87 protein-coding genes, 1 tRNA gene and 2 pseudogenes (1 of these 90 cut by a window edge) are annotated in these 100938 nt (G+C 71.1%); 65 read left to right on the top strand and 25 right to left on the bottom strand.

The genetic code is table 11. The features are described from left to right. Window positions 1-95 precede the first annotated feature (95 nt). Together SMA5143A_RS21850 and thiD are read left to right on the top strand one after the other, a co-directional pair. Complete coding sequence (locus tag SMA5143A_RS21850) at window positions 96-1061, top strand: thiamine-phosphate kinase (protein ID WP_107464576.1); 966 nt, start codon at window positions 96-98, stop codon at window positions 1059-1061. Beyond that, complete coding sequence (gene thiD / locus SMA5143A_RS21845) at window positions 1058-1876, top strand: bifunctional hydroxymethylpyrimidine kinase/phosphomethylpyrimidine kinase (protein WP_107464575.1); 819 nt, start codon at window positions 1058-1060, stop codon at window positions 1874-1876. Before SMA5143A_RS21850 ends, thiD begins: the two co-directional genes overlap by 4 nt. 216 nt (window positions 1877-2092) lie before the next feature. Here the strand turns inward: thiD and rpmB are convergent, their stop codons facing one another. After that, on the bottom strand, window positions 2093-2278 hold the full coding sequence (rpmB, locus tag SMA5143A_RS21840) for a 50S ribosomal protein L28 (protein WP_003993230.1): 186 nt from the start codon (window positions 2276-2278) through the stop codon (window positions 2093-2095). A 299-nt stretch (window positions 2279-2577) separates the two neighbouring features. Here rpmB and SMA5143A_RS21835 point away from each other — a divergent pair, with 299 nt between their 5' ends. Then, a complete protein-coding gene (locus SMA5143A_RS21835) occupies window positions 2578-4350 on the top strand; it encodes a DAK2 domain-containing protein (RefSeq protein WP_107464574.1) in 1773 nt (590 codons plus the stop codon). A gap of 274 nt (window positions 4351-4624) precedes the next feature. Here the strand turns inward: SMA5143A_RS21835 and SMA5143A_RS21830 are convergent, their stop codons facing one another. Beyond that, window positions 4625-7591 carry a hypothetical protein gene (locus tag SMA5143A_RS21830; RefSeq protein ID WP_107464584.1) on the bottom strand — a complete coding sequence of 989 codons (2967 nt, stop codon included), beginning with the start codon at window positions 7589-7591 and terminating at the stop codon, window positions 4625-4627. A gap of 8 nt (window positions 7592-7599) precedes the next feature. Then, on the bottom strand, window positions 7600-9444 hold the full coding sequence (locus SMA5143A_RS21825; RefSeq protein ID WP_107464573.1) for an HSP90 family protein: 1845 nt from the start codon (window positions 9442-9444) through the stop codon (window positions 7600-7602). Window positions 9445-9645: 201 nt separating this feature from the next. Here SMA5143A_RS21825 and recG point away from each other — a divergent pair, with 201 nt between their 5' ends. From recG to mutM, 8 genes are all read left to right on the top strand, one after another. After that, window positions 9646-11859 carry an ATP-dependent DNA helicase RecG gene (recG, locus tag SMA5143A_RS21820; protein ID WP_107464572.1) on the top strand — a complete coding sequence of 738 codons (2214 nt, stop codon included), beginning with the start codon at window positions 9646-9648 and terminating at the stop codon, window positions 11857-11859. Between the two features lie 101 nt (window positions 11860-11960). After that, window positions 11961-12593 (top strand): 16S rRNA (guanine(966)-N(2))-methyltransferase RsmD, encoded by a 633-nt coding sequence (rsmD, locus tag SMA5143A_RS21815; RefSeq protein ID WP_258193665.1) that lies wholly within the window; start codon window positions 11961-11963, stop codon window positions 12591-12593. Between the two features lie 26 nt (window positions 12594-12619). Continuing rightward, a complete protein-coding gene (gene coaD, locus SMA5143A_RS21810) occupies window positions 12620-13099 on the top strand; it encodes a pantetheine-phosphate adenylyltransferase (RefSeq protein ID WP_055512574.1) in 480 nt (159 codons plus the stop codon). A 145-nt stretch (window positions 13100-13244) separates the two neighbouring features. Then, window positions 13245-14354 carry a cell division initiation protein gene (locus tag SMA5143A_RS21805; RefSeq protein ID WP_181361963.1) on the top strand — a complete coding sequence of 370 codons (1110 nt, stop codon included), beginning with the start codon at window positions 13245-13247 and terminating at the stop codon, window positions 14352-14354. 149 nt (window positions 14355-14503) lie between these two features. Next, entirely contained in the window at window positions 14504-15157 is a 654-nt protein-coding gene (locus SMA5143A_RS21800; RefSeq protein ID WP_107464569.1) for a YceD family protein, read from the top strand. Window positions 15158-15159: 2 nt separating this feature from the next. Then, window positions 15160-15333: a 50S ribosomal protein L32 gene (gene rpmF / locus SMA5143A_RS21795; protein WP_003951102.1), complete on the top strand. Its 174-nt coding sequence runs from the start codon at window positions 15160-15162 to the stop codon at window positions 15331-15333. Between the two features lie 19 nt (window positions 15334-15352). Further along, entirely contained in the window at window positions 15353-16186 is an 834-nt protein-coding gene (gene rnc / locus SMA5143A_RS21790; protein ID WP_055712663.1) for a ribonuclease III, read from the top strand. Between the two features lie 173 nt (window positions 16187-16359). Continuing rightward, window positions 16360-17220 (top strand): bifunctional DNA-formamidopyrimidine glycosylase/DNA-(apurinic or apyrimidinic site) lyase, encoded by an 861-nt coding sequence (gene mutM, locus SMA5143A_RS21785; protein WP_107464568.1) that lies wholly within the window; start codon window positions 16360-16362, stop codon window positions 17218-17220. On the opposite strand, the gene SMA5143A_RS21780 is transcribed toward mutM, so the two are convergent. Continuing rightward, window positions 17193-17633 (bottom strand): winged helix-turn-helix transcriptional regulator, encoded by a 441-nt coding sequence (locus SMA5143A_RS21780; protein ID WP_107464567.1) that lies wholly within the window; start codon window positions 17631-17633, stop codon window positions 17193-17195. The two genes, mutM and SMA5143A_RS21780, sit on opposite strands and share 28 nt — an antisense overlap. 848 nt (window positions 17634-18481) lie before the next feature. Here SMA5143A_RS21780 and SMA5143A_RS43080 point away from each other — a divergent pair. Next, a tRNA-OTHER gene (locus tag SMA5143A_RS43080) sits at window positions 18482-18567 on the top strand. 490 nt (window positions 18568-19057) lie between these two features. Here SMA5143A_RS43080 and SMA5143A_RS21770 read toward each other — a convergent pair. After that, window positions 19058-20023, bottom strand: a complete 966-nt coding sequence (locus tag SMA5143A_RS21770; RefSeq protein ID WP_107464566.1) for a CAP domain-containing protein — start codon at window positions 20021-20023, stop codon at window positions 19058-19060. 191 nt (window positions 20024-20214) lie between these two features. Here SMA5143A_RS21770 and SMA5143A_RS21765 point away from each other — a divergent pair, with 191 nt between their 5' ends. The 4 genes from SMA5143A_RS21765 (at window position 20215) to SMA5143A_RS21750 (ending at window position 26569) form a co-directional block, all read left to right on the top strand. Continuing rightward, on the top strand, window positions 20215-20496 hold the full coding sequence (locus SMA5143A_RS21765) for an acylphosphatase (protein WP_055512588.1): 282 nt from the start codon (window positions 20215-20217) through the stop codon (window positions 20494-20496). A 399-nt stretch (window positions 20497-20895) separates the two neighbouring features. Further along, entirely contained in the window at window positions 20896-21099 is a 204-nt protein-coding gene (locus tag SMA5143A_RS21760; protein WP_009327638.1) for a hypothetical protein, read from the top strand. A 223-nt stretch (window positions 21100-21322) separates the two neighbouring features. Beyond that, the gene (gene smc / locus SMA5143A_RS21755; RefSeq protein WP_107464565.1) at window positions 21323-24931 is read left to right on the top strand and encodes a chromosome segregation protein SMC; all 3609 of its coding nucleotides are present in this window, start codon (window positions 21323-21325) and stop codon (window positions 24929-24931) included. Window positions 24932-25150: 219 nt separating this feature from the next. Beyond that, window positions 25151-26569, top strand: coding sequence for a sugar porter family MFS transporter (locus SMA5143A_RS21750; RefSeq protein WP_107464564.1), 1419 nt, complete (start codon window positions 25151-25153; stop codon window positions 26567-26569). Window positions 26570-26693: 124 nt separating this feature from the next. On the opposite strand, the gene SMA5143A_RS21745 is transcribed toward SMA5143A_RS21750, so the two are convergent. Beyond that, a complete protein-coding gene (locus tag SMA5143A_RS21745) occupies window positions 26694-27665 on the bottom strand; it encodes an LLM class flavin-dependent oxidoreductase (RefSeq protein ID WP_107464563.1) in 972 nt (323 codons plus the stop codon). A gap of 281 nt (window positions 27666-27946) precedes the next feature. Here SMA5143A_RS21745 and ftsY point away from each other — a divergent pair, with 281 nt between their 5' ends. Further along, complete coding sequence (gene ftsY / locus SMA5143A_RS21740) at window positions 27947-29155, top strand: signal recognition particle-docking protein FtsY (protein WP_107464562.1); 1209 nt, start codon at window positions 27947-27949, stop codon at window positions 29153-29155. Between the two features lie 130 nt (window positions 29156-29285). Here ftsY and SMA5143A_RS21735 read toward each other — a convergent pair whose 3' ends face one another. Then, window positions 29286-29936: a bifunctional DNA primase/polymerase gene (locus SMA5143A_RS21735; RefSeq protein WP_107464561.1), complete on the bottom strand. Its 651-nt coding sequence runs from the start codon at window positions 29934-29936 to the stop codon at window positions 29286-29288. A gap of 426 nt (window positions 29937-30362) precedes the next feature. Here SMA5143A_RS21735 and nsdA point away from each other — a divergent pair, with 426 nt between their 5' ends. The 6 genes from nsdA to ffh all read left to right on the top strand — a co-directional run bounded on the left by nsdA (window position 30363) and on the right by ffh (window position 38956). After that, window positions 30363-31838: a transcriptional repressor NsdA gene (gene nsdA / locus SMA5143A_RS21730; RefSeq protein ID WP_107464560.1), complete on the top strand. Its 1476-nt coding sequence runs from the start codon at window positions 30363-30365 to the stop codon at window positions 31836-31838. A 373-nt stretch (window positions 31839-32211) separates the two neighbouring features. After that, window positions 32212-32787: a hypothetical protein gene (locus tag SMA5143A_RS21725; protein WP_258193661.1), complete on the top strand. Its 576-nt coding sequence runs from the start codon at window positions 32212-32214 to the stop codon at window positions 32785-32787. A 338-nt stretch (window positions 32788-33125) separates the two neighbouring features. Then, entirely contained in the window at window positions 33126-34421 is a 1296-nt protein-coding gene (locus tag SMA5143A_RS21720) for an ammonium transporter (protein WP_107464558.1), read from the top strand. Beyond that, a complete protein-coding gene (locus SMA5143A_RS21715; protein ID WP_003997576.1) occupies window positions 34418-34756 on the top strand; it encodes a P-II family nitrogen regulator in 339 nt (112 codons plus the stop codon). Before SMA5143A_RS21720 ends, SMA5143A_RS21715 begins: the two co-directional genes overlap by 4 nt. 26 nt (window positions 34757-34782) lie before the next feature. After that, a complete protein-coding gene (locus tag SMA5143A_RS21710; protein ID WP_107464557.1) occupies window positions 34783-37251 on the top strand; it encodes a [protein-PII] uridylyltransferase in 2469 nt (822 codons plus the stop codon). Window positions 37252-37393: 142 nt separating this feature from the next. After that, on the top strand, window positions 37394-38956 hold the full coding sequence (gene ffh / locus SMA5143A_RS21705; protein ID WP_107464556.1) for a signal recognition particle protein: 1563 nt from the start codon (window positions 37394-37396) through the stop codon (window positions 38954-38956). Between the two features lie 373 nt (window positions 38957-39329). On the opposite strand, the gene SMA5143A_RS21700 is transcribed toward ffh, so the two are convergent. Next, window positions 39330-40190, bottom strand: coding sequence for an SAM-dependent methyltransferase (locus tag SMA5143A_RS21700; protein WP_181361962.1), 861 nt, complete (start codon window positions 40188-40190; stop codon window positions 39330-39332). A gap of 202 nt (window positions 40191-40392) precedes the next feature. Between SMA5143A_RS21700 and proS the strand changes: the two genes are divergently transcribed. The 18 genes from proS to SMA5143A_RS21610 all read left to right on the top strand — a co-directional run bounded on the left by proS (window position 40393) and on the right by SMA5143A_RS21610 (window position 55448). Then, window positions 40393-41808 carry a proline--tRNA ligase gene (gene proS / locus SMA5143A_RS21695; RefSeq protein ID WP_107464555.1) on the top strand — a complete coding sequence of 472 codons (1416 nt, stop codon included), beginning with the start codon at window positions 40393-40395 and terminating at the stop codon, window positions 41806-41808. Window positions 41809-42067: 259 nt separating this feature from the next. After that, on the top strand, window positions 42068-42664 hold the full coding sequence (locus tag SMA5143A_RS21690; RefSeq protein WP_055517136.1) for a hypothetical protein: 597 nt from the start codon (window positions 42068-42070) through the stop codon (window positions 42662-42664). 358 nt (window positions 42665-43022) lie between these two features. Next, a complete protein-coding gene (rpsP, locus tag SMA5143A_RS21685; RefSeq protein WP_099970733.1) occupies window positions 43023-43451 on the top strand; it encodes a 30S ribosomal protein S16 in 429 nt (142 codons plus the stop codon). Window positions 43452-43453: 2 nt separating this feature from the next. Then, entirely contained in the window at window positions 43454-43693 is a 240-nt protein-coding gene (locus tag SMA5143A_RS21680; protein WP_033526925.1) for an RNA-binding protein, read from the top strand. Between the two features lie 103 nt (window positions 43694-43796). Continuing rightward, window positions 43797-44339 carry a ribosome maturation factor RimM gene (gene rimM / locus SMA5143A_RS21675; protein ID WP_055541812.1) on the top strand — a complete coding sequence of 181 codons (543 nt, stop codon included), beginning with the start codon at window positions 43797-43799 and terminating at the stop codon, window positions 44337-44339. Next, complete coding sequence (trmD, locus tag SMA5143A_RS21670) at window positions 44339-45172, top strand: tRNA (guanosine(37)-N1)-methyltransferase TrmD (RefSeq protein WP_107464554.1); 834 nt, start codon at window positions 44339-44341, stop codon at window positions 45170-45172. Before rimM ends, trmD begins: the two co-directional genes overlap by 1 nt. Before the next feature lie 134 nt (window positions 45173-45306). Next, on the top strand, window positions 45307-45657 hold the full coding sequence (rplS, locus tag SMA5143A_RS21665) for a 50S ribosomal protein L19 (protein WP_053848457.1): 351 nt from the start codon (window positions 45307-45309) through the stop codon (window positions 45655-45657). A 46-nt stretch (window positions 45658-45703) separates the two neighbouring features. Further along, a complete protein-coding gene (gene lepB, locus SMA5143A_RS21660) occupies window positions 45704-46450 on the top strand; it encodes a signal peptidase I (protein ID WP_107464553.1) in 747 nt (248 codons plus the stop codon). Next, window positions 46443-47561 (top strand): signal peptidase I, encoded by a 1119-nt coding sequence (gene lepB, locus SMA5143A_RS21655; protein ID WP_258193660.1) that lies wholly within the window; start codon window positions 46443-46445, stop codon window positions 47559-47561. The genes lepB (SMA5143A_RS21660) and lepB (SMA5143A_RS21655) overlap by 8 nt, the downstream gene beginning before the upstream one ends. Then, the gene (lepB, locus tag SMA5143A_RS21650; protein ID WP_258193659.1) at window positions 47527-48417 is read left to right on the top strand and encodes a signal peptidase I; all 891 of its coding nucleotides are present in this window, start codon (window positions 47527-47529) and stop codon (window positions 48415-48417) included. Before lepB (SMA5143A_RS21655) ends, lepB (SMA5143A_RS21650) begins: the two co-directional genes overlap by 35 nt. Before the next feature lie 81 nt (window positions 48418-48498). Next, window positions 48499-49242 carry a signal peptidase I gene (lepB, locus tag SMA5143A_RS21645; RefSeq protein ID WP_107464551.1) on the top strand — a complete coding sequence of 248 codons (744 nt, stop codon included), beginning with the start codon at window positions 48499-48501 and terminating at the stop codon, window positions 49240-49242. Window positions 49243-49300: 58 nt separating this feature from the next. After that, on the top strand, window positions 49301-49873 hold the full coding sequence (locus SMA5143A_RS21640) for an NUDIX hydrolase (RefSeq protein WP_107464550.1): 573 nt from the start codon (window positions 49301-49303) through the stop codon (window positions 49871-49873). Between the two features lie 56 nt (window positions 49874-49929). Further along, the gene (locus SMA5143A_RS21635) at window positions 49930-50238 is read left to right on the top strand and encodes a DUF2469 domain-containing protein (RefSeq protein ID WP_005311352.1); all 309 of its coding nucleotides are present in this window, start codon (window positions 49930-49932) and stop codon (window positions 50236-50238) included. A gap of 183 nt (window positions 50239-50421) precedes the next feature. Next, entirely contained in the window at window positions 50422-50787 is a 366-nt protein-coding gene (locus SMA5143A_RS21630; RefSeq protein WP_107464549.1) for a YraN family protein, read from the top strand. Beyond that, entirely contained in the window at window positions 50787-52409 is a 1623-nt protein-coding gene (locus SMA5143A_RS21625) for a YifB family Mg chelatase-like AAA ATPase (protein WP_107464548.1), read from the top strand. The genes SMA5143A_RS21630 and SMA5143A_RS21625 overlap by 1 nt, the downstream gene beginning before the upstream one ends. A 34-nt stretch (window positions 52410-52443) precedes the next feature. Beyond that, window positions 52444-53604: a DNA-processing protein DprA gene (dprA, locus tag SMA5143A_RS21620; RefSeq protein ID WP_107464547.1), complete on the top strand. Its 1161-nt coding sequence runs from the start codon at window positions 52444-52446 to the stop codon at window positions 53602-53604. A gap of 273 nt (window positions 53605-53877) precedes the next feature. Beyond that, on the top strand, window positions 53878-54714 hold the full coding sequence (whiG, locus tag SMA5143A_RS21615) for an RNA polymerase sigma factor WhiG (RefSeq protein WP_055541821.1): 837 nt from the start codon (window positions 53878-53880) through the stop codon (window positions 54712-54714). A gap of 176 nt (window positions 54715-54890) precedes the next feature. Continuing rightward, the gene (locus tag SMA5143A_RS21610; protein WP_099970725.1) at window positions 54891-55448 is read left to right on the top strand and encodes a TetR/AcrR family transcriptional regulator; all 558 of its coding nucleotides are present in this window, start codon (window positions 54891-54893) and stop codon (window positions 55446-55448) included. A 479-nt stretch (window positions 55449-55927) separates the two neighbouring features. Here the strand turns inward: SMA5143A_RS21610 and SMA5143A_RS21605 are convergent, their stop codons facing one another. Next, on the bottom strand, window positions 55928-56464 hold the full coding sequence (locus SMA5143A_RS21605; protein WP_107464581.1) for a M23 family metallopeptidase: 537 nt from the start codon (window positions 56462-56464) through the stop codon (window positions 55928-55930). Window positions 56465-57138: 674 nt separating this feature from the next. Here SMA5143A_RS21605 and rpsB point away from each other — a divergent pair. The 6 genes from rpsB (at window position 57139) to SMA5143A_RS21575 (ending at window position 62443) form a co-directional block, all read left to right on the top strand. Further along, entirely contained in the window at window positions 57139-58032 is an 894-nt protein-coding gene (gene rpsB / locus SMA5143A_RS21600; protein WP_107464546.1) for a 30S ribosomal protein S2, read from the top strand. A 180-nt stretch (window positions 58033-58212) separates the two neighbouring features. Next, complete coding sequence (gene tsf, locus SMA5143A_RS21595; protein WP_107464545.1) at window positions 58213-59049, top strand: translation elongation factor Ts; 837 nt, start codon at window positions 58213-58215, stop codon at window positions 59047-59049. Window positions 59050-59239: 190 nt separating this feature from the next. Continuing rightward, window positions 59240-59998 carry a UMP kinase gene (gene pyrH, locus SMA5143A_RS21590; RefSeq protein WP_107464544.1) on the top strand — a complete coding sequence of 253 codons (759 nt, stop codon included), beginning with the start codon at window positions 59240-59242 and terminating at the stop codon, window positions 59996-59998. Between the two features lie 155 nt (window positions 59999-60153). Continuing rightward, window positions 60154-60711, top strand: a complete 558-nt coding sequence (gene frr, locus SMA5143A_RS21585; protein WP_045561444.1) for a ribosome recycling factor — start codon at window positions 60154-60156, stop codon at window positions 60709-60711. Further along, entirely contained in the window at window positions 60711-61838 is a 1128-nt protein-coding gene (locus SMA5143A_RS21580) for a phosphatidate cytidylyltransferase (RefSeq protein WP_107464543.1), read from the top strand. Before frr ends, SMA5143A_RS21580 begins: the two co-directional genes overlap by 1 nt. Window positions 61839-61993: 155 nt before the next feature. Beyond that, on the top strand, window positions 61994-62443 hold the full coding sequence (locus SMA5143A_RS21575) for an SRPBCC family protein (protein ID WP_107464542.1): 450 nt from the start codon (window positions 61994-61996) through the stop codon (window positions 62441-62443). Window positions 62444-62594: 151 nt separating this feature from the next. On the opposite strand, the gene SMA5143A_RS21570 is transcribed toward SMA5143A_RS21575, so the two are convergent. Then, on the bottom strand, window positions 62595-66020 hold the full coding sequence (locus tag SMA5143A_RS21570) for a S8 family serine peptidase (protein ID WP_146193926.1): 3426 nt from the start codon (window positions 66018-66020) through the stop codon (window positions 62595-62597). A gap of 159 nt (window positions 66021-66179) precedes the next feature. Then, window positions 66180-66635, bottom strand: coding sequence for a hypothetical protein (locus tag SMA5143A_RS21560; RefSeq protein ID WP_107464539.1), 456 nt, complete (start codon window positions 66633-66635; stop codon window positions 66180-66182). 107 nt (window positions 66636-66742) lie between these two features. On the opposite strand from SMA5143A_RS21560, the gene rlmN reads away from it, so the two are divergent. The 5 genes from rlmN to SMA5143A_RS21535 all read left to right on the top strand — a co-directional run bounded on the left by rlmN (window position 66743) and on the right by SMA5143A_RS21535 (window position 72822). Then, window positions 66743-67849 (top strand): 23S rRNA (adenine(2503)-C(2))-methyltransferase RlmN, encoded by a 1107-nt coding sequence (gene rlmN, locus SMA5143A_RS21555; RefSeq protein ID WP_055713319.1) that lies wholly within the window; start codon window positions 66743-66745, stop codon window positions 67847-67849. Window positions 67850-68166: 317 nt separating this feature from the next. Beyond that, window positions 68167-69246, top strand: a complete 1080-nt coding sequence (locus SMA5143A_RS21550; RefSeq protein WP_107464538.1) for a thiamine ABC transporter substrate-binding protein — start codon at window positions 68167-68169, stop codon at window positions 69244-69246. After that, a complete protein-coding gene (locus SMA5143A_RS21545) occupies window positions 69222-70961 on the top strand; it encodes an ABC transporter permease (protein ID WP_181361960.1) in 1740 nt (579 codons plus the stop codon). The genes SMA5143A_RS21550 and SMA5143A_RS21545 overlap by 25 nt, the downstream gene beginning before the upstream one ends. Further along, window positions 70961-71995: an ABC transporter ATP-binding protein gene (locus SMA5143A_RS21540; RefSeq protein ID WP_107464536.1), complete on the top strand. Its 1035-nt coding sequence runs from the start codon at window positions 70961-70963 to the stop codon at window positions 71993-71995. The genes SMA5143A_RS21545 and SMA5143A_RS21540 overlap by 1 nt, the downstream gene beginning before the upstream one ends. 11 nt (window positions 71996-72006) lie before the next feature. Continuing rightward, window positions 72007-72822: a maleylpyruvate isomerase family mycothiol-dependent enzyme gene (locus tag SMA5143A_RS21535; protein ID WP_107464535.1), complete on the top strand. Its 816-nt coding sequence runs from the start codon at window positions 72007-72009 to the stop codon at window positions 72820-72822. 95 nt (window positions 72823-72917) lie between these two features. Here the strand turns inward: SMA5143A_RS21535 and SMA5143A_RS21530 are convergent, their stop codons facing one another. From SMA5143A_RS21530 to SMA5143A_RS21500, 7 genes and pseudogenes are all read right to left on the bottom strand, one after another. Further along, complete coding sequence (locus SMA5143A_RS21530; protein WP_107464534.1) at window positions 72918-73628, bottom strand: LAETG motif-containing sortase-dependent surface protein; 711 nt, start codon at window positions 73626-73628, stop codon at window positions 72918-72920. Between the two features lie 192 nt (window positions 73629-73820). Next, window positions 73821-74945 (bottom strand): LOG family protein, encoded by a 1125-nt coding sequence (locus tag SMA5143A_RS21525; RefSeq protein WP_107464533.1) that lies wholly within the window; start codon window positions 74943-74945, stop codon window positions 73821-73823. Window positions 74946-74979: 34 nt separating this feature from the next. Next, the gene (locus SMA5143A_RS21520) at window positions 74980-75387 is read right to left on the bottom strand and encodes a VOC family protein (protein WP_055517195.1); all 408 of its coding nucleotides are present in this window, start codon (window positions 75385-75387) and stop codon (window positions 74980-74982) included. A 149-nt stretch (window positions 75388-75536) separates the two neighbouring features. Beyond that, complete coding sequence (locus SMA5143A_RS21515) at window positions 75537-76820, bottom strand: hypothetical protein (RefSeq protein WP_107464532.1); 1284 nt, start codon at window positions 76818-76820, stop codon at window positions 75537-75539. Window positions 76821-77329: 509 nt separating this feature from the next. Continuing rightward, window positions 77330-78052, bottom strand: a pseudogene (locus SMA5143A_RS21510) (ABC transporter ATP-binding protein); the annotation flags it as partial. Window positions 78053-78243: 191 nt separating this feature from the next. After that, window positions 78244-79608 (bottom strand): aspartate aminotransferase family protein, encoded by a 1365-nt coding sequence (locus tag SMA5143A_RS21505; RefSeq protein WP_107464531.1) that lies wholly within the window; start codon window positions 79606-79608, stop codon window positions 78244-78246. A 19-nt stretch (window positions 79609-79627) separates the two neighbouring features. Further along, window positions 79628-80164, bottom strand: a complete 537-nt coding sequence (locus SMA5143A_RS21500) for an Lrp/AsnC family transcriptional regulator (protein WP_079049258.1) — start codon at window positions 80162-80164, stop codon at window positions 79628-79630. 178 nt (window positions 80165-80342) lie between these two features. On the opposite strand from SMA5143A_RS21500, the gene SMA5143A_RS21495 reads away from it, so the two are divergent. The 3 genes from SMA5143A_RS21495 (at window position 80343) to SMA5143A_RS21485 (ending at window position 84030) form a co-directional block, all read left to right on the top strand. Further along, window positions 80343-81779 carry a gamma-aminobutyraldehyde dehydrogenase gene (locus tag SMA5143A_RS21495; protein ID WP_107464580.1) on the top strand — a complete coding sequence of 479 codons (1437 nt, stop codon included), beginning with the start codon at window positions 80343-80345 and terminating at the stop codon, window positions 81777-81779. 52 nt (window positions 81780-81831) lie between these two features. Further along, window positions 81832-83025: an ABC transporter substrate-binding protein gene (locus SMA5143A_RS21490; RefSeq protein WP_107464530.1), complete on the top strand. Its 1194-nt coding sequence runs from the start codon at window positions 81832-81834 to the stop codon at window positions 83023-83025. A gap of 216 nt (window positions 83026-83241) precedes the next feature. Continuing rightward, a complete protein-coding gene (locus tag SMA5143A_RS21485; RefSeq protein WP_107464529.1) occupies window positions 83242-84030 on the top strand; it encodes an SGNH/GDSL hydrolase family protein in 789 nt (262 codons plus the stop codon). Between the two features lie 89 nt (window positions 84031-84119). Here the strand turns inward: SMA5143A_RS21485 and SMA5143A_RS21480 are convergent, their stop codons facing one another. Then, on the bottom strand, window positions 84120-84695 hold the full coding sequence (locus tag SMA5143A_RS21480; protein ID WP_107464528.1) for a PadR family transcriptional regulator: 576 nt from the start codon (window positions 84693-84695) through the stop codon (window positions 84120-84122). Window positions 84696-84835: 140 nt separating this feature from the next. Between SMA5143A_RS21480 and SMA5143A_RS21475 the strand changes: the two genes are divergently transcribed. Further along, window positions 84836-85228: a nuclear transport factor 2 family protein gene (locus SMA5143A_RS21475; protein WP_107464527.1), complete on the top strand. Its 393-nt coding sequence runs from the start codon at window positions 84836-84838 to the stop codon at window positions 85226-85228. Between the two features lie 81 nt (window positions 85229-85309). Here SMA5143A_RS21475 and SMA5143A_RS21470 read toward each other — a convergent pair whose 3' ends face one another. Then, complete coding sequence (locus tag SMA5143A_RS21470) at window positions 85310-85969, bottom strand: YceI family protein (RefSeq protein ID WP_107464526.1); 660 nt, start codon at window positions 85967-85969, stop codon at window positions 85310-85312. 307 nt (window positions 85970-86276) lie between these two features. On the opposite strand from SMA5143A_RS21470, the gene SMA5143A_RS21465 reads away from it, so the two are divergent. Further along, complete coding sequence (locus SMA5143A_RS21465; protein WP_107464525.1) at window positions 86277-86801, top strand: hypothetical protein; 525 nt, start codon at window positions 86277-86279, stop codon at window positions 86799-86801. Between the two features lie 106 nt (window positions 86802-86907). On the opposite strand, the gene SMA5143A_RS21460 is transcribed toward SMA5143A_RS21465, so the two are convergent. Then, a complete protein-coding gene (locus SMA5143A_RS21460) occupies window positions 86908-87594 on the bottom strand; it encodes a glycerophosphodiester phosphodiesterase (RefSeq protein ID WP_107464579.1) in 687 nt (228 codons plus the stop codon). 43 nt (window positions 87595-87637) lie between these two features. After that, the gene (locus tag SMA5143A_RS21455; protein ID WP_107464524.1) at window positions 87638-88705 is read right to left on the bottom strand and encodes an adenosine deaminase; all 1068 of its coding nucleotides are present in this window, start codon (window positions 88703-88705) and stop codon (window positions 87638-87640) included. Window positions 88706-89974: 1269 nt separating this feature from the next. On the opposite strand from SMA5143A_RS21455, the gene SMA5143A_RS21450 reads away from it, so the two are divergent. Further along, on the top strand, window positions 89975-90487 hold the full coding sequence (locus SMA5143A_RS21450) for a DUF4190 domain-containing protein (RefSeq protein WP_107464523.1): 513 nt from the start codon (window positions 89975-89977) through the stop codon (window positions 90485-90487). A gap of 92 nt (window positions 90488-90579) precedes the next feature. Here SMA5143A_RS21450 and SMA5143A_RS21445 read toward each other — a convergent pair whose 3' ends face one another. Beyond that, on the bottom strand, window positions 90580-91143 hold the full coding sequence (locus tag SMA5143A_RS21445) for an NADAR family protein (RefSeq protein WP_181361958.1): 564 nt from the start codon (window positions 91141-91143) through the stop codon (window positions 90580-90582). A 211-nt stretch (window positions 91144-91354) separates the two neighbouring features. On the opposite strand from SMA5143A_RS21445, the gene SMA5143A_RS21440 reads away from it, so the two are divergent. The 7 genes and pseudogenes from SMA5143A_RS21440 to SMA5143A_RS21410 all read left to right on the top strand — a co-directional run bounded on the left by SMA5143A_RS21440 (window position 91355) and on the right by SMA5143A_RS21410 (window position 99235). Next, window positions 91355-92890 (top strand): gamma-aminobutyraldehyde dehydrogenase, encoded by a 1536-nt coding sequence (locus SMA5143A_RS21440; RefSeq protein WP_107464521.1) that lies wholly within the window; start codon window positions 91355-91357, stop codon window positions 92888-92890. An 83-nt stretch (window positions 92891-92973) separates the two neighbouring features. Continuing rightward, window positions 92974-94218, top strand: a complete 1245-nt coding sequence (locus tag SMA5143A_RS21435; RefSeq protein WP_107464520.1) for a polyamine ABC transporter substrate-binding protein — start codon at window positions 92974-92976, stop codon at window positions 94216-94218. Between the two features lie 8 nt (window positions 94219-94226). Then, window positions 94227-95378, top strand: a complete 1152-nt coding sequence (locus tag SMA5143A_RS21430; protein ID WP_107464519.1) for an ABC transporter ATP-binding protein — start codon at window positions 94227-94229, stop codon at window positions 95376-95378. Further along, window positions 95378-96309: pseudogene (locus SMA5143A_RS21425) on the top strand (ABC transporter permease). Before SMA5143A_RS21430 ends, SMA5143A_RS21425 begins: the two are co-directional and overlap by 1 nt. Further along, a complete protein-coding gene (locus SMA5143A_RS21420; protein WP_055523717.1) occupies window positions 96310-97110 on the top strand; it encodes an ABC transporter permease in 801 nt (266 codons plus the stop codon). It begins immediately after the preceding pseudogene. A 44-nt stretch (window positions 97111-97154) separates the two neighbouring features. Continuing rightward, window positions 97155-98573 carry an NAD(P)/FAD-dependent oxidoreductase gene (locus tag SMA5143A_RS21415; protein WP_107464518.1) on the top strand — a complete coding sequence of 473 codons (1419 nt, stop codon included), beginning with the start codon at window positions 97155-97157 and terminating at the stop codon, window positions 98571-98573. Between the two features lie 209 nt (window positions 98574-98782). Continuing rightward, window positions 98783-99235 carry a hypothetical protein gene (locus SMA5143A_RS21410; protein ID WP_107464517.1) on the top strand — a complete coding sequence of 151 codons (453 nt, stop codon included), beginning with the start codon at window positions 98783-98785 and terminating at the stop codon, window positions 99233-99235. A gap of 148 nt (window positions 99236-99383) precedes the next feature. Here SMA5143A_RS21410 and SMA5143A_RS21405 read toward each other — a convergent pair whose 3' ends face one another. After that, window positions 99384-100244 carry a phosphatase PAP2 family protein gene (locus SMA5143A_RS21405; protein ID WP_258193662.1) on the bottom strand — a complete coding sequence of 287 codons (861 nt, stop codon included), beginning with the start codon at window positions 100242-100244 and terminating at the stop codon, window positions 99384-99386. A 273-nt stretch (window positions 100245-100517) separates the two neighbouring features. Then, a protein-coding gene (gene gabT, locus SMA5143A_RS21400) for a 4-aminobutyrate--2-oxoglutarate transaminase (RefSeq protein ID WP_107464515.1) crosses the window boundary here: on the bottom strand, window positions 100518-100938 show its 3' portion. The gene runs 914 nt beyond the window's last position; the window shows 421 of its 1335 coding nt (coding positions 915-1335); its start codon lies off the right edge, out of view; the stop codon is at window positions 100518-100520.

Raw genomic sequence — 100938 nt, 5'->3', positions numbered from 1 at the left:
AAGTTGACGGTCGACTCGACCGTACCGAGGGCGAGGACCGCTCGCGACCGGGCGCGAGTGACACTGGAAGCGGCACAAGAAGGGGCGATACGACGATGAAGGGCACCGTGGGAGAGCTGGGGGAGTTCGGGCTCATCAGGGAGCTCACCTCCCGGCTCACCACCACCCCGGCGGTCCGGGTCGGCCCCGGCGACGACGCCGCTGTGGTGGCCGCGCCGGACCGCCGGGTCGTGGCGAGCACCGACCTCCTGCTGGAGGGGCGGCACTTCCGCCGCGACTGGTCCACGGCGTACGACGTCGGGCGCAAGGCGGCCGCCCAGAACCTCGCGGACATCGCCGCCATGGGCGCCGTGCCCACCGCGCTGCTCCTCGGCCTGGTCGCTCCGGTCGACCTCCCGGTGACCTGGGCGACCGAGCTGATGGACGGCCTGCGCGACGAGTGCCAGGTCGCCGGGGCGGCCGTCGTGGGCGGGGACGTCGTCCGCGGCGACACCATCATGATCTCCATCACCGCGCTCGGTGATCTCCGCAACCACGAGCCCGTGACCAGGGCCGGGGCGCAGCCCGGCGATGTCGTGGCCGTCACCGGCTGGCTCGGCTGGTCCGCCGCCGGACACGCGGTCCTCTCCCGCGGCTTCCGCTCGCCGCGCGCCTTCGTGGAGGCCCACCGGCGTCCCGAGCCGCCGTACCACGCGGGTCCCGCCGCCGCCGACCTGGGCGCGACCGCGATGTGCGACGTGAGCGACGGGCTGATCGCGGACCTCGGGCACATCGCCGAGGCCAGCAGCTGCCGGATCGACATCCGCTCCGGCGCGATCGACATCCCGTCCCAGATGAACGACATCGGGCAGGCCGTCGGCGTCGACCCCATCCAGTGGGTGCTCACCGGCGGCGAGGACCACGCCATAGTGGCGACGTTCCCGCCGGACGTGAAGCTGCCGGCCCGCTGGAAGGTGATCGGCGAGGTCCTCAACCCGTCGGCGCTGCCACAGGTCACCGTGGACGGGGCGCCCTGGACCAGCAAGGGCGGCTGGGACCACTTCGCGGACATGGAGTCGTGACCGGGTCACCGGGAGCGCCGCCCAGGGTGCTCACGGTCGCCGGCTCCGACTCCGGGGGCGGCGCCGGTGTCCAGGCCGACCTGAAGACCATGCTGGCGCTCGGTGTGCACGGCATGAGCGTCGTCACGGCGGTCACCGCGCAGAACTCCCTCGGGGTGCAGGGCGCTTGGGAGCTGCCGGTGGAGGCCGTCCGCGCCCAGTACCGCAGTGTCGTCGACGACATCGGCGTCCAGGCCGTCAAGACCGGCATGCTCGCCTCCGCCGAACTCGTCGAGACGGTCGCCGAGTTGCTCGCCGCCACGGACGCGCCCGTGGTCGTCGACCCGGTCGGCGTCTCCAAGCACGGCGACCCGCTGCTGGCCGCGACGGCCCTGGACTCCGTCCGTGAGCGGCTGCTGCCCACGGCGACGGTCGCCACCCCCAACCTCGACGAGGTCGCCCAACTCACCGGTGTGCGTGTCGAGTCGGAGACCGGGATGCGCGAGGCCGCCCAGGCCGTGCTGGCGTACGGGCCACGATGGGTGGTGATCAAGGGCGGGCACCTCTCGGGGGACGCCGTCGACCTGCTCACCGACGGCTCCGAGGAGCACTGGCTGCGGGCGCCGAGGTACGACAACCGGCACACGCACGGCACGGGCTGCACACTGGCCTCCGCGATCGCCGCGCGTCTCGCGCAGGGGCTGACCGTGCCGGAGGCCGTGGCGGCGGCCAAGGAGTACGTCACCGGGGCGATCGCCGCCGGGTTCGCCCTCGGCGGCGGCATCGGGCCCGTGGATCACGGATGGGCGCTCGGACGGGGTGGTCCGGCCGTCTGAGACGGGTGGCCGACCCTTCGGCGAGCCCGGGCCGCGCGGGTGCGGCCCGGTGTCGCGTCCGCACGGGTCGGTCACACGAGCAGGGCTGGTCACACGCGGAGGACGGGGCACGCGAGCGGGGCTGATCACGCGGGCGGGCACGGCAAAAAGCCGGCCCACCAACGGTGGACCGGCTCTGTGCAGCGAACCAGCAGGTGGCCGCGCGCTAGCTGAGCGTCAGCGCGAGACCTTGCCGGCCTTGATGCACGAGGTGCAAGCGTTCACGCGCTTCGGCGTCCCGCCCACCACGGTACGCACACGCTGGATGTTCGGGTTCCAGCGGCGGGACGTACGGCGGTGCGAGTGCGAGATGTTGTTGCCGAAGCCCGGCCCCTTGCCGCAGACGTCGCAGTTGGCAGCCACGGGTCACTCCAAAGACTTCAGATGCACTTACGGTTGATCCCGGCATGCCGGGATCACAATCCCGAGACCGGGATCCGAGTGGCGTTGCCAGGGGGAAGGCCCGGTCTGGATCGGTGATCTGGATCGGGCAACCGGAGCAGCATACAACGACTGCGTCCGTACAACGAAACTACCATGGCTGGTCGGGGCCTCGCCCCGGCCCTCTTACCGGCGGTCACGGCTGCGGGTCTACGCTGCGTGCGGCGTGCGGCGTTCCATCCGGCGCCCGTCCAGCAGCCAAGCAGCTCAAGGAGGCGCAGGTGCCGCAGGTGCCGCAGACATTCTTCGATGCTCTCGCGGTGCGCACCTGGTGCGGCCTCGCGCTGGCCGCCCTGGGGCGGGCCCGTGAGGAGATCGACGCGATCAACGTCTACCCGGTGGCCGACGGCGACACCGGGACCAACCTCTACCTGACGATGGAGTCGGCGGCGGCCGCCGTGGAGGCGGTGTTCGCGGGCCACGAGACGGGCGCGGCGCCCGGCTCGCCCACCGCCGGGCAGCCCACCCTCGCCGAGGCCGCGCGGGCCATGGCGCACGGCGCGCTCATAGGCGCCCGGGGGAACTCCGGGACGATCCTCGCGCAGCTCCTGCGTGGGATGGCCCAGGTGCTCGCGGACGACAGTGAGGCCGCTCACACCGACGGACAGGGGCTCCGTCTCGCTCTCCGCCACGCCGCCGACTCCGCACGTGAGGCAGTGGCCCACCCTGTGGAGGGCACCGTCCTCACGGTCGCCTCCGCGGCCGCCGACGCGGTGGGGGCCGCGGAGGGCGACTGCGGCACGGTGGCCCGCGCCGCGTACGAGGGCGCCGGTACGGCCCTGCTGGCGACCCCCGGGCAACTGGCGGCGCTGGCCCGCGCGGGTGTCGTGGACGCGGGCGGACGCGGCCTGGTGGCGGTGCTGGCCGCGCTGGTGGAGACGTTCACGGGGGAGGCCCCCAGGGCGCACGCCTACGCCGCCCCCGTCGCCTCACCCGAGCTCGCGACCACGCACGCGCGCGTGGCGGGGACCGGCCCGGGCGACGACGGCGCCGGCGGTGCCGATGCCGTGCGTGGCGCGGAGGGCGTCGGGCCGGAGGTGTGCGCCGACGACCGGCCCGGGACCGGGGGGCCCGCCTTCGAGGTGATCTACCTCCTGGAGGCGGACGACGAGGCGGTGGCCCGGTTGCGCGGCAGGCTGGACGGGCTGGGCGACTCGCTCGTCGTGGTCGGCGGGGACGGTCTGTGGAACGTCCATGTGCACGTCGACGACGCGGGTGCGGCCGTGGAGGCGGGCGTCGAGGCCGGGCGGCCGTACCGGATCCGGATCACGCACTTCGGGGCCGAGGACGCGCACGTGGCCGGTGGGGCCGGACGGCGGCCGCGTGAGCGGGCCCAGCGCGCCGTCGTGGCCGTCGTACCGGGGGAGGGCCTGGCGGGGCTGTACACGGAGGCTGGTGCGACCACGGTGCTGGCCCGCCCCGGGGAGCCGCCCGCCAGCGGGGAGCTGGTGGAGGCGGTACGGCGGGCCCACGCGCGCGAGGTGGTGCTCCTGCCCAACGACGCGGATCTGCGGCACACGGCGGCCGCGGCGGCGGAGCAGGCCCGCGCCGAGGGCGTACGGGTGGCGTTGATCCCGACCCGGTCGGCCGTCCAGGGCATCGCCGCCCTCGCCGTGCACGAGCCGGGCCGCCGTTTCGACGAGGACGTCGTCTCCATGACCTCCGCGGCGGGAGCCACGCGCTACGCCGAGGTCGTCATCGCCGAGCGCCAGTCCTGGACCATGGCCGGCATCTGCCAGGCCGGCGACGTCCTCGGCCTCATCGACGGGGACGTGGCCGTCATCGGTGACGACGTCACCGCGACCGCCGCCAGGGTCGTCGACCGCATGCTCGCCGCCGGCGGCGAAATGGTCACCCTGGTCCTCGGCGACGAGGCCCCGAGCGACATCGCCGACCACGTGGAAGCCCGACTCCGCGAGTCCCACCTGGGCGTGGACACGGTGGTCTACAGAGGCGGCCACCAGGGCACCCTCCTGCTGATCGGCGTCGAGTAGCTGACGGTCGTGCAGCGCCGACGGGCCGTAGTTCGGGGACGGCCGAGTAGCTCCGGCGGGGCGCCGCCTCGGGGGACGGCGGGAACCGCCCGTCCCCCAAGGGGCGCGGGGAACTGCGCGAGAAACCACAACGCACCCGCACCCGCCAGAACCACACGCACCCCCGAGCCATAAGGCGCCGACGCGGGGTGGAAGGGGCGGCAGCCCCTAGGGATGGGACGGGTAGGGGCGGCGGGGGCGAGACCCATGGGCCCAGCCCCCACCCCGCTGAGCCCTACCCGTCCCCCAGCCCCTCCACCAGCCCCAGCATCCGCTCCGCCTCCGCGCGACGCACAACCGCCGTCTCGCCCTCCTGACCACCGACGCCGCCGTCTCCGCAGCCACTGCCACTGCCGCCGACGCCGACGTCGCCGTACGCGGCCAACACACTCCGCGCCCGCCCCGCCGCGTCGGCCGCCCGCCGAAGGTCCGCCTCCAGCCACCCGGCCGCGAGCTCCGCGCCGGTCCGCTCGTCGAGGAAGTCGGCCCCCAGGGACCCGTACACCGCCACCGCCCGCTCGACGAGCGTGAGCGCCTCCTCGAACACCGCCCGGTACACGTCGAGTTCCGCGTCCTCGGCGACGGAACGGGCGAGCAGATCGCCGAACTGCCGGTACGTCTCGCCGAGTTCCGCGTGGATCCGCAGCCGGTTCTCCTCGCCGGTCACGTCCGACAGGGCCGCCTCGCACCCGGCCACGGCGTCACCCATCAACTCCCGGGCGGCGTCGAGCCCCGCGCCCTCCTGGGCCGCGTACCAGGCTCGCGCCCGCAGCGCCCGCACGTACCCGTGGACGTTGCCGAGCTCTCCCCACAGGGCGCCCGCGCGCTCGTACGCCCGGTCCGCCTCGGCGGGCAGCCCCGCACGGGCGAGGGCCTCCGCGGCGAGGTGCGCGAGCACGGCGTGGTCGCGCTGCTCGGGCCAGTGCCGGGTGATGTCGGCGGCCCGCAGCCACCGGTCGGCCGCCTCGCGGTGCTCGCCCATCTCGGTGTGGCAGTCGCCGAGCCACCACAGGGTCTGGGCGACGGCCCCGTCCCCGTGGATCTCGGCGGTCAGGTCCACCAGGGCCGACTCCAGCACCTCCGCGGCCTCCGCCCACCGCCCCTGCCGCAGCAGGAACCCGCCGAGGAGATGCCGGGCCCAGGAGCCGAGCGTCCGGCTCTCACCGGCCTCGTCGGCCCAGTGCGCCGCCTCCAGCGCGTGAGCGGCGCCCGGCTCGACCCGGTCGGCGGCACCGAGGAGCTCCGCCAGCTGGACGTGGAGCTGGGCGTGGCCCATCGGCTCCAGATCCGTACCGCCGTGCTCCAGCGCCGCGCGGGCCGCCCGCTCGGCCCGCTCCAGGTCTCCGAGCTGCTGCGCGAGCCCGGCCAGCCGGGCCTCGTACTGCACCGCGAACCAGGGCGCCCCGGCCGCCACATACCGCTCCGCGGCCTCCTCGAACAGCGCGGCGGCGGTCTCCGCGTCCCCGCCGCGCTCGGCCAGCTCCCCGAGCATGGCCCGCGCCTCCGCGGCCCGCGAGGCCAGCCGCACGTCCTGCGCGCGGTGCGGCTCGACGAACTCCGCCAGCTCCCGCACGGCGGCCTCGGCGGCGGGCACCGCGCTCTCGTCCGGGTCCGCCTCCTCCAGCCGCTGCATGAGTATCCGGGCCCGCCCCACCAGCACGGACGCCGTCTGCCGCAGCCCGGTGGCGCCGCCCGCGTGGAGCGCGAGGACCTTCTCGTACGGCTCGGACAGCAGCTCCAGTGCTTCCTCGGTGTGCCCGTTCAGGGAGTGGACCGTCGCTCCACGCGCGCGTGCCGCGAGCGCCTCGCCCGGGTCACCGGCCTCCTCGTACAGCTCGGCCGCGTGTTCGAACAGGGCGCGTCCCTCGGGCCCGAGGGAGATCGCCCGGTGGTCGACGATCTCCGCCCGGTCGTGGGCGTCCAGCTCCGCGCCGTCCGCCTCGGCGGCCCGCGCCACCGCGGCCCACGCGGCCACGGAGTCCGGGTGCAAGGACTCGGACAGCCGCCGCGCCTCGGCGAGGAGCGCAGGCAGGTCGTCCGGCGCCGGTGCCGCCTCGACGCGCTCCACGGCCAGGGGCTGCCGGGGCGCCGGGACCGTGCGGGTCGCCCGCACGCCCAGTGGCAGCCGGTCCACGAGCGGCGGCTGGTCCATGCGCTCCCGGACGTGGGTGCTGACGTACGCCGTGCCGTTGCGCTCGTCGAACCGGGCGGCCAGGGACAGTGCCTCCACGCGTGCGTGCGCGGCCAGCTCGGCGGCGGTCCAGGTGCGGCCGGCGGGACCCGGGACCGTCTGATCGGCGAGGCCACGGCTGACCAGGCGGTCCATGAGGAGCGCCACCACGGCCGTGAAGTCCGCTTTGCTGCGCGGGTCCCCGGAGTCCGTGAAGTACGCCGGACGCTCGGCGAGCAGCTCAAGACCGCGCGCCTCGTTACCGGTCAGGGCGCAGAACTCCACGTGGTCCGCGTACGCGCCCCGCATGCTCTCCATGGCCCGCACCAGCCGGAAACCGCGCAGATGGTGGGCGCGCGCCTCGTCCAGGCGCCCCAGCCGCAGCAGCGGCAGCAGGGAGGACGCCAGAGCGGTGTGCGGCTCGTGGGCGCAGGTGTACTCGCCCTCCAGGACCGGCGCCCACAGCCGCAGCGCCTCGGCGTCCCGCCGCTGCCGCGCCTGCCACCAGCCCTGGCCGTGCAGCTCGCACGCGTGGCAGTCGGCCATGCTGTCCCGGTCGGCCGCCAGCCACGCCTCGTACGCCCGCTCGGCCCGCGCCAGATCGCCGACGTGCGCGGCCACACTGAACTCGGCGCTGCGCACGGCCCGTTCCGAGTGTCCGGCGAGCCGGTAGCGGTGCTCCATCTCGCCGAGCCACTTCTCGATCGAGGCGAGCGGCACATGCGGCTGGTTGAGCATGCCGGCCGACATCCACTTGAAGACCCAGTGCAGCGAGTGGACCTCGTACTCGTCGAAGTCCTCCGGGCGCTCGTCCCACATGCGCAGCAGGCGCGCGAAGGGGACGAACATCTTGTCCTTCTCGGAGCTGTAGTTGTAGACCTTCAGCTGGTGGCCGAGCGCCTCGATCACGGCGAGCGGGATGTTCAGCTTCTCGGCCTCGGCGAGCAGCCGCTCCGCGCGCGCGTTGCGGGCGGGGCCCTCCGGCTGCTCGTAGTTCTCCGCCATGGCCCGGCGCAGTTCGTCGAAGTCCATGACGTCCCTCACGGTCGGCCGCCCTCCCCGGGCCCGGTCTCGCTGTGCGTGGCCCACTCCAGGAGGCCTATGAACGCGCGGTTCAGGAGCGCCGAGTCCGCCGGCCTGAGCGGTCGCTGCGCCATCAGCAGGGCCTGCCCGTACAGGGACTCGGTGGCGGTCCCGATCAGCTCGGGATCGCGCAGGGCACCGATCCGCCGGATGAGCGGGTTGAGGTGGTTCAGCACCAGCCGCGCGCGCGGGGCGCTGCCGCGCAGCGAGCCGAGGATGCCCGCCCACAGGTCGTCGGCCTGCTCCTCGGCCTCCGCGCGGGCCTGCTCGTGCCGGGAGGAACGGTCGTCCAGGTGCAGCGCGGGCACCGACAGCGGATGGAACGCCCGCAGCACGACATCACAGCCCAGGGGGTCGAGCTTCGCCCGCGCGGCCGACAGGAAGCCCGCCAGCGCCAGCTCCTCGTCCGGGTCGGGCGCGTCCAGATGAGCGGTCACCGTGTCGGCGTCCAACTCGGCGACCATCGTGCCCGGGCGCACCGACGGCAGCGCCTCGACCAGCTCGCTGTCGTACGTGTAACCGCCGTTGATCACCCCGACGCCCTGCGCGGAGGCGATCGGCGCGACCTGGCGGTACTCCTCCACCGTCCGCGTGAAGTGCACCACCGGGTGCCGCTGCGCGAACTCCTCCAGGGACAGCCGCCCGTCGGTCGTCTCGAAGGGCAGCCACGGCAGCATCGTGCGCAGCATCTCCTTGTCGTGCCGCGCCAGGGACTTCACCCCCAGGTAGTGCACCGACAGGAAGGCCGCCAGCCGCTCCGGATCACCCGCGGCGAGACCCGTCAGCCACCCGCGGATCCGCTCGCCCAGCGCCTCCCGGACGGCCGCGAGGGTCTCGTCCTCGTACAGCGACTCTCGGGACGCCGTGGGCCGCAGACTGTCCGTGTCGAGCACACAGCGCACGAAGAACGCCCACTCCGGCAGCAGCTGTTCGGCCCGCTCCGTGAGCAGCATGCCCTTCAGGTGCACCCGGTGGCCCACCCGCTGCGCCGGGCTGACCGCCGACGGCAGCACGTACGCCACGCCCCGCACCCCGGCGAGCGGCACGTCCAGCTCGATCGCGTCCAACGGGGTGAACCCGAACAGGTCGTGGCAGTGCCGCGCGAGAGCCACCCGCCGGGTGGCGGGGGAGGGGTACGGACGGTCCCAGGGCGCCGGCAGATCCGTGACCGCCTCCTCGCCCACCCGGACGTCGTACGGCAGCAGCGAGCCGAAGTCCCGCGCCAGCGACAGCACGCGCGCGTGCGAGAGCCACTCCGCCGCGCCCGGCCGCGCGACCAGATGCACGGTCGTCCCCGGCTCGGGGCGCGCCTCGTCCGGCAGTGTCCGCACCGTGTACGAGCCGTCGTCGGTCGCCGTCCACTCCACGGGCGCCGCGTCCGGCGTACGGGCGCTGCGGCTGACGACCCGGATGCGCTCGGCGACCACGAAGCACGCCAGCAACCCGATGCCGAACTGCCCGAGGAAGTCCGAGCGGACCTCCTGAAGCCCGTCGGCGCGCTTGGAGCTGCGGCCGATGGTCGCGAGGAGACTGTGCACGTCGGACTCGGTGAGCCCCACGCCGGAGTCCTCCACCCGCAGCGCGGCGCCCTCGGCGAACAGCCGCACCCGGGCGGGCGCGTCGGGCTCCTCGGCCCGCCGCGCGGTGATCGCGTCCACCGCGTTCTGCAGCAGCTCGCGCAGGTAGACCTTCGGACTGGAATAGAGGTGGTGCGAGAGCAGATCCACCAGGCCACGCAGATCGACCTGGAACGTGTGAGGTGACTGTGGAGTCTGGGATGCCTGGGATGACTGTGAGGTCATTGAGTCCATCGTCGCAGCGCCGGTGGGGTGGGGGTCGGGCGACGGCGCGGGGTAGGGCGGTCCCACGAGACGGTGACCGCGGACGGGAGGCGGCACGGGCCTTCGGTACAGGCCCGGGGGTGCGCCATCCTAGGCGCGAACGACCCGCCTGACCAGCGGATTTCAAGGACGTATACGGGATTGTCAGTGCCGTGGTGTGCAATGGATCTCGTGCCCGCGCTCGAAGAACCGCTCAAGAACACGCTCGGCGCCGCCACCGCGAAGGTGATGGCCGAGCACCTCGGCCTGCACACCGTCGGAGACCTGCTGCACCACTATCCCCGCAGGTACGAGGAGCGCGGGCAGCTCACCCACCTCGCCGACCTGCCCATGGACGAGCACGTCACGGTGGTCGCCCAGGTCGCCGACGCCCGCCTGCACACCTTCGCCTCCGCCAAGGCCCCCCGCGGCAAGGGCCAGCGCCTCGAGGTCACCATCACCGACGGCAGCGGCCGTCTCCAGCTGGTCTTCTTCGGCAACGGCGTGCACAAGCCCCACAAGGAGCTCCTCCCCGGCACCCGCGCCCTCTTCGCCGGCAAGGTCTCCGTCTTCAACCGCCGCCTCCAGCTGGCCCACCCGGCATACGAACTGCTGCGCGGCGAAGACGTGTTGGAGACGGTCGACAGCTGGGCCGGCGCCCTCATCCCGATCTACCCGGCCACCGCCAAGCTGGAGTCCTGGAAGATCGCCAAGGCGGTGCAGACGGTCCTGCCGAGCGCCCAGGAGGCCGTGGACCCCCTCCCCGACGCCCTCCGTGCGGGCCGGGGTCTGGTCCCCCTCCCCGAGGCCCTGCTGAAGATCCACCGCCCCCACACCAAGGCGGACATCGAGGGCGCCCGGGACCGCCTCAAGTGGGACGAGGCCTTCGTCCTCCAGGTCGCCCTCGCCCGCCGCCGGCACACCGACGCCCAACTCCCCGCCGTGGCCCGCCGCCCCACCCCGGACGGCCTCCTCACCGCCTTCGACGCCCGCCTCCCGTTCACCCTGACCGAGGGCCAGCAGAAGGTCTCCCGGGAGATCTTCGACGACCTCGCCACCGAACACCCGATGCACCGCCTGCTCCAGGGAGAGGTGGGCTCCGGGAAGACACTGGTGGCCCTGCGCGCCATGCTCGCTGTGGTGGACGCCGGCGGGCAGGCGGCCATGCTCGCGCCGACCGAGGTGCTCGCCCAGCAGCACCACCGGTCGGTGACGGAGATGATGGGCGAGCTGGCCGAGGGCGGCATGCTGGGCGGCGCCGAGCACGCCACCAAGGTGGTGCTGCTCACCGGTTCGATGGGCGCGGCCGCCCGCCGTCAGGCGCTCCTCGACCTGGTCACCGGCGAGGCCGGCATCGTCATCGGCACCCATGCGCTGATCGAGGACAAGGTCCAGTTCCACGACCTGGGCCTGGTCGTCGTCGACGAACAGCACCGCTTCGGCGTGGAGCAGCGCGACGCCCTGCGCGGCAAGGGCAAGCAGCCGCCGCACCTCCTCGTCATGACGGCCACACCCATCCCGCGCACGGTCGCCATGACGGTCTTCGGCGACCTGGAGACCTCGGTCCTCGACCAACTCCCCGCGGGCCGCTCGCCGATCGCCAGCCATGTCGTCCCCGCCGCCGACAAACCGCACTTCCTCGCCCGCGCCTGGGAGCGGGTCCGCGAGGAGGTGGAGAACGGCCACCAGGCGTACGTCGTCTGCCCCCGCATCGGCGACGACGTCGACGAACAGACCGGCCCCGGGAAGAGCAAGAAGTCCCCGGAGGACGAAGCCGAGAAAAGGCCGCCGCTCGCCGTCCTCGACATCGCCGACCAGCTCACCCAGGGCCCCCTGCGCGGCCTCCAGGTCGAGGTCCTGCACGGCCGTATGCACCCGGACGACAAGGACGCGGTCATGCGCCGGTTCGCCGCCGGTGAGACCAAGGTCCTGGTGGCGACCACGGTCATCGAGGTCGGCGTCAACGTCCCGAACGCGACGGCGATGGTCATCATGGACGCCGACCGCTTCGGCGTCTCCCAGCTCCACCAGCTCCGCGGCCGCGTCGGCCGGGGTTCCGCCCCCGGTCTCTGCCTCCTGGTCACGGAGATGCCCGAGGCCAGCGCCGCCCGCCAGCGCCTGGGCGCCGTCGCCTCCACCCTCGACGGCTTCGAACTCTCCCGCATCGACCTCGAACAGCGCCGCGAGGGCGACGTCCTCGGCCAGGCCCAGTCCGGTGCCCGCACCAGCCTGCGCATGCTCACCGTCATCGACGACGAGGAGATCATCACGGAGGCCAGGGAGGAGGCGGCGTCGGTGGTGGCCGCCGACCCGGAGCTGGAGTCCTTCCCGGGCCTGAGAACGGCCCTGGACGCCCTCCTGGACGAGGAGCGGGAGCAGTACCTGGAGAAGGGCTGAGGGGAGGGCCGCACGCGCAGGGCCGGTGCCGCGTGTGACGTTGCCTGCTCTCCCTGCCGGCGGCAGGCGCCCGTGCCTCCTCGCCTGCCGTGCCTCCTCGCCTGACAGACTGGAGGCGTAGCCGCCCCCTCCTCCAAGGACCCAAGATGACCCGCGTGATCGCCGGCGCAGCCGGCGGACGCCGCCTGGCCGTCCCGCCAGGGAACGGCACCCGCCCCACCTCCGATCGCGCACGCGAGGGCCTCTTCTCCACCTGGCAGGCCCTCCTCGGCGGCCCCCTCGACGGCGAACGCGTCCTCGACCTCTACGCCGGCTCCGGAGCCGTCGGCCTGGAGGCCCTCTCCCGCGGCGCCGCCCACACCCTCCTCGTCGAGGCCGACGCCCGCGCCGCCCGGACGGTCCGCGACAACGTCCGGACGCTCGGCCTCCCCGGCGCCGAGGTGAGGTCGGGCAAAGCGGAACAGATCATCCAGGGCCAGGCGCCCCAGGAGCCGTACGACATCGTCTTCCTCGACCCCCCGTACGCCGTCCCGGACGACGATCTTCGGGAGATCCTGCTCACACTCCGTACGGGAGGCTGGCTCGCCGAGGAAGCGCTCGTCACCGTGGAGCGCAGCACCAGAGGCGGTGACTTCGCCTGGCCGACCGGTTTCGAAGCGCTCCGGGCCCGTCGTTACGGCGAGGGAACGTTTTGGTACGGTCGCGCCGCCTCTACGTGCGAAGACGCACGATGACCGGACCGGAGAGCGAGGGATCCCAAGTGCGCCGCGCCGTCTGTCCCGGGTCGTTCGACCCCATCACCAATGGACACCTCGACATCATTGGCCGCGCCTCCAAGCTGTACGACGAGGTCTATGTCGCGGTGATGATCAACAAGTCGAAGAAGGGCCTGTTCGAGGTGGAGGAGCGGATCGACCTCATCCGCGAGGTCACCGCCGAGTACGCGAACGTACGGGTCGAGGCCTTCCACGGTCTCCTCGTCGACTTCTGCAAGCAGCGCGACATCCCCGCCATCGTCAAGGGCCTGCGCGCCGTCAGCGACTTCGACTACGAGCTTCAGATGGCTCAGATGAACATCGGCCTCTCGGGCATCGAGACCCTCTTCGTCCCCACCAACCCCACCTACAGCTTCCTGTCGTCCTCGCTGGTCAAGGAGGTCGCGACCTGGGGCGGCGACGTCTCCCACCTGGTACCCCCCGTCGTCCTCGAAGCCCTTACCGAACGCCTGCGCCGCGACTAGGGCACCCGTCGCGGGACCCGCTCGCAGGGCCCGCGCGGGACCGGTCGCGCCACCCGGTGTCCGGTGGTCCTCCACTGGCCGTACAGTCGATCCGACCGTCTCCAACACAGCTGTAGAGAGTGGCGAGCACACGGTGGACCACACGGTGGACGTGCAGAAGAAGCTCGACGAGATCGTCTCGGTGGTCTCGGGCGCCCGATCCATGCCCATGTCGGCCTCGTGCGTGGTCAACCGCGCCGAACTGCTCTCGCTGCTGGAGGAGCTGCGCGCGGCCCTGCCCGACTCCCTCGCCCAGGCACAGGAGTTGATCGGGGACCGCGACCACATGGTCGAGCGGGCCCGCCAGGAGGCCGAGCGGATCATCGAGTCGGCCCACGCCGAGCGGGGCTCCCTCATCTCCGACACCGAGGTCGCCCGCCGCTCCCAGAACGAGGCCGACCGCATCCTCACCGAGGCCCGCCAGGAGGCCGAGGACGTCCGCGCCGAGGCCGACGACTACGTCGACTCCAAGCTCGCCAACTTCGAGGTCGTCCTCACCAAGACCCTCGGCTCGGTCGGCCGCGGCCGCGAGAAGCTCCTCGGTACCGGCCCCGGCCTCGACGAGCAGGGCTACGAGGACGAGGACGCCCCCGAGCGCAGCCATGACCCGGAGACCCTCCGCCGCGACGCGGACGCCTACGTCGACGCCAAGCTCGGCGCCTTCGAGGCCGTCCTCGCCAAGACCCTGGAGGCCGTCGGCCGCGGCCGCCAGAAGCTCCACGGCCGGATCGCCACCGACGACCTCGGCGCCCTCGCCCTGAACGACGACGGCACCTCCCCGAGGCCCACCAGCGACGCCGACTACCTGGCCGAGCTGGCCGCCTTCTCCGAGGCCCCCGCCGACCGGTCCCACGAGGCCCCGGAGCAGTCGCCCTACGCCCAGCAGGACGCGTACGGGGCGACGGCCTACCACCAGGACCAGTACGGCGGCTACCAGCAGCAGTACGCCCAACCCCAGCAGACGGCGGACCCCTACGGCTACCAGCAGGCCGACCCGTACGCCGTGGGCTACCCGCAGCAGCCCTCGTACGACCCGAACCAGCAGCACCCGAACCAGCAGCACCTGGACCAGCAACAGCTGGAACAGCAGCACCAGGACCAGTCGGGTCACCAGGGGTACGCGCAGCCCCCGGCGAACGCGCTCGACGAGACGAGTCTCTTCGACACCACGATGATCACCGCGGAGCAGCTGCGGCGCTACGAGCAGGGCCGCTGACAGCGGATTGGGCCGATAGCGAAAGGTCCAGTATCCTGGCTGTTCGGTCGCGCGTGCGTTCATGCTGTCCGCAGAAGACGCCCGCGATCGTGCGCTGCCCGGAACACCGGGGCGGCGCCCTCCCCCGGATTCGAAGATCGAAAGTTGACATGGCTCTGAACGCCCGTCTCGACCACCGCAACCCCCTCGTGTTCGACACGCACGAGCTGGGTCGGCGGCCGGGTGCGATGCAGCGCCTGACGCGTTCGGTCGACGCTCCCAAGGATCTGGGGATCAAGAGCGTCATCGGAGTGCCGGAGGGCGCGCCGGTGGAACTCGAACTCCGCCTGGAGTCGGTCATGGAAGGGGTGCTCGTCACAGGCACCGCCCGTGCCAAGGCCCAGGGGGAGTGCGTAAGGTGTCTGGAGCCGCTGGAGCTGGAGCTCGAAGCGGACTTCCAGGAGATGTTCTCGTACCCCGACGCCGACGAGCGGGGCCGCGTGATCGCGGAGCCCGACACCGACGCCGAGGACGACGAGGACAGGCTCTTCCTCGAGGACGGCCTGTTCGACCTCGAGCCCGTGCTGCGGGACGCGGTGGTGCTCGCACTGCCGATGCAGCCGGTGTGCCAGGACGACTGCCCCGGCCTGTGCTCCGAATGCGGAGCGCGGCTCGCGGACGACCCGGACCACCACCATGACGCCGTCGACATCCGTTGGGCGGCACTGCAGGGACTCGCCGGTTCACTCGAAGATGGCGAGAAGGACGAGATGAGCGGCGGCGCGCCTCAGTCAGCACGCGCCGACGAGAAGCAGGAGAAGTAGCCGTGGCTGTTCCGAAGCGGAAGATGTCGCGCAGCAACACGCGCCACCGCCGGTCGCAGTGGAAGGCTGCGGTCCCCACCCTGGTTGCGTGCGAGCGCTGCCACGAGCCCAAGCAGCAGCACATCGCGTGCCCGTCTTGTGGCACCTACAACAAGCGCCAGGTCCTCGAGGTCTGAGCGGCTGGTGAGAGGCTCCATGTCTGACGCCAAGGCGGACACCAACGCCAAGAAAAAGGCGGACACCACAGCCTCGTCCCACACGCTTCTGGAAGGGCGGCTCGGCTACAAGCTCGAGTCCGCCCTTCTGGTGCGCGCACTCACCCACCGTTCCTACGCGTACGAGAACGGCGGTCTGCCCACCAACGAGCGGCTGGAGTTCCTCGGTGACTCCGTCCTCGGCCTCGTGGTCACGGACACGCTGTACCGCACCCACCCCGACCTGCCCGAAGGCCAGCTGGCCAAGTTGCGGGCCGCGGTGGTCAACTCTCGTGCGCTGGCGGAGGTGGGCCGTGGGCTCGACCTCGGCTCCTTCATCCGGCTCGGCCGCGGTGAAGAGGGCACAGGCGGCCGGGACAAGGCGTCCATCCTCGCCGACACCCTCGAAGCGGTGATCGGTGCGGTCTATCTCGACCAGGGACTCGACTCGGCGGCGGAGCTGGTGCACCGCCTGTTCGACCCGCTGATCGAGAAGTCCTCGAACCTCGGTGCCGGCCTGGACTGGAAGACCAGTCTCCAGGAGCTCACCGCGACCGAGGGGCTCGGTGTACCCGAGTACCTGGTCACGGAGACCGGCCCCGACCACGAGAAGACCTTCACCGCTGCCGCCCGCGTCGGAGGCGTCTCGTACGGCACCGGCACCGGCCGCAGCAAGAAGGAAGCGGAGCAGCAGGCGGCCGAGTCCGCCTGGCGGGCGATCCGTGCCGCGGCGGACGAGCGGGCGAAGGCGGCGGCGGAAGCGACGGAGGCCGCGGAGGCCGCCGCGCGGGCCGCCGAGACCGAGGGCGCGCCCTCGGACGCCGCGTCGGCCTGACGCTTCGGTGCCCCCTCTAGGGGGCTGCCGCCCCCGTACCCCCGCTGGGGGTGAGGGGGCGGCTTCCGTACGTCGTCGCGTGCGACCCGTCTGTGGGCGCGAGCAACACAAAGCACCGCAGCCGCCCCACGACGACAACCCACCCTCTCTCGGCTCATCCTCCGGAGGACCCCGTGCCAGAACTGCCCGAGGTCGAGGTCGTCCGGCGGGGACTGCGGCGGTGGGTCGCCCAGCGCACCGTCGCCGATGTCGAGGTACTGCACCCGCGGGCGATCCGGCGGCATCTGGCCGGTCCCGAGGACTTCGCGCACCGGCTCAAGGGGCACCGCATCGGTGAGCCGAGCCGGCGCGGCAAGTACCTGTGGCTGCCGGTGGCGGACACCGGGACCGCCGTCCTCGCCCACCTCGGCATGAGCGGCCAACTGCTCGTGCAACCGCACGACGCGGCCGACGAGAAGCACCTCAGGATCCGCGTCCGCTTCGCGGACGACCTGGGCACCGAACTCCGCTTCGTCGACCAACGCACCTTCGGCGGCTTGTCGTTGCACGACACCACCCCCGACGGTCTGCCCGACGTCATCGCGCACATCGCCCGCGACCCCCTGGACCCGCTGTTCGACGCGGAGGCGTTCCACCAGGCGCTGCGCCGCAAGCGCACCACCATCAAACGGGCCCTGCTCGACCAGTCGTTGATCAGCGGGGTCGGCAACATCTACGCCGACGAGGCGCTGTGGCGCGCCCGGATCCACTACGAACGCCCGACCGCCGGTTTCACCCGCCCCCGCACCACCGAACTCCTCGGCCACGTACGGGACGTGATGAACGCGGCCCTCTCGGTGGGCGGCACGAGCTTCGACAGCCTCTACGTCAACGTCAACGGAGAGTCGGGGTACTTCGACCGCTCCCTGGACGCGTACGGGCGTGAGGGGCTGCCCTGCCGCCGCTGTGCCACACCGATGCGGCGACGGCCCTGGATGAACCGCTCCAGCTACTTCTGCCCGACGTGTCAGCGGGCCCCGCGGGTCTCGTCGTAGCGGGCCCGCGCCCTCAGCACGTCCTCCATGCGCTCCTCCACGCAGACGATGAGGGAGAGCAGCCGCTCGGAGACCTCATGGCCGAGCGGAGTGAGGGTGTAGTCGACGCGTGGCGGGTTCGTGGGCTGCGCCTCACGGTGGACCAGCCCGTCCCGCTCCAGCGCGTGCAGGGTCTGGGAGAGCATCTTCTCGCTGACGCCGTCGACGCGCCGCCGCAGCTCGTTGAAGCGCAGCGACCCCTCGTGCAGCGCGCCCAGCGTGAGCGCGCCCCAGCGGCCGGTGACGTGCTCCAGGGTGCCCCGGGACGGACAGTTCCTGGCGAAGACGTCGAAAGCCAGGGCGTCGAAGTCCCGGTCGTCCGCATCCGCGGAGGCCTGCGCGGGCGTCACGGCGGTCTGCGCGGCTGAATCCATACTCCGAGAATACTCCGAAGCAGCGCTAACCATAAGGTTGCACTAACTCATGGTTAGCGCTCGCTCGGTGCGTGGAAACGGGAGGCGGGGCTCGGAAGCCCTCGCAGGGTCGGTTCAGTGGCCGAAGAAGTGTAGGTCGGGTCTTGACCCGCGGCTGTGCGATCGATCAACGCTGCGACCTGCGCCTTGGCTGTCGGTGTTGCCAGCGGTGGTGGTCGTTACGGCTCGCCCCACTCGGGAACGCACATCATGCGGTGGGCCGGCACGACGGGTTCGCTGGGTAGCGGATCGATTCCACGGACGCGTACGGCCACGACATCCGTGGGGGTGGGGGCTCGGTCCGGGAGCCGTGTCAAACGCCACCGGAAAGGCTCTGGGACGTCTTTGGCCGGCAACTCCACCATGGCGAGGCTGACCCACCGGTCGTAGTTGGTGGGGCATACACGAATCAAGGCGCCGCATTCAGGGCAGATCGGCGGCTCGATCCAAGTCACGTCGTCCGGCTCGGGGCTCGGCCTGGGGGCGGCTGTGGCCCCGTCGGCTTCGGCCATCTCGTTGGCGAAGGTGTTCCAGCACCTCTCGCAGTAGCTTGCCATGAGGCCGAACCGTCCGCGCTCACGCACGGTGTGGTTGATCTCCCCGCAGCGATGGCATGCCGACTGGTCAAGATCCCGAATCGCCCCCATGTGTTTGAGTGTGGGCGAATTCAACCGGATCCCGGTAGGTCGCGATTTGGCCTCATTCGACCCTCAGGGGCGCAGCCATCCAAGCGCGGGGATCGGCGCGACCTGGGACGTCACCCCTCAAAGAGGTGGGCCTGTCGGCCTCTGAGTCAGTACTATTCGCCTGGCCATGAGTCGTTTTAGCGGCCCAAGACGTCGCACTCGGGTTCGCCCCGATGCGGAAACCCCGGTTCGAATCCGGGCCGTGGCCACCCTCGACACCTCCACCGCCTCCCGCGCTGGCCTGCCCTCTCGATGCGAACTACGGGCGGGACGGTCGCTGAGGTCATCCGGCCCGGTCGACGTCGATCAACCGACCAGGGTTTTCGGCAGACGTCCATTCTTCCTGCGGTGACGCTCCCGACAGGCAGGACCGCGAGGTTATGAGTGGCCGAAGTGGCCCATAAATCGTGTGCATGATGGGCCCGACCCCGGTCGCGACCAAAGCCGAGTTGCTGCACGAGGCCATGAGGGCGTGGCACGTCATTTGCACCGAGTGGGCGCGCGACTCCCTCAGGACTGGTTCAGTACATGGAGATCGGCAAGCCCGGTTCAGAGCGGCGGCCGACGCCAAAAGGGCCCAGACCAGAGTGTTTCAGGAGACTGCCAGACAGGCGTTGCGCACCGACGTCCAGGGCTGCGACCTGCGGCGAAACCCCACCAGCACCAAGGCTCTGAACGGGGGCCTGACCTGCGGCTGTCTCAGTAGCCGAAGTCCTGGGTCCACCACGGGCCGCCGTCGCCCAGGTGCACTCCCACGCCCAGCGTCTTGAAGTCGCAGTTCAGGATGTTGGCGCGGTGGCCGGGGCTGTTCATCCAGGCCTCCATGACCGCCTCGGCGGTGGCCTGGCCGCGGGCTATGTTCTCGCCGCCGAGGCCGGTGATACCGAGGGCGGCGGCACGGTCCCAGGGGTCCTTGCCGTCGGGGTCGGTGTGGTCGAAGAAGCTGCGCAGGGCCATGTCCTCGCTGAACACCTCGGCCAGCTTCGCCAGCGAGCTGTCCGCCGCGACCGGGTCGCAGCCGGCCTTCGCCCGCTCCTCGTTCACCAGCTGGAGGACGGCCGCCTCGGCCTGGGTCGCCGCGGAGATCTGCCCCGGAGGAGTGGTCTTCTCCTCCTTCTGCTTGGGGGGCTTGGCGGACGGCTCCTTGGTCTTCTGGGAGCCCGCGTCCTTCTCCGGCTTCTTCTCCGGCTTCTCGGACGGCGTCTTCGACGGGGCAGGCGTGGCCGGCGGGGAGGCCTCACGCTCGGCGTCGCGGCTCGTGGACTGGTCCTCGCGCTGCTGCGCGGCGCCGTCCGTGCCGCCCTGCTGGGCGGGCGCGCCGGTGGGCGATCCGGCGGGCACCACGGCGTCGGGGCTGCTCCCACCGCTGACGGTGTACTTGTCGCCGCCCGGCAGGACCCCGGTCGCCACCGCGGCGGTGCCGATCGCGACGGCCGCGGAGACACCGAGCAGACCCGTCTTCACGGGCGTCACGGCCTTCTTCTTACGACGACGCGAACCGCCCCCGCGCGACGAGGCCTGGGCGTCGGCCTCCAGGAACTCGGCGAACCCGTACAGGTTCTCGGGCCCGTAGTGCGGCTCCTCGGTGGCGAAGCCCGTGTTCGTGACCCCGGTGGCGCGGCCCCTGGCGGCGCGGCCGGCGGCGGAGCGTCGGTGGCGTCCCATGTTCTGGCCTTCCTCGTCCTTGCGGTGTCCCTGCGTCAACGTTGGGGGGTGTTGTCAACGTTGTGATCGCCGTCTTCACGAATCTCACACGAAGGAGTGAGTTTCATATGAGATTCATTGGGTGGGGACGGTACAGCATGGCGCCAGGGGAGGGTGAGACCCAGGAGACATTGGCCCATTAGCGTGCACTCATAAGCGAGGATGTGCGACTGGTCGCGTGGGTGCGCGGACGGGTACAAGGTGTGGGTTTCCGCTGGTTCACCCGGGCCAGGGCCCTGGAGATCGGGGGCCTGAGTGGTTTTGCTCTCAATTTGGCCGACGGGCGGGTGCAGGTCGTCGCCGAGGGCTCCCGGGGAGCGTGTCAAGGACTGTTGGAGTGGCTCCAGAGTGACGACACGCCCGGGCGCGTGGACGGCGTCACCGAGATCTGGGACACACCCCGCGGTGGCTACGACGGCTTCGCCATCCGCTGACGCCGACCGCGAAGCGCGGTGAACGCGAAGGGCAGGGTGCGCCACCGGCATATGCCAGGTGCATGTACGGAACAGAAATGTGCAGGTGGTTGCCAAGGAGGTGCCGTCATGGCAAGCTCCGCGACAAGGATGATCCCCTCGCCCCCACGGCCAGGAGAGGCCCCGGAACCGCCGCAGCGCCGCCCGTTCAGGGCCGCGCGCCACCGGGATGCCCGCCAATACGGGGCGTGATCGTGTTGACCGTCAAACTTTTTGGTGAGACGCTGAAAGCCCCGCGCACCTTAGCTGTTTGGCATGGAGAACGGCAGCAAAAACTCAACAGTGCCAAGCACCACGGGTGCGATTCCCTCACGACCCACACCGCTTCGGTCGGTCACTCAGTGTGGAGGACCATCCATCATGGCAAAGGCGCTTCTCGGTTACGTCGGCGGCTCCGACCCGCGACTCCTCGCCGAGATGCGACGGCTCCAGCAGCGTGTCCAGGACCTGGAATCCGAGCTCGTACGGATCCAGGCCGAAAACGACGCCCTGACGGCTGCCGCTTCTCACGATTCGCTTATGGAGAGCATCGACGCACACCAGGCGGAGCCTGCGCTCACCTGATCACTGCATCGCATCGCACCACTACGACAGCAGTGGTTGGGCTGCCCGTATCAACCGCTAAGTTGTCAGATCTGCAAGGGACGCCTTCCTGAGGCGTCCCTTCTTTCTTCCCCCGCGCTTCAAAGTTGTCCCACCCTCTTAACGTCTGATGTGCCCTGCGTGTTCATGGGCGAAACCGCGCGCTCATGGAGTGAGACAAGGCCGAGAGGTAAAGTCCAGCGCCGTGCACCTCAAGGCCCTGACCCTCCGCGGGTTCAAGTCGTTCGCCTCGGCCACCACGCTCCGGTTCGAGCCGGGCATCACGTGCGTCGTCGGGCCGAACGGTTCGGGCAAGTCCAACGTCGTGGACGCGCTCAGCTGGGTCATGGGCGAGCAGGGCGCGAAGTCGCTGCGCGGCGGCAAGATGGAGGACGTCATCTTCGCCGGCACCACCGGGCGGCCCCCGCTCGGTCGCGCCGAGGTGTCCCTGACCATCGACAACTCCGACGGGGCCCTGCCCATCGAGTACTCCGAGGTCACCATCACGCGGATCATGTTCCGCAACGGCGGCAGCGAGTACCAGATCAACGGCGACACCTGTCGGCTCCTCGACATCCAGGAGCTCCTGTCCGACTCCGGCATCGGCCGAGAGATGCACGTCATCGTCGGCCAGGGCCAGCTGGACTCGGTGCTGCACGCCGACCCCATGGGCCGCCGCGCCTTCATCGAGGAGGCCGCCGGCGTCCTCAAGCACCGCAAGCGCAAGGAGAAGGCGCTGCGGAAGCTCGACGCCATGCAGGCCAACCTGGCCCGCGTCCAGGACCTCACCGACGAACTCCGCCGCCAGCTCAAGCCCCTCGGCCGCCAGGCCGCCGTCGCCCGCAGAGCCGCCGTCATCCAGGCCGACCTCCGCGACGCCCGACTCCGTCTCCTCGCCGACGACCTCGTCCGGCTGCGCCAGGCGCTCAGCAACGAGATCGCCGACGAGGCCGCGCTCAAGCAGCGCAAGGAGGCCGCCGAGACGGAGCTGAGGAAGGCGCTCCAGCGGGAGGCGGTCCTGGAGGACGAGGTGCGCCGGCTCACCCCGCGCCTCCAGCGCGCCCAGGAGACCTGGTACGAGCTGTCACAGCTCGCCGAGCGGGTGCGCGGCACGATCTCCCTCGCCGACGCCCGCGTCAAGAGCGCCACCTCCGCCCCGCCCGAGGAACGGCGCGGCCGTGACCCCGAGGACATGGAGCGCGAGGCCGCCCGGATCCGGGAGCAGGAGGCCGAACTCGAAGCGGCCCTCGAAGCCGCCGAGCGGGCCCTGGAGGACACGGTCGCCCACCGGGCCGACCTGGAGCGGGAGCTGGCCCTGGAGGAACGGCGCCTGAAGGACGTCGCCCGCTCCATCGCCGACCGTCGCGAGAGCCTCGCCCGCCTCGGCGGCCAGGTCAACGCCGCCCGCTCCCGCGCCGCCTCCGCCCGCGCCGAGATCGACCGCCTCGCCGCCGCCCGCGACGAGGCACAGGACCGCGCCGTCGCCGCCCAGGAGGAGTACGAGGCACTGAAGGCCGAGGTCGACGGCCTCGACGCCGACGACACCGAGCTGGCCGAGCGGCACGAGGCCGCCAAACGCGCCCTCGCCGACGCGGAGTCCACCCTCACCGCCGCCCGGGAGGCGACCACCGCCGCCGAGCGCCGCCGCGCCGCCACCCAGGCCCGCCACGAGGCTCTCGCCCTGGGCCTGCGCCGCAAGGACGGCACGGGCGCCCTCCTCGCCGCGAAGGACCGGCTCGGCGGCCTGCTGGGCCCGGCCGCGGAACTGCTGACCGTGACGCCCGGCCACGAGGTCGCCCTGGCGGCCGCGTTCGGTGCGGCGGCCGACGCGATCGCCGTGACCAGCCCCGTCGCGGCCGCCGAGGCGATCCGGCTGCTCCGCAAGCAGGACGCCGGCCGCGCCTCCCTGCTGCTGGCGGGAGCACCGGAGGACCCCGCGGCCCCGAGGCACGACGGCCCGACCGGCCCCGGCACACCCGTGGACCCCATCCGTCCCCCCGCGGCACCCCCCGCCGGCCACTTCGCCACCGACCTCGTCCGAGGCCCCTCCGACCTCATGCCCGCCGTACGCCGCCTGCTCCACGGCATCGTCGTGGTCGGCACCCTGGAGGACGCCGAGAACCTCGTCTACGCGCGCCCCGACCTCACCGCCGTCACCGCCGAGGGCGACCTGCTCGGCGCCCACTTCGCACACGGCGGCTCCGCGGGCGCGCCCAGCCTCCTGGAGGTGCAGGCCTCCGTCGACGAGGCAGCGGCGGAGCTGGAAGAGCTGGCCGTACGGTGCGAGCAGCTGGCCGAGGCCCAGCAGGACGCGGTCGCGGCGCGCCGGGAGCGGGCCGCGCTCGTGGAGGAGCTGGGGGAGCGGCGCCGGGCGGCCGAGCGGGAGAAGTCGGCGGTCGCCCAGCAGCTCGGGCGGCTCGCCGGGCAGGCGCGGGGCGCCGCGGGGGAGGCCGAGCGGTCCACCGCCGCGGCCGCGCGGGCCCAGGAGGCGCTCGACAGGGCCGTCGAAGAAGCCGAGGAGCTGGCCGAGCGGCTGGCCGTGGCCGAGGAGATGCCGGTCGAGGAGGAGCCCGACACCTCCGTACGGGACCGGCTCGCGGCGGACGGGGCCAACGCGCGGCAGACCGAGATGGAGGCCCGGCTCCAGGTGCGCACGCACGAGGAGCGGGTCAAGGGGCTGGCCGGACGTGCCGACTCGCTGGACCGGGCCGCGCGCGCCGAACGGGAGGCGCGGGCCAGGGCCGAGCAGCGCAGGGCACGGCTGCGGCACGAGGCGGCCGTCGCCGAGGCCGTCGCCTCCGGCGCCCGGCAGCTCCTCGGGCACGTCGAGGTCTCCCTGGTCCGCGCCGAGCAGGAACGTGCCGCCGCCGACGCCGCCAAGGCGCGCCGGGAGCAGGAGCTGACGCGGGCGCGCACCGAGGGGCGCGATCTCAAGGCCGAGCTGGACAAGCTGACGGACTCGGTGCACCGGGGCGAGGTGCTCGGCGCGGAGAAGCGGATGCGGATAGAGCAGCTGGAGACCAAGGCGCTGGAGGAGCTGGGCGTCGAACCGGAGGGCCTGGTCGCGGAGTACGGTCCCGACCAGCTCGTACCGCCGTCACCGCCCGCCGAGGGCGAGGTGCTCCCCGAGGACCCGGAGCATCCCCGCAACCAGCCGAGGACGTTCCACCGGGCTGAGCAGGAGAAGCGGCTCAGAGCGGCCGAGCGGGCGTACCAGCAGCTCGGCAAGGTCAATCCGCTGGCGCTGGAGGAGTTCGCCGCCCTGGAGGAACGGCACAAGTTCCTCAGTGAGCAGCTGGACGACCTGAAGAAGACCCGCGCCGATCTGCTCCAGGTGGTGAAGGAGGTCGACGAACGGGTCGAACAGGTCTTCACCGAGGCCTACTGGGACACCGCGCGGGAGTTCGAAGGGGTCTTCAGCCGGCTCTTCCCGGGCGGCGAGGGGCGGCTGATCCTCACCGACCCCGACAACATGCTCACCACCGGCGTCGACGTCGAGGCCCGCCCGCCCGGCAAGAAGGTCAAGCGGCTGTCGCTGCTCTCCGGCGGCGAGCGTTCGCTGACCGCCGTCGCCATGCTGGTGTCGATCTTCAAGGCGCGCCCCAGCCCGTTCTATGTGATGGACGAGGTCGAGGCGGCGCTCGACGACACCAACCTCCAGCGGCTGATCCGCATCATGCAGGAGTTGCAGGAGGCGTCCCAGCTCATCGTGATCACGCACCAGAAGCGGACGATGGAGGTCGCCGACGCGCTGTACGGCGTGTCGATGCAGGGCGACGGTGTGTCGAAGGTCATCAGCCAGCGGCTGCGTTAACCGTTTGCGAGTCGGGGTAGACGGGGTCCGAGCGCGTGGTTGCCTCGGGCCTCTAACTCTGCTGCCACGGTTGCCATTTCTTCAACACTTGAACTCAATCATCGCATTCACTGCCCTCAGATGGGTAAACGCTTTCACTCGACCCCCTATTGACTTCGAAACTTGAAGACATAGTCTCTGCAGCGTTGCTTTTACCTTCAGAGCGGAAGGTCCCCCCACGTGACCAGCACAGCGCAGGCATCGACGACAGGAGCCCGGGCAGCCCATCCCGAGCATCTCTCGCACGTGATCTTCATCGCGGCGGCGGCCGCCATGGGCGGCTTCCTCTTCGGCTACGACAGCGCCGTGATCAACGGCGCCGTCGAAGCCATCAGGGACCGCTACGACATCGGCTCCACAGCCCTGGCGCAGGTGATCGCCATCGCGCTGATCGGCTGCGCCATCGGCGCGGCCACCGCCGGCCGCATAGCCGACCGCATCGGCCGGATCCGCTGCATGCAGATCGCGGCGGCCCTCTTCACGGTCAGCGCCGTCGGCTCCGCACTGCCCTTCGCGCTGTGGGACCTCGCCTTCTGGCGGGTCGTCGGCGGCTTCGCCATCGGCATGGCCTCGGTGATCGGCCCCGCCTACATCGCCGAGGTCGCCCCCGCCGCCTACCGGGGTCGGCTCGGCTCGTTCCAGCAGGCCGCGATCGTCGTCGGCATCGCCGTGTCGCAGCTGGTCAACTGGGGAATCCTCAACGCCGCCGACGGCGACCAGCGCGGTCGACTGCTGGGCCTGGAGGCCTGGCAGGTCATGCTCGGTGTCATGGTCGTCCCGGCCGTCCTCTACGGCCTGCTCTCCTTCGCCATCCCCGAGTCCCCCCGCTTCCTGATCTCCGTCGGAAGGCACGAGCGCGCCCGTGAGGTGCTCACCGAGGTCGAGGGCGACGGCACCGACCTGGACGCACGGGTCGCCGAGATCGAGTCGGCCATGCGCCGCGAGCACAAGTCGTCCTTCAAGGACCTGCTCGGCGGCAGCCTCCTGTTCAAGCCGATCGTGTGGATCGGTATCGGCCTGTCGGTGTTCCAGCAGTTCGTCGGCATCAACGTCGCCTTCTACTACTCCGCGACGCTGTGGCAGTCCGTGGGCGTCGACCCGACCGAGTCGTTCTTCTACTCCTTCACGACGTCGATCATCAACATCGTCGGCACGGTCATCGCGATGATCTTCGTGGACCGCGTCGGCCGCAAGCCGCTCGCCCTCGTCGGCTCCGTCGGCATGGTCCTCGGCCTCGCGCTGGAGGCCTGGGCGTTCTCCTCCGACCTCGTCGACGGCAGGCTCCCGGCCACCCAGGGCTGGGTCGCCCTGATCGCCGCCCATGTCTTCGTCCTCTTCTTCGCCCTGTCCTGGGGTGTGGTCGTCTGGGTCATGCTCGGCGAGATGTTCCCGAACAAGATCCGCGCCGCCGCCCTGGGCGTGGCCGCCTCCGCGCAGTGGATCGCCAACTGGGCCATCACCGCGAGCTTCCCGTCCCTGGCCGACTGGAACCTCTCCCTGACCTATGTGATCTACACGGTCTTCGCCGCGCTCTCCATCCCGTTCGTCCTGAAGTTCGTGAAGGAGACGAAGGGCAAGTCGCTGGAGGAGATGGGCTGAGACACAGGCCCCCGAAGCCGAGGAGCAGGGCCGTCCCCGCTGCCCCGCTCCTCGTACCCCGCCGTCGCCCCGGCCCGACCACTGAGCGGACCGGGGCGGCGGCGTGTCCGCGCCGGGCGGACGGTCAGCCGTTCAGCCGGGGCAGCACCCGCTCGGCGAACAGCCGCAGCCCCCGCCACCCCTCGTCCACCGGCATTCCGCCCGCGAGCGGATGCAGGACGTAGTTGTCGAGGCCCAGCGCAACGCACTCGTCCGGCGTGACGATCCGGTACACGCCCTCGGCACGCAGTTCGTCCACCGTCGTCGCCCCCGACCGCACGGCCGACCGGATCCCGGCCGACTGCCACGAGGCGTACGTCCGCGCCTCGTGCAGGAAGTGCCGGCCGTACTCGGCCCACGCCCGGTCCGGATCCTCCGCCACATGCAGCAGCGGGGTCTCGGCCGCGGGCATCATCGTCCAGCCCTCGGTGCCGTACTCCACGAGCCGCTCCTTGTAGTACGCCTCCAGCTCCGGCAGGTGCGCGCTCGGGAAGAAGGGCAGGCCGAGCCGGGCCGCCCGCCGGGCCGCCGCCTTCGACGAACCGCCGACCAGCAGCAACGGATGCGGTTCGGTGGCCGGCCGAGGGGTGACGCGGACCGTGCGCCCCCGATGGGTGAAGGGCTCGCCGGTCCATGCCCGCAGCAGGGTCTCCAGCACCTCGTCCTGGAGGCTCCCCCTGCGCTTCCAGTCCACGTCGAACTGGGCGTACTCCTCCGGCCGGTACCCGATACCCGCCACCGTCACCAGCCGCCCGCCGCTCACCAGGTCCAGGACGGCGATCTCCTCGGCCAGCCGCAGCGGGTCGTGGAGCGGGCCGATCATCGCCGACACGGTCACCGCGATCCGCCGCGTCGCCCCGAACACCGCGCCCGCGAACATGAACGGCGCCGGCAGCCAGTTGTTCTCGACGCCGTGGTGCTCCTCCGTCTGCACGGTGCTGATGCCCCGCTCGTCGGCGTACGCCGCCATCTCCACGGCGGCCCGGTAGCGGGCCCCCAACGCGGCGCGCGTGGCGCCGGGCTCGACCAGATTGAAACGGACGACCGTGACGGGCATGGGGACCCCCTTCGGACGGATGTGGAGGGGGACGCTAGCTGACGTTGTGTCAGGTTTCTAGAGGAGGGTGTGTGACGGCCCACTGCATGGGCCGTCACACACCCTGGGGACGCTTCTCTGCGTACCCGACGGGGCCCTTCGCATACTGGTCCCGTTGTGACTCCGCCCCTTAGGGGCTTCCGCCCGACGAGATGCCGGGCGGCGGGCCAGCCCGGCCCGTGGGGTAACCCCGACGTGCCCAACGAACCGCCGGACGGGAGGTCACGCATACTGGCCTAGTTATGGAAATCCTCATCCTTGCTGTAGTCATCGCCGTGGTCGTGCTCGGCGTGCTGGGCGGGCTCGTCGTCGGCAGCCGCAGGAAGAAGTCGCTGCCGCCGGCGCCCCCCACCACACCCGACATCACCGCGCCCCCGGCCGAGCCGCACGTCGGCGACGAGGCCGAGACCCCGCGCGACGAACCGCGCCGAACGATCGAGGAGGTGGACCTCCCGGACGCCTCGGCGACGGCGCCCGTCGCCGTCGAGGAACCCCCGGTCGTGGAGGTTCCCCCGATCGAGGTCCCGGAGCCGACCGCCGGCCGTCTGGTACGGCTGCGCGCCCGGCTCTCCCGCTCGCAGAACGCGCTCGGCAAGGGGCTGCTCACCCTGCTGTCGCGCGAGCACCTCGACGACGAGACCTGGGAGGAGATCGAGGACACCCTCCTCACCGCCGACGTCGGCGTCCAGCCCACCCAGGAACTGGTCGAGCGGCTGCGTGAGCGAGTCAGGGTGCTCGGCACCCGGACCCCGGCCGAGCTGCGCTCCCTGCTGCGGGAGGAACTGCTCACGATCCTCGTCCCCGAGTTCGACCGCGCGGTCAACACCGACTCGCCGCTCGACACGCCGGGCATCGTGATGGTCGTCGGCGTCAACGGCACCGGCAAGACCACCACCACCGGCAAGCTGGCCCGGGTCCTCGTCGCCGACGGCAAGAACGTCGTCCTCGGCGCCGCCGACACCTTCCGCGCCGCCGCCGCCGACCAGCTCCAGACCTGGGGCGAGCGCGTCGGGGCCCGGACGGTGCGCGGTCCGGAGGGCGGCGACCCGGCCTCCATCGCCTTCGACGCCGTCAAGGAGGGCATCGAGGAGGGCGCCGACGTCGTCCTGATCGACACCGCCGGCCGACTGCACACCAAGACCGGCCTCATGGACGAGCTCGGCAAGGTCAAGCGGGTCGTCGAGAAGCACGCCCCGCTCGACGAGGTGCTGCTCGTCCTCGACGCCACCACCGGTCAGAACGGCCTGGTCCAGGCCCGTGTCTTCGCCGAGGTCGTCGACATCACCGGCATCGTCCTCACCAAGCTGGACGGCACCGCCAAGGGCGGCATCGTCATCGCGGTCCAGCGGGAGCTGGGCGTCCCCGTCAAGCTCGTCGGTCTGGGAGAGGGCGCGGACGATCTGGCGCCGTTCGAGCCGGAGGCGTTCGTCGACGCCCTGATCGGCGACTGACCGCCATCGCCTGCGGATGTCCGTAGGCCGACACGACGAAAGCGCCCGCCCCCAGACGCAGTGGGGGACGGGCGCTTCGCCGTGTCAGGGGGCGGGACGATTCGCGTCTTCGGGGCCGGTGCCGAAGGGGTTACGCCCGTGACCGGTGCGCCACGTACGCCAGGGTGCCCAGCAGCAGCCGCGCGGCCGGTGGCCTCGTCGCCGAGTCGAGGGCGGGGGAGCGCAGCCAGCGGACCGGGCCGAGGCCGCCGCGGTCGGACGGCGGGGCGGTGATGTGGGCGCCGGGGCCAAGGCCGCGCAGGTCGAGGGCGGAGGGGTCGTCCCAGCCCATGCGGTAGAGCAGCTCCGGCAGCTCGGCGGCGGCCCCGGGCGCGACGAGGAAGTGGGCCCGGCCCTCGGGCGTGGCGATCACCGGGCCGAGCGGCAGGCCCATGCGTTCGAGCCGGACCAGTGCGTGCCGCCCGGCGGACTCGGCGACCTCGATCACATCGAACGAGCGGCCGACCGGCAGCATGATCGAGGCGCCGGGGTGCTCGGCCCAGGCTTCGCTCACCTGGTCGAGGGTGGCTCCTGCGGGCACAGGGGGAGCGAAGTGGAGGGGGTGCGCGCCGGGCGCGTCACAGGTCGTCCTGCCGCAGGAACAGGCGCCCGAGGCCGCCCGTGCGCCGGGGGCGACGTCCCATCCCCAGAGGCCGGTGAACTCGGCCACCGCCGTGCAGTCCGAGGAGCGGCCGCGCCGCCCAGATCGCAACTCGCGAATGCCGCCGATCGTGAAGCCCATGCCCCCTCCAACGGGTCCAGCGCGCCGGCGGTTACGCGACGGAGGCGGATCGTGACGCTCCGTCTCCGCCTGGGCGGCGCACCGTGGCACCCCCGGGTGGTGCGGTCGGAGCGGGCGCCCTTGAACGCATCGCTCCGCCGACCCCCTGCCGTCATGTGTCAAGTGAATCGCGCGCGGGGGACCGTTAGTTCATTCGAAGGGGTGGCGAATGGTGGCGTTTCTGGAATCGCCGTGGCCGGACGCGTGATCGTGGGATTACTTTGAGTGCACAGATCCTGGGGATGCACGCGCTCGTGGGTATGCCGGAGGCAAGTCGTCTTTCCGTTCGACGGGTGACAGCGGACGGACGTACGGCGCGGTAACCGGCATTCTGGTAGGGCTTGGCGCACACAGCGCACAAGTGGTTTCAGGGATGGGGGCGTTCCAGTGGGCGGCAACGGCGGAAGCGGCACGAACGCTGAGAAGCGCCCGAACGAACTGCTGGGCTCGTGGTTCGTCCGCAGCGGCTGGTCCAAGGGCGAACTCGCGCGTCAGGTGAACCGCCGCGCCCGCCAGCTCGGGGCCAACCACATCTCCACCGACACCTCGCGCGTACGGCGCTGGCTCGACGGGGAGAACCCGCGCGAGCCGATCCCACGGATCCTGTCCGAGCTGTTCTCCGAGCGGTTCGGCTGCGTCGTCGCCGTCGAGGACCTCGGGCTGCGCGCCGCGCACCAGGCACCGTCCGTGTCCGGCGTCGATCTGCCCTGGACGGGCCCGCAGACCGTGGCGCTGATCAGTGAGTTCTCGCGCAGCGACCTGATGCTGGCGCGGCGCGGCTTCCTCGGGAACTCCCTGGCCCTGTCCGCGGGTCCGGCCCTCATCGAGCCGATGCAGCGCTGGCTCGTCCCCACCCTGCCCGCACCCCGCCCGGAGCCCGAACCCTCCGCCGCCGCGCGCCGCGGCGGCCGCCTGTCCAAACCCGAGCTGGACCTCCTGGAGTCCACCACGGTCATGTTCCGGCAGTGGGACGCCCAGTGCGGGGGCGGCCTGCGCCGCAAGGCGGTCGTCGGCCAGCTGCACGAGGTGACCGACCTCCTCCAGGAGCCCCAGCCCGAGGCCACCAACCGGCGTCTGTTCAAGGTCGCCGCCGAGCTGGCGGAGCTGGCCGGCTGGATGAGCTACGACATCGGCCTCCAGCCCACCGCCCAGAAGTACTTCGTCCTCGCCCTGCACGCGGCGAAGGAAGCGGGCGACAAGCCCCTCGGCTCGTACGTCCTCTCCAGCATGAGCCGCCAGATGATCCACCTCGGCCGGCCCGACGACGCGCTCGAACTGATCCACCTCGCCCAGTACGGCAGCCGCGACTGCGCGAGCCCGCGCACCCAGGCGATGCTGTATGCGATGGAGGCCCGCGCCTACGCCAACATGGGGCAGCCCGGCAAGTGCAAGAGGGCCGTCCGGATGGCCGAGGACACCTTCGCCGACGCCGAGGAATGGGACGACCCGGACCCTGACTGGATCCGCTTCTTCAACGAGGCCGAACTGCACGGCGAGAACTCCCACTCCTACCGCGACCTCGCCTATGTGGCCGGCCGCAGCCCCACGTACGCCTCCCTGGCCGAGCCCGTGATGCGCCGCGCGGTCGAACTCTTCGCGACGGACACCGACCACCAGCGGTCGTACGCGCTGAACCTGATCGGCATGGCCACGGTCCATCTGCTGCAGCGTGAGCCCGAGCAGGGCGCCGACCTGGCGCAGCGGGCCATGACCGTCGCCCGGAAGGTCCGCTCCGAGCGCCTCAACACCCGTATCCGCAAGACCGTCGACACGGCCGTACGCGATTTCGGCGACCTCGCCGAGGTCGTCGAGCTCACCGACCAGCTCGCCGTGCACCTCCCGGAGACCGCCGAAGCGGTCTGACCCGGCCCGGCCCGCCGACCCCGAGGGCCCCCGACTCCGGCCGCGGCCGGCCATCCCTACTGCCCGACTCGGCTCCCCCATCGCCAAGTCATCGGATGGCCCGCCGTGGTCGGCCTTTTGCATGACGTTTGCAAAGCCGGTGAATCGTAACGACTTCGATCCCCCTTGGTAACGTGGCGTGCCCGTGTCAACCTCTGTGGCTAAAGTTGCGTCCGCGCCACTCGGAAAGATGGCGGTCAACTCCTGTGCTCGTACGTGAAATTGACGTAACGGCCAGGAAAACCACGGGGAAACGGGGTAATCGGATATGCAGGCCAAATCAGTGGCATCCGCCGTCGGGGTGGGTGCGTCCTCTCTCGCTCTCGTCATGGGCATGGCGCCCAGTGCGGGTGCGGTCGCAAAGACCTCGCACAGCAAGCCGTACAGCGCGACCGTGTCGATGTGGTCCAAGCCGCTCAAGCGCTGCGTCTATGTGAAGCTCACCGGCCGGGTCGAGTTCAAGCACTACTACTGGCAGATGAAGGGCGCCAAGGACCACGCCTACACGGACGTGAAGCTCAAGGACCCGTCCATGACGGCCACCACCTACTCGAGCTGTTCGGGCGGCAAGCGGGCGAACCTCACCAAGCTGCAGCTGACCCAGCGCTGGTACGAGAGCACGAAGTGCAAGATGAACGCCAAGGTTGCCGTGGGTGTGTGGAGCCTTTCCGTCACTCCGACCCTGGAGTGCGGCAAGCGCAAGGCCGCGACGCGCGCCACCACGTACAACGTGAACTCGTGGAAGTACGTCCAGAGCAACAGCGGCCGTCCGGCGAGCTTCGACGGAATGGTCCGCGTCTCCCTCAAGGCGGAGAAGCTGTGCCTCTCCGTGCGTCCCGAGGCCACGGCGTACGTCGGGGCCAATTCCGACTCCTGGACCAAGACCGTCAAGGTCTGCGTCAAGCGCTGATCGGGCCGCTGAGCCGGTAGGACGAACCGCGGCCGGGCGGGGGCGGGTGCACACGCTCCCCCGGCCGCGGTCGGTCCGTGCCGCAGTTCCATCGGATACGAAGCCGGTAGCCCCGGAAGCCTCCGCAGGTGCCGGGCCCTGCGGGGGATCAAACGGGTGCGACCTGCGTTTCACCTGTCTGTAACGCGACATGCGGGTTCGTCACGTGCGGGAAACAATTCCAATCTCCCCGTGAAACGGTGCTGCGCCAGTCTCCTCAGCACAGTCGGCCCTCCCCGAGAGCTCCCCCAGGCTTCAGCATCCGCACGGGCCGTTCCGACCATGAGGAGATACCGGCATTGAACGGCACAGATACCGGATTCGTATTGATCAGCGCGGCGCTCGTCATGGTGATGACGCCTGGCCTGGCGCTCTTCTACGGCGGCATGGTCCGGGCCAAGAGCGTGCTGAACATGCTGATGATGTCCTTCATCTCGTTGGGCATCGTCAGCATCCTGTGGGTGTTGTTCGGCTACTCGCTCGCCTTCAGCGGTGACGTCGGCCACTTCATCGGCAACTTCGACGCCATCGGCCTCAAGGGCATCGACGTCACGAGCACGGTCGACAGCTTCGTCACCAACGCCAAGGGCGAACCGCACCAGATCGCCGCGTTCTCGTTCATCCTCTTCCAGATGCTGTTCGCGGTGATCACCCCGGCCCTGATGAGCGGCGCCCTCGCGGACCGCGTCAAGTTCAGCGCCTGGATGGTCTTCGTCGCGCTCTGGGTCACCCTGGCGTACTTCCCGGTCGCGCACTGGGTCTGGGCGCCCGGCGGCTGGCTCTTCGACATGGGTGTCATCGACTTCGCCGGTGGTACCGCGGTCCACATCAACGCCGGTATCGGCGCGCTCGCGGCGGTCCTCGTGGTGGGCAAGCGGATCGGCTTCAAGAAGGACCCGATGCGGCCGCACAGCCTGCCGCTGGTCCTGATCGGCACCGCCCTGCTGTGGTTCGGCTGGTTCGGCTTCAACGCCGGTTCATGGCTCGGTGTCGACGGCACCACCGCCCGCATGGCGATCAACACGCAGGTCGCGACCGCCGCGGCCATCATCGGCTGGCTGATCTACGAGCGCATCCGCCACGGCGCGTTCACCACCCTCGGTGCCTGCTCCGGCGCCGTCGCCGGCCTCGTCGCGATCACCCCGTCCGGTGGTCACGTGAACGCCTTCGGCGCCATCCTCATCGGTGTCGTCGCCGGTGCCGTCTGCTCCTGGGCCGTCAGCCTCAAGTACAAGCTCGGCTACGACGACTCCCTCGACGTCGTCGGCGTCCACCTGGTCGGCGGTGTCATCGGCACCCTGATGGTCGGCTTCCTGGCCACCGGCGGTGTGGGCGGTCTCGACCAGTTCGGCAAGCAGGCCACGGGCGCCTTCTCCGTCATGGGCTACACCTTCGTGGTGACCTGGATCATCGCCTTCGCCATCCAGAAGACGATCGGCTTCCGCGCCTCCGAGGAGGACGAGATCACCGGGGTCGACCAGACCCAGCACGCCGAGACCGCGTACGACTTCAGCTCGGCCGCCGGTTCGCACATCTCCTCCGGCGTCACGAGCACCGTCGCCGCCGCCACCCAGAGCAAGAAGGTCGAGGCATGAAGCTGATCACCGCCGTCGTCAAGCCCCACCGGCTCGACGAGATCAAGGAAGCGCTGCAGGCCTTCGGGGTGCACGGACTTACGGTCACCGAGGCCAGTGGGTACGGTCGGCAGCGGGGACACACCGAGGTGTACCGCGGCGCCGAGTACACGGTGGACCTGGTTCCCAAGATCCGGATCGAGGTACTGGCCGAGGACGACGACGCCGAGCAGTTGATCGACGTCATCGTCAAGGCCGCCCGCACCGGCAAGATCGGTGACGGCAAGGTCTGGTCCCTCCCGGTCGAGACGGCCGTACGGGTCCGGACGGGCGAGCGCGGCCCGGACGCGCTCTGACCGCACAGAAGAACAGGAGTCACTGGGTGACGAGTACGGACGTACGTACGGATGCAGAGGACTCGGGACCCAGCGGCTACGCGGCGGCCCGGCTGCGCCTCCTCCAGGAGGAGGCGCGGTCCGGGCCGCCGCGCCGTGCCGCCCTCGCCGAGCTGACCGACGACTGGCTCGCCGGACTCTTCGGCGCGGGCGCCGGCGAGCTGCGCGGCGCCTCACTCGTCGCCGTCGGCGGATACGGGCGCGGCGAGCTGTCCCCCCGCAGCGACCTCGATCTGCTGCTCCTGCACGACGGCTCCGACGACAAGGCCGTGGCCGCCCTCGCCGACCGCATCTGGTACCCGGTCTGGGACCTGGGGCTCGCCCTCGACCACTCGGTCCGCACCCCCGCCGAGGCACGCAAGACCGCCGCCGAGGACCTCAAGGTGCAGCTGGGGCTGCTGGACGCCCGGCATCTCGCCGGTGACCTCGGGCTCACCGCCGGACTGCGCACCGCCGTCCTCGCCGACTGGCGCAACCAGGCGCCCAAACGCCTCCCCGAACTCCAGGAGCTGTGCGCCGAGCGCGCCGAGCGGCAGGGGGAGCTGCAGTACCTCCTCGAACCCGACCTGAAGGAGGCGCGCGGCGGGCTGCGCGACGCCACCGCCCTCCGCGCGGTCGCCGCCTCGTGGCTCGCCGACGCCCCGCGCGAGGGGCTCGCCGACGCCCGGCGCCGCCTCCTCGACGTACGGGACGCGCTGCACCTCACCACCGGGCGCGCGACCGACCGGCTCGCGCTCCAGGAGCAGGACCAGGTCGCGGCCGACCTCGGGCTGCTGGACGCCGACACCCTGCTGCGCCAGGTGTACGAGGCGGCGCGGGTCATCTCGTACGCCAGCGATGTCACCTGGCGCGAAGTGGGGCGCGTGCTGCGTTCGCGCGCCGTGCGGCCCCGGCTGCGCGCCATGCTCGGCGGTGGCAAGCCGGTCGCCGAGCGGTCACCGCTGGCCGAGGGCGTGGTCGAACAGGACGGCGAGGTCGTGCTCGCGCGCGCCGCCCGGCCCGAACGCGACCCGGTGCTGCCGCTGCGCGCCGCCGCCGCGGCGGCCCAGGCCGGACTGCCGCTGTCCCTGCACGCCGTACGACGGCTCGCGGCCACCGCCCGCCCGCTGCCCACGCCCTGGCCCGCCGAGGCGAGGGAGCAGCTCGTCACCCTGCTGGGGTCCGGGCGGCCGACCGTCGACGTCTGGGAGGCCCTGGAGGCCGAGGGGCTCATCACCCGCCTGCTGCCCGACTGGGAGCGGGTCCGCTGCCGCCCGCAGCGCAACGCCGTCCACATCTGGACCGTCGACCGGCATCTCATCGAGACCGCCGTCCGCGCCTCCGCGCTGACCCGCCGGGTCCACCGGCCCGACCTCCTCCTCGTCGCCGCGCTGCTGCACGACATCGGCAAGGGCTGGCCCGGCGACCACTCCGTGGCAGGGGAGATCATCGCCAAGGACGTGGCGGCCAGGATCGGCTTCGACCGTGAGGACGTGGCCGTGCTCGCCACCCTCGTCCGCCACCACCTGCTGCTCGTCGACACCGCCACCCGGCGTGACCTGGAGGACCCGGCCACCGTGCGGTCCGTGGCCGAGGCCGTCGGGTCACCGGGCACCCTCGAACTGCTGCACGCCCTCACCGAGTCGGACGCCCTGGCGACCGGGCCGGCCGCCTGGTCGTCGTGGCGGGCCTCGCTCGTCTCCGACCTGGTCCAGCGGGTCGCCGCGCTGTTCGCCGGGGACGTCCCGGCGGAGCCGGAGCCCGCCGCGCCCACCGCGGAACAGGAGCGGCTCGCCGTCGAGGCGTTCCGCACCGGCGGGCCCGTGCTGTCGCTGCGCGCGCAGACGGAGGCGCCGGCGGAGGACAGCGACGACGGGGGTGAGAAGGACGAGAAGGCCGACCCGGAGCCGCTCGGCGTGGAGCTCCTCATCGCCGTGCCCGACCAGCCGGGCGTCCTGCCCGCCGTCGCCGGTGTCCTCGCCATGCACCGGCTCACGGTGCGCACGGCGGAGCTCCGGGCGCTCGACCTGCCGGACGGCGTCGAGGGCTCCGTCCTGCTGCTGGACTGGCGGGTGGCCGCCGAGTACGGCTCGCTGCCGCAGGCGGCCCGGCTCCGCGCCGACCTCGTACGCGCCCTGGAGGGCTCGCTGGACATCGCGGGACGGCTCGCCGAGCGTGACGCCGCCTACCCCCGGCGCCGGGGCGTGGTCGCGCCCCCGCCGCGCGTCACGGTGGCCGCGGCCGCCTCCCGGCACGCCACGGTCATCGAGGTCCGCGCCCAGGACGCCCCGGGCCTGCTGCACCGCATCGGGCGGGCCCTGGAGGACGCGCGCGTGCGGGTGCGCAGCGCCCACGTCAGCACGCTCGGCGCCAACGCGGTGGACGCCTTCTACGTCACCGGCCGTGACGGCGCCCCCCTCCCGGGCGACGACGCGGCCTCCGTGGCGCGGAAACTGGAGGAGACGCTGCGCGGCTGAACCCCGGGGTCACGGGGCCGCGACCTGCTCCGTGACCCCGGGCCGGGCACTGTTGTCCACAGGGGTGGAGACCCGACCACACCCAGACAGATACCCTGGAGGGCACGTCAGACTGCCCCCGACTCCGAGGACCGACACCGCCGTGTTCGATACGCTCTCCGATCGCCTCTCAGCGACTTTCAAGAACCTGCGCGGCAAGGGGCGCCTCTCCGAGGCGGACATCGACGCCACGGCACGCGAGATCCGCATCGCGCTCCTCGAGGCGGACGTGGCGCTGCCGGTCGTCCGGGGCTTCATCAAGAACGTCAAGGAGCGGGCGCTCGGCGCCGAGGTCTCCAAGGCGCTCAACCCCGCCCAGCAGGTCCTCAAGATCGTCAACGAGGAGCTGGTCGGGATCCTCGGTGGCGAGACCCGCCGCCTCCGCTTCGCCAAGAACCCGCCGACCGTGATCATGCTCGCGGGTCTCCAGGGTGCCGGTAAGACGACCCTCGCGGGCAAGCTCGGCCGGTGGCTGAAGGAGCAGGGCCACTCCCCGCTGCTGGTCGCCTGTGACCTCCAGCGGCCGAACGCGGTGAACCAGCTGAGCGTCGTCGCCGAGCGCGCGGGTGTGGCGGTCTACGCCCCCGAGCCGGGCAACGGCGTGGGCGACCCGGTCAAGGTCGCCAAGGACTCCATCGAGTTCGCGAAGTCGAAGGTCCACGACATCGTGGTCGTCGACACCGCCGGTCGTCTGGGCATCGACCAGGAGATGATGCAGCAGGCGGCGGACATCAGGGACGCCGTCTCCCCGGACGAGATCCTCTTCGTCGTCGACGCGATGATCGGTCAGGACGCGGTCAACACCGCGGAGGCCTTCCGCGACGGCGTCGGCTTCGACGGCGTGGTGCTCTCCAAGCTCGACGGTGACGCCCGCGGTGGTGCCGCCCTGTCGATCCGCCAGGTCACCGGCAAGCCGATCATGTTCGCGTCGAACGGCGAGAAGCTCGACGAATTCGACCAGTTCCACCCGGACCGGATGGCCTCCCGCATCCTCGACATGGGTGACCTGCTCACTCTGATCGAGCAGGCGGAGAAGACCTTCAGCCAGGAAGAGGCCGCCAAGATGGCCTCCAAGCTGGCGTCCAAGAAGGGTCAGGACTTCACCCTCGACGACTTCCTGGCCCAGATGGAGCAGGTCAGGAAGATGGGCAGCATCAGCAAGCTGCTCGGCATGCTGCCCGGCATGGGTCAGATCAAGGACCAGATCAACAGCATCGACGAGCGCGACGTCGACCGCACCGCCGCGATCATCAAGTCGATGACCCCGGGCGAGCGCCAGGACCCGACGATCATCAACGGTTCCCGCCGGGCCCGCATCGCCAAGGGTTCCGGTGTCGAGGTCAGCGCGGTGAAGAACCTGGTCGAGCGGTTCTTCGAGGCCCGCAAGATGATGTCCCGCATGGCCCAGGGCGGTGGCATGCCCGGGATGCCGGGCATCCCCGGCATGGGTGGTGGCCCCGGCCGGTCCAAGAAGCAGCCCAAGCAGGCCAAGGGCAAGCAGCGCTCCGGCAACCCGATGAAGCGCAAGCAGCAGGAGCAGGAGGAGGCGGCCCGCCGGGCGGCCGCAGCCCAGGGCGGCGCCGCGGGCGGTGCCTTCGGACTGCCGGGCCAGCAGGCCGGCCAGGACTTCGAACTGCCGGACGAGTTCAAGAAGTTCATGGGCTGACGGTCGCCCGCGTTCGATGGCTCCGGCCGCGTTCGCGGCCGTGTACGGTCCCGGGCGCGCAGACGCCACTGGGGGCGCCCTCCGAGCGGAGGGCGCCCCCAGTGGCGTGTCAGGTGTGGCGGCGGCGCCGCGCGGTCGGCCGGGGGGTGTGGCCTGGCGCGCGGCGCCCGTACCGTGCGTGGACGGCACCTTCGTGGTTGTCGGCATCCGAGTGCGTGTTTCGGCCGGACGATGCGTCAGGCTATGAGGATGGTGCTCCACTTCGCGAAGTGAGAGGCACCCCGTCCCGCTTTCTCCACACCATTCACACGCGCATCGGCCGAAAGTGTCGAAGACCTTCTCAGCGCACCCATGCCGGGGCCGTCCGCGCCTCTCAGGGCGTCCGCGCGATCAGATACCGGAACACGTTCGGCATCCACACCGTGCCGTCCTGGCGGCGGTACGGGTGCAGGGCCTCGGTCAGTTCCTTGTTCACCTGGACCGGGTCCGTGGCCGCGATCGCCGCGTCGAACAGCCCCGTCGACAGCAGCCCCCGCACCGCGTTGTCCACGTTCGCGTACCCGAAGGGGCAGGCCACGCGCCCGGAGCCGTCCGGCCTGAGGCCGGCCCGCTGGGCCACCTCCTCCAGGTCGTCCCGCAGCGCCAGGCGCCAGCCGCCCGTGCCGCGCAGGGGATCGGCGAGCTTGGTGGCGACGCGGAGCACCGTGGACGTGGCGCAGCGCTCGGGGGGACCCCATCCCGCGAGGACCACGGGGGTGCCCCGCCCGGCGAGCGGGGTCGCGCGGGCGAGCAGCTCGCCCAGGCCCTCGGAGTCCCCGGCCAGACAGCCGATCGGCTCGAAGGCGGTCACCACGTCGTACGGGGGAGAACCCGGGACCCGGGCCGCGTCCTCGGGAGCACCCTCCACGACGCGGGCGTCGGCACGCGCGCGTGCGCCCCATCCCTCCGGCAGCAGCCGCTCCCGCGCGAGAGCGGTTCTCTCGGGCGACGACCCGTCCACACCGGTGACCGCGGCGCCCCGCGACGCCGCCATGAGCAGTGCGAGCCCCGACCCGCAGCCGAGGCCCAGCAGCCGGGTGCGGGTGCCCACATCGAGCCGGCGGTAGACCGCCTCGTAGAGCGGGACCAGCATCCGTTCCTGGATCTCGGCCCAGTCACGCGCGCGTGCACACTGGTCCACACGGGGTGCGGTCCCCGGGCGAGGCAGTTGCTGCCGCACGAGCGTAGGTGTCATATCGAAAGCGCCCCAATCCGCCGAGAGTCGTCTCTGTGCCCGTTTTCAGGGCCCCCGTGACAGTGCGCTCGCACTCCCCCCGTATGCCAGATAACTCCGCACCTGGCGTGCCGTCCAGGGGTAGCGGACACCGGTTTGCAGACTGTCTACGCGTGGATAAAAGAATTCACATCCCCGCAACGTGGGCCCGTACGATCGCGACATGGCTAAAGCACCCGTTCTCACCCCCCGGGCGGACGACTTCCCGCGCTGGTACCAGGACCTGATCGCCAAGGCGGAACTGGCCGACAACGGCCCGGTGCGCGGCACCATGGTCATCCGACCGTACGGGTACGGGATCTGGGAGCGGATGCAGCAGGAGATGGACGCCCGGATCAAGGAGACGGGCACGCAGAACGCGTACTTCCCCCTCCTGATCCCGCAGTCGTACCTGACCAGGGAGGCCGAGCACGTCGAGGGCTTCGCGCCCGAACTGGCGGTGGTGACGCACGGCGGCGGCAAGGAGCTCGAGGAGCCCGCGGTGGTCCGCCCCACCTCCGAGATGATCATCAACGACTACTTCTCGAAGTGGATCCAGAGCTACCGCGACCTGCCCCTGCTGATCAACCAATGGGCCAACGTGGTCCGTTGGGAACTGCGCCCCCGACTGTTCCTGCGCACCAGCGAATTCCTCTGGCAGGAGGGACACACGGCGCACGCGACGTACGAGGAGGCGCGCGACTTCGCCGCGCACATCCATCGGGAGGTCTACGAGGACTTCATGGTGAACGTCCTCGCGATGGACGTCGTCCCCGGCCGCAAGACCGTCAAGGAGCGCTTCGCGGGTGCCGTCAACACCCTGACCCTCGAAGGCATGATGGGCGACGGCAAGGCCCTCCAGATGGCCACCAGCCATGAGTTGGGCCAGAACTTCGCCAAGGCCTTCACCACCCAGTACCTGTCGAAGGAGGGCAGGCAGGAACTCGTCTGGCAGACCTCCTGGGGCTCCACCACCCGCATGATCGGCGCCCTGGTGATGATGCACGGCGACGACAACGGCCTGCGGGTGCCGCCGCGCCTCGCCCACATCCAGGCCGTCGTCCTCGCGATCAAGGGCGACGACGCGGTTCTGGCCAAGGTCCGCGAGATCGGCGACCGGCTGAAGGCCGCGGGCGTACGCGTCCACGTGGACGACCGCACGGACGTCCCGTTCGGCCGCCGCGCCGTCGACTGGGAGCTGAAGGGCGTCCCCGTCCGTGTCGAGGTCGGCCCCCGCGACCTGGAGAGCGGCACCGCGATGCTCGCCCGCCGCATCCCCGGCGGCAAGGAAGCGGTGGCGATCGACTCCCTCGTGGGGCTGCTGCCCACGATCCTCGAGGAGGACCAGGCGCTTCTCCTGCGGCAGTCGCGCGAGCGCCGGGAGTCCCGTACGACCGAGGTGTCGACGCTCGGCGAGGCCGTCGAGGCGGCCGGCGCGGGCGGCTGGGCGCGCATCCCCTGGGCCGTGCTCGGCGAGAAGGGCGAGGCCGAGCTCGCGGAGCACGCCGCGAGCGTACGGTGTCTGGTCGCCGAGGACGGGTCGGTGCCCGACTCCTACGACGCACCCGGTAACGTCGCGGTTGTGGCGCGCGCTTACTAGAGCGATCCGTTCCGTCGCGAGAGCGACCGAAACGCCCCTTGCGCATCTGACGACCACAGGTGCCCCGGCGCGCGGACCTTGTCTACGCGCCGGGGCTACGTGTTACTACGTACCGCCTTGTATGGAGCTGCGAGGCTTCTCCGCAGATCAGCGCACCCGCCCTCGTCGGGACGCACTAGCGGCAACTGACGGGTACGTGCAAATTATTTGGGATGCCCCGGAATCGGAACACAGGGGCACTCAGGCTCGTTGTCATTACGTGAGCACGACACAGACACCACCCGTTCTCGCCGCAGAGCTGGCGCAGGCGTGGGCCGACATTCAGCGGTACCACCCCGAGCTGCCGGATCTTGCCGCCCCCGAGTCCCTGATCGGGGAGTCGTCGTCCGCATGCGGGCACGAACTCTCCTTCGAGCGACTGCTCCATGAGGCAGTCCACGGCATCGCCGCCGCCCGCGGGGTCCGCGACACCTCCCGCGCCGGCCGCTACCACAACCGGAGATTCCTCGCGATCGCCGAGGAACTGGGTCTCGACCACCCCGAGGAACCGCATCCCAGCAGCGGCTTCTCGCTGGTCACCCTCAACCCCGAGGCGAAGCGTCGCTACCGCCCGACCATCGAGAGACTGCAACGCGCCCTGAAGGCCCACACGGCGGCCACCTCCGCCGACACGGCCCGCAGCTTCCGGGGCCCGGCCGCCCGCCACGGCTCCTCCGGTGGAGGCGTCCGGGTCAAGGCGGTCTGCGACTGCGGACGCAACGTCCGGGTCGTCCCCTCCGTACTCGCCCAGGCCCCCATCGTCTGCGGCGGCTGCGGGAAGCCCTTCCGGATCCCGGAGGTCGTGGGCGCGGCGTGACGCGACGACGAACTGAACAGACGGCTGCTCGTGGCGGCCGTACCAGTGAGTCGTACGTCGAGTCGTACAACGGGCCTCACGTCGAGTCGGGTGTGGAGGGTGCCGTCCCGGCGGCATCCTCCACGCGCCGGTGAGCGCGACGCACCCCTGGCGCGGGGTGCCGCTCCGGCATGGCCGCACGCGCCCCCTCGCGGCAAGCGGGACCCGTGGGGTGTGGCACAATGGCTAGCTGTACTCGACAGTCGCACAGGACCCCTCTCTCCTCCGGCTGACGCGTCCATCGGGCACTCGGGTACCGCAACCCCACGCGGCATTCTCGCCGTGCCCAACCACGTCAAATCCAGGAGAACCCACTCCCGTGGCAGTCAAGATCAAGCTGAAGCGTCTGGGCAAGATCCGTTCGCCTCACTACCGCATCGTCGTCGCCGACTCCCGTACCCGTCGTGACGGTCGTGCGATCGAGGAGATCGGCAAGTACCACCCGACGTACAACCCCTCGGTCATCGAGGTCGACGCGGACCGCGTCGCCTACTGGCTGGGTGTCGGCGCGCAGCCGACCGAGCCCGTGCTCGCCATCCTGAAGAAGACCGGCGACTGGCAGAAGTTCAAGGGCGAGCCCGCTCCGGCGCCGCTCCTCGTGGCTCAGCCGAAGTCCTCCCGCCCGTCGTTCGAGGCCCTGGGCGGCGACGACGAGGGCAAGGGTGAGGCGATCACCCAGAAGAAGAAGGCTGAGAAGAAGGACGAGGCCGCGGCCGAGTCGTCTTCGTCTGAGTCGACCGAGGCCTGAGCATGCTCGAGGAGGCTCTCGAGCACCTCGTCAAGGGCATCGTCGACTACCCCGACGACGTACAGGTCGCCTCGCGCAACCTGCGTCGCGGGCGCGTCCTCGAGGTCCGGGTCCACCCCGATGACCTCGGCAAGGTGATCGGCCGCAACGGCCGTACCGCCCGCGCCCTGCGCACCGTCGTGGGTGCCATCGGCGGCCGCGGAGTCCGTGTCGACCTCGTCGACGTGGATCACGTCCGCTGACGCAATTCGCAGCACCGGCTCGGGCCGGGGAAGGCCATCGAGCCGTCCCCGGCCCGACGTCGTACGGTCGTCCGGACCGTCCGATGACAGGAGATCAAGCACAGTGCAGCTGGTAGTCGCACGGATCGGCCGCGCCCACGGCATCAAGGGCGAGGTCACCGTCGAAGTACGTACCGACGAGCCGGAGCTGAGGCTCGCGCCCGGCGCCGTACTGGCCACCGACCCCGCCTCGACGGGGCCCCTCACCATCGAGACCGGGCGGGTGCACAGCGGCCGCCTCCTGCTGCGCTTCGAGGGCGTGAAGGACCGCAACGCCGCGGAGGCGCTGCGCAACACCCTGTTGATCGCCGAGGTGGACCCGGAGGAACTCCCCGAGGAAGAGGACGAGTACTACGACCACCAGCTGATCGACCTCGACGTGGTCACCAAGGACGGGATCGAGGTCGGCCGGATCACCGAGATCTCGCACCTGCCGTCCCAGGACCTCTTCATCGTCGAGCGACCCGACGGCAGCGAGGTGATGATCCCCTTCGTCGAGGAGATCGTCACCGAGATCGACCTGGAGGAGCAGCGCGCGGTCATCGACCCGCCGGCCGGACTGATCGACGACCGCGCGGAGATCGCGTCGTCACGGGACGAGGCCTGATGCGGCTCGACGTCGTCACGATCTTCCCCGAGTACCTCGACCCGCTGAACGTCTCCCTCGTCGGGAAGGCACGCGCGCGTGGACAGCTGAATGTGCACGTGCATGATCTGCGCTCCTGGACGTACGACCGGCACAACACCGTCGACGACACGCCGTACGGCGGCGGCCCCGGCATGGTCATGAAGACCGAACCCTGGGGCGACGCGCTGGACTCCGCACTCGCCGACGGCTACGAGACCGGCGCCCGCCGGCCCGCCCTCATCGTCCCCACCCCGAGCGGCCGCCCCTTCACCCAGACCCTGGCCGTCGAACTCTCCGAGCGGCCCTGGCTGGTCTTCACCCCGGCCCGCTACGAGGGCATCGACCGCCGTGTCATCGACGAGTACGCCACCCGGATGCCCGTGTACGAGGTGTCCATCGGCGACTACGTGCTCGCCGGCGGCGAGGCGGCCGTCCTCGTCATCACGGAGGCCGTGGCCCGTCTGCTGCCCGGGGTCCTCGGCAACGCCGAGTCCCACCAGGACGACTCCTTCGCGCCCGGCGCCATGGCCAACCTCCTGGAGGGGCCGGTCTACACGAAGCCGCCCGAGTGGCGCGGCCGGGACATCCCCGAGGTGCTGCTCAGCGGCCACCACGGCAAGATCGCGCGCTGGCGCCGGGACGAGGCCCTGAGGCGCACGACGGCCAACCGGCCCGACCTCATCGAGCGTTGCGACCCCAAGGCCTTCGACAAGAAGGACCGGGAGATGCTCTCCATCCTGGGCTGGGCCCCCGACCCCGAGGGCGAGCCCCACGGCCGATTTTGGCGTCGGCTGGAGGGCGTGGAAGAATAGGCCGCTGTTGTGCGTCGTCCGGCGCGCGCCCCTGCCACAGGGGGACACGACGCCCGCCCCGACACGGACAGCATCCTCTTGGAAAACCTAGCTCCCGCCTATGACCTGTGGCATGGGCGAAGAAAGCAGACGCAATGTCTCACCTGCTCGACTCCGTCGACTCCGCGTCGCTGCGCAGCGACATCCCGGCCTTCCGCCCGGGTGACACCGTCAACGTCCACGTCCGCGTCATCGAGGGCAACCGCTCCCGTGTGCAGCAGTTCAAGGGCGTTGTGATCCGCCGCCAGGGCGCCGGTGTCCGCGAGACCTTCACGGTCCGCAAGGTCTCGTTCTCCGTCGGCGTCGAGCGCACCTTCCCGGTGCACACCCCGATCGTCGAGAAGATCGAGCTCGTCACCCGCGGTGACGTCCGTCGCGCCAAGCTGTACTACCTGCGCGAGCTGCGCGGCAAGGCGGCGAAGATCAAGGAGAAGCGCGAGAACTGAGCGCGCGCCCACGTGTCACAGAGGGGCCGGATACCATCTGGCCCCGATGGACAACGAGGCACAGCAGTACACGGAGCGCGACCGCTCCCCCCGCCCTTCCGAAGCCGGGACGTCATCAGTCCCGGCCGGTTCCGAGGAGACCTCGGACACGGAGCGGCCTGAGGGGCGGTCGCGTTTCGCATGGGCGGACCGCGCCGCCGAGTCCGTTCCGGGTGGGCGATACACCCTTGCCGTACTGATCTGCCTGCTCTTTCTGACGCTCTTCAACACCTTCGTGATGCAGCCGTTCCAGATTCCCAGCAGCTCCATGGAGCGTTCATTGAGGATCGGGGACCGCGTTCTCGTAAATAAGTTGGCGTACCGTTTCGGTTCTGAGCCGCGGCGAGGTGACGTCGTCGTCTTCGACGGCACCGGCTACTTCGGGAACGCCGACTACGTCAAGCGCGTTGTCGGCGTGGGGGGAGATCGGGTGGTCTGCTGCGACCAGGAGGGGAGGCTTGAGGTGAACGGCCGGTCGGTCGACGAGTCGTCGTTTCTGTACCCGGGGGACAGCCCGTCGAGCGTGCCCTTCGACGTGGTCGTACCCGAGGGGCGCCTGTTCCTCCTGGGCGACCACCGCGGCGACTCCAGCGACTCCCGCGACCACCTGGGCTCCCCGGGTGGCGGCATGATCCCCCTCGACGCCGTGATCGGCCGGGCCGACTGGATCGCCTGGCCCGCGGACCACTGGACGCGTCTGCACCGTCCCGACGCCTACGCGCGCGTGCCCGCCGCCGGCGGTGCGCATGGGTAACCGTGGCAGGCCCCGCGGTGCCGCCAGCGCCCCGTCCGAGAATCTGCTGCCCACCGGCACCCGGCGAGCCGGCGGTGCCGCCCGGCCGAGCCGGGTCGAGCGGCGCAAGCTCGCCCGCAAGATCAAACGGCGCAGGCGCCGCTCGGCGGTCAAGGAGATCCCGCTCCTCGTCGGTGTCGCCGTCCTGATAGCGCTGGTCCTGAAGACCTTTCTCGTCCAGGCGTTCGTGATCCCGTCGGGCTCCATGGAGCAGACGATCCAGATCGGCGACCGCGTCCTGGTCGACAAGCTCACCCCGTGGTTCGGTTCGAAGCCGGTCCGGGGCGACGTCGTCGTCTTCAAGGACCCCGGCGGCTGGCTGGAGGACGAGCAGACCACGGCCACGACCGAGGACCCCATCGTCATCAAGCAGATCAAGGAGGGTCTGCAGTTCATCGGACTGCTTCCGTCCGACGACGAGAAGGATTTGATCAAGCGGGTCGTCGCGGTCGGCGGCGACACCGTCAAGTGCTGCGACCTCCAGGGCCGCGTCACCGTCAACGGCATGCCCCTGGACGAGACGGCCTACGTCCACCCGGGCAACAAGCCCTCCACGCAGGAGTTCCAGGTCACCGTGCCCCAGGGACGGCTCTGGGTCATGGGTGACCACCGCGAGAATTCGGCCGATTCACGCGCCCACCAGGCGGACGACTCGAAGACGGCCCAGTTCAGCGGTACGGTCCCCATGGACTCCGTGGTCGGCAGAGCCGTGGTCATCGCCTGGCCGGTCGGCCACTGGGGGCAGTTGGAGGAGCCTGACACGTTCTCCGCCGTGCCGAGCGGGTCGCCCATCGCCCTCGGCGCTTCGCATAGGGTGGCCCCCGCGGATCGAAACGGATTGATCCCCCTCCCGACCCCTGCGGAACTCCCGCTCGTTATGGGAGTGGTGGGCCTGCACCGGATGTGGCGCGGGCGGCGGTACGGCGTGAGGAGTGGATGTGGGGGATTTGGCGGTCGGCGCACGGTCCGGACACGGTGGTTCCGAGGAGCGGCCCGAGCAGTCCGACGAGGCGGCTTCCCCGGCCGCGGAGAACGCCGTGGGTTCCGAGGGTTCCGTGTCCGACGGGAGTGACCACCCGGACGGGGCGAACGGCGGGGAAGACACCCGGACCTCGACGGACGACGGTGAGCAGAACCGTACGCCCAAGAAGAAGCAGCGCTCCTTCTGGAAGGAACTGCCGATCCTCATCGGGATCGCGCTGGTCCTCGCGCTGCTGATCAAGACCTTCCTGGTCCAGGCGTTCTCCATCCCGTCGGACTCGATGCAGAACACCCTCCAGGAGGGCGACCGGGTCCTGGTCGACAAGCTCACCCCCTGGTTCGGTTCCGAGCCGGAGCGCGGCGAGGTCGTCGTCTTCCACGACCCGGCCGGCTGGCTCAAGGGCGAGCCCACCCTGGAGCCCAACCCCGTGCAGCGGGTCCTCGGCTGGATCGGCCTGATGCCGTCCGCGGAGGAGAAGGACCTCATCAAGCGGGTCGTCGGCGTCGCCGGTGACACCGTGGAGTGCAAGGGCACGGGCCCCTTGAAGGTCAACGGCAAGGCGCTGAACGAGCCGTATGTGTACCCGGGCAACACCCCCTGCACCGTCGACGACACCGGCGGCCAGTTCAAGGTGAAGGTACCCGAGGGCAAAATCTGGGTCATGGGTGACCACCGGCAGAACTCGCTGGACTCCCGTTACCACCAGAACGACAAGAACAAGGGCATGGTCCCGGTGGACAGTGTCGTCGGCCGCGCCATCGTGGTCGCCTGGCCGCCCACCCGCTGGTCCACGCTGCCGATTCCCGACACCTTCGACCAGAACCTGAGCGCCGCCGCGCCCGGCGCGCTCGGTCTCGCGGGCGCGGTTCCGCTGGTGCTGTGGCGCCGGCGCCGTCTCCTCGCGACCCAGAGCCCGAGGGTTTCTGGCACGGGTACCGCCGGGTAGGGTGCCGTCCCAGATCGCCGATCACCCGTGGCTCCGCACGGCGCCCGGGCGATCGAATCTCCGAACTGGGGGAGCACTGGGATGAGCGGGACGACAGGCCGTACGGACGAGGGCCGCGGACGGCTCGGCAGCAAGCTGTCGGGGCTGGCCGTGGCCCTCGGCTGTGTGCTCTTCCTCGGCGGCTTCCTGTGGGGCGCCGTCGTCTACCAGCCCTACACGGTGCCGACCGACTCCATGTCGCCCACCATCACCTCCGGCGACCGCATCCTGGCCCAACGGGTCGACGGCGCCGACATCCAGCGCGGTGACGTCGTGGTCTTTCGGGAGGAGGCCTGGGGCAACTCGCCCATGGTCAAGCGGGTCGTCGCGGTCGGCGGGGACACGGTCGCCTGCTGCACCGACGGCAAGCTGACCGTCAACGGCAAGAAGATCGACGAGGGGTATCTGCCGAAGGGCCAGGACGCCGAGCTGACCGGCATCCCCGAGATCACCGTCCCCAAGGGTCGCCTCTTCCTCCTCGGTGACGAACGCAGCGGCTCCCTGGACTCCACCGCCCACCTCGCCGAGGCCGGCCAGGGCACGGTGCCGCGGGGCAACGTCGACGCGCGCGTGGACGCCGTCGTCTGGCCGATGGACGGCATGCTGGCCCGCCCCACGGGCTTCGAGAAGCTGGGCGCGCTGTCCTCTCCCGGCCCGCTGCGGCTGATCACCGCCGCGCTGGTCGTGGGCATGCTGCTCGTCCTGGGCGGCGCTGCCTACGGCCCCGTGGCCAAGCGGCTCGGCGGTCGCGACCGCACGCCGACGGAGCCCGCCCGTGTCGGCTGAGCCGTCGCGTGAGCCGTCCTGCGGTGGGTCGTCGAAGCCGCCGAACGCGCAGCCGCCGGTGTCCTCGTACGGGGCCTCGTACAGCCCGTACGGCGGTGACGACCGGGCTGCCGGGGGCGCGGCCGAGGACACGTACGAGGGCGGGCTGCGCAAGGTGGCCCGGGTGATCCTGCTGGATCCTCTGGACCGGATCCTCCTGCTGCACGGGCATGAACCGGACGAGCCGAAGGACGACTGGTGGTTCACTCCCGGCGGCGGCGTCGAGGGAGCCGAGACCCTGGAGGAGGCCGCGCTGCGGGAACTCGCCGAGGAGACCGGGATCACGGACGCCGAGCTGGGCCAGGTCCTCTGGCGGCGGAGGTGCTCCTTCCCCTTCGCCGGGCGCCGCTGGGACCAGGACGAGTGGTACTTCCTGGCCCGTACGGCCGTCGCACACCAGCCGCTGCCCGGTGCGGCGGGCCTGACCGAGCTGGAACGGCGCACCGTCGCGGGAGCACGCTGGTGGACGTGCGGGGAACTCACCCGCACGCATGAGACTGTGTACCCGACCAGACTCGCCGAACTGCTGCGCACGCTGCTCGACGAGGGTCCCCCGGCCCAGCCCGTGGTCCTCGAGACCGAAATTGTCTAGAGGCGTGCGGGGCTGGCGCACAATGGTGGGATCGCACGGCTGAAGGGGAACATGCCATGAGCGCCGAGGACCTCGAGAAGTACGAGACCGAGATGGAGCTGAAGCTCTACCGGGAGTACCGCGATGTCGTCGGTCTGTTCAAATACGTGATCGAGACCGAGCGGCGCTTCTACCTCACCAACGACTACGAGATGCAGGTGCACTCGGTGCAGGGCGAGGTGTTCTTCGAGGTCTCCATGGCGGACGCCTGGGTGTGGGACATGTACCGCCCGGCCCGGTTCGTGAAGCAGGTGCGGGTGCTCACGTTCAAGGACGTGAACATCGAGGAGCTCAACAAGAGCGATCTGGAGCTGCCGGGCAGCTGAGGCCGGGGTCGACGTCCGGGGGACGTCTGGGCCGAAGCGGGTGTCGGGGCCGGGTGTCGCTGTGCGGCGAGTGCTGTCGTCATCCGTGTGGGTGACAAGGTTGTCCACAATCGTCGGCTTTTCCACCAAGATCCAATAGCGGGCGGGGATGCCCTCAGTGTTGGCGCCGGAGGTGGTGCCGACATGGGCAACGCACGAGGAGCACTCGGCAGGTACGGCGAGGAGCTGGCCGCACGGCGGCTGGCCGAGGCCGGGATGACGGTTCTGGAGCGCAACTGGCGCTGCGGCAGGACCGGCGAGATCGACATCGTGGCCAAGGACGGCGACGCGCTGGTCGTCTGCGAGGTAAAGACCCGGAGGGCCGGCCCCTTCGAACACCCGATGGCAGCCGTCACGCCCACCAAGGCGGAACGCCTGCGCGGCCTGGCCGAACGCTGGCTCCAGGAACACGGAGGGGCCCCACCGGGCGGCGTCCGCGTCGACGTCGTGGGAGTCGTCCTGCCCCACCGCGGGGCACCCGTCGTGGAACACGTGCGGGGGGTGGCCTGATGGGATTCGCCCGCACCTGCTCCGTGGCCCTCGTGGGCGTGGAGGGCGTCGTCGTCGAGGTCCAGGCGGACCTGGAACCGGGCGTGGCGGCCTTCACGCTGGTGGGCCTACCGGACAAGAGCCTGACGGAGAGCAAGGACCGGGTCAGGGCGGCGGTGGTGAATTCCGGCGCCGAGTGGCCCCAGAAGAAGCTGACGGTGGGACTCAGTCCCGCGTCGGTGCCCAAGGCCGGCAGCGGCTTCGACCTGGCGGTCGCCAGTGCGGTCCTGGGTGCCTCCGAGCGGATCGATCCACGGGTGCTCTCCGACATCGTGATGATCGGTGAGCTGGGACTCGACGGGAGGGTCCGCCCGGTGCGGGGCATCCTGCCCGCTGTCCTGGCGGCCGCAGAGGCCGGGTACGAACAAGTGGTCGTGCCGGAGTGCTCCGCCGCGGAGGCGTCCCTGGTGCCCGGGGTGTCGGTGCTGGGCGTTCGCACCTTGCGGCAACTGATCGCCGTGCTCGCCGATGAGCCCGTGCCGGACGAGGAGCCCGACGAGGGACGTCCGGATCCCCTGCTGGCGGGGCTGCGCATGCCGGGCACGGGCGCCGCCACCGGTATGCACACCACGGGCGCCGCCCCGCAGGACCAGGGCCACGATCTGGCCGATGTCGTCGGGCAGCTCGCGGCGCGGACCGCGGTCGAGGTGGCGGCGGCGGGGGGACACCACCTCTTCCTCGAAGGCCCACCGGGCGCGGGGAAGACGATGCTCGCGGAGCGGCTGCCGGCCATCCTGCCGGAACTGGGCCGGGAGGAGTCCTTGGAGGTCACGGCCGTCCACTCGATCGCCGGGCTGCTTCCGGCGGGAAAGCCACTGGTCGATACGGCGCCCTATTGCGCGCCGCACCACTCGGCGACGATGCAGGCCCTCGTCGGGGGAGGCCAGGGCATCGCCCGGCCCGGCGCGGTGTCGTTGGCCCACCGCGGGGTGCTCTTCCTCGATGAGACTCCCGAGTTCAGCAGCCAGGCACTGGACGCCCTGCGCCAGCCCTTGGAGGCGGGCCACGTCGTGATCGCGCGCAGTGCCGGGGTCGTCCGGTTCCCCGCGAAGTTCCTCATGGTGCTTGCCGCCAATCCGTGCCCGTGCGGGCGTTTCTCCCGGACCGACGACCTGTGCGAGTGCCCGTCGGCCTCGATTCGGCGGTATCAGGCCCGGTTGTCCGGGCCGCTGCTGGACCGGGTCGATCTGCGTGTCGAGATCGACCGGGTCACCCGGTCCGAGCTCACCCAGCGAGGCGCCCGAGGCGAATCCACGGCGACGGTGGCAGCCCGGGTGCGTGCGGCCAGGGAACGCGCCGCGCTGCGACTGGCCGGCACGCCGTGGCGCACGAACAGCGAGATCCCCGGGCGGGAGCTGCGCAGCAGGTGGCATGCGGCGCCAGGCGCCATGGACGAGGCAGAGCGGAGCCTGGAGAGGGGCATCCTGACGGCGCGGGGACTGGACCGGGTTCTGCGGGTCGCCTGGACGATCGCGGACCTCGTAGGCCACGAGCGTCCCGATGCGGTGGACGTCAATCTGGCTCTGCAACTGCGCACCGGCGTTCCGCGGGGAGTGCCCATGGCGATCGGAGCCCTGGTATGAGGCCGGAGCACCGCGACGCGCGGGTGGGTGGGCCATGACCGGCGGCGGCGCCTCGGACGCCGAGCGGGTCGATCGGGCCTTCCTCGCCCGCGTCGTCGAACCCGGGGACGAGCTCGCCGGGCGATGGCTACGGGAGCTGGGGGCGGCGGAGACCGCGCGGCGGCTTTCCGAGGGAGGTGGGCCGCTGCCGGGCGCGTCGGAGAAGCGGTGGGCGGGGCTGCGGTCCCGCGCCGCGCGCGCCGACCCGGAGGAAGACCTCGCACAGGCCCGGGCGGCCGGCGTCAGATTCCTGGTGCCGGGGGACGTGGAGTGGCCCGGGCAGCTGGATGATCTGGGGGACGGGAGGCCGGTCGGGCTCTGGGTGCGGGGGGCGGCCCATGTCCGGATGTGGGCCCTGCGGTCCGTGGCCGTCGTCGGGGCCAGGGCCTGCACGGAGTACGGGGCGCACATGGCGGCCGTACTGGGGGCGGGGCTGGCCGAGCGCGGCTGGGTGGTGGTGTCCGGCGGCGCCTACGGCGTCGACGGTGCGGCCCACCGGGGCGTGCTCGGGGTCGGCGGGGCCACCGTCGCCGTGCTGGCCTGCGGGGTGGACCGGCCGTATCCACGGGGCCATGCCCAACTGATCAACAGGATCGCCGAACAGGGGCTCGTGGTGGGGGAGCTGCCGCCGGGCGAGCATCCCACCCAGAGTCGCTTCATCCTGCGGAACAGGGTCATCGCCGCCCTCACCAGAGGCACCGTGGTCGTCGAGGCGGCCCACCGCAGCGGCGCCCTGGTCACCGCGCGGGCCGCGCAGCGGCTGGGGCGGTTCACGATGGGTGTGCCCGGACCGGCGACCTCGGCCCTGTCGGCGGGGGTGCACGAGCTGCTGCGCGGCGACGCCGTGCTCGTGTCGGACGCCGCGGAGATCGTCGAGCTGGTCGGCGACATGGGCGAGCTGGCGCCCGCCAAGCGGGGCCCGGTCCTCCCGCGTGACCTGCTCGAACCCGGTGCGCGACAGGTCCTGGCCGCGCTGCCGGGGCGGGGCGCGGCGGCCGTCGACGCGGTGGCCAGGGGCGCCGGGACGACCGTGGACGACGCGGTCGGGAGACTGTACGAACTCCGCGCACTTGGTTACGTCGAACGACACGGCGACACCTGGAAGTTGACACGCCAGGCGATGATCTCCGTTTCTTCGGATCGGAGGCCAAGTTGACCGTGCGTGTTCGGCCGTCCGGGGGAACGCCGACAGCCTTGCGGTTTCCGGTAGTTGGGCCCGGCGCCTCCGTCACACAGTGCGACTGGCGTGACCTCGGGGGGCTCCCAGCGGAACGTATCTGCGCGCGGGTGATCCCTCGGCCTTCGCGCACTGCGACTCCCCAGTCACGCTACGCTCACGAGGATTCCGACTCAGACAGGCATCTCGACATCAGACCGACAGCTCACCCAGGCACCCCCCAGTTCACGGCAGAACGGCACAAGGCGACGAATGCCCCAGCACACCTCCGGGTCTGACCGGGCGGCGGTACCGTCCGCCGCTCGCGGCACCGTGCGCCCGCCCGCCCCCTCGACACTCGACGAGCTGTGGCGGACGTACAAGACGACGAACGACGAACGACTGCGCGAGCAACTGATCCTCCACTACTCACCCCTGGTGAAGTACGTCGCGGGCCGGGTGAGCGTCGGCCTGCCGGCCAACGTCGAGCAGGCGGACTTCGTCTCCTCCGGGGTCTTCGGGCTCATCGACGCGATCGAGAAGTTCGACATCGATCGGGAGATCAAGTTCGAGACGTATGCGATCACCCGGATCCGGGGCGCGATGATCGACGAACTGCGAGCTCTGGACTGGATCCCGCGCTCCGTGCGGCAGAAGGCGCGCAATGTGGAGCGGGCCTACGCCACCCTGGAGTCCCGCCTCAGACGCACCCCGTCCGAGGGGGAGGTCGCCGCCGAGATGGGTATCCCGGTCGACGAACTCCACTCCGTCTTCAGCCAGTTGTCGCTGGCCAACGTGGTGGCCCTGGAGGAGCTGCTGCACGTCGGGGGTGAAGGCGGTGACCGGCTGAGCCTGATGGACACGCTGGAGGACACCGCCGCGGACAACCCGGTGGAGGTGGCGGAGGACCGGGAGCTGCGGAGGTTTCTGGCACGGGCCATCAACACGCTGCCCGAGCGGGAGAAGACCGTTGTCACGCTGTACTACTACGAGGGGCTCACACTCGCCGAGATCGGCAATGTGCTCGGGGTGACCGAGAGCCGGGTGAGCCAGATCCACACGAAGTCGGTGCTCCAGCTGCGGGCCAAGCTGGCGAGTTTCGGCCGTTGAGCTGCGGGGTGCCGGGGTAGCGGGGGCCGGAAGATCGGGGCGGCGGAGGATCGGAGCGGTCGGGGTGGGGGAGGGCCGGTCGGGGGCTGGAGGGGCGGCCGGTCGAGGGAAGGCACTCCCGTGGGTGGCGGTCCGTCCGTAGAGTGGTTTACGTGCCAAGGATTCGAGCGGCCTCCGTGGCCGAGCACCGGTCGATGCAGCGAGCCGCCCTGCTGGACGCGGCTCGGTCCCTGCTGTCCGAGGGCGGGACCGAGGCGTTGACGTTCCCGGCCCTCGCCGAGCGCACGGGGCTGGCGCGGTCGTCCGTCTATGAGTACTTCCGGTCCCGGGCAGCCGTGGTCGAGGAACTGTGCGAGGTGGACTTTCCCCTCTGGTCGGCTGAGGTCGAGGCGGCGATGGCGGCTGTCGACCTGCCCGAGGAGAAGGTCGAGGCGTACGTGCGCAAGCAGCTGGCGCTGGTCGGGGATCGGCGCCACCGGGCCGTGGTGGCGATCTCGGCGAGCGAGCTGGACGCGGGCGCCCGGGAGAAGATCCGCGCCGCGCACGGCGGGCTGATCGCGATGATCGTCGAGGCGCTGGCGGCGTTGGGGCAGGCGGAGCCCAGGCTGGCCGCGATGCTGCTCCAGGGTGTCGTGGACGCGGCTGTGCGGCGGATCGAGCTGGGTGCGGCGGAGGAACCGGCCGCCATCACCGACGCGGCGGTCGCGATGGCCCTGCGGGGCGTCCGGGGCTGACCGCGGCGGTGCCCTTGGTGCGGGGTGCGGGGTGCGGCCCCGCTGTGCGGCCGGGCGGCGATGGTGGGGCGTTGACAGCCGGGGCAGGGCGAGCGTCCGCCGGCTGGTGCCGCCGGCCCTCGTCCGTGCGGCCCTGCCCGCCTGGAGGTAACGACATGCGCTGGCCGAGTCCGGCCCAGCCGGGACTGATCTGATCGGCCCGGCCCGGCCTGGCCTGGCGGACCCGCCCTGACAAGCGCCGCCCGCCTGACAGCCTTGCTCGGTTGACTGCGCCAACCGGTAACTGCGCCATCGGGCCTGGCAGCCACGCCCGGCAGCGCCGCCGCCTGGCCGGCTTGGCGGGATCCGCCCCCACGGCACCCCGGTGTGGCTGGTCAGTGGGTCCCTCCTCGGCGTCGACCCGGCCGCGCGTCGGCAGCCGTGCGGGGCTTGCGTTGGTCGTCCTGGCCCGCGCTGGGGCGCCGGAAGCGGCGGGGCCGTCACGCCGGTACCGGGAGAAGGCGGGACGGGCCTCTGCGGAGTAGCCAGGGTGGGAGCAGAGACAAGGGGTTCAGGTACGTGTCGGCTCTGCGGAGGCCCCAGTGGAGGCAGGCCGTGGGGCAGTGGGAGGGGGAGGCTTCCAGAGTGCCGAGGGTGTCTCCCGGGGCCACCTCGGCGCCCTTTCGTACGGATGCCCGGACCGGTTGATAGGTGGTTCGGAGTGGAGGGTCGCCCGTGTTCTTCAGCTCGACCGAGACGACCCCTCGGCCTGCCACTCGGCCCGCGAAGGACACCACACCCGGGGCGACGGCCCGGACGGGCGAGCCGGCGGGGGCCGCCAGGTCGACGCCTCGGTGGCCGCGGGCGTAGGTGGTCGGTGGGGGCTCCCACGCCCGTACCACCAGGGGCCGCAGACCCACGGGCCATGCCCGGCCGATCGCCGGGACCGGGTCGACCGCGTCCACCCCGGTCGACCCACCTGGTGGGTCCGGCACGCCCGGAGCCGCGTGCGGCGCCGACGTCCACGTCATGGCCATGAGCACGGCCAACAGCCCCGCCGACACCGCCGACCGGCCCGACCCCCGCGACCGGCCCGACCCCCGCGACCGGCCCGACCCCCGCGACAGGGCCGACCTCATCGTTGGCATGGACCTCCCGGTCGGTGCCGACCTCCCCGCAGGCGCGGACTTGCTTGCCCGTCCCGTCCGGTCCGACCCTCCCCGCCGAGGTGGCCGTACCGACCCGCCCGGCCGTGAGTACTTGTCCGGCGGTGATGGCCACTCCGGCCGCTTTGGCCACTGCGGCCACCTTGGCCATCTTGGCCACACAAGCAGCCAGCCCGCCCAGGCAAGCCGCCTCGTCCACCTGAGCCACCCGGACCACCCCTCCCGGCTCGGACGCTCCCGGTGGGTTTCTCGGTCGATTCGTTCGTAGGACATGCCCGAAGCGTCGCCCGGTGGAGCGAACGTGGCCGGGAACTGTGGAGTACTGGCCGGTTGTGGACATCGGCGTCACCCGGCGCCTCGCGGGTCCCGTACACTTCTGAAGGCGATCCGGGTCACCGGGTCGACTTCGCACGCCCCGGTACGTGGCCCTCAGCGGTCCGTATCAGCGCCCCTCGGTCCTTAGCGGCAACGGCGCATCGCGGGCGTCAGGCGCGAATGCCGTCCGGTGTTCGCGGCACAACCGAGAAAAACCAAGGAGAACGGCCATGGCCGTCGTCACGATGCGGGAGCTGCTGGAGAGCGGCGTCCACTTCGGTCACCAGACCCGTCGCTGGAACCCGAAGATGAAGCGCTTCATCTTCACCGAGCGCAACGGCATCTACATCATCGACCTGCTCCAGTCGCTGTCGTACATCGACCGCGCCTACGAGTTCGTCAAGGAGACCGTCGCCCACGGCGGCACGGTCATGTTCGTCGGCACGAAGAAGCAGGCGCAGGAGGCCATCGCCGAGCAGGCCACCCGCGTCGGCATGCCCTACGTCAACCAGCGCTGGCTGGGCGGCATGCTCACCAACTTCTCGACCGTCTACAAGCGTCTGCAGCGCCTCAAGGAGCTCGAGCAGATCGACTTCGAGGACGTCGCGTCGTCGGGTCTGACCAAGAAGGAGCTCCTGGTCCTCTCGCGTGAGAAGGCCAAGCTGGAGAAGACCCTCGGTGGTATCCGCGAGATGCAGAAGGTGCCCAGCGCCGTCTGGATCGTGGACACCAAGAAGGAGCACATCGCGGTCGGCGAGGCCCGGAAGCTCAACATCCCGGTCGTCGCCATCCTCGACACCAACTGCGACCCCGACGAGGTCGACTACAAGATCCCGGGCAACGACGACGCGATCCGCTCCGTCACCCTGCTCACCCGTGTGATCGCCGACGCCGTCGCCGAGGGACTCATCTCCCGCTCGCGCGTCGCCACCGGTGAGAAGGGCGAGAAGGCCGCGGGCGAGCCCCTCGCCGAGTGGGAGCGCGACCTGCTCGAGGGCGAGAAGAAGGCGGAGGAGGCCCCGGCCGCCGCCGAGGCTCCGGCTGAGGCCCCCGCTGAGGCCGCTGCCGAGGCTCCCGCTGAGGCCGCTGCCGAGGCCCCGGCCGCCGAGGCCGAGCAGGCCTGACCCGGTCAGCATCCGTCGTGTTGACGGCGGGAGCGGTGACATGAACTCCGCTCCCGCCGTTCACCCGTAGGTCAGCGCCGTGTCGGAGAACTCCATCTGGATGGGTACCGACATCCCGATGCGGACCCCCGACCGCGCGGATCTCCGATCTCCCAGACTTCGAGAAAGACTCACAGACTCATGGCGAACTACACCGCCGCCGACGTCAAGAAGCTCCGCGAGCTCACCGGCGCCGGCATGATGGACTGCAAGAAGGCGCTGGACGAGGCCGAGGGCGACGTCGACAAGGCTGTCGAGGCGCTCCGCATCAAGGGCCAGAAGGGCGTCGCCAAGCGCGAGGGCCGCTCCGCCGAGAACGGCGCCGTGGTCTCCCTCATCGCCGACGACAACACCTCCGGTGTCCTCGTCGAGCTGAAGTGCGAGACGGACTTCGTCGCCAAGGGTGACAAGTTCCAGGCCGCCGCCAACGCGATCGCCGCGCACGTCGCCGCGACCTCCCCCGCCGACCTCGACGCCCTGCTCGCCTCCGAGATCGAGGCCGGAAAGACCGTCCAGGCTTTCGTGGACGAGGCCAACGCCAACCTCGGCGAGAAGATCGTCCTGGACCGCTTCGCGCAGTTCGCCGACGGTTTCGTCTACGCCTACATGCACCGCACCATGCCCGACCTGCCCCCGCAGATCGGTGTCCTGGTCGAGCTGGACAAGGCCGACGCCGACCTGGCCAAGGGTGTCGCCCAGCACATCGCCGCCTTCGCGCCGAAGTACCTCTCCAAGGAGGACGTGCCGGCCGAGGTCGTCGAGTCCGAGCGCCGCGTCGCCGAGGAGACCACCCGCGCCGAGGGCAAGCCCGAGGCCGCCCTGCCGAAGATCGTCGAGGGTCGCCTCAACGGCTTCTTCAAGGACGCCACGCTGCTCGGTCAGCCGTACGCGCTCGACAACAAGAAGTCCGTCCAGAAGGTCCTGGACGAGGCCGGTGTCACCCTGAAGCGCTTCACGCGCATCAAGGTCGGCATCTGAGTCCGTACCGCGACGGACGTCCGGTCCCGATAGGGTCGGAGGCAGTCGTTCGCGTACGCCGTCGCACGCGCGCGTGTGACGGACGACAGCAGATCTGACGAGGAGGCCATTGCCGCGCATGGGATGCGAACATCACCCCACCGGCAATGGCCTTCTTCGTATGTGCGACACGTAAAGAGGCGAGATCTCCATGACCACCAAGCCCGAGAAGAGCGACGACGGCCAGGTACACGGCCGGTTTCTGCTGAAGCTGTCCGGAGAGGCGTTCTCCGGGGGCGGTGGCCTCGGCGTCGACCCGGACGTGGTGCACGCCATCGCCCGGGAGATCGCGGCCGTCGTCCGTGACGGCGCGGAGATCGCGGTCGTCATCGGCGGCGGCAACTTCTTCCGCGGCGCCGAACTCCAGCAGCGCGGCATGGACCGTGCCCGGTCCGACTACATGGGCATGCTCGGCACGGTCATGAACTGCCTCGCCCTCCAGGACTTCCTGGAGAAGGAGGGCATCGACAGCCGGGTCCAGACCGCCATCACCATGGGCCAGGTCGCCGAGCCGTACATCCCGCTGCGCGCCGTGCGCCACCTGGAGAAGGGCCGCGTGGTCATCTTCGGCGCCGGAATGGGCATGCCGTACTTCTCCACCGACACCACCGCCGCCCAGCGAGCCCTGGAGATCGACGCCCAGGCACTGCTGATGGGCAAGAACGGCGTGGACGGGGTCTACGACTCCGACCCCAAGACCAACCCGGACGCGGTCAAGTTCGACTCCCTCGGCTACGGCGAGGTCATCACCCGCGAACTCAAGGTCGCGGACGCCACCGCCATCACGCTCTGCCGCGACAACAAGCTCCCGATCCTCGTGTTCGAGCTTCTCAAGGAGGGCAATATCGCGCGGGCCGTCAAGGGTGAGAAGATCGGCACTCTCGTGGGTGATCAGGGAAGCCGGGCCTGACCGGGTCCTTCCCCTGCCCGGGGGACGGAGCCTGACCGGGGGATGGACAATGTCCTACCGGTCGGGAACCGTGCAGGAACAAGACGCGACGCAGCCGGCCGCCGACGTGACCAAGTACAGCAGCCGGGCCTACTCAAGACACGCAGGAGCAAGTGGTGATCGAAGAGACCCTCCTCGAGGCCGAGGAGAAGATGGAGAAGGCCGTCGTCGTCGCCAAGGACGACTTCGCCGCGATCCGTACCGGTCGTGCGCACCCCGCGATGTTCAACAAGATCGTGGCCGACTACTACGGCGCGCTGACGCCGATCAACCAGCTGGCTTCGTTCTCCGTGCCGGAGCCGCGCATGGCCGTGGTGACCCCGTTCGACAAGACCGCGCTGCGCAACATCGAGCAGGCGATCCGCGACTCGGACCTGGGCGTCAACCCGAGCAACGACGGCAACATCATCCGTGTGGTGTTCCCCGAGCTCACCGAGGAGCGCCGCCGCGACTACATCAAGGTCGCCAAGAGCAAGGCGGAGGACTCCAAGGTGTCCATCCGCTCGGTCCGCCGCAAGGCCAAGGACGCGATCGACAAGCTCGTCAAGGACGGCGAGGTCGGCGAGGACGAGGGCCGTCGTGCGGAGAAGGAGCTCGACGACACCACCGCGAAGTACGTCGCCCAGGTGGACGAGCTGCTCAAGCACAAGGAAGCCGAGCTCCTCGAGGTCTGATGAACGACTCTTCCTGGGGGGCGCCGCCACAAGCCGGGTACTGGGCGCCGACCGACCGGGGACCTGTCCAGGGGCATGCCCCGGCGGGTCCCCCGTACGATGCGACTGAGGACCGGCATCCGATGCAGACTCAGCCCATGCCCATCGTGCCCGACGTACCCGCGCATGGCGGGAACCAGGACGACGACCGGGGGGCGGCTCGGCAGACCGGTCCCCTGTTCCGTGACGAGACCTCGTCGGCGCACCCCCATGGGGAGGCGCCGCAGAAGCCGGAGCCCATGCCCGACGCCCCTCAGCCCGCCCCGCAGAAGAAGAGTGCGGGCCGTGACCTGAGCGCCGCCATAGGGGTCGGTGTCGGGCTCGGCGTGGTCATCGTCGCGTCGCTGTTCATCGTCAAGGCCGTCTTCGTCGGCGTGATAGCGGTCGCCGTCGTGGTCGGCCTGTGGGAGCTCACCTCGCGCCTGCAGGAACGCAAGGGCATCAAGGCGCCGCTCGTGCCGCTCGCGCTCGGCGGTGCCGCCATGGTCGTCGCCGGGTATGTGCGCGGGCCGGAGGGCGCGTGGGTGGCCACGGCGCTGACCGCGCTCGCCGTCCTCGTGTGGCGGATGACGGAACCGCCGGGGAACTATCTGAAGGACGTCACGGCAGGTGTCTTCGCCGCGTTCTACGTGCCGTTCCTCGCCACGTTCGTCGCGCTGATGCTCACCGCGGACGACGGACCGCAGCGGGTCCTCACGTTCCTGGTGCTGACCGTGGTCAGCGACACGGGCGCGTACGCCGTCGGCTGGCGCTTCGGCAAGCACAAGCTCGCCCCCCGCATCAGCCCCGGCAAGACCCGTGAGGGACTGCTCGGCGCGGTCGCCTTCGCCATGGTCGCGGGCGCGCTGCTCATGCAGTTCGTCATCGACGGCGGCACCTGGTGGCAGGGCCTGCTCCTGGGCCTCGCGGTCGCCGCCAGCGCCACCCTCGGTGACCTCGGCGAGTCGATGATCAAGCGGGACCTCGGCATCAAGGACATGGGCACGCTGCTGCCGGGCCACGGCGGGATCATGGACCGGCTGGACTCGCTGCTGCCGACCGCCCCGGTGGTCTGGCTGCTGCTGGTGCTGTTCGTGGGCTCCGGCTGACCGGAACACCCCACGGGTACGCGGTGTCACGCGGGCCCCCGCCCTGGACGACAGGGCGGGGGCCCGCCGCCGTACTCGGCCGCGAGCCGTGGCCCTGGCCGTGGTCGAGTGGGACGATTTCCTCAGAGGGATCACGCCGAAAGGGGGCGGGCAACATGTCCGACTTCCGTGAATCGATCGACATCGACTGCCGCCCGGAGGACGTCTGGGCGTATGTCAGCGACCTCTCCCATCTGCCCGAGTGGCAGGAGAGCGCGGTCGCGAGCGAGCCGCTGGACGCCGGCCCCGTCGGTGTCGGCTCCCGGGTGCGCGTCACCCGGCACTTCGGCCGCCGGAACATTCCGATGACCATGCGGTTCACCGAGTACGAGCCGCCGCGCGCCTGGAGCCTGGAGGGCATCGACGGCCCCGTCCGCACCCATGTGCACGGGGAGATCACCCCGCTCGACCAGGGCCGCCGCTCCCGGGTCACCGTCGAGGTCGACTTCGACGGCCGGGGCATCGGCAAGGTACTCGTCCCCCTCGTCGTACGGCCCCAGATCCGCAAGGAGCTGCCGCGCAACGAGATGCATCTGAAGGACCGTCTGGAGCACGCGTCGGCGTAGCCGCCGACGGGTCCGGCCCGGCCCCCGAGGTGCGGGAACCGGGCCGGAACGGGTGGCGGTGTCGGGGCGTCGGTCGCCGCCCCCTGCGTCACCTCGCTCGAGTCACCTCACTTGGCGAGCCGAGTCACCTCACTTGGCGAGCCGAGTCACCTCACTTGGCGAGTCGGTAGGCGTCGGTGATCGTCTGGCGCACGGTGTTGCCGTTCTTGTCCTTCAGATCCACCAGGAAGGACACGGCCTTGGCGCTCGCCGGGTGCTTCACGCTGACCGAGCGCGCCCCCTTCGCGTCGGTCTTCACAACCAGCGCCTGCCAGGTCCTTCCCCCGTCGAACGAGACCTTCACGGTGAGCGCGGCGACCTGCCCGGCCGCGGCGGCCGCGCCTCTCACCTTCAGCGGCACCGTGAGGGTGCCGCCCGCGGGGGCGGTCCCGCTCAGGCTCAGCTTCGGCGTGAAACGCACCGCCGACAGCGGCAGCGCCACCGTACGGTTCGGGGCCGGCCGCGCCGAGGTGAACGTCCACACCCCGGCGACCTTGGTGCTGGTGGAGGTGTCCGCGGTGGAGCGCTTCGCCTCGACCGTCAGACGGTACGCGGCGGACGCGGCGGGAACCTCGGCGGTCAGCATGTCCGTGGCCCGGCCCTCGCCGAGGATCCGGCCGCCGGACTCCAGCCGGGCGACGCCGCTTGTGACGGCCGAGAACCCGGGGTTGCCGCCGCTGTCGGTGAACAGCGGGATCATCGCGCTGATGGTGTCGCCGGTCCGCTCGGCGCCCTGACCGTCGAGTCCACCGGGCGGGAGATCGGGGCCGACCACCGCGGTGTTGAACTTCAGCGTCTGGCTGGAGCCCGGCTTGTAGGTGACCCGTTCCTTCCGGTAGATCATGCGCGCCTCGCTCCGCGCGTCGAGTTGCGTGGCCGTCCAGGACCAGCGCACTCCGGCGGTGCTGAGGTAGTGCGTGGTGGACAGCGGCAGCTTCTGCTGCTGCGGTTCCTGGACGGGCATGCCGTTGTCGAGCTCGTCCAGCGGCCGGATGTGGACGCGGCCCTTGGCCCCGGTCACGGAGGCGCCGAAGCCGAGCTTCACCTCGGCGACCTCGGCCCGGGTGACGGTGCGGCTGAGGCCGGTGAAGAAGCTGCCCTTGCGGGTGAAGGCGAGCCGGTAGTCGACGTTCTTGCCGGCCGTGCCCGGCCTCTTCCACACGCCGTTGTACTGGGCCCGCAGCGTCGGGGACGCCGGGCCGAGGGCGGCGGTGCGGACCGGCGGCACGCCGGCGGTGAACCACGAGTTGCCCGAGCCCAGGGCCTCGTCGTAGTAGCTGACGGCGGAGGTGACGAGCTTCGCGGCCTTGTCCGGGGCCTTCACGGCGAGTGGCTTCGCCTTGCGGGAGTCGAGGGTGACCTTGAGGTCCTTGGTCACCGCCAGCACCGGCTGCACGAAGAAGCCCAGCTCGTTGTCCTCGGCGAAGACCTGGCTCTCCAGGTGGTAGGTGCCCTTGCGCAGCCGCTGGACCACCGTGCCGTTCGGACGGCTCGGCAGCTCCACGTACCCGCCGTCCCCGTCACGGCGGGTGATCACCGTCGCGTACGTCTGCGCGTTCGCCCCGTCGGCGTCGATGTGCCGCACGGTGACGTCGTACGACTCCACCTCGCGCTCCACTACCAGACCGGTGCGCACCTCCTGGCCGTCTCCCGACGCCAGCACGGTGCCGCCGAAGACACCGTCGACGGTGCCCTTGCGGGTGTCGGCGGTGACGGTGGTCTGGGCGGTGCCGCCGGCCGGAACGGTGAGCTGGGTGTCCTTGACGGTGAACATGCCGGCGGGGGTGGGGTCGCCCGAAGGACCCGTCGCGGCGACGGTCAGTCTCAGGGTGACGGCACGGGTGCCGAGGTTGCGGTACGCGAGGGTCTTGGCGACCGGCTTGTCGTCGGTGTGCGGCCAGGACTGCAGGCCGAAGCCGAGGGAGCCCGGCTCGGCGGCGACCAGGGCGGTGGCGGCGCGCTCCAGGTCCACCCGGCCCGCGCCCTGCTGATGAGCCTGCAACCGCGGATTCGGCTTGGCCGAACCGGTCAGGACCGTCTTCAGCCGGGCCCCGCTCCAGTCCGGGTGCTGCTGGAGCAGCAGGGCGGCGGCGCCCGCGACATGCGGGGCGGCCATGGACGTACCGGTCTGGGCGACGTATCCCTCGCTGGAGGGCTGTTCGCTCTGCGTGGTCAGGGCGGCGGTGATCTCGACACCGGGGCCGGTGATGTCCGGCTTGGGTGTGCCGTCGCGGTTCGGGCCGAGGCTGGAGAAGTCGCCGAGCTGGTCCTGCTTGTCCACGGCACCGACGGTGAGCGCCGCGGGGGCGCTCCCGGGCGACTGGATGGTGCCGGGCCCGTCGCCGCCCTTGTTGCCGGCGGACACCACGAACAGGGCCTTGCCGGAGAGCCGGGCGACGGCGGCCTCCATCGGGTCGAGGCCCGGCTCGTCGCCACCGCCGAGGCTCATGTTGACGATCTGCGCGCCCTGGTCGACGGCCCATTGCATGCCGGCGACGATGCCCGAGATGTCACCGAGGCCGTCGTCGGCCAGCACCTTGCCGTCGAGCAGCTTCACGTCGGGCGCCACGCCCTTGTAGCGGCCGCCGGACTTCGCGCCGCTGCCGGCGACGATGGAGGCCACGTGGGTGCCGTGACCGTAGCGGTCCTTGACGTCGGGGGCCCCGCTGAAGTTCTTCTGGGCGATCTCCAGGCCCTTGAGGTCCGGGTGGGTCTGATCGACACCCGAGTCCAGGACCGCCACCTTGACGCCCTTGCCGGTGTAGCCGGACTTCCACATGGCGGGCGCGCCGATCTGCGGCACGCTCTCGGCGAGGGTGGCCCGGACCTTGGCGTCCAGCCACACATGGGCGAGGGGCCGTTCGGGGGCCGCCGCACCGCCTCCGCCTGCCGTGGGGGCCGGGGAACGGCCGGTGACGGCCGCCCACAGCGCCGGGGCGTCGGTCTTGGGCGCCTCGAAGGCCTCGCCGTCGACGGCGGGCAGCGCTCGGCGCTCCCGCACGGCCACGCCCGCGAACCGGTCGCGGGCGGGGGCGGACGGGTTCGCCTTCGCACCGTCCCCCCGGTAGCCGACGATCAGCGGCAGCGTGCGGCGGTGCGCGTCGTCGTACCCGTCCTCGACCAGCTGCGCGACGTCGAACAGCTGCCGGTCGAGCAGTCCGTCGGCGATCGGGCGCAGGGCGTCCTGCGGGACGACATAGGTGTGCCCGGCCTCACGCCGGACCGAGAAGCCGATCTTCTCGCGGCCCTTGCCGCGGGTGAGCCCGACGACCTGGCCGTCGGGGCCGACGGCCACACGATCGCCGGTGATCAAGGTGACGGTAGCGGCCGGCCGCGCCCCGGCCATGGTCCCGGCCCCGCCCTGGGCGCCCCCGCCGACAGCCGCCCCCGGCCCCGCTCCCGACTCCGCCCCCGGCGCCGCCTCCGCTCCGTGCGCCGATGCCGACTGCGCTCCCGACGCCGACACCGCCCCCGTGACCATGGCCCCGGCCATCACGCCGGCCAGCGCCACCGTCCTCACGCGTAATACGGATCCCATGCGCGTCCCCCCGTTCCCGTGTGCGTTCTCCGGTATCACGCGCACGACAGGTGTTCGGTTCTCGGTGAACGCACGTCAGTGCGAGGGGATCGTGAGGGGGAGGGGGTGAGCCGGAGACGTGCGGGGCGCGGGGCCGTCTCCGGGCCGTGGGACTCGTCCTCAGGTCTGGGTGAGGCGCCGGTGGAGCACCTCGGCGCTCGCGGCGAGGAATTGATCAGCGGCGGTACGGTGCCGGTTCCAGCGGCTGGTGAACTCGGCTTCGTCCACAGCGCCCCGCCTCCAGTAGCTGCCGAGTTGCTGACCGGCGCTGTTCAGTTCCTGCAGCGCCGAGAGCAGGGCCCGGTCCTTCGAAAGGATGCGCAGCCGAGCTGACGCCAGCTGGTGAGCCGATACGTCCCAACTACTGACGCGGTCAGTCATGTCGAGGACCCGCTCCTCCCAGACACGGTTGTGGAAGTCCGAGGACGAGGCGGCCACCAGCGCGCATTGCTCCAAGAGCAGCTCCGAGATGCGCGCCCTGTGTTCAGCGCGCTTCACCAGGTGCTGCCCGAGCAGAGCGATCGCGGCACCGACAACGGTTGCGAGCAACGTCCCCCATACGCCCATGGTGGGCATTGTTCCCTTGTCGCCGCTCGCCGCATGCCGAATCGGCAGGGGTGGGGTCACCGGGGTGGGACGCGGCCCCCGGGTCACACAATTCGATCTGCGACACTGGGAGGGTTATGCCGAAGCCCGGAGAACTTACTTTCGTCGCACCCCGCGGAGCCAAGAAGCCGCCGCGGCATCTTGCCGATCTCACGCCCGCCGAGCGCAAGGACGCGGTGGCGGCGATCGGGGAGAAGCCGTTTCGTGCCAAGCAGCTCTCGCAGCACTACTTCGCGCGGTACGCGCACGCCCCGGAGCAGTGGACCGACATCCCCGCCGGTGCGCGCACCAAGCTCCAGGAGGCGCTGCTTCCGGAGCTGATGACGGTCGTCCGGCATCTGTCGACCGACCAGGACACCACCCGCAAGACGCTGTGGCGGCTGTTCGACGGGACGCTCGTCGAGTCGGTGCTGATGCGGTACCCGGACCGGGTCACCATGTGCATCAGCTCGCAGGCCGGGTGTGGCATGAACTGCCCGTTCTGCGCCACCGGGCAGGCCGGGCTCGACCGGAACCTGTCCACCGCCGAGATCGTCCACCAGATCGTGGACGGGATGCGGGCGCTCCGCGACGGGGAGATCCCCGGGGGGCCCGCCCGGCTCTCCAACATCGTCTTCATGGGGATGGGCGAGCCGCTCGCCAACTACAACCGCGTCGTCGGCGCCATCCGCCGGCTCACCGACCCGGAGCCGGACGGGCTCGGGCTCTCGCAGCGCGGGATCACCGTGTCGACGGTCGGGCTGGTGCCGGCCATCCACCGGTTCGCCGACGAGGGCTTCAAGTGCCGGCTCGCCATCTCGCTGCACGCCCCCGACGACGAGCTGCGCGACACCCTCGTACCGGTCAACACCCGGTGGAAGGTGCGCGAGGTCCTCGACGCCGGATGGGAGTACACCGCGAAGTCCGGGCGGCGGCTGTCCATCGAGTACGCGCTGATCCGGGACATCAACGACCAGGCCTGGCGTGGTGACCGGCTGGGTCGGCTGCTCAAGGGCCGGCCGGTGCACGTCAACCTCATCCCGCTGAACCCCACGCCCGGCTCGAAGTGGACCGCGTCGCGGCCCGAGGACGAGAAGGCGTTCGTGGAGGCCATCGCCGCCCACGGGGTGCCGGTGACCGTCCGGGACACCCGGGGGCAGGAGATCGACGGGGCCTGCGGCCAGCTCGCGGCCACCGAACGGTAGCCGAGCGATGGCCACCGAACGGTAGCCGAGCGATGGCCACCGAACGGTAGCCGAGCGGTGGCCGACGGCCGGGGACGGGCAGGAGTCGGAATCCGGCCACGGGGTAGTGTGACCTTCGTACACATCTTCATATTCCGACAGGGGAGCGCCACAGCGCTGAGAGTGCGGCATCCAGGCCGCAGACCCTCTGAACCTCGCCCAGGTCATTCTGGGTAGGAAGTTCGGTCTTCACTCAAGCTGTTGCGCCCTGCCCGGGAACCCGCAGAGGTCCCCGGGCAGGGCCGCGTCTCTTCCTGGTCACCCCCAGGAGGACATCAGTGCACATCAGAACGTTCGTCGCCGCGGCCGTCGGCCTCGGCCTCGTCACGCTGTCCGCGTGCGGTTCGTCGTCGTCCGACGACGCCGGGTCGGGCGGCTCCAAGACCGTCACCCTCGTCAGCCACGGCTCCTTCAACTACTCCAAGGACGTGCTGAAGGCATTCGAGAAGGAGTCCGGCTACAAGGTCAAGGTCCTCAAGAGCGGCGACGCCGGCCAGGCCGTCAACCAGGCGATCCTGACCAAGGACAACCCGCAGGGCGACGTCTTCTTCGGCGTCGACAACACCCTGCTGTCCCGCGCGCTCGACAACGGCCTCTTCCAGCCGTACGAGGCGAAGGGCCTCGACAAGGTCGGCGCCGCGTACCAGCTCGACAAGGACGAGCACCGGGTCACGCCCATCGACTCCGGTGACATCTGCGTCAACTACGACAAGGCGTACTTCAGCGAGAAGAAGATCGCGCCGCCGCGGACGTTCGACGATCTGCTCAAGCCCGAGTACAAGGACCTCCTCGTCACCGAGAACGCCTCCACCTCCTCACCCGGCCTCGGCTTCGTCCTCGGCACGGCCGCGAAGTACGGCGATGGGGGCTGGGAGGGCTACTGGAAGAAGCTCAAGGCCAACGGCGTCAAGGTCGTCGACGGCTGGGAGCAGGCGTACTACCAGGAGTTCTCCGGGTCGACGGACGGCAAGAAGGCGGGCGGCGACCGGCCCCTCGTCGTGTCGTACGCCTCCTCGCCGCCCGCCGAGGTCATCTACGCCAAGCCGCGTCCGAAGACCGCGCCCACCGGCGTCGCCGACGGCACCTGCTTCCGGCAGATCGAGTTCGCGGGGCTGCTGAGCAACGCGCGCAACGCCGAGGGCGGCAAGGCGCTCATCGACTTCCTGATCTCGAAGAGGTTCCAGGAGGACATGCCGCTCAACATGTTCGTGTACCCGGTGGTCGACGGCGCGTCCGTGCCCGCGGACTTCACCGAGTACGGACCGGCCGCGAAGGACCCGGAGACCATGGCGCCGGCGAAGATCGCCGAGAAGCGTGACGAGTGGGTCAAGTCATGGACCTCGCTCGTACTGAAGTAGCCAAGGAGCCTCCCGGGCCGGCGGAGGCCGAGTCCCGACGGGGGCCCCGCAGCGGCGCGGCGCGGCTCGGGCTGATGGCCCTGCCCGTCGCGTTCTTCGGGGTGTTCTTCGCCTACCCGGTCGCCGCGATCGTCGTCCGGGGGCTGAAGCCCGAGGGGAGCGGCGGGGGCCGGCAGTTCGGGCGGATCGCGGAGGTGCTGGGGGACCCCGGGATCCGCCACGTGCTGTGGTTCACCACCTGGCAGGCGCTCGTCTCGACCGCGCTCACCCTGCTGATCGCGCTCCCCGGCGCGTATGTGTTCGCGCGCTTCGATTTCAGGGGCAAGGACATCCTGCGGGCGGTCGTGACCGTGCCGTTCGTGCTGCCGACCGTGGTCGTCGGTACGGCGTTCCTGGCGCTGGTCGGACGCGGTGGGCTGCTCGACGAGCTGGGGGGCGTACGGCTGGACACCACCGTGTGGGCGATCCTGCTCGCCCACGTGTTCTTCAACTACGCGGTCGTCGTCCGGACCGTCGGCGGGCTGTGGGCACAGCTCGACCCGCGGCAGGAGGAGGCCGCGCGGATGCTCGGGGCGTCCCCGCTCGGCGCCTGGCGGAAGGTGACCCTGCCGGCGCTCGGGCCCGCCGTGGCCGCCGCCGCCCTGATGGTCTTCCTCTTCACCTTCACCTCGTTCGGGGTGGTGCAGATCCTCGGCGGGCCGACCTTCTCCACACTCGAAGTGGAGATCTACCGGCAGACCTCGGAGATCTTCGACCTGACGACGGCCGCCGTGCTGACGCTCGTGCAGTTCGTCGCGGTCGGGATGATCCTCGCCGTGCACGCCTGGACCGTGCGGCGGCGGGAGACCGCGCTGCGGCTGGTCGATGCCTCGCTCACGGCACGGCGGCCGCGAGGAGCCGGGCAGTGGGCGCTGCTGGCCGGGGTCCTCGCCACGGTGGTCGTGCTGATCCTGCTGCCGCTGGGCGTCCTGGTCGAGCGGTCGCTCGACGCGCCGGGATTCGGCTACTACAAGGCGCTGACCAGCGACGGCAGCGGCATCTTCCTGGTGGCGCCGATCGAGGCGATCGGCAACTCGCTCAGCTACGCGTGCGCCGCGACCGCCATCGCCGTCCTCGTGGGCGGGCTCGCGGCGGCCGCCCTCACCCTGCGCACCCGGCCCCGCGGCGACGGGAAGACCCCCGTGACCGACCGTCTCGTCCGGGGCTTCGACGCGCTGCTCATGCTGCCGCTCGGGGTGTCCGCCGTGACCGTCGGCTTCGGCTTCCTGATCGCGCTGGACGAGCCACCGCTCGATCTGCGCAGCTCCTGGATCCTGGTGCCCCTCGCCCAGGCCCTCGTCGGCATCCCCTTCGTCGTACGGACCATGCTGCCCGTGCTGCGGGCCGTCGACGAACGGCTGCGCGAGGCGGCGGCCGTCCTCGGGGCGTCGCCGTGGCGGGTGTGGCGCGAGGTCGACCTGCCGCTCGTACGGCGGGCGCTGCTGATCGCGGCCGGGTTCGCCTTCGCCGTCTCGCTCGGTGAGTTCGGGGCGACCGTGTTCATCGCGCGCGCCGACAACCCGACCCTGCCGGTCGCCGTGGCCCGGCTGCTCGGCAGGCCGGGCGACCTCAACTACGGCCAGGCCATGGCCCTTTCGACGATTCTGATGGTGGTGTGCGCGGTGGCCCTGCTGGTCCTGGAGCGCCTGCGCACCGATCGCACGGGGGAGTTCTGATGCTGCTGAGGATCGAGGGCGCGACCGTACGGTTCGACGGGCGGCCCGTGCTCGACGGGGTCGATCTGGGCGTCGTCGAGCACGAGATCGTGTGCGTGCTGGGGCCGAGCGGCAGCGGGAAGTCGACCCTGCTGCGGGCGGTCGCCGGGCTCCAGCCCCTCGACGCCGGACGGGTGTCGCTGGACGGACACGACCAGTCGGGCGTCCCGGCGCACAAGCGCGGCGTCGGCCTGATGTTCCAGGACCACCAGCTGTTCCCCCAGCGGGACGTCGCGGGCAACGTCGCCTTCGGGCCCCGGATGCACGGCGCCGCCAAGGAGGAACGCGCCGCCCGTGTACGGGAGTTGCTGGAGCTGGTCGGACTGCCCGGGGCCGCGCGCCGCCGGGTCGGGGAGCTGTCCGGGGGTGAGCAGCAGCGGGTCGCGCTGGCCCGCGCCCTCGCGCCACGCCCCCGGCTGCTCATGCTCGACGAACCCCTCGGCCAGCTGGACCGCTCGCTGCGGGAACGACTCGTCGTCGAACTCCGGGAACTCTTCGCCGAGTTGGGCACGACCGTGCTGGCGGTCACGCACGACCAGGGCGAGGCGTTCGCGCTGGCCGACCGGGTCGTGGTGATGCGCGACGGACGGATCGCCCAGTCCGGCACGCCCCTGGAGGTGTGGCAGCACCCGGCGGACGAGTTCGTGGCCCGCTTCCTCGGCTTCGACAACGTGGTCGACGCGACGGTGACCGGCCAGGCCGCCGACACCCCCTGGGGCAAGGTGCCGGTGCCCGAGGGCTCGCCGCAGGGGCCGGGCGCCCTGCTGGTACGGCCCGCCGGGGTACGGCTGGTCGACGCCGCCGACGGACTGCGCTGCACCGTGGCCGCACGCACCTTCCGGGGCACCCATGTCTCCGTGCACCTCCAGCCCGAGGGCGCGCCACGACTGGAGGCGGCGTGCGCGCTGCGGGACGCGCCGGACCCCGGTGACCAGGTGGGCGTGGCCTTCGACGCCGCCGAAATCCTCGTGCTCGGCGGCGACCCGGCCGCATAGGGTCCACCACCATGACCCTGCGTACCCGTGAACCCCAAGCCCGACATGACCGCTACTGCGCCGAGATCGCGCACCAGCTGAGGCAGTTGAGGGACGTCGTGACCTCCGGCGCGGACCTGTCGGCGACCGTGCCGACCTGTCCCGACTGGACGCTGGAACAGCTCGTCCGGCACACCGGCGGGTCCCTGCGCTGGGTCGAACTCAACATACGGACGCGGGCGGAGGAAGAGGTGCCCGAGGAGCGGGTGCCGCTGTACGACGGCCCCGAGGAACAGGGGGACCCGGCCGAGCTGGACGCCTGGCTCGCTCGGACGGGGGAGGAACTCCTCGCCACGCTGCGGGAGGCCGGGCCCGGGACACCGGTGTGGTCCTGGGGCTGGGAGCGGACCGCCGGGTTCTGGGCCCGCCGGATGACCCATGAACTGGTCGTCCACCGGGCCGACGCGACCCTCGCCGCCGGGCTGCCGTACGAGGTGGCGCCCGAGATCGCCGCCGACGCGATCGACGAGTGGCTGGAGATCGTCGAGTTCGCCCAGCGCACCGAGCCGGACGACGCGGCCGCCGAACTGCGCGGACCCGGCCGCAGCATCCACCTCCACGCCACCGACGCCCCCGCCGATGTGACGGCCGAGTGGTTCGTCGAGCTGACCGCGGAGGGCGTGCGCTGGCGGCACGGTCACGAGAAGGCGACCGTCGCGCTGCGCGGCCCGCTCACCGACGTGCTGCTCGCCTTCTACCGCCGGCTGCCCCCGGACGGCGGTCGCCTGGAGGTCCTGGGCGACCGGGAACTGCTGGACTTCTGGCTGGAGCGGGCGAGCTTCGGGTGAGCCGCGCGGGCGGGCCTGTCGACGCGGGCCCCCGACACGCGTGCGGCCCGCGTCCCTCACCGAGGAGCGCGGGCCGCACGGCCGTACGAGGACGGTCAGCGCATGGAGGAACCGCGGCGCCGCATGCTGTAGACCACGGCACCGACGCCGAGGGCGACCAGGGCCGCCGCGACCCCGGCTATGGGACCGGTGTTGGAGTCGGCCCCGGTCTCCGCGAGGTTGGAGTCACCCTCGGGGGAGGGGAGGTTGTTGGTGCCGCCCGAACCGGCGGGCGTGTCGCTCTCCGAGGTGGACGGCGTGGGCTCCTTCCCCTCCTCGGCCGGCTCCTTCTCGGCGGGCTTGCCCGGCTTCTCGGGCTTTCCGGGCTTCTCCGGCTTCTCGGAGGAGGCCGGCGGGGTGTCGTCCGCCTTCTTGCAGGACTTGTCGGGCGCGACCAGGATCGGCAGGTCGTCGTCGACGTACTTGTCCGCCGCGATGTGGATGCGGTACTCGGCCTTCGGCTTCCACTTCTCGTCGAAGGTGACGGTCACGCCCTCGGCCGTGGAGTCCTCGATGACCTGGGTGCCGACCTTGCGCAGGTCGGCCCCGTTGTTCTCCAGGTAGACGGTGACCTCGGCCGGCACGCCCAGCGGGTCGACGTCGGTCACGCGGATGACGCCCTGGTCGCCGTCGCACTCCGCCACGACGGAGAAGTCCTTGATGGTGCAGGCCATGGCATTGCCCGCGAAGCCGAACACGAGTGCGGCGGAAGCGGAGGCGACACCGAGACAACGCGCTGCTCGCGCGATTCGGGGAGATGTGGACACGTTTGCCCTTCACGGGGAGCACAGGGGAGTGGGGGTGACGGAGGCGCCGCCGGTGAAGCGGCTTCCCCATGTGCCTCACAGGTTTATAAGCGCGGCATAAGTACTGTCAATCCGAAGAGGTGTCCGAGCCGTTGGCTTTGCCCATTGATGAACAGTCCACGCGTTTAGGCCCGTTTCGCCCCACCGCCGCCCTCATCCGCGGAGCCGCTCCAGCGCCTCGGGGGCGTCCTCGATCCGGTCGACCAGCGCGATCCGGGACTCCATGGAGCGGTCACGGGCCAGGGAGCTGAGCAGGGGCCAGGTGGGGAGCTTCTCCGTCCAGTGGACGCGGTCGACGAGGACCATGGGCGTCGGTTCGCCGCGGGACTCGTAGTAGTTGGGGGTGGCGTTGTCGAAGATCTCCTGGACGGTGCCGGCGGCGCCGGGCAGGAAGACGACGCCGTGGTCGCAACGGGCGAGGAGGCCGTCCTCGCGGGTGGCGTTGGCGAAGTACTTGGCGATGTGGGAGGCGAACGGGTTCGGCGGCTCGTGGCCGTAGAACCAGGTGGGGATGCCCACGGAGGTGCCGCCCTTGGGATGGCGGGTGCGCACCTCGAAGGCGGCGCTCGCCCAGTCGGTGATCGACGGCGTGAACTTCGGTGCCTTCGCCAGCAGTCGTAGGGCGTCGGTGAGCATCGCGTCGTCGTGCGGGGCGGCGTAGGCGCCGAGGTTGGCGGCCTCCATCGCGCCCGGGCCGCCGCCGGTGGCGACCGTGAGACCGGAGCGGGCGAGGCTCCGGCCGAGGCGGGCGGCACCCTCGTACGCCGCGGTGCCGCGGGCCATCGCGTGGCCGCCCATCACCCCCACCACCCGTGCGCCCACGAGGAGTTCGTCGAGCGCGTCGGAGACGGAGTCGTCGTGGACGGCGCGCAGGGTGGAGGCGAAGATGTCCCGGTCGGCCTTGGTCCGCTGGAACCAGGCGTAGGAGCGGGCGTCCGGCGTCGCCTCGTAACCGCCGTCCCCCAGGGACGCGAACAGCTCGTCGGGGGAGTACAGCAGACCCCGGTACGGGTCGAAGGGCAGATCCGGTATGGGCGGGAAGACCAGGGCTCCGTCCCCGCGTATCTTCGCCGCCGCGTCCTCGCGCATCGGGCAGCCGAGGAAGACGGCGCCCGCCGCGTCGGTGGTGAGCAGTTCGCGCGTACGGTCCGTCAGGTCGACGGCCTGGACGCGGTATCCGGAGAGGGTGCCGCGGGCCGAGACGGTCGCGTCGAACTCCTCGATCGTCTCGATCTCGCGGTCGTCGTGGTGGGCCGCATGGGCGGGCATCGTCTGCACCCGCCCATGCTAGGCGCGGCCCTGCTCCCGGCGGTCAGCCCTCGATGACATCGGGGTTCATCCACACGACCTCCCAGGTGTGGCCGTCGAGGTCGTCGAAGGCGCGGCCGTACATGAAGTCCATCTCCTGGACCTTCTCGGAGGCCGTACCGCCGGCGGCGACCGCCTTCTCCACCAGTTCGTCCACCTTCTCGCGGCTCTCGGCGCTCAGACACAGCAGCACCTCGCTGGTCCGCGTGGCGTCCGCGATCTCCTTCTTGGTGAAGGTCGCGTAGAACGGCTTGGTGAGCAGCATCGCCACGATGGTGTCGCTGATCACGACGGAGGCGGCGTTCTCGTCGCTGAACTGAGGGTTGATCGAGTACCCCAGCTCCGTGAAGAACTTCTTGGAGGCGTCGAGGTCGTTCACGGGCAGGTTCACGAAGATCATCTGCTGGTACATGCGGGTCTCTCCCGTGGCGTCGGTCGGTCCGTCGTGGGTCTCGGTCCGTTCGAGGGGGTAGACCGGGGCCCTCCGTGAAACTCATCGCCGGTCGCGGATTTTTCTCGTACGAGTTCTCCGGCGCCCTCGATGCCGCCGCCGGTCGGTGGTCAGGAGGCCAGCGGGAGTGCCGCCAGCTCCGCGACCGTCCAGGTCAGCGGGCCGAAGACGGCGAGCAGGGCGCCCGCGCGGAGCAGGGCCGCCCGGCGCGGCAGGGCGGCGGGCGCCCCCATCCGCAGCAGCGCGGCCGTGGTGTCGGCGTGCGCCCGGCGGGCCTCGACGGCGGCCGTGGCGAGGGTGAGGACGGTGCAGCCGGCCACGACGAGCGCCCCCAGCAGGGTCAGCGGACCGACCGTGGGGCGCGCGCCGGAGGACAGCGTCACCATGGCGTACGCCCCGGAGGCCACGGCGCACACCACTCCGAGCGGCCGCCCGATCCGCCGGGCCTCCGCCTGCAGCACCCGCCCGGACAGCAGCCTGAGCGCCCCCGGCCGCACGGCCTGGAGCAGCCGGCCGGTGAGGTGGGTGAGCCCGGGGCCGGCGAGGGCCAGGCCCAGCGCGGTCAGCAGCCAGCCGCCGAGCACCCCGGCGGGGCTGTCGGCGAAGCCTCCGGGGAGGGCGAGGGCGGAGCCGGCGTCGGACTGCCCGGCGTAGGTCTCGATGGCGAGGCCGACGGCGAGGACGGCGACGCCCCAGGGGAGCCCGCCGGGTGCGGGGCGCGGGGCCCGCGGCTGGTCGGGCACGGCGCTCGCGGAGGTCTCCTCGTCGGGCTCCGGCTCCTCCTCGAACCTGGTGGCGCCCGCCGGTTCCCGCACCCGGCGGCGCAGGTCGAAGGTGTCGTACGCCATGAAGCGCGTCCGGGGGTTGGCGGCGCGGGCCCGGGGCCCCCGGGGGCGCAGGACCAGTGCCGTCGTCAGGGACGCCACGACCGGTACCAGGGCGAGGAGGGTGAGGGCGGCCGGCAGCGGCAGGGGGCGGCCGGCGCCGAGGGCGTCGGCGGCGGTGCCGTCGAAGGGCATGCCGGTGAGGTCGCCGCGCAGGTGGAGGAAGACGAGCAGGGCCAGCAGGGAGCCCAGGGTGGTGGACAGGGCCGTCGTCACGGCGGAGACGGCCATGAGGCGGCCCGGGCCGAGGCCGATGGCGGACAGGCCGGGACGCGGCCGGGTGCCGGGGTCGGTCCGGGCGACCGCCACCGCGAAGTGGATCGTGGCGGCGGCGGGGGCGAGGCACCAGAGCAGCCGGAGCGACGAGCCGGAGGAGGCGTGCGGGTGCGACAGGGCGTATCCGAGGGCGCACAGCAGCAGGAACCCCGTGCCGCCGGAGGCCGCGGCGACGAGCAGCCGGCGGAGTTGGACGACGGGGTGGGCGCGGCGGGCTAGACGGAGAGCGAGCACGCGGCCCGGCCTCCTCCCTCGGCGGCGGACGGGCGGTCCCCTTTGCCGGAGTCGTCGTCCTCTGCGGCGGAGGTTCGTCCGTCGCCCTCGGGGGCGGTGGCGGTGGCGGGCGGCCGGTCGGCTCGGACCTCGGCAGGTCGCCCGGAGGGGGTGGCGGTCGGCCGGTCGCCCTCGAAGGCGGACCGACTGCCGTCCCCGGCGGCGTGCCGGGCCTTGCCCACGGTGGCGGCGAGGCGCTCGCCCTCGCCGGCGCCCCGGGCCTCACCGCGCGCTGCGGCCCGCGCCTGCCCTCGCGCGGGTGTGCGGCCGTCGTCCCGCGCGGGGGTGCGGCCGTCGTCTCGTGTGGTGGTCCGGCCGTCCCCGCGCGTTGCGGGGGTGCGGCCGTCCTCCGGTGCGGGTGTGCCGCCCTCCTCCCGCGCGGCGGTGCGGCCGCTCCTGCGCGCGGCGGGCCGCGCCTGCCCTCGTGCGGGGGTGCGGCCGTCGTCTCGTGTGGTGGTCCGGCTGGTCCCGCGCGTGGTCGGCCTCGCTTCGCCGGTGGTGGACGGGAGGTGGACGGTCCTTACGCATCGGCCGTCCAGCAGGGTCACCGTGCGGTCGGCGAGGGCGGCGGTCTCCGCGTCGTGGGTGGCGAGGACGACCGTGATCGCGTGGGAGCGGGCGGCGGCGGTGAGCGTGCGCAGGACGTGGGAGCGCTCGGCGCGGTGCAGCGGGGCGGTCGGCTCGTCGGCGAAGAGCACGGTGGGCGCGGCGACCAGGGCGCGGGCGACGACCACCCGCTGGCGCTCGGACTGCAACAGGGCGTGCGGCCGCTTGCGGGCCGTGTCGCGGATGTCGAGGCGCTCCAGCCACTCCAGGGCGGCGGCCTTGGCGGCCCGGCGGCCCGTGCCGCGCAGCATCAGCGGCAGGGCGGTGTTCTCCCAGACGTTCAGCTCGGGGACGAGCGCGGGCTCGGGGTCGATCCAGCCGAAGCGGTCACGGCGCAGCCGCTCCCGCGAGACCGTCCCCATGGTGTGCACCGGGATGCTGTTGAACCACACCTCGCCCTTCTGGGGCCGCAGCTGTCCGGAGAGACAGCGCAGGAGGGTGGTCTTGCCGCTGCCGCGCGGACCGGTCACGGCGAGGATCTCGCCCTCCCGCACACCCATCGACACGCCTTGCAGCGCGGGCGAGCCGTCGTGCGCGTAGGTCAGACCACGTGCCCAGAGCACGTCGTTGTCCGGCGGGGCCACCATGGGCGTACACCTCGGTTCGGATCAGGGATTGCCGTGGGGAGTCCCCGTCCGGGGGAACGAAAGCAGGGCTGATCGGTTACCAGGCACGCTAGGCACGAGGGGTGGCGGGGCCGGACGTCACGCGGCCCGGGACGCCCCCATCTCACTCGTACGGGGGCATCCCGGGCCGTGCGCGGCGCCGGAGGGCGGGTTTACAGCAGGGTCCACGCCTCCGTCAGCGTGGCGCGCAGGATCTGCTCGATCTCGTCGAAGGTCGACTGGTCGGAGATCAGCGGCGGGGCGAGCTGGACGACCGGGTCGCCCCGGTCGTCGGCGCGGCAGTACAGACCGTTCTCGAACAGCTTCTTCGACAGGAAGCCGTAGAGGATCCGCTCGGTCTCGTCCTCGTCGAAGCTCTCCTTCGTCGCCTTGTCCTTGACCAGCTCGATTCCGTAGAAGTAGCCGTTGCCGCGGACGTCGCCGACGATCGGCAGGTCGTGGAGCTTCTCCAGCGTGGAGCGGAACGCCCCCTCGTTGTCGAGGACGTGCTGGTTGAGGCCCTCGCGCTCGAACAGGTCGAGGTTGGCGAGGCCGACGGCCGCGGAGACCGGGTGGCCGCCGAAGGTGTAGCCGTGCAGGAAGGTGTTGTCGCCCTTGTAGAAAGGCTCGGCTATGCGGTCGGAGATCACACAGGCGCCGATCGGGGAGTACCCCGAGGTCATGCCCTTGGCGCAGGTGATCATGTCCGGGACGTAGCCGAACTTGTCGCAGGCGAACGTCGTGCCGAGGCGGCCGAAGGCGCAGATGACCTCGTCGGAGACGAGCAGCACGTCGTACTGGTCGCAGATCTCGCGGACCCGCTGGAAGTAGCCGGGCGGCGGCGGGAAGCAGCCGCCGGCGTTCTGCACCGGCTCCAGGAAGACGGCCGCGACGGTGTCCGGGCCCTCGAAGAGGATCTGCTGCTCGATCTGGTCGGCGGCCCAGCGGCCGAAGGCCTCGGGGTCGTCGCCGAACAGCGAGGCCCGGTAGATGTTGGTGTTCGGGACCTTGTGCGCGCCGGGGACCAGCGGCTCGAAGGGGGCCTTGAGGCCGGGCAGGCCGGTGATCGACAGGGCGCCCTGCGGGGTGCCGTGGTAGGCGACCGCGCGGGAGATGACCTTGTACTTGGTCGGCTTGCCGACGAGCTTGAAGTACTGCTTGGCGAGCTTCCAGGCGGTCTCGACCGCCTCGCCGCCGCCGGTGGTGAAGAAGACCTTGTTCAGGTCGCCGGGCGCGTGGTGGGCGAGGCGTTCGGCCAGCTCGACGGCCTTCGGGTGGGCGTAGGACCACACCGGGAAGAAGGCCAGCTCCTGCGCCTGCTTGAGCGCGGTCTCCGCGAGTTCGGTGCGGCCGTGGCCCGCCTGGACCACGAAGAGACCGGCGAGACCGTCGAGGTACCGCTTGCCCTTGTCGTCGTAGATGTACGTGCCCTCGCCCCGGACGATGGTGGGGACCGGGGAGTTCTCGTACGACGACATGCGGGTGAAGTGCATCCACAGGTGGTCGTACGCGGTCTGGCTGAGGTCCTTGGGGCTCACGGTTATCGCGTCCTCACGGTTATCGGGTTCCCCACATATAGGTCTGCTTCTTGAGCTTGAGGTAGACGAAGCTCTCGGTGGAGCGCACGCCGGGCAGGGTGCGGATGCGTTTGTTGATCACCTCGAGGAGGTGGTCGTCGTCCTCGCAGACGATCTCCACCATCAGGTCGAACGAGCCCGCGGTGATCACGATGTACTCGACCTCCGACATGGCCGTCAGCGCGTCCGCGACCGGGTCGAGATCGCCGTCGACGTTGATGCCGAGCATGGCCTGGCGCCGGAAACCCACGGTGAGCGGGTCGGTGACGGCGACGATCTGCATCACGCCCTGGTCCAGCAGCTTCTGCACGCGCTGCCGCACGGCCGCCTCGGAGAGGCCGACGGCCTTGCCGATCGCGGCGTACGGCCGACGGCCGTCCTCCTGAAGCTGCTGGACGATGGCGAGGGAGACGGCGTCCAACTGGGGAGTGCCGTTCCTGGGCTCCTTGGAGTCCCTCCGGGGCTCGCGGGAGTCCCTCTGCTCTGCGCTTCGACTGGCCACGAGCACACTGTGCACGAGACCTCGACAGTTCCGCAAGGTCGGATCGATGAAATTCGTTGTTTACGACGCCGTAGCTTGCGGATTTCGCAGCGAGTCTGGTGTCAGGGGTGTTGAAAACGTCGGTCGGCGGATTAGGGTGGTGTCTCAAAGGATGGACACCCCCATCTGGAACCCACATCTGGAGGGCACGGCAGTGAGCACCGAGCTGCGTCGTCTGCGTAACTACATCGACGGGGAGTTCCGCGACGCGGTCGACGGACGGACCACCGAGGTGGTCAACCCCGCGACCGGCGAGGCCTACGCGACCGCGCCCCTGTCCGGCGAGGCCGACGTCGACGCGGCCATGGCGGCCGCCGCGGCCGCGTTCCCCGGCTGGCGGGACACCACCCCGGCCGAGCGCCAGAAGGCCCTGCTGAAGATCGCGGACGCGTTCGAGGAGCGGGCCGAGGAGCTCATCGCGGCCGAGGTGGAGAACACCGGCAAGCCCATCGGACTGACCCGGTCCGAGGAGATCCCGCCGATGGTCGACCAGATCCGCTTCTTCGCGGGTGCGGCCCGGATGCTGGAGGGCCGCTCGGCCGGCGAGTACATGGAGGGCATGACCTCGATCGTCCGCCGTGAGCCGGTCGGCGTCTGCGCCCAGGTCGCTCCCTGGAACTACCCGATGATGATGGCCGTGTGGAAGTTCGCCCCGGCGATCGCTGCGGGCAACACGGTCGTCCTGAAGCCGTCGGACACCACGCCAGCGTCGACGGTCCTGATGGCCGAGATCATGGGGGCGATCCTCCCGAAGGGCGTCTTCAACGTCATCACCGGCGACCGTGACACGGGCCGCCTGATGGTCGAGCACTCGGTGCCCGCGATGGCATCCATCACGGGTTCGGTGCGGGCGGGCATGCAGGTCGCCGAGTCCGCGTCCAAGGACCTCAAGCGGGTCCACCTGGAGCTGGGCGGCAAGGCGCCGGTCGTCGTCTTCGAGGACACCGACATCGCCAAGGCCGTCGAGGACATCTCCGTGGCGGGCTTCTTCAACGCCGGGCAGGACTGTACGGCGGCCACCCGGGTGCTGGTGCAGGAGTCGATCCACGACGAGTTCGTGACGGCGCTGGCCAAGGCCGCCGCCGACACGAAGACCGGGCAGCCGGACGACGAGGACGTGCTGTTCGGTCCGCTGAACAACCCCAACCAGCTCAAGCAGGTCTCCGGGTTCATCGAGCGGCTGCCCGCGCACGCGCGCGTGGAGGCCGGCGGCAAGCAGGTCGGCGACAAGGGCTACTTCTTCGCGCCGACCGTCGTCTCCGGGCTGAAGCAGGGCGACGAGATCATCCAGAAGGAGGTCTTCGGGCCGGTCATCACGGTGCAGTCGTTCAGCGACGAGGCCCAGGCCGTCGAGTGGGCGAACGGCGTGGAGTACGCCCTCGCCTCGTCGGTGTGGACCAAGGACCACGGCCGGGCGATGCGGATGTCGAAGGCGCTGGACTTCGGATGCGTGTGGATCAACACGCACATCCCGCTGGTCGCGGAGATGCCGCACGGCGGATTCAAGAAGTCCGGGTACGGCAAGGACCTCTCGGGCTACGGGTTCGACGACTACACGCGGATCAAGCACGTGATGACGTCCTTGGACTGACGGGCTGTCGGCCTCGTTGCACGGGGTGGAGGCCGGGCGGCATGCTGCGGTGATGTTCGTACCGCGGGGCAACGTCCGTCCTCCATCCCGTCGTTCCGTTCTGCGCGCCCTCGGTTCCGGTGCGCTGGCCGGCGGGCTCGCCGGGTGCGGGGTGCCTGCCGCGTATGTCGCGCCCGGTGACCGGGCCGGACAGGACCGGTCCACCCGGGAGAAGCGGGTGAGCTGGGCGAACTGGCCGTTGTACATCGACACGGATGACGCGGACGCGTCACGGCGGCCGACCCTGGAGGCCTTCGAGAGGCGCACCGGGATCACGGTCGACTACGTCGAGGAGATCAACGACAACGACGAGTTCTTCGGCAAGGTCGGCCCGGCGCTGATGAACCACCAGGACACCGGGCGCGATCTGATCGTGCTCAGCGACTGGATGTGCGCCCGGTTCGTACGGCTGGGCTGGGTGCAGGAGATGGACCGGGCGGCCCAGCCGAACGTCACCGCACACCTCGATCCGCAACTGCGGTCGCCCGCCTTCGATCCGGGACGCGCGTTCACCGTGCCCTGGCAGTCCGGGATCACCGGCATCGCCTACAACCGGCGGAAGGTGGGCCGCGAGCTGCGCCGCCTGTCCGACCTGTGGGCCGACGACCTGAAAGGGCGCGTCACCCTGCTCTCCGGGCTGGACGAGGCGTTCGCGCTGCTGATGCAGGGTAACGGCGTGGATGTCTCGCGCTGGACCGCCGACGACTTCCACCGGATCTGCGACCAGGTGGAGGCCCGCGTCCGCGCGGGCCACATCCGCCGGTTCACCGGCAACGACTACATCAAGGACCTGGCGTCCGGGGACGTCCTCGCCTGTCAGGCCTACTCCGGCGATGTGATCCAGCTCCAGGCCGACGACCCGGACATCGCGTTCGTCGTCCCCGAGGAGGGCGCCGAGCTGTGGTCCGAGTCCCTGATGATCCCCGACCTGGCCCGGCACAAGACCAACGCGGAACGCCTCGTCGACCACTACTACGACCCCGAGGTCGCCGCGGAACTGGCCGCCTGGGTCAACTACGTCTGCCCCGTCCCCGCCGCCCGCGACGTCCTCGCCTCCGCCTCGGACAAGGAGACCGCCGCGCTCGCCGAGGACCCCCTGATCTTCCCCGACGACACCATGCGGTCCCGCCTCGCGATCGCCCGCGACATCACCCCGAGGGAGCGGCCCGGGTTCGCCAGGCGGTGGAACGGGATCGTGGGCTTGTGAGGGTTGGTGCTGCGGGAGCCCGTGCTGCGGGAGCCCGTGCTGCGGTGGCGGTGGCGGTGGCGGTGGCGGTGGTGGCGGTGGTGGCGCGGGGGTCGGTGTTGTGAGGGCTTCGAGCGCGACGCTATCTTCATAGTCAACAATGCACCTAGGTATGTAGTTGCCTAGGGGGATCGGTTCGCCCATCGCGGGCGGTGTTGGCGAGGAGGCGGTCGGCCCGTGTCGAACGGTGCGTATCTGCGGTACGTCGCCCTGGGTGACAGTCAGACCGAGGGGCTCGGGGACGGTGACGACGTGCACGGGTTCCGGGGCTGGGCGGACCGGCTGGCCGAGCGGGTCGCCCGGAACAGTCCCGGCCTGCTGTACGCGAACCTCGCCGTGCGCGGCCGCAAGGCGGGCGAGGTGCGGGCCGAACAGCTCGCCCCGGCGCTCGCGATGCGGCCCGACCTGGCCACGGTGGTGGCCGGCGTCAACGACGTGCTCCGCCCGAGCTGCGACCTGGACGAGGTGGCCGGTCACGTAGAGGCGATGTTCGCCGCGCTCACCGCGCAGGGAGCCACGGTCGCGACGCTCATGTTCCCCGACGTCGGCCGTATCTCGCCGATGGCCCGCCCGCTCGCCCCTCGCGTCCTCGGGCTCAACGCGCGCATCCGCGAGGCCGCCGCACGGCACGGCGTGGTGGTGGCGGAGACGGCCGCGCACCCGGTGGCCACCGACCCGAGGCTGTGGAGCGCCGACCGGCTGCACGCGGGGCCCCTCGGCCACGAACGCATCGCGGACGCCGCCGCGTACGCGCTCGGCCTGCCCGGCACCGACGACCGCTGGACGCTGCCGCTGCCGGCCGAGGGGGCGGCGGCCGCGGGGCTGCGGGCCGTGGGCGCCGAGCTGCGCTGGGCCGGCGCCTTCCTCGGCCCCTGGCTGCTCCGCCGGCTGCGCGGACAGTCCTCCGGTGACGGCCGCCGACCCAAGCGCCCCGAACTGCTCCCGGTACTCGCGGCCACGCCCTGACCACGCACGTGGCCGAGTAGAGGGGTCGGTCTCCGGCGCGGACCGGGGCTGCGGGGTCGGTCCTCGGTGTGCCTCGGGCGGATCGGTGGTCAGCCCTCGCGGTGGAGCCCGGCCGCGCGCTGGTCGAGGCGGCGGAGCGCCATATCGCCCCACTGGAGGTTCTCCCGCTCGAAGGACATGCCGCGCAGCAGGGTGAGGTAGGGGCCGACGCGCTCGGCCTCGGCGAAGTACGCCTCCTCCGAGCGCCCGTCGAGCAGGCGCAGGCGGAGTCGCTCGTAGCGGGCCAGCTTGACCGTGGCCCACTCCATGCGCTCGGCGACGGCCTTGCGCACGGCGTCGATGTCGCCGGCGTCCACGCACTGCACCTTGACCATCAACTCGTCCCGGATCGCGGACGGTTTGCCGAGTGGCTCCACGGTGTAGGCGTGCACGGCCGCGCGCCCGGCCTCCGTCAGCGAGAACAGCCTCTTGTTGGGGCGGCGCTGCTGCTGGATGACACGGGCCGCGACCAGCCCTTCGGTCTCCATGCGCTCCAGCTCCCGGTAGAGCTGCTGGGGGGTCGACATCCAGAAGTTGGCCACGGACGCGTCGAACGCCTTCGCGAGGTCGTACCCGGACGCCTCGCCCTCCAACAGCGCGGCCATCACCGCGTTCCGCAACGCCATGAGCCCACGCTAGCAGCGGGTGTGACTAGTCACAGAGGTGACCCATAGCCGCCTCCCCGCGTGTGGACAAGGGAGATGTCGCCCTCTAGCCTGCCTTTGTCATAGTCAATTTGTTCAGTATCAGCTCGTGAGGTGGGCTCGTGCATCCCTTCCGCAAGGCCGTCGAGAGCGGCGACATGGACGCCGTCGCCGCCCTGCTGGCCGACGACGTCGTCTTCACCAGCCCCGTCGCCTTCAAGCCGTACCCGGGCAAGGCCATCACCGCCGCGATCCTGCGGGCCGTCTCGCGCGTCTTCGAGGACTTCACCTACGTCCGTGAGATCGCCAACCCGGACGGCCGTGACCACGCCCTGGTGTTCACCGCCACCGTCGCGGGCAAGCAGTTGCAGGGCTGCGACTTCCTGCACTTCGACGAGCACGGCGTGATCGACGAGTTCACGGTGATGGTGCGGCCGCTCTCGGCGGCCCAGGCGCTCTCCGAGGCCATGGGCGCCCAGTTCGAGCGGATCGCGCAGGAGGCCGCCGAGGGATGAGGCGTCATCGCCGCCGAGCCGCCCGGGGTGCGTGACCCCGGGCGGCTCCGTCGTGTGTGTCAGGTGCGCCTCGTGGGCTCGTCAGGCCCCGGGGAACTGGCGGATCGCGGCGAGGTCGAACTGCAGCCGGACCTTCTCGCTGACCATGGCTCCGCCCTCGGCGAGCCGCTGGTTGTAGGTCAGGCCCCACTCGGAACGGTTGATCGTGGTCGTGCCGTCGAAGCCGACCCGCTCGTAGCCGAACGGGTCCACGACATGGCCGATATAGGTGAGTTCCAGGTCGACGGGACGGGTGACGTTCTTGATCGTGAGGTCGCCGGTCATGCGGTAGACATCGTTGCCGACGAGGTGCACCGCCGTACTGGCGAAGCGCATGCGGGGATAGGTCGCGGCATCCAGGAAGTCCCGGCCCACCAGATGGGCGTCGCGTTGTTCCACGCCCGTGTCGACCGACGCGGTGGACAGAAGGATCTCGGCCTGCGAGCGGGACGGGTCACGGCCGTCGAAATAGAGCCGGCTCTCGTACTGCGTGAAAGCTCCGCGCACGGTCGTCACCAGGGCATGGCGGACGGAGAAACCGACACGGCTGTGCGCCCGGTCGATGATCCATTCTCCGGTCAGCCCCGCCAGGGCGGGATCCAGCGTTTCGGTGGCGGCGAACGCCGGGGAATCGTGGGGGAGTTGTCGGTCAGTGGGGGGAGCCGGGCGGCGCAGGGACGCAGCACGGTTGAACAGGTTCATGATTCACGTAACTACGGCAGTCGGGAAAGGGCCGCAAGCCTTCTTCAAGAGCCGCGCACACGGTCGCCACGAATTGTCCGTCGCGTTCTCCTGCTATTCGCCGTAATTCGTCGAACGGCGGGCGGGTCGCGAAAAGCGGGAAGAATCGCCCTATTGCGTCCGGAAGCACGGGGCGAGCCGCGCGGGGTCCGGCGGCGAGTGAGGGGGCGGGCGAGGGGGGCGGTTGGAGGGGGGGCGGTTGGAGGGGGGGCGGTTGGAGGGGGGGGGTGCTTTTGAACGTGTTCAAGTCCGGGCGTACGCTCCTGTCATGAGCGATAGAGCCGCCCTGGTGAAGGGCATCCGTGCGTGGCTGGTCTTCTTCGTCGTCTGCCTGGTGCTGAGCGGGGCCACGGCCTTCCCGCTCGTCCACGAGCTGCGCTGGACCGAGGAGTCGCTGCGGTCGCTGTCCGTCGGGGATCACCTGCCGGGGCTCATGGAGTGGATCGAGCGGGTGCGCGCCGGGCTGGACCAGGCCGACGCGGAGTACCCGTTCCTGCTGTACGGCACCGACTGGCTGGCCTTCGCGCACCTCGTGATCGCGGTCGCCTTCTACGGGCCGTACCGCGACCCGGTGCGCAACATCTGGGTCGTCGAGGTCGGGATGATCGCCTGTGCGGGGATCATCCCGCTGGCCCTGATCTGCGGGCCCGTCCGCGGTATCCCCTTCTGGTGGTCGCTGATCGACATGTCGTTCGGGGTGTTCGGCGTGATCCCGCTGTATGTCGTGTGGAAGCGGATCAAGCGGCTGGAGGCGCTGCCGCCGGTCGCGACGCCGATGACGGCCACGGCCTGAGGGCCCCGGTCGCGGCACGGTGCGTGGACGGGCGGCAGTGGCGCTCCACCATCGCGGCCGCACAGGCGGGCGACCGGGTGAGGGCGGCGTGACCCGGGCGGGGTCGTCAGTGGCCGTTCCGCAGCGCGCACAGCGTGTCGACGCGGTTCGTGGTGATCGAGTCGACCCCGAGGTCCATCAGCCGCCGCATGGAGCGACGGGTGTCCGGCGTCCACACGGACAGCAGGTGGCCGTCGCGGTGGACACGGTCCGCGAGGGCCCGGCTCACCAACCCGAAGCGGTAGTTGAGCCAGCGGGGGCGTACGGCGGCGAGGAGGGCCGGGCGGGGCGGGGCGAGGGTCTTCCAGGTGAGGGCGATCTCGGCGCCGGGGGCGACGGCCCGCAGCGCCAGCATGGTGTCGGCCCCGGCGCTGTAGTACACCCGCTCCCACGCCCCGCACTCCTGGACGACGCCCACGACCTGCCCTATCGCCCGGCGGTCGGCCGCACCCGGCAGATCGATCATGACCCGGCTGTCCCCGGTGACGGCCAGCGCCTCGGCCAGCGTCGGCACACCGTCCGCCGTGAGCCCCCGCACCTCGGCGGCGGACAGCGCCGCGAGCGGCCGGTCCAGCTCCCACAGCCGCTTCAGCGTGGAGTCGTGGAGCAGGACCGGCACGCCGTCGCGGGTCGTCCGTACGTCGAACTCGACGGCGTCCGCGCCCAGCGCGAGCCCGGCCCGCAGCGAGTCCAGGGTGTTCTCGCGGTGGCGGTAGGGGGCGCCGCGATGGGCCACGGCGGTCACGGTGCGCAGGGGGTTCATGGTGCTTCCGGTGCGGGTCGTCTTCCGGTGCGGGTCAGCAGGCGAGCCAGGCCGAGGTGTAGGTGTCGATCTCGGCGGCCAGCCGGGCCTTGCCGGGCTCGTCGAGGAAGGCCGCCTCCACCGCGTTCTTCGCGAGCGCGGCCAGCCCCCGCTCGTCGAGGTCGAGGAGCCGGGCGGCGACCGCGTACTCGGTGTTGAGGTCGGTGCCGAACATCGGCGGGTCGTCGGAGTTGACGGTCACCAGGACCCCGGCCGCCACGAACTCCTTGATCGGGTGCTCGTCGAGGGTGCGGACCGCGCGCGTCGCTATGTTCGACGTGGGGCAGACCTCCAGGGCGATCCGGTGCTCGGCGAGGTGGGCGAGCAGCTTGGGGTCCTGGGCGGAACTCGTGCCGTGTCCGATGCGCTCCGCGCGCAGTTCGTTGATCGCGTCCCAGACCGTCTCCGGCCCGGTGGTCTCGCCGGCGTGCGGAACGGAGTGCAGTCCGGCCGCGACGGCCCGGTCGAAGTACGGCTTGAACTGCGGCCGTGGCACGCCGACCTCGGGCCCGCCGAGCCCGAACGACACCAGGCCCTCCGGGCGCAGCCGGTCGTCGGTGGCGAGCCGGACGGTCTCCTCGGCCGACACGAGTCCCGCCTCGCCGGGGATGTCGAAGCACCAGCGCAGTACGGTTCCGAACTCGGCCTCGGCCGCCTTGCGGGCGTCCTCGATCGCCTCCATGAACGCCCGCTCGTCGATGCCGCGACGGGTCGAGGAGTACGGCGTGATGGTCAGCTCGGCATACCGCACCTGCTGCCGGGCCAGGTCCCTGGCCACCTCGAACGTCAGCAGCCGGACGTCCTCCGGGGTGCGGATCAGGTCCACGACGGACAGGTACACCTGGATGAAGTGCGCGAAGTCCGTGAACGTGAAGTAGTCCGCGAGCGCCTCGGGGTCGGTCGGCACCTTGGAGTCGGGGTGACGGGCGGCGAGTTCGGAGACGATCCGGGGGGAGGCGGAGCCGACGTGGTGCACGTGCAGTTCGGCCTTGGGCAGGCCGGCGATGAAGGCGTGCAGGTCGCGGGCGCCGGTGCCGCCGGGCGCGGTGCGGTGGTCGGTCAAGGTTCCTCCCGGGAACGGCGTCCGGCCCGGACCGGTGGTCTTCGTCGGGGGACGCGGGTGATCGGCTGATCGATGACTCGGGGATCATCGTAGGCGGCGAGATCCGTGCCGGGGGCCTCGGGCTTTAGCATGACCGAACGTACGGCTGATTGTGCGCCGTCGTCCGCTGTTGTCCGGTCGTTCGGTACGGCGCACGGGATCAGCGGTACGACGGGATCAACGAGACGCAACGCCACGACGCGGAACGGAACAGAGGGGGACCCGCGCATGTCGTCCGACGAGGCCACGACCCCGGCGACACCGGCAGACCCGCCGACACTGCGGGGGGCTGGGGTGGCGCCGGCGGAGGAGGCGATATCCGGCGAGGGCGCCGCCGGGACCGAGGGGTCCGGGGCAGCGGTCGAGGTGGCCGGGACGGCGCCCGAGGGGGCTGCCGCCGGGGAGGTCGCCGCGCCCACGTCGGAGTGGGCGGAGGGATCGGAGGGAGAGGCCGCGCCCGTGGACCTGCCGCCCCTCCCCGAGGACCGAGCGCCGTCGGCGCCCACCCGGCAGGTCATGCTCGACAAACCTGCGCATGCGGACGTGGCGGACGCTGCCCGACTGTCGCTAGACAAGCCTGCCAGTGCCGACGTGGCGGATGCCGCTCGGCTGTCGCTAGACAAGCCTGCGCATGCGGACGTGGCGGACGCTGCCCGGCTGCCGCTAGACAAGCCTGCCAGTGTCGACGTGGCGGATGCCGCTCGGCTGTCGCTCGACAAGTCGGCCGCCGCCGGTGTGAAGGATCCCGCGCCGGTGCCCGAGGCGCCCCGTCCCTGGGTCGGCCCCGGTGGGCCGGCCCCCGCCGCGCATGAGCCCGTGACCCCTCCCGGGTGGACCCCGCCATCCGCCACCGCGGCCGGGGCCCCCGCCCCCTTCGCGCCACCGGGGAACACGACGGCCTTCCCGGCGCCCGCGCCGCACCCGGCCAATCCCTTCGCCCCGCCCTCGGCCGGGTCGCCCTCCCCGGCGCCGCACGCCGCCAATCCCTTCGCCCCGCCCGCAGGGCCTCCGCACCCCGTCGCGCAGGGCCCCGCCCCGAGCAACCCGTTCGCCCCGCCCTCCGACGGGACGACGACCTACCCGACGCCCGCGCCCTACGCCGCGTACCCCCCACCCGCGCCCGCCGCTGCCTACCCTCCGCCGACGTCGACACCCGGACCCGGCGCCCCCTTCGCTCCCCAGGACCCGGCTGCCCACGGCTACCCACCCCCACCCCACCTGCCCGGCGCGATGAGCGGCGCCCCCGTGCCGCCGCCGCCGATCAGCCCCGACGGGCCGGGGCAGTTCCCGTACGGCTATGCGCCGTACCCGGGTGGCGGTCCCGGCCCGGCCGGGCAGACGCCCACCTCCGGTTACGGCTGGCCGCTCATGCCGCCCCCGCCGAGCAACGGGACGGGCATCGCCTCGATGGTGCTCGGGATCTGCGCGGCCACAGTCTTCTGCATGTGGCCGCTGGCGATCCTGTTGGGCGTGATGGCGGTGATCTTCGGCGTCATCGGCCGCGCCAAGGCGAGCCGGGGCGAGGCGACCAACCCCGGGCACGCGCTGGCCGGGATCATCTGCGGCATCGCCGGCTTCCTCATGGGCATCGGCTTCTTCGTCCTGATCGTCGTCGCACCGGACGGCACGGACGAGTCGGACACCGACGTCTTCGACGACGGCTATGACACCTCCCTGTCCCTGGTCCTACCGGCCGAGAACACCCCGCCGCCGTTCGCCCACCTCGCCAAGCCGAGCCGGTAGCCCTTCCCCGGCCCACCCCTACAGGCCTGCCGCGGTGGCCGTCAGGGCCGCGGCCCCCTGCGGGCCTGCGGCCACCCGGCCCCGGCCCCCGGCTACCCCTCCCCCCGCAGCAGCCGCTCCCGCGCCTCCATCAGGGCGAAGCCCAGCAGGTTGGGGCCGCGCCACTGCGCCGGGTCCATCGCGCGTTCGTCGTCCGCCGCGAGGCCGATGCCCCAGACGCGGTCCAGGGGGCTGGCCTCGACGAGGACGCGGCCCGTCGTGCCCAGCAGCCAGGCCCGCAGGTCGTCGTGCGCGGCGAACTTGTGGACGCTGCCCTCGACGACGATGCCGAAGCGCTCCCGCTCCCACAGGGCCTCGTCGAAGCCGCGTACGAGGCGCCCCACCTTCTTCGCCATCGCCGGGCTCGTCGCCGCGACGGCCTTGCGCTCCGCCTCCACGTCGCCGAACAGCCGAGCCTTGGACGCCATCATCCAGTGCTCCGCCGTCGCGTACTCCACGCCGTCCACCGTGAACGGCGACGGCCACCACTGACTCAGACAGCTCGGCCCCACCCGGCCGTCGGGTCGCGGACGGTGCCCCCAGAAATGCAGGTACTTGACCCTCGCCCCCGCCCGGACCTCGCTGACCAGCGCGTCCCAAGAATCGATCTTCAGCATGCCGACGAGTGTGGCACCCGCCACTGACACTCCGTCCTCGATTTTCGCCTGCGACTGGACACCTGGTCGACAGATTCCGTCGCGTAACCAAAAGGCAACAACGGAATCACTTGTTGATGCCCCATCCCTCTGCCAGGATCGGCACTCAAATCGAGCTGGAGCTACGCCACCCGTCCCCAGGACACAGGGGGACAAGGCGGAGGAGAGCGACATGCAGAACCCGGGCACCGCCACCCCGGACCGATTCCCCGCGCAGGAACGCTTCGCGGCCGGTGCGCAGTACATCGCCGGCCGCCTCACGAAGGGCACATCGGGTCACACGCACGCGGTCGTCGACCCCGCCACCGGCGACGAAATCCTCACCTATGAGCTGGCCGGCACCGACGACGTGGACGCGGCCGTCGCCGCGGCCCGCCGCGCCTTCCCCGGCTGGGCCGCGACCACGCCCGGCGAGCGGTCCGACGCACTGCACCGGTTCGCCGCCGTGCTCGCCGACCGGGCCGAGGAGTTCGCCCGCGCCGAGTCGCTCCAGTGCGGGAAGCCGCTGAAGCTCACCCGTGAGTTCGACGTCCCCGGCACCATCGACAACACCGCCTTCTTCGCGGGCGCGGCCCGGCACCTCCAGGGCCAGTCGGCCGGCGAGTACTCCGGGGACCACACCTCGTACGTACGGCGTGAGCCCATCGGGGTCGTCGGCTCCATCGCCCCCTGGAACTACCCTCTCCAGATGGCCGCCTGGAAGATCCTCCCGGCGGTCGCCGCGGGCAACACGATCGTCCTCAAGCCCGCCGAGCTGACCCCGCTCACCTCGCTGCTGTTCGCGCAGGCCGCCACGGACGCCGGAATCCCCGACGGCGTGATCAACATCGTCACCGGCACCGGCAGGGTGGCCGGCGAGCACCTCGTCGGGCACCCCGATGTGGCCATGACGTCCTTCACCGGCTCCACCGCCGTCGGCAAGCGGGTCGCCGAGATCGCCACCGCCACCGTCAAACGGCTCCACCTGGAACTCGGAGGCAAGGCCCCCTTCGTCGTCTTCGACGACGCGGACCTGGACGCGGCCGTGCACGGCGCCGTCGCCGGCGCCCTCATCAACACCGGGCAGGACTGCACGGCGGCCACGCGCGCGTACATCCAGCGTCCCCTCTACGAGGCGTTCGTCGAGCGCACGGCCGCCCTCATGGAGACCGTCCGGCTGGGCGACCCCTTCGCGCACGGCACCGACCTCGGCCCGCTGATCTCGCAGGTCCAGCGCGACCGGGTCGCCGGCTTCGTCGACCGGGCCCGCGGGTACGCACGCGTGGTCGCCGGCGGAGAAGCACCGCAGGGCGAGCTCGCGAAGGGCGCGTACTATCGTCCGACCCTCGTCGCCGACGCCGCCCAGGACAGCGAGATCGTCCAGTCGGAGATCTTCGGCCCCGTCCTCGTCGTGCTGCCCTTCGACAGTGACGACGAGGGCATCAGCCTGGCCAACGACACCCCGTACGGGCTCGCCGCCTCCGCGTGGACGCGCGACGTGTACCGGGCGGGCCGTGCGACACGGGAGATCAAGGCCGGGTGCGTGTGGGTCAACGACCACATTCCGATCATCAGTGAGATGCCGCACGGCGGCTACCGGGCGTCCGGCTTCGGCAAGGACATGTCGGCGTACTCGTTCGAGGAGTACACGCAGATCAAGCACGTCATGTTCGACAATACGGCGGTGGCAAGGAAGGACTGGCACCGCACGATCTTCGGGGACCGCTAGTCAGACCGTGGACCGCCCGCCCGACCTCCGGCCGGTCCTCGCCACCCTCCCGAAAGGGCACCTCCCGAAAGGGCATCACGCGCATGGAGCAGTACGAGCCCGACCGCCTGTCCCCGGCCCAGGTGGCCGCCATGCGGCGCAGTCTCAGGAACGGCAGGGCCGCGCTGACCCGCCGTTCGCTGCTGCGCGCCGGAACGGGCGGCGCGCTCGCCGTCGGCGCGCTCGGCACGCTGAGCGCCTGCGGCATCCCCGCGGCGAAGAACACCGCGGGCGTCTCGTCCGAGGACCACTCGGCCAAGGAGAAGGAGATCGCCTTCTCCAACTGGACCGAGTACATGGACGTCGACGACAGCGGCAAGCACCACCCGAGCCTCGACGCGTTCACGAAGCGCACCGGCATCAAGGTCAAGTACACCGAGGACATCAACGACAACGTCGAGTTCTTCGGCAAGATCAAGCCGCAGCTCGCCGCAGGTCAGGCCACCGGCCGCGACCTCATCTGCGTCACCGACTGGCTGGCCGCCCGGCTGATCCGCTTCGGGTGGGTCCAGAAACTGGACCCGTCCAACCTGCCGCACGCCTTCATGAACCTCTCCCAGCAGTTCCGCAGCCCGGACTGGGACCCGGGGCGGGCCTACTCCTACCCCTGGCAGGGCATCTCGACCGTCATCGCCTACAACAAGAAGGCCCTCGACGGCGAGGAGGTCACGTCGGTCTCCGACATGCTCGACAACCCGAAGCTGAAGGGCCGCATCGGCTTCCTCTCCGAGATGCGCGACAGCATCGGGATGACCCTGCTGGACATGGGCAAGGACCCGGCGAAGTTCTCCGACGACGACTACGACGCGGCGATCGCCCGCCTCCAGAAGGCCGTCGACCAGGGCCAGATCCGCCGCTTCACCGGCAACGACTACACCTCCGACCTGAGCAAGGGCGACCTCGCGGCCTGTATCGCGTGGGCCGGTGACGTCGTCCAGCTCAAGGCGGACACCCCGGACGTCGACTTCGTCATCCCCGACAGCGGCTACATGACCTCGACGGACAACCTGCTGATCCCGAACAAGGCCCGCCACAAGACCAACGCCGAACGGCTCATCGACTACTACTACGAGCCGAAGCCGGCCGCCGAACTCGCCGCGTACATCAACTACGTGTGCCCCGTCGACGGCGTGAAGGCGGAGCTGGCCAAGATCGACGAGGACGCGGCGAACAATCCGCTGATCATCCCCGACGCCGCCATGGCGGCCAAGTCCCACGCCTTCCGCTCCCTCTCCCAGAAGGAAGAGACGGCGTACGAAGAGAAGTTCGCGAAGCTGACGGGGGCGTGACGAGGACCATGAAGACCACACAGAACAGCAGCGGTGACGTCCGCCTCACCGGCATCGGCAAGACCTACGGCTCCTTCACCGCCGTGCACCCGCTCGACCTGACCGTGCCGGAAGGTTCCTTCTTCGCCCTCCTCGGCGCCTCCGGCTGCGGCAAGACCACCACGCTGCGGATGATCGCCGGCCTGGAGGAACCGTCCCAGGGCACCGTGTCGCTCGGCGACCAGGACGTGACGCACCTTCCGCCGTACAAGCGTCCGGTCAACACCGTCTTCCAGTCGTACGCCCTCTTCCCCCACCTCGACATCTTCGAGAACGTCGCCTTCGGCCTGCGCCGGCGCGGACTCAAGAGCGTGAAGAAGCAGGTCGACGAGATGCTGGACCTGGTGCAGCTCGGCGAGCAGGCGCGCAAGAAGCCGCACCAGCTCTCGGGTGGCCAGCAGCAGCGCGTCGCCGTCGCCCGCGCCCTGATCAACCACCCCAAGGTACTGCTCCTCGACGAGCCGCTCGGCGCCCTCGACCTCAAGCTGCGCCGCCAGATGCAGCTGGAGCTGAAGCGCATCCAGACCGAGGTCGGGATCACGTTCATCCATGTCACGCACGACCAGGAGGAGGCCATGACCATGGCCGACACGGTCGCCGTGATGAACGGCGGCAGGGTCGAGCAGCTCGGCTCACCGGCCGACCTCTACGAGAACCCGAAGACGACCTTCGTCGCCAACTTCCTCGGCACCTCCAACCTCATCGAGGCCGAGGTCGACTCCAGGAGCGGCGAGGAGATCGTGCTGAAGGCGGGTGACGGCAAGCTCGTCCTGCCCGAGGCGCGATGTGCGGCGCCCGCCACCACCGGCGGCAAGGTCATCGTCGGCATTCGCCCCGAGAAGATCACGCTGACGCACGCGGACGACGCGGGCGAGATCCCGGTCGGCCGCAACCGCATCACCGGGAAGATCGCCGCGACCAGCTTCATCGGGGTCTCCACGCAGTACGTCATCGACAGCTCGGTCTGCCCCGAGTTCGAGGTGTACGTGCAGAACATCGACCGCGACGCCCGCCTGGTCCCCGGCGCCGACGTCGTCCTGCACTGGAGCCCGGCCCACACCTTCGGACTGGACGCCGCCCAGGACATCGACGCCGGTGTCGAAGAGGGGGCGGCCCTGTGATGTCGACCCTCACCGAAGCCGAGGCGCCACCACCCCTCGCGCCCGTCCCGACGGCGAAGCCGCCCCGCAGAAGGGGTCGCTGGACGCCGTACCTGCTCCTCGCGCCCGGTCTGATCTGGCTGCTCGTGTTCTTCGCGATGCCGATGGTCTATCAGGCTCCACGTCCGTGCAGACGGGCTCCCTGGAGGACGGCTACCGGGTCACCTGGCACTTCGCGACCTACTGGGACGCGCTCGGCGAGTACTACCCGCAGTTCCTGCGCTCGGTGCTCTACGCCGGCACGGCGACGTTCCTGTGCCTGCTGCTGGGCTACCCGTTGGCGTATCTGATCGCGTTCCGCGCGGGACGGTGGCGCAATCTGATCCTGATCCTGGTGATCGCGCCGTTCTTCACCAGCTTCCTGATCCGCACCCTCGCCTGGAAGACGATCCTCGCGGACGGCGGCCCGGTGGTCGGCGCCCTCAACTCGCTGCACGTCCTCGACGTCACCAGCTGGCTCGGCCTCACAGCGGGCGACCGTGTGCTGGCCACGCCGCTCGCGGTGGTCTGCGGCCTCACCTACAACTTCCTGCCGTTCATGATCCTGCCGCTCTACACCTCGCTGGAGCGCATCGACGGGCGGCTGCACGAGGCGGCGGGCGACCTCTACGCGACCCCGTTGACCACCTTCCGCAAGGTCACCTTCCCGCTGTCCATGCCCGGTGTCGTCTCGGGCACCCTGCTGACGTTCATCCCCGCCAGCGGTGACTACGTGAACGCCGAACTCCTCGGTTCCACGAACACCCAGATGATCGGCAACGTCATCCAGAGCCAGTTCCTGAGGATTCTCGACTATCCGACGGCGGCGGCCCTCTCGTTCATCCTCATGGCCGCGATCCTCATCATGGTCACGGTATACATTCGCAGGTCCGGGACGGAGGATCTGGTTTAAATGGCCTTCCTGAACTGGCTCAAGCGGCATCTCGTCGTCATCGCGGGACTGCTCACCCTCGGATATCTCCTCCTGCCCAATGTCGTGGTCACGGTCTTCTCCTTCAACCAGCCGAAGGGCCGCTTCAACTACGAGTGGCAGGAATTCTCCACGGCCGCCTGGACCGACCCGTGCGGCGTCGCCGACCTGTGCGGCTCGCTCTCGCTCAGCCTCCAGCTCGCCGCCTGGGCGACCCTCGGCGCCACCGTCCTCGGCACCCTGATCGCCTTCGCGCTCGTCCGCTACCGGTTCCGCGCGCGAGGCGCCGTCAACTCGCTGATCTTCCTGCCGATGGCGATGCCCGAGGTCGTGATGGCCGCCTCGCTGCTCACCCTGTTCCTCAATCTGGGTGCTCAGCTCGGTTTCTGGACGATCCTCATCGCCCACATCATGTTCTGCCTCAGCTTCGTCGTCGTCGCCGTCAAGGCGCGCGTGATGTCGATGGACCCGCGGCTGGAGGAGGCCGCGCGGGACCTGTACGCCGGCCCCGTCCAGACCTTCCTGCGCGTCACCCTGCCGATCGCCGCCCCCGGTATCGCGGCGGGCGCGCTCCTCGCCTTCGCGCTCTCCTTCGACGATTTCATCATCACCAATTTCAACGCGGGCTCCACCGTCACCTTCCCCATGTTCGTCTGGGGTTCGGCACAGCGCGGAACGCCCGTCCAGATCAATGTCATCGGTACGGCCATGTTCCTGATCGCCGTACTGTTCGTGGTGGCCGGAATGGTCGTCACCAACCGCAGAAAGCGGCAGAAGGCATAACGCCGATCACGTCGCCCGTCGAATCTCCGTAGGGAGTTGAAATCATGGCCCCGAGCGCCATGAACCGGTGGACAAAGTCTCTTTCCGACGCACAGCCGGTCCCGTACTGGCTCGAAGACCCCGGCAAGCCCCACCCCGAGCCCGCCCTCACCGGCGCCGAGACCTGCGACCTGCTGGTCGTCGGCGGCGGCTACAGCGGACTGTGGACCGCGCTCGTCGCCAAGGAGCGCGACCCCGGACGGGATGTCGTCCTGCTGGAAGGCCGTGAGGTGGGCTGGGCCGCCTCCGGACGCAACGGCGGCTTCTGCGCCGCCTCCCTCACCCACGGTCTGGCCAACGGTCTCAGCCGCTGGCCGGACGAGATCCACAAGCTGGAGGAGCTGGGCGCCCGCAATCTCGACGAGATCGAGGCGGCGGTCGCCCGGCACGACCTCGACTGCGACTTCGAACGCACCGGTGAGATCGATGTCGCCACCGAGACCTACCAGGCCTGGGAACTGCGCGACTGGTACGACGAGATCAGCCGCAGGGGCCTCGCCGACGGCATCGAGTTCCTCGACGCGGACGCCGTCCGCGAGCAGGTCGCCTCACCGACCTTCGAGGCCGGGCTCCACGACCGCCGGGGCGTCGCGATGGTGCACCCCGCCAAGCTCGCCTGGGGCCTCAAGCGCGCCTGCCTGAGGCTCGGCGTCCGCGTCCACGAGCACACCCCCGCGCTGGACCTGAAGGCGTACGGCGCCGGCATGGCGGTCCGCACCCCGTACGGCCAGGTCCGCGCCCGTCAGGTCGCCCTCGGCACCAACATCTTCCCCAGCCTGGTCAAGCGGGTCCGCGCGTACACCGTCCCGGTGTACGACTACGCCCTCATGACCGAGCCGCTCACCGCCGACCAGCTGGCGTCGATCGGCTGGAAGAACAGACAGGGGCTCGGGGACTCCGCCAACCAGTTCCACTACTTCCGGCTCTCCGCCGACAACCGCGTCCTGTGGGGCGGCTACGACGCCATCTACCCGTACGGGGGCCGGGTGCGCGCCGAGTACGACGACCGGCCCGAGACGTACGCCAAGCTCGCCGACCACTTCTTCACCTGCTTCCCGCAGCTGGAGGGCGTCCGCTTCACCCATGCCTGGGGCGGCGCCATCGACACCTGCTCCCGCTTCTCCGCGTTCTTCGGCACCGCCCACCAGGGCAAGGTCGCCTACGCGGCCGGGTACACCGGGCTGGGCGTGGGCGCCACCCGGTTCGGCGCGGAGGTCATGCTCGACCTGCTCGCGGGGGAGCGCACGGAACGCACCGAGCTGGAGATGGTCCGCAAGAAGCCCCTGCCGTTCCCGCCGGAACCGTTCGCCTGGACCGGTATCGCCCTCACCAAGTGGTCCCTCGCCCGAGCCGACTCCCACGGCGGTCGGCGCAATCTCTGGCTGAAAGCCATGGACCGCCTGGGGCTGGGCTTCGACAGCTGACACTGCGCAGGATGGAGGGGGCGCACCGAAGCGCTCGCGAGCCATGGGCGTACGCCTTGCTGGACAGGCGTACGCCCAGCTCGAATGCCGTCCTCGGATTCACCACCAAGACATGGGGGGAACCCGCGTAATGCCCGGCCCGTACCGCTGTCTGTGCTCCTGACGCGACTCCGCGTCCGAAGGAGCTCTACAGAGAGGGAGGTCCCGTCATGACTGGGGCCAAGACGGCGGTCGAGTGGCTGGCGGCGGTGGCGCCGGATCCGGACGCCTGCCGCTGGGAGTGGGAGCGCAACCCCCTGGGAGTCACCCTGCTCCCGGCGGGCCGGGCCTGGGACGTGCTGATCCTGCCGGGGGAGCTCGGCTACCCCACGCTGGACGTCCTGACCCGCATCATCGACCAACCCGGGCCCGTGCTCGTCGACTTCGGCGACGACCGCATGGGCTTCTTCGTGCCCCCGGGCACGGCCTCCCGCTGGCTCGGCACGGGGGTGCGCAGCGCGGGCCGCGGCACCTGGATCGTGGTGCCCTACCCCGGCCGGCAGTCCGGTGGCGTGCGCTGGTTGGTCCCCCCGGACGGCACCGGCACCCTCACCGACCCGGCCCTGCTGGAACTGGCGATGCACGAGGCGGCTGCGGGCCTCGCCCAGGACCAGGACGGTTAGCACGAAGGCCCGTCCCGGACGACGTCCCGGCCGTCGACCGCTACCCGACCCACCCGTTCCACCGGCGCTCGGCCGACCTCTGGCGGGAGATCGCCGACTGGGTCGTCGTCGACGTGGAGGCCTGACGCGCGGGTCGGCCGGGGCTCCCCTACCGGACCTCCCGGTCTGTCCCGTCGGTGGTGCGGGAGCGGGGGCGGGACCAGCGGCCCAGCGCGGTGAGGAGCATCGCGCACACGCACCAGCTCGCCACCACGTCGAGCGGCCAGTGGTAGCCCTGACGCACCAGGCCGGCACCGACGCCGAGGTTGACGACGACGGCGCAGCAGACGGCCGCGCCGCGCGCCGGGGCGCCGCGCAGCCAGGGCAGGAGCAGCAGAGCGGCGGCGCCGTACGCGACGGTGGCGGTCGCGGTGTGGCCGGAAGGGTAGAAACCCGTGCCCGGGCCCATGATGGCGGGGCCGGGGCGGGCGACCAGCTCCTTCAGCGGGACCACCCAGAGCGGTACGGCCGCCATGAGCGCGGCGGCGCCGGCGGCGGGCCGCCACCAGTGGTCCGTACCGGTGGCACGCGCGCGCCACGCGACGTACACGAGGACGAGTGCGAGCACCGGCACGGCGACGGTGACGTTGCCGAGGTCGGCGAGGAACCGCGCGGCGGCACCGCGCCGTACGAGGGAGTCGCTGAGGCGTTCGTCCACGCGGGTCAGCGGGCCGTCCGCGACGACCTGCCAGGTGATCAGCGAGAAGAAAAGGCCCGGAAGACCGAGAAGGAGGAGACCGCGGACGAGTCCGCGGGGTCCGGCGCGACGGCCGGAGGAAATGGTCGGCCGCCCTCGAACAGGGGGGGTGGTTCGAGAGCGGCCGTCCGGATCGGTGTGCCGCGCGCCCCGGGGGGTTTGGGGCGAGCGGCCATCCGATCGGTGAGGAGATCCGGAGCCGGAAGCTCCGGGTGTGTGCGCGAGGGCACGACCAGGGCGAAGCTGGGGAGGCCCCGACCAGGTGTCGCCCACAGTCCCCTGTGGGCGGGGTGTATCTCTCATCTGCCCAAGAACCTACGACAGGCCGTGCGGCGGCGACAGGCGAAAACGCGACCCGACATGCACTTTGCACACCTTCTTCACGCCCTCCGACGCTCGTGCACAGGCACCGGAATCCGGGGCCGCGTTCCGGTTACGGGAAGCGTGGGACGTCGGAGGCGGATGGGGGATTCCGTATGCGCGCCCCGTGCGGGCGGGGGCCGGCAGGGGGCGCGCAGGGCACTCGCGAGGAACTGGCCGGAGGGTTCAGACGCGGGTGAACGCCTGCTCGATGATGTCGAGGCCCTCGTTCAGGAGGTCCTCGCCGATGACCAGCGGGGGCAGGAAGCGCAGGACGTTGCCGTAGGTGCCACAGGTCAGGACCAGCAGGCCCTCCTGGTGGCAGGCCTTCGCCAGCGCGGCGGTCGCCTCCGGGTTCGGCTCCTTCGTCGTACGGTCCTTGACCAGCTCGATGGCGATCATGGCGCCGCGGCCCCGGACGTCGCCGATGACGTCGAACTTCTCGGCCATGGCGGTGAGGCGGGACTTCATGATCGCCTCGATGTGCTTGGCCCGGGTGTTGAGGTCGAGCTCCTTCATCGTCTCGATGGAGCCGAGGGCGCCCGCGCAGGCGACCGGGTTGCCGCCGTAGGTGCCGCCCAGGCCGCCCGCGTGGGCGGCGTCCATG

Source organism: Streptomyces sp. MA5143a (genome assembly GCF_900290235.1).
Classification (GTDB): Bacteria; Actinomycetota; Actinomycetes; order Streptomycetales; family Streptomycetaceae; genus Streptomyces.
The sequence above is the reverse complement of the archived record's forward strand: the minus strand, read 5'-3'. Positions and strand labels throughout refer to the sequence as shown.

Excerpts from the sequence above, each read along its gene's own strand:
- SMA5143A_RS21850 (WP_107464576.1), top strand. The coding sequence starts at position 96 with ATGAAGGGCACCGTGGGAGAGCTGGGGGAGTTCGGGCTCATCAGGGAG.
- SMA5143A_RS21830 (WP_107464584.1), bottom strand. The coding sequence starts at position 7,591 with ATGGACTTCGACGAACTGCGCCGGGCCATGGCGGAGAACTACGAGCAG.
- SMA5143A_RS21825 (WP_107464573.1), bottom strand. The coding sequence starts at position 9,444 with ATGACCTCACAGTCATCCCAGGCATCCCAGACTCCACAGTCACCTCAC.
- recG (WP_107464572.1), top strand. The coding sequence starts at position 9,646 with ATGGATCTCGTGCCCGCGCTCGAAGAACCGCTCAAGAACACGCTCGGC.
- SMA5143A_RS21800 (WP_107464569.1), top strand. The coding sequence starts at position 14,504 with ATGGCTCTGAACGCCCGTCTCGACCACCGCAACCCCCTCGTGTTCGAC.
- rnc (WP_055712663.1), top strand. The coding sequence starts at position 15,353 with ATGTCTGACGCCAAGGCGGACACCAACGCCAAGAAAAAGGCGGACACC.
- SMA5143A_RS21780 (WP_107464567.1), bottom strand. The coding sequence starts at position 17,633 with ATGGATTCAGCCGCGCAGACCGCCGTGACGCCCGCGCAGGCCTCCGCG.
- SMA5143A_RS21770 (WP_107464566.1), bottom strand. The coding sequence starts at position 20,023 with ATGGGACGCCACCGACGCTCCGCCGCCGGCCGCGCCGCCAGGGGCCGC.
- SMA5143A_RS21760 (WP_009327638.1), top strand. The coding sequence starts at position 20,896 with ATGGCAAAGGCGCTTCTCGGTTACGTCGGCGGCTCCGACCCGCGACTC.
- SMA5143A_RS21745 (WP_107464563.1), bottom strand. The coding sequence starts at position 27,665 with ATGCCCGTCACGGTCGTCCGTTTCAATCTGGTCGAGCCCGGCGCCACG.
- ftsY (WP_107464562.1), top strand. The coding sequence starts at position 27,947 with ATGGAAATCCTCATCCTTGCTGTAGTCATCGCCGTGGTCGTGCTCGGC.
- SMA5143A_RS21735 (WP_107464561.1), bottom strand. The coding sequence starts at position 29,936 with ATGGGCTTCACGATCGGCGGCATTCGCGAGTTGCGATCTGGGCGGCGC.
- SMA5143A_RS21725 (WP_258193661.1), top strand. The coding sequence starts at position 32,212 with ATGGCGCCCAGTGCGGGTGCGGTCGCAAAGACCTCGCACAGCAAGCCG.
- SMA5143A_RS21715 (WP_003997576.1), top strand. The coding sequence starts at position 34,418 with ATGAAGCTGATCACCGCCGTCGTCAAGCCCCACCGGCTCGACGAGATC.
- SMA5143A_RS21700 (WP_181361962.1), bottom strand. The coding sequence starts at position 40,190 with ATGACACCTACGCTCGTGCGGCAGCAACTGCCTCGCCCGGGGACCGCA.
- proS (WP_107464555.1), top strand. The coding sequence starts at position 40,393 with ATGGCTAAAGCACCCGTTCTCACCCCCCGGGCGGACGACTTCCCGCGC.
- SMA5143A_RS21680 (WP_033526925.1), top strand. The coding sequence starts at position 43,454 with ATGCTCGAGGAGGCTCTCGAGCACCTCGTCAAGGGCATCGTCGACTAC.
- trmD (WP_107464554.1), top strand. The coding sequence starts at position 44,339 with ATGCGGCTCGACGTCGTCACGATCTTCCCCGAGTACCTCGACCCGCTG.
- rplS (WP_053848457.1), top strand. The coding sequence starts at position 45,307 with ATGTCTCACCTGCTCGACTCCGTCGACTCCGCGTCGCTGCGCAGCGAC.
- lepB (WP_107464553.1), top strand. The coding sequence starts at position 45,704 with ATGGACAACGAGGCACAGCAGTACACGGAGCGCGACCGCTCCCCCCGC.
- lepB (WP_258193660.1), top strand. The coding sequence starts at position 46,443 with ATGGGTAACCGTGGCAGGCCCCGCGGTGCCGCCAGCGCCCCGTCCGAG.
- lepB (WP_107464551.1), top strand. The coding sequence starts at position 48,499 with ATGAGCGGGACGACAGGCCGTACGGACGAGGGCCGCGGACGGCTCGGC.
- SMA5143A_RS21635 (WP_005311352.1), top strand. The coding sequence starts at position 49,930 with ATGAGCGCCGAGGACCTCGAGAAGTACGAGACCGAGATGGAGCTGAAG.
- SMA5143A_RS21630 (WP_107464549.1), top strand. The coding sequence starts at position 50,422 with ATGGGCAACGCACGAGGAGCACTCGGCAGGTACGGCGAGGAGCTGGCC.
- SMA5143A_RS21625 (WP_107464548.1), top strand. The coding sequence starts at position 50,787 with ATGGGATTCGCCCGCACCTGCTCCGTGGCCCTCGTGGGCGTGGAGGGC.
- dprA (WP_107464547.1), top strand. The coding sequence starts at position 52,444 with ATGACCGGCGGCGGCGCCTCGGACGCCGAGCGGGTCGATCGGGCCTTC.
- whiG (WP_055541821.1), top strand. The coding sequence starts at position 53,878 with ATGCCCCAGCACACCTCCGGGTCTGACCGGGCGGCGGTACCGTCCGCC.
- SMA5143A_RS21605 (WP_107464581.1), bottom strand. The coding sequence starts at position 56,464 with ATGGCCATGACGTGGACGTCGGCGCCGCACGCGGCTCCGGGCGTGCCG.
- rpsB (WP_107464546.1), top strand. The coding sequence starts at position 57,139 with ATGGCCGTCGTCACGATGCGGGAGCTGCTGGAGAGCGGCGTCCACTTC.
- tsf (WP_107464545.1), top strand. The coding sequence starts at position 58,213 with ATGGCGAACTACACCGCCGCCGACGTCAAGAAGCTCCGCGAGCTCACC.
- pyrH (WP_107464544.1), top strand. The coding sequence starts at position 59,240 with ATGACCACCAAGCCCGAGAAGAGCGACGACGGCCAGGTACACGGCCGG.
- SMA5143A_RS21580 (WP_107464543.1), top strand. The coding sequence starts at position 60,711 with ATGAACGACTCTTCCTGGGGGGCGCCGCCACAAGCCGGGTACTGGGCG.
- SMA5143A_RS21575 (WP_107464542.1), top strand. The coding sequence starts at position 61,994 with ATGTCCGACTTCCGTGAATCGATCGACATCGACTGCCGCCCGGAGGAC.
- SMA5143A_RS21570 (WP_146193926.1), bottom strand. The coding sequence starts at position 66,020 with ATGGGATCCGTATTACGCGTGAGGACGGTGGCGCTGGCCGGCGTGATG.
- SMA5143A_RS21560 (WP_107464539.1), bottom strand. The coding sequence starts at position 66,635 with ATGCCCACCATGGGCGTATGGGGGACGTTGCTCGCAACCGTTGTCGGT.
- rlmN (WP_055713319.1), top strand. The coding sequence starts at position 66,743 with ATGCCGAAGCCCGGAGAACTTACTTTCGTCGCACCCCGCGGAGCCAAG.
- SMA5143A_RS21545 (WP_181361960.1), top strand. The coding sequence starts at position 69,222 with ATGGACCTCGCTCGTACTGAAGTAGCCAAGGAGCCTCCCGGGCCGGCG.
- SMA5143A_RS21540 (WP_107464536.1), top strand. The coding sequence starts at position 70,961 with ATGCTGCTGAGGATCGAGGGCGCGACCGTACGGTTCGACGGGCGGCCC.
- SMA5143A_RS21535 (WP_107464535.1), top strand. The coding sequence starts at position 72,007 with ATGACCCTGCGTACCCGTGAACCCCAAGCCCGACATGACCGCTACTGC.
- SMA5143A_RS21520 (WP_055517195.1), bottom strand. The coding sequence starts at position 75,387 with ATGTACCAGCAGATGATCTTCGTGAACCTGCCCGTGAACGACCTCGAC.
- SMA5143A_RS21490 (WP_107464530.1), top strand. The coding sequence starts at position 81,832 with ATGTTCGTACCGCGGGGCAACGTCCGTCCTCCATCCCGTCGTTCCGTT.
- SMA5143A_RS21480 (WP_107464528.1), bottom strand. The coding sequence starts at position 84,695 with ATGGCGTTGCGGAACGCGGTGATGGCCGCGCTGTTGGAGGGCGAGGCG.
- SMA5143A_RS21470 (WP_107464526.1), bottom strand. The coding sequence starts at position 85,969 with ATGAACCTGTTCAACCGTGCTGCGTCCCTGCGCCGCCCGGCTCCCCCC.
- SMA5143A_RS21465 (WP_107464525.1), top strand. The coding sequence starts at position 86,277 with ATGAGCGATAGAGCCGCCCTGGTGAAGGGCATCCGTGCGTGGCTGGTC.
- SMA5143A_RS21450 (WP_107464523.1), top strand. The coding sequence starts at position 89,975 with ATGAGCGGCGCCCCCGTGCCGCCGCCGCCGATCAGCCCCGACGGGCCG.
- SMA5143A_RS21445 (WP_181361958.1), bottom strand. The coding sequence starts at position 91,143 with ATGCTGAAGATCGATTCTTGGGACGCGCTGGTCAGCGAGGTCCGGGCG.
- SMA5143A_RS21440 (WP_107464521.1), top strand. The coding sequence starts at position 91,355 with ATGCAGAACCCGGGCACCGCCACCCCGGACCGATTCCCCGCGCAGGAA.
- SMA5143A_RS21435 (WP_107464520.1), top strand. The coding sequence starts at position 92,974 with ATGGAGCAGTACGAGCCCGACCGCCTGTCCCCGGCCCAGGTGGCCGCC.
- SMA5143A_RS21430 (WP_107464519.1), top strand. The coding sequence starts at position 94,227 with ATGAAGACCACACAGAACAGCAGCGGTGACGTCCGCCTCACCGGCATC.
- SMA5143A_RS21420 (WP_055523717.1), top strand. The coding sequence starts at position 96,310 with ATGGCCTTCCTGAACTGGCTCAAGCGGCATCTCGTCGTCATCGCGGGA.
- SMA5143A_RS21415 (WP_107464518.1), top strand. The coding sequence starts at position 97,155 with ATGGCCCCGAGCGCCATGAACCGGTGGACAAAGTCTCTTTCCGACGCA.
- SMA5143A_RS21410 (WP_107464517.1), top strand. The coding sequence starts at position 98,783 with ATGACTGGGGCCAAGACGGCGGTCGAGTGGCTGGCGGCGGTGGCGCCG.